90 protein-coding genes, 1 other RNA gene and 3 pseudogenes (1 of these 94 running past the window's edge) are annotated in these 91,393 nt (G+C 63.5%); 48 read left to right on the top strand and 46 right to left on the bottom strand.

Translation table 11 applies throughout. The features are described 5' to 3' along the window. Positions 1 to 199: 199 nt before the first annotated feature. A complete protein-coding gene (locus tag PSV26_RS09515; protein WP_300570087.1) occupies positions 200 to 3,400 on the bottom strand; it encodes an Rne/Rng family ribonuclease in 3,201 nt (1,066 codons plus the stop codon). A gap of 573 nt (positions 3,401 to 3,973) precedes the next feature. On the opposite strand from PSV26_RS09515, the gene PSV26_RS09510 reads away from it, so the two are divergent. From PSV26_RS09510 to PSV26_RS09495, 4 genes are all read left to right on the top strand, one after another. After that, positions 3,974 to 5,131 carry an RluA family pseudouridine synthase gene (locus tag PSV26_RS09510; protein WP_300570084.1) on the top strand — a complete coding sequence of 386 codons (1,158 nt, stop codon included), beginning with the start codon at positions 3,974 to 3,976 and terminating at the stop codon, positions 5,129 to 5,131. Then, positions 5,100 to 5,771, top strand: coding sequence for an HAD-IA family hydrolase (locus PSV26_RS09505; protein WP_300570082.1), 672 nt, complete (start codon positions 5,100 to 5,102; stop codon positions 5,769 to 5,771). The genes PSV26_RS09510 and PSV26_RS09505 overlap by 32 nt, the downstream gene beginning before the upstream one ends. A 178-nt stretch (positions 5,772 to 5,949) precedes the next feature. Next, the gene (locus PSV26_RS09500; RefSeq protein ID WP_300514734.1) at positions 5,950 to 6,318 is read left to right on the top strand and encodes a Rieske 2Fe-2S domain-containing protein; all 369 of its coding nucleotides are present in this window, start codon (positions 5,950 to 5,952) and stop codon (positions 6,316 to 6,318) included. Between the two features lie 9 nt (positions 6,319 to 6,327). Continuing rightward, a complete protein-coding gene (locus tag PSV26_RS09495; RefSeq protein WP_300570080.1) occupies positions 6,328 to 7,380 on the top strand; it encodes a S49 family peptidase in 1,053 nt (350 codons plus the stop codon). A gap of 76 nt (positions 7,381 to 7,456) precedes the next feature. On the opposite strand, the gene PSV26_RS09490 is transcribed toward PSV26_RS09495, so the two are convergent. Together PSV26_RS09490 and PSV26_RS09485 are read right to left on the bottom strand one after the other, a co-directional pair. After that, positions 7,457 to 8,224, bottom strand: a complete 768-nt coding sequence (locus PSV26_RS09490; protein ID WP_300570077.1) for an SAM-dependent methyltransferase — start codon at positions 8,222 to 8,224, stop codon at positions 7,457 to 7,459. After that, positions 8,221 to 8,871 (bottom strand): Maf family nucleotide pyrophosphatase, encoded by a 651-nt coding sequence (locus PSV26_RS09485; RefSeq protein WP_300570074.1) that lies wholly within the window; start codon positions 8,869 to 8,871, stop codon positions 8,221 to 8,223. The genes PSV26_RS09490 and PSV26_RS09485 overlap by 4 nt, the downstream gene beginning before the upstream one ends. 25 nt (positions 8,872 to 8,896) lie before the next feature. Between PSV26_RS09485 and PSV26_RS09480 the strand changes: the two genes are divergently transcribed. The 22 genes from PSV26_RS09480 to nagZ all read left to right on the top strand — a co-directional run bounded on the left by PSV26_RS09480 (position 8,897) and on the right by nagZ (position 29,067). Then, on the top strand, positions 8,897 to 9,439 hold the full coding sequence (locus PSV26_RS09480; RefSeq protein ID WP_300570071.1) for a YceD family protein: 543 nt from the start codon (positions 8,897 to 8,899) through the stop codon (positions 9,437 to 9,439). 215 nt (positions 9,440 to 9,654) lie between these two features. Continuing rightward, on the top strand, positions 9,655 to 9,837 hold the full coding sequence (rpmF, locus tag PSV26_RS09475; protein WP_096669354.1) for a 50S ribosomal protein L32: 183 nt from the start codon (positions 9,655 to 9,657) through the stop codon (positions 9,835 to 9,837). Between the two features lie 85 nt (positions 9,838 to 9,922). Next, positions 9,923 to 11,026 (top strand): phosphate acyltransferase PlsX, encoded by a 1,104-nt coding sequence (gene plsX, locus PSV26_RS09470; protein ID WP_300570069.1) that lies wholly within the window; start codon positions 9,923 to 9,925, stop codon positions 11,024 to 11,026. A 7-nt stretch (positions 11,027 to 11,033) separates the two neighbouring features. After that, positions 11,034 to 12,011, top strand: coding sequence for a beta-ketoacyl-ACP synthase III (locus PSV26_RS09465; protein ID WP_300570067.1), 978 nt, complete (start codon positions 11,034 to 11,036; stop codon positions 12,009 to 12,011). A 51-nt stretch (positions 12,012 to 12,062) separates the two neighbouring features. Then, positions 12,063 to 13,013, top strand: coding sequence for an ACP S-malonyltransferase (gene fabD, locus PSV26_RS09460; protein ID WP_300570064.1), 951 nt, complete (start codon positions 12,063 to 12,065; stop codon positions 13,011 to 13,013). Continuing rightward, a complete protein-coding gene (gene fabG / locus PSV26_RS09455; protein WP_300514752.1) occupies positions 13,010 to 13,756 on the top strand; it encodes a 3-oxoacyl-ACP reductase FabG in 747 nt (248 codons plus the stop codon). The genes fabD and fabG overlap by 4 nt, the downstream gene beginning before the upstream one ends. 175 nt (positions 13,757 to 13,931) lie before the next feature. After that, the gene (gene acpP / locus PSV26_RS09450) at positions 13,932 to 14,171 is read left to right on the top strand and encodes an acyl carrier protein (protein ID WP_011484542.1); all 240 of its coding nucleotides are present in this window, start codon (positions 13,932 to 13,934) and stop codon (positions 14,169 to 14,171) included. Positions 14,172 to 14,240: 69 nt separating this feature from the next. Next, positions 14,241 to 15,485, top strand: coding sequence for a beta-ketoacyl-ACP synthase II (fabF, locus tag PSV26_RS09445; RefSeq protein WP_300570061.1), 1,245 nt, complete (start codon positions 14,241 to 14,243; stop codon positions 15,483 to 15,485). Positions 15,486 to 15,545: 60 nt separating this feature from the next. Next, entirely contained in the window at positions 15,546 to 16,064 is a 519-nt protein-coding gene (locus PSV26_RS09440; protein WP_300514762.1) for a hypothetical protein, read from the top strand. Beyond that, the gene (gene rpoE, locus PSV26_RS09435) at positions 16,061 to 16,705 is read left to right on the top strand and encodes an RNA polymerase sigma factor RpoE (protein ID WP_300514764.1); all 645 of its coding nucleotides are present in this window, start codon (positions 16,061 to 16,063) and stop codon (positions 16,703 to 16,705) included. The genes PSV26_RS09440 and rpoE overlap by 4 nt, the downstream gene beginning before the upstream one ends. Positions 16,706 to 16,775: 70 nt before the next feature. Next, complete coding sequence (locus tag PSV26_RS09430) at positions 16,776 to 17,390, top strand: RseA family anti-sigma factor (protein WP_300570058.1); 615 nt, start codon at positions 16,776 to 16,778, stop codon at positions 17,388 to 17,390. A gap of 37 nt (positions 17,391 to 17,427) precedes the next feature. Beyond that, positions 17,428 to 18,447, top strand: coding sequence for a MucB/RseB C-terminal domain-containing protein (locus PSV26_RS09425; protein ID WP_300570055.1), 1,020 nt, complete (start codon positions 17,428 to 17,430; stop codon positions 18,445 to 18,447). Between the two features lie 131 nt (positions 18,448 to 18,578). Beyond that, positions 18,579 to 20,039, top strand: coding sequence for a DegQ family serine endoprotease (locus tag PSV26_RS09420; protein WP_300514773.1), 1,461 nt, complete (start codon positions 18,579 to 18,581; stop codon positions 20,037 to 20,039). Positions 20,040 to 20,598: 559 nt separating this feature from the next. Beyond that, positions 20,599 to 22,410: a translation elongation factor 4 gene (gene lepA, locus PSV26_RS09415; protein WP_300570052.1), complete on the top strand. Its 1,812-nt coding sequence runs from the start codon at positions 20,599 to 20,601 to the stop codon at positions 22,408 to 22,410. Further along, positions 22,410 to 23,387: a signal peptidase I gene (gene lepB / locus PSV26_RS09410; protein WP_300570049.1), complete on the top strand. Its 978-nt coding sequence runs from the start codon at positions 22,410 to 22,412 to the stop codon at positions 23,385 to 23,387. The genes lepA and lepB overlap by 1 nt, the downstream gene beginning before the upstream one ends. Positions 23,388 to 23,468: 81 nt before the next feature. Further along, positions 23,469 to 23,810 carry a DUF4845 domain-containing protein gene (locus PSV26_RS09405; protein ID WP_300570046.1) on the top strand — a complete coding sequence of 114 codons (342 nt, stop codon included), beginning with the start codon at positions 23,469 to 23,471 and terminating at the stop codon, positions 23,808 to 23,810. Continuing rightward, positions 23,811 to 24,509 carry a ribonuclease III gene (rnc, locus tag PSV26_RS09400; protein ID WP_300570043.1) on the top strand — a complete coding sequence of 233 codons (699 nt, stop codon included), beginning with the start codon at positions 23,811 to 23,813 and terminating at the stop codon, positions 24,507 to 24,509. Between the two features lie 191 nt (positions 24,510 to 24,700). Next, on the top strand, positions 24,701 to 25,630 hold the full coding sequence (gene era, locus PSV26_RS09395; protein WP_300570102.1) for a GTPase Era: 930 nt from the start codon (positions 24,701 to 24,703) through the stop codon (positions 25,628 to 25,630). Between the two features lie 151 nt (positions 25,631 to 25,781). After that, positions 25,782 to 26,531, top strand: a complete 750-nt coding sequence (recO, locus tag PSV26_RS09390; protein WP_300515148.1) for a DNA repair protein RecO — start codon at positions 25,782 to 25,784, stop codon at positions 26,529 to 26,531. Between the two features lie 16 nt (positions 26,532 to 26,547). Continuing rightward, complete coding sequence (locus PSV26_RS09385; RefSeq protein ID WP_300514783.1) at positions 26,548 to 27,342, top strand: pyridoxine 5'-phosphate synthase; 795 nt, start codon at positions 26,548 to 26,550, stop codon at positions 27,340 to 27,342. Positions 27,343 to 27,475: 133 nt separating this feature from the next. Continuing rightward, the gene (acpS, locus tag PSV26_RS09380; protein WP_300515150.1) at positions 27,476 to 27,874 is read left to right on the top strand and encodes a holo-ACP synthase; all 399 of its coding nucleotides are present in this window, start codon (positions 27,476 to 27,478) and stop codon (positions 27,872 to 27,874) included. A gap of 56 nt (positions 27,875 to 27,930) precedes the next feature. After that, on the top strand, positions 27,931 to 29,067 hold the full coding sequence (nagZ, locus tag PSV26_RS09375) for a beta-N-acetylhexosaminidase (RefSeq protein ID WP_300570040.1): 1,137 nt from the start codon (positions 27,931 to 27,933) through the stop codon (positions 29,065 to 29,067). A gap of 88 nt (positions 29,068 to 29,155) precedes the next feature. Here the strand turns inward: nagZ and PSV26_RS09370 are convergent, their stop codons facing one another. Further along, on the bottom strand, positions 29,156 to 29,665 hold the full coding sequence (locus tag PSV26_RS09370; RefSeq protein WP_300514789.1) for a YgjP-like metallopeptidase domain-containing protein: 510 nt from the start codon (positions 29,663 to 29,665) through the stop codon (positions 29,156 to 29,158). A gap of 86 nt (positions 29,666 to 29,751) precedes the next feature. On the opposite strand from PSV26_RS09370, the gene PSV26_RS09365 reads away from it, so the two are divergent. From PSV26_RS09365 to PSV26_RS09355, 3 genes are all read left to right on the top strand, one after another. Continuing rightward, positions 29,752 to 30,972, top strand: a complete 1,221-nt coding sequence (locus PSV26_RS09365; RefSeq protein ID WP_300570038.1) for a patatin-like phospholipase family protein — start codon at positions 29,752 to 29,754, stop codon at positions 30,970 to 30,972. 284 nt (positions 30,973 to 31,256) lie between these two features. Next, positions 31,257 to 31,670 carry a VOC family protein gene (locus PSV26_RS09360; RefSeq protein ID WP_300515152.1) on the top strand — a complete coding sequence of 138 codons (414 nt, stop codon included), beginning with the start codon at positions 31,257 to 31,259 and terminating at the stop codon, positions 31,668 to 31,670. Positions 31,671 to 31,689: 19 nt separating this feature from the next. Then, on the top strand, positions 31,690 to 32,115 hold the full coding sequence (locus tag PSV26_RS09355) for a signal peptide prediction (RefSeq protein ID WP_300570036.1): 426 nt from the start codon (positions 31,690 to 31,692) through the stop codon (positions 32,113 to 32,115). A 43-nt stretch (positions 32,116 to 32,158) separates the two neighbouring features. Here the strand turns inward: PSV26_RS09355 and lysS are convergent, their stop codons facing one another. The 23 genes from lysS to PSV26_RS09240 all read right to left on the bottom strand — a co-directional run bounded on the left by lysS (position 32,159) and on the right by PSV26_RS09240 (position 56,678). Further along, a complete protein-coding gene (lysS, locus tag PSV26_RS09350) occupies positions 32,159 to 33,712 on the bottom strand; it encodes a lysine--tRNA ligase (protein ID WP_300570033.1) in 1,554 nt (517 codons plus the stop codon). A gap of 136 nt (positions 33,713 to 33,848) precedes the next feature. Then, entirely contained in the window at positions 33,849 to 34,505 is a 657-nt protein-coding gene (locus PSV26_RS09345; RefSeq protein ID WP_300514799.1) for an LON peptidase substrate-binding domain-containing protein, read from the bottom strand. 247 nt (positions 34,506 to 34,752) lie between these two features. Continuing rightward, entirely contained in the window at positions 34,753 to 35,625 is an 873-nt protein-coding gene (gene accD / locus PSV26_RS09340) for an acetyl-CoA carboxylase, carboxyltransferase subunit beta (protein WP_096669400.1), read from the bottom strand. Between the two features lie 82 nt (positions 35,626 to 35,707). Further along, positions 35,708 to 36,541 carry a tryptophan synthase subunit alpha gene (gene trpA / locus PSV26_RS09335; RefSeq protein WP_300514804.1) on the bottom strand — a complete coding sequence of 278 codons (834 nt, stop codon included), beginning with the start codon at positions 36,539 to 36,541 and terminating at the stop codon, positions 35,708 to 35,710. Continuing rightward, positions 36,538 to 37,806, bottom strand: a complete 1,269-nt coding sequence (trpB, locus tag PSV26_RS09330; RefSeq protein ID WP_300514807.1) for a tryptophan synthase subunit beta — start codon at positions 37,804 to 37,806, stop codon at positions 36,538 to 36,540. Before trpB ends, trpA begins: the two co-directional genes overlap by 4 nt. Next, positions 37,784 to 38,500 (bottom strand): phosphoribosylanthranilate isomerase, encoded by a 717-nt coding sequence (locus tag PSV26_RS09325; RefSeq protein WP_300570099.1) that lies wholly within the window; start codon positions 38,498 to 38,500, stop codon positions 37,784 to 37,786. The genes trpB and PSV26_RS09325 overlap by 23 nt, the downstream gene beginning before the upstream one ends. A 2-nt stretch (positions 38,501 to 38,502) precedes the next feature. Then, positions 38,503 to 39,285 (bottom strand): tRNA pseudouridine(38-40) synthase TruA, encoded by a 783-nt coding sequence (truA, locus tag PSV26_RS09320; protein WP_300514810.1) that lies wholly within the window; start codon positions 39,283 to 39,285, stop codon positions 38,503 to 38,505. 30 nt (positions 39,286 to 39,315) lie between these two features. Then, positions 39,316 to 42,024 carry a FimV/HubP family polar landmark protein gene (locus PSV26_RS09315; protein WP_300570031.1) on the bottom strand — a complete coding sequence of 903 codons (2,709 nt, stop codon included), beginning with the start codon at positions 42,022 to 42,024 and terminating at the stop codon, positions 39,316 to 39,318. A 251-nt stretch (positions 42,025 to 42,275) separates the two neighbouring features. Further along, the gene (gene asd / locus PSV26_RS09310) at positions 42,276 to 43,415 is read right to left on the bottom strand and encodes an aspartate-semialdehyde dehydrogenase (protein WP_300514816.1); all 1,140 of its coding nucleotides are present in this window, start codon (positions 43,413 to 43,415) and stop codon (positions 42,276 to 42,278) included. A 393-nt stretch (positions 43,416 to 43,808) separates the two neighbouring features. After that, positions 43,809 to 44,879: a 3-isopropylmalate dehydrogenase gene (gene leuB, locus PSV26_RS09305; protein WP_300514819.1), complete on the bottom strand. Its 1,071-nt coding sequence runs from the start codon at positions 44,877 to 44,879 to the stop codon at positions 43,809 to 43,811. Positions 44,880 to 44,957: 78 nt separating this feature from the next. Beyond that, complete coding sequence (leuD, locus tag PSV26_RS09300) at positions 44,958 to 45,608, bottom strand: 3-isopropylmalate dehydratase small subunit (RefSeq protein WP_300570028.1); 651 nt, start codon at positions 45,606 to 45,608, stop codon at positions 44,958 to 44,960. A 140-nt stretch (positions 45,609 to 45,748) separates the two neighbouring features. After that, on the bottom strand, positions 45,749 to 47,170 hold the full coding sequence (gene leuC / locus PSV26_RS09295; protein ID WP_300514824.1) for a 3-isopropylmalate dehydratase large subunit: 1,422 nt from the start codon (positions 47,168 to 47,170) through the stop codon (positions 45,749 to 45,751). 27 nt (positions 47,171 to 47,197) lie between these two features. Then, complete coding sequence (locus PSV26_RS09290; protein WP_300514826.1) at positions 47,198 to 48,142, bottom strand: LysR family transcriptional regulator; 945 nt, start codon at positions 48,140 to 48,142, stop codon at positions 47,198 to 47,200. 198 nt (positions 48,143 to 48,340) lie between these two features. After that, entirely contained in the window at positions 48,341 to 48,721 is a 381-nt protein-coding gene (locus tag PSV26_RS09285; RefSeq protein ID WP_300514828.1) for a hypothetical protein, read from the bottom strand. A 95-nt stretch (positions 48,722 to 48,816) separates the two neighbouring features. Continuing rightward, complete coding sequence (gene gltA / locus PSV26_RS09280; protein WP_300514830.1) at positions 48,817 to 50,127, bottom strand: citrate synthase; 1,311 nt, start codon at positions 50,125 to 50,127, stop codon at positions 48,817 to 48,819. 21 nt (positions 50,128 to 50,148) lie between these two features. Beyond that, a complete protein-coding gene (locus PSV26_RS09275; protein ID WP_300570025.1) occupies positions 50,149 to 50,472 on the bottom strand; it encodes a succinate dehydrogenase assembly factor 2 in 324 nt (107 codons plus the stop codon). A 2-nt stretch (positions 50,473 to 50,474) separates the two neighbouring features. Then, positions 50,475 to 51,179, bottom strand: coding sequence for a succinate dehydrogenase iron-sulfur subunit (locus PSV26_RS09270; protein WP_300514836.1), 705 nt, complete (start codon positions 51,177 to 51,179; stop codon positions 50,475 to 50,477). Positions 51,180 to 51,195: 16 nt separating this feature from the next. After that, positions 51,196 to 52,989: a succinate dehydrogenase flavoprotein subunit gene (sdhA, locus tag PSV26_RS09265; RefSeq protein ID WP_300514839.1), complete on the bottom strand. Its 1,794-nt coding sequence runs from the start codon at positions 52,987 to 52,989 to the stop codon at positions 51,196 to 51,198. Between the two features lie 51 nt (positions 52,990 to 53,040). Next, the gene (gene sdhD, locus PSV26_RS09260) at positions 53,041 to 53,406 is read right to left on the bottom strand and encodes a succinate dehydrogenase, hydrophobic membrane anchor protein (protein WP_300514842.1); all 366 of its coding nucleotides are present in this window, start codon (positions 53,404 to 53,406) and stop codon (positions 53,041 to 53,043) included. Between the two features lie 16 nt (positions 53,407 to 53,422). Further along, positions 53,423 to 53,866, bottom strand: a complete 444-nt coding sequence (sdhC, locus tag PSV26_RS09255; RefSeq protein WP_300514845.1) for a succinate dehydrogenase, cytochrome b556 subunit — start codon at positions 53,864 to 53,866, stop codon at positions 53,423 to 53,425. A gap of 214 nt (positions 53,867 to 54,080) precedes the next feature. Continuing rightward, positions 54,081 to 55,664: a cryptochrome/photolyase family protein gene (locus tag PSV26_RS09250; protein ID WP_300570022.1), complete on the bottom strand. Its 1,584-nt coding sequence runs from the start codon at positions 55,662 to 55,664 to the stop codon at positions 54,081 to 54,083. A 55-nt stretch (positions 55,665 to 55,719) separates the two neighbouring features. Next, positions 55,720 to 55,899 (bottom strand): DUF2256 domain-containing protein, encoded by a 180-nt coding sequence (locus PSV26_RS09245; RefSeq protein WP_300570019.1) that lies wholly within the window; start codon positions 55,897 to 55,899, stop codon positions 55,720 to 55,722. Positions 55,900 to 55,907: 8 nt separating this feature from the next. Beyond that, positions 55,908 to 56,678, bottom strand: a complete 771-nt coding sequence (locus PSV26_RS09240) for a GntR family transcriptional regulator (RefSeq protein WP_300514854.1) — start codon at positions 56,676 to 56,678, stop codon at positions 55,908 to 55,910. Positions 56,679 to 56,889: 211 nt separating this feature from the next. Here PSV26_RS09240 and PSV26_RS09235 point away from each other — a divergent pair, with 211 nt between their 5' ends. Genes PSV26_RS09235 through PSV26_RS09220 form a run of 4 tightly spaced genes read left to right on the top strand, consistent with a single transcriptional unit; the run spans position 56,890 to position 62,216 of the window. Further along, positions 56,890 to 57,876, top strand: a complete 987-nt coding sequence (locus tag PSV26_RS09235) for a malate dehydrogenase (RefSeq protein WP_300570016.1) — start codon at positions 56,890 to 56,892, stop codon at positions 57,874 to 57,876. Positions 57,877 to 57,896: 20 nt separating this feature from the next. Then, entirely contained in the window at positions 57,897 to 58,886 is a 990-nt protein-coding gene (locus tag PSV26_RS09230) for an aldolase/citrate lyase family protein (RefSeq protein ID WP_300514860.1), read from the top strand. Between the two features lie 39 nt (positions 58,887 to 58,925). After that, the gene (locus tag PSV26_RS09225) at positions 58,926 to 59,540 is read left to right on the top strand and encodes a hypothetical protein (protein WP_300514863.1); all 615 of its coding nucleotides are present in this window, start codon (positions 58,926 to 58,928) and stop codon (positions 59,538 to 59,540) included. 60 nt (positions 59,541 to 59,600) lie between these two features. Then, positions 59,601 to 62,216, top strand: a complete 2,616-nt coding sequence (locus PSV26_RS09220) for a bifunctional aconitate hydratase 2/2-methylisocitrate dehydratase (RefSeq protein ID WP_300570096.1) — start codon at positions 59,601 to 59,603, stop codon at positions 62,214 to 62,216. A gap of 61 nt (positions 62,217 to 62,277) precedes the next feature. Here PSV26_RS09220 and PSV26_RS09215 read toward each other — a convergent pair whose 3' ends face one another. Both PSV26_RS09215 and PSV26_RS09210 read right to left on the bottom strand, forming a co-directional pair. Next, a complete protein-coding gene (locus tag PSV26_RS09215) occupies positions 62,278 to 62,661 on the bottom strand; it encodes a hypothetical protein (protein ID WP_300570014.1) in 384 nt (127 codons plus the stop codon). 17 nt (positions 62,662 to 62,678) lie between these two features. Continuing rightward, positions 62,679 to 63,179: a pyridoxamine 5'-phosphate oxidase family protein gene (locus PSV26_RS09210; RefSeq protein ID WP_300570011.1), complete on the bottom strand. Its 501-nt coding sequence runs from the start codon at positions 63,177 to 63,179 to the stop codon at positions 62,679 to 62,681. 434 nt (positions 63,180 to 63,613) lie between these two features. Here PSV26_RS09210 and PSV26_RS09205 point away from each other — a divergent pair, with 434 nt between their 5' ends. The 3 genes from PSV26_RS09205 to PSV26_RS09195 all read left to right on the top strand — a co-directional run bounded on the left by PSV26_RS09205 (position 63,614) and on the right by PSV26_RS09195 (position 66,137). Beyond that, positions 63,614 to 64,876 carry an MFS transporter gene (locus tag PSV26_RS09205; RefSeq protein WP_300570008.1) on the top strand — a complete coding sequence of 421 codons (1,263 nt, stop codon included), beginning with the start codon at positions 63,614 to 63,616 and terminating at the stop codon, positions 64,874 to 64,876. Positions 64,877 to 64,960: 84 nt separating this feature from the next. After that, positions 64,961 to 65,323: a DUF1428 domain-containing protein gene (locus PSV26_RS09200; RefSeq protein WP_300514878.1), complete on the top strand. Its 363-nt coding sequence runs from the start codon at positions 64,961 to 64,963 to the stop codon at positions 65,321 to 65,323. Positions 65,324 to 65,339: 16 nt separating this feature from the next. Continuing rightward, on the top strand, positions 65,340 to 66,137 hold the full coding sequence (locus PSV26_RS09195; RefSeq protein ID WP_300570005.1) for an SDR family oxidoreductase: 798 nt from the start codon (positions 65,340 to 65,342) through the stop codon (positions 66,135 to 66,137). Between the two features lie 98 nt (positions 66,138 to 66,235). On the opposite strand, the gene PSV26_RS09190 is transcribed toward PSV26_RS09195, so the two are convergent. Continuing rightward, positions 66,236 to 68,452, bottom strand: coding sequence for a molybdopterin-dependent oxidoreductase (locus tag PSV26_RS09190; protein ID WP_300570002.1), 2,217 nt, complete (start codon positions 68,450 to 68,452; stop codon positions 66,236 to 66,238). A 46-nt stretch (positions 68,453 to 68,498) separates the two neighbouring features. After that, the gene (locus PSV26_RS09185) at positions 68,499 to 69,332 is read right to left on the bottom strand and encodes a helix-turn-helix transcriptional regulator (RefSeq protein WP_300514887.1); all 834 of its coding nucleotides are present in this window, start codon (positions 69,330 to 69,332) and stop codon (positions 68,499 to 68,501) included. 174 nt (positions 69,333 to 69,506) lie between these two features. Between PSV26_RS09185 and PSV26_RS09180 the strand changes: the two genes are divergently transcribed. The 3 genes from PSV26_RS09180 to PSV26_RS09170 all read left to right on the top strand — a co-directional run bounded on the left by PSV26_RS09180 (position 69,507) and on the right by PSV26_RS09170 (position 72,311). After that, positions 69,507 to 69,932: a hypothetical protein gene (locus PSV26_RS09180; protein ID WP_300514890.1), complete on the top strand. Its 426-nt coding sequence runs from the start codon at positions 69,507 to 69,509 to the stop codon at positions 69,930 to 69,932. A gap of 98 nt (positions 69,933 to 70,030) precedes the next feature. Then, positions 70,031 to 71,113: a 3-phosphoserine/phosphohydroxythreonine transaminase gene (gene serC, locus PSV26_RS09175; protein ID WP_300569999.1), complete on the top strand. Its 1,083-nt coding sequence runs from the start codon at positions 70,031 to 70,033 to the stop codon at positions 71,111 to 71,113. After that, a complete protein-coding gene (locus PSV26_RS09170) occupies positions 71,106 to 72,311 on the top strand; it encodes a phosphoglycerate dehydrogenase (RefSeq protein ID WP_300569996.1) in 1,206 nt (401 codons plus the stop codon). Before serC ends, PSV26_RS09170 begins: the two co-directional genes overlap by 8 nt. Here the strand turns inward: PSV26_RS09170 and PSV26_RS09165 are convergent. Continuing rightward, positions 72,308 to 73,033, bottom strand: coding sequence for a hypothetical protein (locus tag PSV26_RS09165; protein WP_300514898.1), 726 nt, complete (start codon positions 73,031 to 73,033; stop codon positions 72,308 to 72,310). The two genes, PSV26_RS09170 and PSV26_RS09165, sit on opposite strands and share 4 nt — an antisense overlap. Before the next feature lie 72 nt (positions 73,034 to 73,105). On the opposite strand from PSV26_RS09165, the gene PSV26_RS09160 reads away from it, so the two are divergent. The 3 genes from PSV26_RS09160 (at position 73,106) to PSV26_RS09150 (ending at position 77,952) form a co-directional block, all read left to right on the top strand. Then, a complete protein-coding gene (locus PSV26_RS09160) occupies positions 73,106 to 73,753 on the top strand; it encodes a TetR/AcrR family transcriptional regulator (protein ID WP_300514900.1) in 648 nt (215 codons plus the stop codon). 41 nt (positions 73,754 to 73,794) lie between these two features. After that, entirely contained in the window at positions 73,795 to 76,656 is a 2,862-nt protein-coding gene (locus tag PSV26_RS09155; protein ID WP_300569993.1) for an aconitate hydratase, read from the top strand. 120 nt (positions 76,657 to 76,776) lie between these two features. After that, positions 76,777 to 77,952 carry an FAD-dependent monooxygenase gene (locus tag PSV26_RS09150; protein WP_300514904.1) on the top strand — a complete coding sequence of 392 codons (1,176 nt, stop codon included), beginning with the start codon at positions 76,777 to 76,779 and terminating at the stop codon, positions 77,950 to 77,952. Positions 77,953 to 78,012: 60 nt separating this feature from the next. Here the strand turns inward: PSV26_RS09150 and PSV26_RS09145 are convergent. The 6 genes and pseudogenes from PSV26_RS09145 to PSV26_RS09120 all read right to left on the bottom strand — a co-directional run. Next, positions 78,013 to 78,252, bottom strand: a pseudogene (locus PSV26_RS09145) (tryptophan 2,3-dioxygenase family protein); the annotation flags it as partial. Between the two features lie 108 nt (positions 78,253 to 78,360). After that, positions 78,361 to 78,792 (bottom strand): annotated as a pseudogene (locus tag PSV26_RS09140) (crotonase/enoyl-CoA hydratase family protein). Between the two features lie 194 nt (positions 78,793 to 78,986). Next, entirely contained in the window at positions 78,987 to 79,592 is a 606-nt protein-coding gene (locus PSV26_RS09135) for a pyridoxamine 5'-phosphate oxidase family protein (RefSeq protein ID WP_300514906.1), read from the bottom strand. 12 nt (positions 79,593 to 79,604) lie between these two features. Further along, a complete protein-coding gene (locus PSV26_RS09130) occupies positions 79,605 to 80,087 on the bottom strand; it encodes a nuclear transport factor 2 family protein (protein ID WP_300569990.1) in 483 nt (160 codons plus the stop codon). After that, positions 80,084 to 80,464 (bottom strand): CZB domain-containing protein, encoded by a 381-nt coding sequence (locus PSV26_RS09125; protein WP_300514910.1) that lies wholly within the window; start codon positions 80,462 to 80,464, stop codon positions 80,084 to 80,086. Before PSV26_RS09125 ends, PSV26_RS09130 begins: the two co-directional genes overlap by 4 nt. A 57-nt stretch (positions 80,465 to 80,521) precedes the next feature. Continuing rightward, positions 80,522 to 81,070, bottom strand: coding sequence for a carboxymuconolactone decarboxylase family protein (locus PSV26_RS09120; RefSeq protein ID WP_300514912.1), 549 nt, complete (start codon positions 81,068 to 81,070; stop codon positions 80,522 to 80,524). Positions 81,071 to 81,208: 138 nt separating this feature from the next. Between PSV26_RS09120 and PSV26_RS09115 the strand changes: the two genes are divergently transcribed. After that, positions 81,209 to 82,108, top strand: a complete 900-nt coding sequence (locus PSV26_RS09115) for a LysR family transcriptional regulator (RefSeq protein ID WP_300514914.1) — start codon at positions 81,209 to 81,211, stop codon at positions 82,106 to 82,108. A gap of 21 nt (positions 82,109 to 82,129) precedes the next feature. Here the strand turns inward: PSV26_RS09115 and PSV26_RS09110 are convergent, their stop codons facing one another. Beyond that, positions 82,130 to 82,399, bottom strand: a complete 270-nt coding sequence (locus PSV26_RS09110) for a hypothetical protein (RefSeq protein ID WP_300515157.1) — start codon at positions 82,397 to 82,399, stop codon at positions 82,130 to 82,132. Positions 82,400 to 82,420: 21 nt separating this feature from the next. On the opposite strand from PSV26_RS09110, the pseudogene PSV26_RS09105 reads away from it, so the two are divergent. After that, positions 82,421 to 82,534: pseudogene (locus PSV26_RS09105) on the top strand (integrase); the annotation flags it as partial. A 39-nt stretch (positions 82,535 to 82,573) separates the two neighbouring features. Here the strand turns inward: PSV26_RS09105 and kynA are convergent. The 3 genes from kynA to kynB all read right to left on the bottom strand — a co-directional run bounded on the left by kynA (position 82,574) and on the right by kynB (position 85,525). After that, the gene (gene kynA, locus PSV26_RS09100; protein ID WP_300569987.1) at positions 82,574 to 83,419 is read right to left on the bottom strand and encodes a tryptophan 2,3-dioxygenase; all 846 of its coding nucleotides are present in this window, start codon (positions 83,417 to 83,419) and stop codon (positions 82,574 to 82,576) included. A gap of 139 nt (positions 83,420 to 83,558) precedes the next feature. Next, positions 83,559 to 84,836 (bottom strand): kynureninase, encoded by a 1,278-nt coding sequence (gene kynU, locus PSV26_RS09095; RefSeq protein WP_300569984.1) that lies wholly within the window; start codon positions 84,834 to 84,836, stop codon positions 83,559 to 83,561. Further along, positions 84,833 to 85,525: an arylformamidase gene (gene kynB, locus PSV26_RS09090; protein ID WP_300569981.1), complete on the bottom strand. Its 693-nt coding sequence runs from the start codon at positions 85,523 to 85,525 to the stop codon at positions 84,833 to 84,835. The genes kynU and kynB overlap by 4 nt, the downstream gene beginning before the upstream one ends. A 218-nt stretch (positions 85,526 to 85,743) precedes the next feature. Here kynB and PSV26_RS09085 point away from each other — a divergent pair, with 218 nt between their 5' ends. After that, positions 85,744 to 86,499: an SDR family oxidoreductase gene (locus PSV26_RS09085; RefSeq protein WP_300569978.1), complete on the top strand. Its 756-nt coding sequence runs from the start codon at positions 85,744 to 85,746 to the stop codon at positions 86,497 to 86,499. Positions 86,500 to 87,002: 503 nt separating this feature from the next. Here PSV26_RS09085 and PSV26_RS09080 read toward each other — a convergent pair. Genes PSV26_RS09080 through PSV26_RS09070 form a run of 3 tightly spaced genes read right to left on the bottom strand, consistent with a single transcriptional unit; the run spans position 87,003 to position 89,319 of the window. Further along, positions 87,003 to 87,167, bottom strand: coding sequence for a hypothetical protein (locus tag PSV26_RS09080; RefSeq protein ID WP_300569975.1), 165 nt, complete (start codon positions 87,165 to 87,167; stop codon positions 87,003 to 87,005). Beyond that, positions 87,164 to 88,099, bottom strand: coding sequence for an ornithine carbamoyltransferase (gene argF, locus PSV26_RS09075; RefSeq protein ID WP_300569972.1), 936 nt, complete (start codon positions 88,097 to 88,099; stop codon positions 87,164 to 87,166). Before argF ends, PSV26_RS09080 begins: the two co-directional genes overlap by 4 nt. Further along, positions 88,096 to 89,319, bottom strand: a complete 1,224-nt coding sequence (locus PSV26_RS09070) for an aspartate aminotransferase family protein (RefSeq protein ID WP_300514928.1) — start codon at positions 89,317 to 89,319, stop codon at positions 88,096 to 88,098. The genes argF and PSV26_RS09070 overlap by 4 nt, the downstream gene beginning before the upstream one ends. A gap of 235 nt (positions 89,320 to 89,554) precedes the next feature. Between PSV26_RS09070 and PSV26_RS09065 the strand changes: the two genes are divergently transcribed. After that, positions 89,555 to 89,866 (top strand): DUF3579 domain-containing protein, encoded by a 312-nt coding sequence (locus PSV26_RS09065; protein WP_300515160.1) that lies wholly within the window; start codon positions 89,555 to 89,557, stop codon positions 89,864 to 89,866. A gap of 48 nt (positions 89,867 to 89,914) precedes the next feature. Continuing rightward, positions 89,915 to 89,988, top strand: a non-coding RNA gene (locus PSV26_RS09060) — sX9 sRNA. A gap of 144 nt (positions 89,989 to 90,132) precedes the next feature. Here the strand turns inward: PSV26_RS09060 and rpsT are convergent. Continuing rightward, positions 90,133 to 90,441: a 30S ribosomal protein S20 gene (rpsT, locus tag PSV26_RS09055; RefSeq protein WP_096667998.1), complete on the bottom strand. Its 309-nt coding sequence runs from the start codon at positions 90,439 to 90,441 to the stop codon at positions 90,133 to 90,135. A gap of 313 nt (positions 90,442 to 90,754) precedes the next feature. On the opposite strand from rpsT, the gene murJ reads away from it, so the two are divergent. After that, positions 90,755 to 91,393, top strand: the 5' end (the start) of a protein-coding gene (murJ, locus tag PSV26_RS09050; protein ID WP_300569970.1) for a murein biosynthesis integral membrane protein MurJ. Its footprint extends 927 nt past the window's final position; the window shows 639 of its 1,566 coding nt (coding positions 1-639); it begins with the start codon at positions 90,755 to 90,757; the stop codon falls past the right edge of the window.

Raw genomic sequence — 91,393 nt, 5'->3', positions numbered from 1 at the left:
TTCTTTGGCGAAGCAAAGAAAAGTAAGTCGCCCGCCGGGGCGAGACCCGGCTTGCAGGCAAACCCCATAAAGTCGAGGCTTGTGATGGCTTGACCTCGTTGCGTCGGGAGCACGAACGCACGCCCCCAGTACAGACGAAAAAAAGGCAGCCCGAAAGCTGCCTTTGATCTGAAGTGCCAGACCGGCACGAACGGCAGGATTACTCCGTGCGTTCACCCGCTGCCGGCGCGGCAGGCTGCTCGAACGGCAGGTTCATGTCGCGCAGGTCGCGCTTGGTTTCGACCAGCACCAGCGGACTGGCGTCCAGCTGCGGTGCCGGTGGGCGCTCGCGTGGCACATGGATCGGTTTCGGTTCGGCCGCCATCGCGGCCTGGATTTCCGCGATCTTGCTGGCGTCGGAATTGACCCATTGCAGACCGGAGGACTGGGCCACCTGGGCCAGGTCCTGCAGCGGCAAGTCGTAGGTCTGGACTTTCGGCAGCGTGCGTGCTGCGGGTACAGCAGCCGGCGCGGCGACAGGTGCTGGCCTTGGGGCCGGTGCTGGCACCGGCGTTGCCGGCACGGGTGCCACAGATGCTACAAATTCAGTAGCTGCCGGCGCTTGTGCTACCTGCGCTGTGGCCTGGTTTGGCTCAAAGCTTTCAACGGCGACCGGGGCTGCGCCTTCGGCCTGGCCTTCTGCGGGCTGGTCGCTGCGCTCCGAGCGCTCGCGGCGGTCGCGGCCATAACGGTCACGGCTGCGACGCTCGCGCGGCTGGCGGTCCTGGCCTTCTTCCTGACCCTCAGCGCGCGGCTGGATGTCGGTGGAAGAAGCCGGCACCACCGGGTTGCCGGTTTCGTCGAGGCCAGCCACGACGCCGGGGTGGGCTGCATCAAAGCTGTCGGCCTGGGCGGCGGCGGCGGGTGCCGTGCTGCCGTCGGTGCGCTCGTCACGACGTTCGTTGCGACGGCCGGTGCCGCGCTCGCCGCGTTCACCACGCTCACCACGGGCTTCACCACCACGCTCGCCGCGTTCACGGCGACCCTGGCCGTCAGCGCGCGGCTGGCGCTCGCCCTCGCGGCCGGCGTCCTGTGCCGGACGTTCCTGGCGCGGTGCGGTATCACCTTCGTTCATGGCTGCGGCCATGGCGGCCTGGTTGGCCAGGGCCAGATCCTGCTCGATGGAGTCGCGCGCCGGGCGGTCGGCACGTTCACCGCCGCGCTCGGCGCCACGTTCGCCGCGACCACGGCGGCTGCGTTCACCACGCTCGCCGCGGCCGTCGCCGTCGCCCTGGCCTTCAGGACGCGGAGGACGTTCTGCGCGCTCGGGACGGGCTTCGTTGTTGCGGCCTTCAGGCCGTACTTCACCGGCGGGACGTTCCTGGCGGGCACCTTCGGCGCGGCCATCGGCATTGCGCTCACGGCGCTCGCCGCCACGTCCTTCGCCACGCTCACCTCGTTCACCACGTTCGCCACCACGCTGGTCCGGACGGGCTTCGCCACGTCCTTCGCCAGATCGGCCTTCGCTGCGGCTAGCACGGCCGCCACGGCCGCCGCGTTCACCCCGGCCGCCGCGCTCACCGCGCTCGCTGCGTTCACCCCGTTCGCCGCGCTGCTCGTCACGCCGGCCTTCGCCGCGTTCGTCTTTTTTGACTTCCTTGACAGGCGCCGGCGCAGGTGCTGCTTCGGCGCCTACAAAAAACTCCTTGAGTTTGGCAAAGAAGCTTTTTTCCGCCGGCGCGGCCACCACCGGCCGGACCGGCTGGGCCGCCACCGGTGCCGGCGCCGGTGCCGGCTTGGGCACAACGATGGGCGCCGGTGCATCGGGCAGCACGCCCTTGATGATGGGTTCCTGCTTGTTGTGCTTTTCCTGGCTGCGGCGGGTGACCGTGGTCGGGTCTTCCATCTCCTCGGCCATCTTGTAGCTGGCCTCGATGTTGTCCAGGCGCGGGTCGTCGTGTTTCAGGCGCTCGAGCTTGTAGTTCGGTGTTTCCAGCGTCTTGTTGGGCACCAGCAGCACGTTGATGCGCTGCTTCATCTCGATCTTGCTGATTTCCGAGCGTTTTTCGTTGAGCAGGAAAGAAGCCACATCGACCGGCACCTGGCACAGCACCGAGGCCGTGCTGTCTTTGAGTGACTCTTCCTGGATGATGCGCAGGATCTGCAGCGCCGAGCTTTCGGTATCGCGGATGTGTCCGGAGCCGCCGCAACGCGGGCAGGGAATGGATGCGCCTTCTGACAACGCAGGCCGTAACCGTTGACGGCTCATTTCCATCAGGCCGAACTTGCTGATGGTGCCGAACTGCACACGCGCGCGGTCCTGGCGCAGCGCGTCGCGCAGGCGGTTTTCAACGTCGCGGCGGTTGCGCGACTCCTCCATGTCGATGAAGTCGATGACGATCAGGCCGCCCAGGTCGCGCAGACGCATCTGGCGCGCGACTTCGTCGGCGGCTTCCAGATTCGTGCGGGTGGCGGTTTCCTCGATGTCGCCGCCCTTGATGGCGCGGGCCGAGTTGACGTCCACCGACACAAGCGCTTCGGTGTGGTCGATCACGATGGCGCCACCGGAGGGCAGCTGCACGGTGCGGGCGTAGGCCGACTCGATCTGGTGCTCGATCTGGAAACGGCTGAACAGCGGCGCGTCATCGCGGTAACGCTTGACGCGGTGCTCGTGCTCGGGCATCACGTGGGCCATGAACTGGCGCGCTTGTTCGTAGACGTCGTCGGTGTCGAACAGGATGTCGCCGATGTCGCTGTTGAAATAGTCGCGGATCGCACGGATCACCAGGCTCGATTCCTGGTAAATCAGGTAGGCGCCCTTGCCGCCCTTGCCGGCGCCGTCAATCGCGGTCCAGAGCTTGATCAGGTAGTTCAGGTCCCACTGCAGCTCGGCGGCGCTGCGGCCGATGCCGGCGGTGCGGGCGATGATGCTCGAACCTGCCGGGTATTCCAGCTGGTCCATGTTCTCTTTCAGCTCGGCCCGGTCTTCGCCTTCAATACGGCGGCTCACGCCACCGCCGCGCGGGTTGTTCGGCATCAGCACGACGTAACGGCCGGCGAGCGAGACAAAGGTGGTCAGGGCGGCGCCCTTGTTGCCGCGTTCTTCCTTTTCGACCTGGACCAGGATTTCCTGGCCTTCACGGATCACGTCCTGGATGCGCGCCTGGCTGACCGACACGCCCTGGGCGAAGTACTGCTTGGAGATTTCCTTGAACGGCAGAAAGCCGTGGCGGTCTTCACCGTAGTCGACAAAACAGGCTTCGAGCGAGGGCTCGACACGTGTCACGACCGCCTTGTAGATATTGCCCTTGCGCTGTTCGCGCCCTTCGATTTCAATTTCGTAGTCGAGGAGTTTTTGTCCGTCGACAATGGCCAGGCGGCGTTCTTCCGACTGGGTGGCATTGACCAGCATGCGTTTCATGGGGGTTCCTTCGTTCTTCTGTCTCAAACATCACTGCCCGAAAAACGGGCAAACGACGCCGGGAGCAGACGCTGTGCGAACGTGGGGAATTGCCGGAGAGCTTTTGACGCGCCATGGCGACTGAAAAAATCAGTCAGCGGAGCGGTCTGGGCGTAGGCGCGTGGATGGGGCGAGTCGGGGTCTGACAGGTGTTTGCTACCAAAAAAGTAGCTGCTTGCGCCCGTGCAACAAGGGCTGGCAGCTGATTCATGCCTGAAAGCGGGGCTAAAAAGCGCCGCAGGCACAGAGAGATCAGTCCAACCAGTGTTGTTGTCAAAGGGCTACCCATTCAAAGACCAGATTTCACCTGGATCCGTGTCCAGCCCGTGGGGCTGCACACATCGTATTCCGTAGTTGTGTTCGCAAAACGTCGACTCGTCTGCACAACATGTTCCTGCCGCGGGGTGTCTGGCACCTTGCGCGTGGGGGCATTTGCTGCCAGTGGCGTCGACCTTCCAGCAAGGCTGTTGCAGTGGGTTGATGGGTGTGTGGACTAAACTCCCAGACAAATCAACCACTTACAGCTTGTCGCTAGTGAAACACATTATAGGCGCAGGTTCAGGTAAAACACGCCGCCCGGGTAAACCCCAGACGGCGGCGCCGCCGGACCGACCCAGACCCCCTCCGCCTTTGCAGGCACCGACGGAGCCTGCGGCGAAAGCCGCCCCGCAGGCCACACTGGTGACAGTGGACGCTGACTTTGCGGGCCAGCGGCTGGACAACTTCCTGATCCGCCAGCTCAAGGGCGTGCCCAAGACCCATGTTTACCGCATCATCCGCAGCGGCGAAGTGCGCATCAACAAGGGCAGGGTGCAGGCCGACACCCGGGTCGAGGCCGGCGACATCGTGCGCCTGCCGCCGGTGCGCACCTCGGAGCGGGCCGACGACAAGGCGAAGGCCATGGCCGTCGAGGTGGCCCGCCACGGGGCCGCGTCCACCACAGGAGGTTACGCGCCGTCACGGGAGTTCCCCATCCTGTTTGAAGACGAGCACCTGCTGGCCATAAACAAACCGGCCGGCGTGGCCGTGCATGGCGGCAGCGGTGTGGCTTTTGGCGTGATCGAGCAGCTGCGCATGGCGCGGCCCGAGGCGCGCTTCCTGGAGCTGGTGCACCGGCTGGACCGCGAAACCAGCGGCATTTTGCTGGTCGCCAAGAAAAGGATGGCGCTGAAAAACCTGCAGGAGCAGTTTCGCGAGCGCGAAACCGACAAGATTTACCTGGCGCTTGTCAGCGGCGCCTGGCCGGCCAATAAAAAAGTGCTGGACGCCTCCCTGCAGAAATATTTGCTGCCCGACGGCGAGCGCCGCGTGCGGGTGGTGGAGAAGGCGCATCCGGACGCCATGCGTGCGGTGACCCTGGTCAAGGTGAAATCGACGCTGGCCGCTGCCGGGCGCGATTTTTCACTGCTCGAGGTGACCATCAAGACCGGCCGCACCCACCAGATCCGGGTGCACCTGGCCAGCGCCGGCCACCCGATTGCTGGCGACGACAAGTACGGCGACTTCGAGCTGAACAAAACCTTGCAAAAAGAAGCGGGTGGCGTTGCCCTCAAACGCATGTTTCTTCATGCCTGGCGGTTAAAGTTCACCCATCCGTCCAGCGGCAAACGCATTGACCTGCTGGCCGCGCTTCCCCCCGATCTCGAGAGTTTCACGACCCATGCCACGCCCGTCCTCCCCGCTCAACTTTGACCTGATTGCCTTCGACTGGGACGGCACGCTGTTCGATTCGACCCAAATCATCGTGCGCTGCATCCAGGCGGCAGTGCGTGACGTGGGCGGCACGGTGCCGACCGACGAAGCCGCGGGTTATGTGATCGGCCTGGGGCTGATGCAGGCGCTGGCCCATGCGGCGCCCGATGTCCCGCCCGAGAAATACCCCGAACTCGGCGCGCGTTACCGGCACCACTACATGGGCCACCAGAACGACATCAGCCTGTTTGACGGCGTGTTGCCGCTGCTGGCCGCGCTCAAGGCGCGCGGCCACCTCCTGAGCGTGGCCACCGGCAAAAGCCGGCACGGCCTCGACGAGGCGCTGCAGGCGGTCGAGCTCAAGGGCCGGTTTGACGGCTCGCGCACCGCCGATGAAACCGCCGGCAAGCCGCACCCGCGCATGTTGCATGAGCTGATGGACGAATTTGGCGTGAGCCCGGCGCGCACGCTGATGATTGGTGACACCACCCATGACCTCCAGATGGCGCTCAATGCCGGCTGCGCCAGCGTTGGGGTCAGTTACGGCGCGCACGAAAGTGCGGCCTTTGACGCCCTCCAGCCCCGATTTGTCGCCCATTCCGTGCAGGACCTGCACGACTGGCTGGCCCGCAACGCCTGAGAAATGGCCCCCACGTTTGTCACTGCGTGTACTGCACTGCCCCCCGGGGGGGCGCTGCGCCCGCGGACCGGCAGAGCCGGATCCGCGGCCCTGGCTGGCGAAGACCGGGGCCCCGGGCTTGTCATTTCGTATGCGCCGGGCGTCCCACGCTTGTTGATGCGGATGGATGCGTTTTGCCATGGATGAATCGCTGATTCCCCTGTGTCAATCCAGTGAACTGGCCGATGGCGGGCAGGCCGTGCCCTTCGACGTGAACTACGCGGGTCAGACCTGCCGCGCCTTTGCTGTCCGCTTCGAAGGAAAGCCCCACGCCTACCTGAACCGCTGCAGCCATGTGGCGATGGAGCTGGACTGGCAGCCCAACCGGGTCTTCGACGACAGCGGTCAGTGGCTGCTTTGCGCCAGCCACGGCGCGGCCTACCGGCCCGACACGGGTGAGTGCAGCGGCGGCCCCTGCCAGGGCGGGCTGGTCAAAATTGACATTTCGGAAGGCGAAGGCCTTGTTTTCTGGCACACGTCCTACAAACTTAAAACATTGGAGTTCTAAACTACCCGTATGAATGATTCAAACCGCACCGATCCGTCCGACCACCCGGATTTCGATCCAGACAGGCCTTCAGCCCAGCAAACACGGGCACAAACAGCTCCTGAAAACGTAGCAAACCGCAACGCCCCGGGCACCGAGCCGGGCTGGGAGCGCGCGACGCTGGAAAAACTCGCTTTTGCCGCCCTGAACGAGCAGAAGGCCACACGCCGCTGGAAAACCTTTGTGCGCCTGTCCTGGCTGGCCTTTTTTGTGTTCCTGGTGTGGTTTGCCATGCACCGCGGCGCGGCCACCAGCAACGTCAGCGCGCCGCACACCGCGGTGGTGGAAATCAAGGGAGAAATCGCCGATGGCGCCGACGCCAGCGCCGAGTTTGTCAATGCCGCACTGCGCGCTGCGTTTGAAGACGAGGGTGCCCAGGCGGTGGTGTTGCTGATCAATTCACCCGGCGGCAGTCCGGTGCAGGCCGGCATGATGAACGACGAGATCGTGCGCCTTAAGGCCAAACACAAGAAGCCCGTTTATGCCGTGGTGGGAGAAACCTGTGCCTCGGCGGCGTATTACGTCGCCGCTTCGGCCGACAGGATTTTTGTCGACAAGGCCAGCATCGTCGGCAGCATCGGCGTGCTGATGGACGGCTTCGGTTTTACCGGCCTGATGGACAAGCTGGGCGTGGAGCGCCGTCTCATGACGGCCGGGGAAAACAAGGGCTTTCTCGATCCGTTCAGCCCGCAGACCGACAAGCAGCGCGTGTATGCGCAGGCCATGCTGGACCAGATTCACCAGCAGTTCATCACGGTGGTCAAAAACGGCCGCGGCAAGCGCCTGAAGGAAACGCCGGAGATGTTCAGTGGCCTGTTCTGGACCGGCCAGCAGGCGATCGAACTGGGTCTGGCTGACCAGCTGGGCTCGCTCGACTATGTGGCCCGCGAAATCGTCAAGACCGAGGACATCATCGACTACACGCGCCGGGACAACGTCGCCGAGCGTCTGGCCAAGAAGTTTGGTGCAGCCATCGGGGACGGCGCCATCCGCACGCTGAAGACGATTCCTGCGATTCGCTGAAACAGCGCACCCGTTTTCCGGTTGTCCGGTCAAAAAAGCCCGCTCGTTGCGGGCTTTTTTTTGGTGCCGGGCGGGTTTAACGGCCGATGCAGAACACCGTGGGCAGGGCCAGCGGTGCAGCAGGCTTGTCGCGTTTCCACATGCTGATGGAGGCGCTGTGCGACCAGCCGCCGGGCAGACTCAAGCCGCAGCTCAAGGCCAGCCGCGTGTTGTGCTGCAGCGTCTGAAGCAGGGCCTGCAGCAGCACGGTGTTGCGGTAGGGCGTTTCAATGAAGATCTGCGTCTGGCCGGTTTTCAGCGACAGCGATTCCAGTTCGCGGATGCGCTGGCTGCGTTCGCCGCCGTCCTGCGGCAGGTAACCGACAAACGAAAAATTCTGGCCGTTCAGTCCGCTGGCGGCCAGCGCCAGCATCAGCGACATCGGCCCCACCAGCGGCAGCACCTGCAGGCCCAGGTCATGGGCGGCGCGCACAACGGACGAGCCCGGGTCGGCAATCGCCGGCATGCCGGCTTCGCTGACCAGGCCAATGTCGCGGCCGGCCAGCGCAGCCGCCAGCAGCGGCCGGGCATCGAAGTTGCCGCCATGGTCGCCTTTTTTATGCACCTCGCGCGGCAGCTCCTGGATCTGCTGGGCCTGGATGGGCTGCTGCAGTGGCATCACCTCGCCCACCCGCTTGAGGTAGGCGCGTGTGCTTTTGGCGTTTTCGCAAATCCAGCAGGAAAGCGTTGCGGCAATTTGCAACGTGCCCAGCGGCATCACATCCTGCAGGGGGGCCTGCACATCACAGCCGAAATCCAGCGGCGCGGGCACGAGGTAAAGCCGGCCTTTGGGGGCGCCGGTCATGGCTGGTCCTTGCGTGCCGGCAACAGCGCAATGCCGGCGGCCCGGATCATCCGGCAGGTGCGTATCAGGGGCAGGCCGACCAGCGCGGTCGGATCGTCGTTCCCGATGGCGTCCAGCAGGGTGATGCCCAGCCCTTCGCTTTTGGCGCTGCCGGCGCAGTCGTAAGGCTGCTCGGCCTGCAGGTAGTTTTCGATCTCCTCATCGCTGAGGGCGCGAAACTGCACTTTCACTGCGGCCAGGTCGGTCTGTTCAAAGCCGCTTTGCAGGCAGACCACGGCCACGGCGGTCTGGAACACCACGCTCTGGCCGCGCATCTGGCGAAGCTGGGCGACGGCATTGGCATGGTTGCCGGGCTTGCCGAGGCACTGGCCGTTGAGGTCGGCGACCTGGTCGGAGCCGATCACCACCGCATCGGGGAAAGCCGCAGCCACGGCACGCGCCTTGTCCAGGGCCAGCCGCAATGCCAGGGTTGCCGGGGCTTCGCCGGGCCGCGGGGTTTCGTCGACGGCGGGAGCGGCCACGTCAAACGGAATCCGCAGGCGCTGCAGCAGTTCACGGCGGTAGGGCGAGGTCGAGCCCAGAATCAGGCGGCGCGCGGCGGGGAGGGCGGCGCCCTTGTGGGCATCCGGAGAAGGTACAGGGTTCATGCGACGATTCTCTTACACTGCTGCCATGTCCAGACATCTTCACGCCCGCCGGCTCAACATGCAGGCTTTCGCCCAGGAGGGCAAACCGCTCGTCGAGCGCACGCCACTATCAAATATGGAGCGCCTGGCGCAGGAACTGCATGGGCTGGCGCCCGATCTGGTTGTTGACTGGGAGGCGCGGGCCGAGCTGCGGCCGCACGCCGGTGGCGAAGACGAGGTCTGGCTGCACCTGCAGGCCAGTGCCACGCTGCCGCTGACCTGCCAGCGCTGCATGGGCGCAGTGCCCACCGCGCTGGACGTGAACCAGTGGTACCGCTTTGTCGCCGATGAAGACATTGCCATGGCCGAGGACGACCAGTCCGAGGAAGACCTGCTGGTGATGGCGCCGCAGTTCGACCTGCTGGCTGTGGTCGAGGACGAACTGCTGATGGCCCTGCCACTGGTCCCCATGCACGAGACCTGTCCGGTGACGCCGGTGTTCAGTGCTGGCGAGGGTGAGCTGGCGCAGCAGGAGGACGCCAAACCCCACCCTTTTGCCGCACTGGCGGAGCTGAAAAAGAAAAAATAGCCCACAAGCGGACTTGCCGGGCGGCGCCCGGCTGCACGGGGCCAGGAGCCGCTGGAGGTGTCGTTTGAGAGGGTTTTTCAGGGTCCTGGCGCCTGCCTTGCAGTGCGCACTGGAAAAGCCAGCGGTATCGCGCTATAATTAAAGGCTTGGCGCCAGGACCCGCTCACGGGTTTTGTGCGTAATTTACCCACCCTATACCCCCTCAGGAGCGGATCATGGCCGTCCAGCAGAACAAAAAATCACCTTCCAAGCGCGGCATGCACCGTGCGCACAACGCTTTGACCGTTCCGGGCATTGCTGTCGAGTCCACCACCGGTGAGACGCACCTGCGTCATCACATCAGCCCCACCGGTTTTTACCGTGGCCGCAAAGTGCTGAAAACAAAATCCGAAGCGTAATCCCGCGCTTTAACGACTGGCCCGCACTCATCCTGCGGGCCTTTGTTTTGTTGAATTCCCCTTTTCTGACTGCACCGGTCCTGCCATGATCAGGATAGCCGTCGACGCCATGGGCGGGGATGTCGGCCCGGCAGTCACCCTGCCGGCCAGCCTGTCCTTCCTGGACAGTCATCCCGAAGCATTCATTCTGCTGGTCGGCCAGCCTGCCGTGCTGGCGGTCCACCCGCTGTTTCCCCGTCTTCAGACCCACCCACGCTGCGTGATGGTTCCTGCCGCCGAGGTGGTGGCGATGGACGATCCGATCGAAGTTGCCCTGCGACGCAAAAAAGACTCGTCCATGCGGGTGGCGATCGTGCAGGTCAAGGAAGGCGCCGCGCAAGCCGCGGTTTCGGCCGGCAACACCGGCGCACTGATGGCCATTTCGCGCTATATCCTCAAGACACTGGACGGCATTGACCGTCCCGCGATTGCCGGGCAAATCCCGAATGGCAAAGGCGGCGCCACCACGGTGCTCGACCTCGGGGCCAATGTCGACTGCACCGAGGACCACCTGTTCCAGTTTGCGGTCATGGGTTCTGCCCTGGTGGCAGCCATCAATGACAAGTCCAACCCCAGCGTGGGCCTGCTCAATATCGGTGAAGAGGCGATAAAAGGCAGCGAAATTATCAAAAAATCCGGCGAATTGCTTCGATCTGCTGCTAAAAGCGGTGATCTTAACTTTTATGGCAATGTTGAGGGAAACGACATTTTCAAGGGCGTGGTGGACATCGTGGTCTGCGACGGCTTCGTCGGCAATGTGGCGCTCAAGGCCAGCGAAGGTCTGGCGAGCATGATTGTCGGATTTCTCAAAGCTGAATTTTCGCGCAATATTTTTACGAAAACTGCTGCCATCATGGCTTATCCGGTTCTAAGTGCGCTTAAAAATCGCATGGACTACCGGCGCTACAACGGCGCGGCCCTGTTGGGCCTGCGCGGTCTGGTCTTCAAGAGCCACGGTTCTGCCGACGCCTTCGCCTTCGAGCAGGCCTTGAATCGGGCTTATGATGCAGCTCGCAACAATTTGCTGGACCGGGTGAGGGAACGCATTGCTCATGCCGCGCCGCTGCTGGCGGCGGCCGGTGCGCCGCCGGCGGTACCCCCAGTCGTTCCCGCACAGGCTGAATTGGCCGCCTCTGGCGCCGCACACTGAGTTATTCATGAGCCCTTATTCACGCATCACTGGCACCGGCAGCTACCTGCCGCCGCGCCGTCTGAGCAACGCCGAACTGGCTGCCGAACTGGCGACGCAGGGGGTGGAAACCTCCGACGACTGGATTGTCGAGCGTACCGGCATCCGTGCCCGCCACTTTGCCGACCCTGGTGTCTGCAGCAGCGATCTGGGGGTGGAAGCCGCCAAAAACGCCCTGCAGGCCGCGGGACTCCAGCCCGGCGATATCGACCTGATCATCGTGGCCACCTCGACGCCCGACATGGTGTTTCCCTCGGCAGCCTGCATCCTGCAGAACAAGCTCGGCATCGCCGGCTGCCCGGCGTTTGACGTGCAGGCGGTCTGCAGCGGCTTTGTGTATGCATTGACCATCGCCGACGCCCTGATCAAGACCGGCTCCGCCAGCAAGGCGCTGGTTATTGGCGCGGAGGTGTTTTCGCGCATTCTCGATTTTTCGGACCGCACCACCTGCGTGCTGTTTGGTGACGGTGCCGGTGCCGTGGTGCTGGAGGCGTCCGAGACGCCCGGCATCCTGGCCAGTGACCTGCACGCCGATGGCAAACACGTCGGCATCCTGTGTGTGCCGGGCACCGTGGCTGGCGGCAAGGTGCTGGGCGATCCGCTGCTCAAGATGGACGGGCAGGCCGTTTTCAAACTCGCAGTCGGTGTTCTCGAAGATGCGGCGCGTGCGACCCTGGCCAAGGCCGGCCTGCAGGAGAGCGACATCGACTGGCTGGTTCCCCACCAGGCCAACATCCGCATCATGCAGAGCACCGCGAAGAAGCTCAAGATGTCCATGGACAAGGTGATCGTCACGGTGGATCAGCACGGCAACACCTCCGCCGCCTCCATTCCGCTGGCGCTTGACGTGGCGGTACGCAGCGGCAAGGTCAAAAAAGGGGAGACGCTGCTGCTCGAAGGGGTGGGCGGCGGCTTCACCTGGGGCGCGGTACTCCTGAATCTATAGCAGCTCGCGCCCGCTCCATAAGGGCGGCAAGCTGTTTTTATCGATATTTTTATGAAACCTTTTGCTTTTGTTTTTCCCGGACAGGGCTCGCAGGCCGTTGGCATGCTCGACGCCTGGGGCGATCATCCGGCCGTGCATGAGACGCTGCGGGAGGCCTCGGATGCACTTGGCGAGGACCTCGGCAAGCTGATCCGTGAAGGCCCCAAGGAAGCGCTGGGCCTGACCACCAACACCCAGCCGGTGATGCTGGTGGCGGGTGTGGCCGCTTACCGGGCCTGGATGGCCGAGACCGGCGTGGCGCCTGCCGTGGTGGCTGGCCACTCGCTCGGCGAATATTCCGCGCTGGTCGCGTCTGGCGTGTTGAGCCTGGCGCAGGCTGCGCCGCTGGTGCGTTTTCGCGCGCAGGCCATGCAGGAGGCGGTGCCGGTGGGCGTGGGTGCCATGGCGGCCATCCTCGGAATGGAAGCGTCCCGCGTCATCGAAGGTTGTGCCGAAGCGGCGCGTACGTTCGGGCCGGGCAGCGCCGAGGTGGTGGAAGCCGTCAATTTCAACGATCCGATGCAGACCGTGATTGCCGGCAGCAAGGCCGCTGTTGAAAAAGCCTGCGAAGTTCTCAAGGCCAACGGCGCCAAGCGCGCCTTGCCGCTGCCGGTGTCGGCGCCGTTTCACTCCAGCCTGATGAAGCCGGCCGCCGACAAGCTGCGGGAAAAGCTCGCCGCGACCGCCTTTGCCGCGCCGCAGATCCCGGTCATCAACAACATCGAGGTGGCCGTCGAGACCGATCCCGGGCGCATCCGCGCGGCCCTGTACGCACAGGCCTTCGGCCCGGTGCGCTGGGTCGAATGTGTGCAGGCCATCAAGGCGCGCGGCATCACCACGGTGGTTGAATGCGGGCCGGGCAAGGTGCTGGCCGGCATGGTCAAACGTATCGATGCGGACATGACGGGCGTGGCCCTGTTTGATCCGGACAGCCTGAAGCAGGCGAAGGAGGCACTGGCATGAGCGAGGTCAAATTTGAAGGTCAGGTAGCCCTGGTCACCGGCGCTTCGCGCGGCATTGGTGCGGCGATTGCCCTGGAGCTCGCGCAGCGCGGACTGAAAGTGATCGGCACGGCCACCACCGACGAGGGCGCCGGCAAAATCAGCCAGGCGCTGGCCGCTTTCCCCGGTTGTGCCGGTAAAAACCTCAACGTGAATGACGCAGCGGCCGCCGAGGCGCTGATCGATGTCATCGTCAAGGAGCATGGCGGGCTGCAGGTGCTGGTCAACAACGCGGGCATCACGCGCGACATGCTGGCCATGCGCCTGAAGGACGATGACTGGGATGCGGTGCTGGATACCAACCTCAAGGCCGTCTTCCGCATGAGCCGCGCCGTGATGCGCACGATGATGAAGCAGCGTTATGGCCGCATCATCAGCATCACCTCGGTGGTGGGCGCTTCCGGCAACGCCGGCCAGGCCAATTACGCAGCGGCCAAGGCCGGCGTGGCAGGCATGACACGTGCGCTGGCCCGCGAGCTCGGCAGCCGCAACATCACCGTCAACTGCGTGGCACCAGGATTTATTGAAACGGACATGACGGCAGGTTTGCCCGAGGAACAACAGAAGGCGCTGCTCGGCCAGATCCCGCTGGGACACCTGGGCAAGCCGCAGGACATCGCGCATGCCGTGGCCTTTGTGGCGAGCCCGCAGGCCGGTTACATCACCGGGCAGGAGCTTCACGTCAACGGCGGGATGTACATGTAAACCATCCGGCGGCTGCCCGTCTGTGCTGCGTCACCACGATCATGAATAATGGGGATGCATGCAGCCTGCAGGCGCCGGACCACAAGCCGGGTTTTATCCGTCCGGCTGGCGGGTTGGGGAATCAACTCCAACAACGCTAAAATCACGGATTAATTCACAACCCTCAGAGGGAACTATGAGCGATATCGAAGCACGTGTTAAGAAAATCATTGCCGAGCAACTTGGCGTGGAAGAAGGCCAGGTCACCAGCGAAAAAGCCTTTGTGGCCGATCTGGGCGCTGACTCGCTTGACACCGTAGAACTGGTCATGGCTCTGGAAGACGAGTTTGGCATCGAGATCCCCGACGAAGACGCCGAGAAGATCACCACCGTTCAGAACGCGATTGACTACGCGAACACCCATCAAAAAGCCTAAAGACTCCGGTCTTTTTCCAGCTTGCTCGAAAGGCCTTGGGTCTTTCGGGACTTTCTTCAGGATTTGCGCATGAGCCGTCGTCGCGTCGTTGTGACAGGTCTGGGGTGTGTCAGCCCGGTGGGTAACACCGTGGCCGACTCTTGGGCCAATCTGCTGGCCGGAACGTCCGGCATTGACCTGATCACGCAATTTGATGCAAGCAATTTCGCCTGCAAATTTGCAGGTGAGGTCAAGGGCTTCGACATCACGGATTACATCCCTGAAAAAGAAGCCCGCCATATGGACCGGTTCATTCACCTGGGCCTGGCAGCGGCCTGCCAGGCGGTGGCCGACAGCGGCTTGCCCACGGGCGATGCGCTCGGCGAGGAACTGGCGACACGTATCGGTTGCAACATCGGCTCAGGCATTGGCGGCTTGCCGATGATCGAGCAGACGCACACCGAACTGACCAACCGGGGCCCGCGCCGGATTTCCCCGTTTTTTGTGCCGGCCTCCATCATCAACATGATCTCCGGGCATGTGTCAATCAAGTTTGGCTTCAAGGGCCCCAACATTGCCGTCGTGACGGCCTGCACCACCGGACTGCATGCGATCGGCCTGTCGGCGCGCATGATCGAGCACGGTGATTGCGACGTCATGGTGGCCGGCGGTGCTGAGGCGACGGTGTCGCCCCTGGGTGTGGGCGGTTTTGCCGCAGCCCGTGCCCTGTCGACCCGCAACGAAGACCCGAAAACGGCCTCGCGTCCCTGGGACAAGGACCGGGACGGCTTTGTGCTCGGTGAGGGCGGCGGTGTGATGGTGCTTGAAGAGTACGAACATGCCAAAGCGCGTGGCGCGAAGATTTACGCCGAGGTTGTCGGCTTCGGCATGAGCGGTGACGCCTATCACATGACCACGCCCGACGTGAATGGCCCGCGCCGTTCCATGGTCATGGCCTTGAAAGATGCTGGCGTCAATGCCGGCGATGTCCAATACCTCAATGCGCACGGGACCTCGACCCCGCCTGGTGACCTGAACGAGACCAATGCCATCAAGGCCGCGTTTGGCGACCACGCCAAAAACCTGGTGATCAGTTCGACCAAGTCCATGACCGGGCACCTGCTCGGTGGCGCCGGTGGCATCGAATCCGTGTTTACCGTGCTGGCATTGCATCATCAGAAGATTCCGCCCACCATCAATATCTTCAACCAGGATCCCGAGTGCGATCTGGACTACTGCGCCAACACGGCGCGTGACGCCAGAATCGAGGTCGCCGTCAAAAACAACTTTGGTTTTGGCGGCACCAACGGGACGCTGGTGTTCAAGCGCGTCTGAGGTCTTTCCCCATTCCGTACACCCGGCCGCACCTGACTCCCGTCACTTTGTCCCCTGACCATGCATAACGCCCCGCCGGTTACTTACCCGCTGGGGCGTTCGCATTTTCAGGGCGTTGCCTTGCTCGGCCTCTGGCTGGCCGGGGTCGGCGTGCTGGCCCTTTGGTGGCGTGCCGCACCGGTTGCTGACTGGCGCTTGTGGACGGCTCTGGCCGTCGTGCTGGTTGCCGGGCTTGTTGCCGGATGGGCATGGCTTCATTCGCCGGTCGGCCAGTTGCGCTGGGACGGACAGGACTGGCGCTGGGAAAGCCAGAGTTACCAGTCGGGCACACCCGTGCGTGATCTCTCGGTCGCGCTCGATCTTCAGCGCATCATGCTGCTGCGACTGGAGAATCAGGACCACGCCACCCTGTGGCTCTGGGCCGGCCATTCTCTTCAGCCCGAGCGCTGGCTGGATCTGCGCCGTGCCGTTCACGCGCAGCACCGGCCGTCACCGGACATGATGCGGTGGGACGCCAGCCCGGCTGTGGTCATGGCTGATGTTCCCGCGCCGCCTCCGTCGCCGCGTTCCGGTTCATGAGTACCGAGGATTCCCCGCAGAGCCCGCCGGTGGCAAGCGACAGCGACGCCATGCTGGTCGAGCGCACGGTTGCGGGCGACCAGAAGGCCTTTGAGCTGCTGGTCATCAAGTACCAGCGCCGCATCCAGCGCCTGATCGGGCGCATGGTGCGCGATGTGGACCTGGTCGAGGACATTGCCCAGGAAACCTTCATTCGTGCCTATCGGGCGCTGGCCCAGTTCCGGGGCGAAGCCCAGTTCTACACCTGGCTCTACCGTATTGCCGTCAATACCGCCAAAAAGGCATTGATGGAACTCAAGCGCGACCCCACGGTCTCGGAGAATTCGTTCAAATCCGGTCAAAGCGATGAAAGCGATGAAACTTCCCCGCTGGAAAACGAACTAATCAGTTCGGAAACGCCCGAGGCTGTGCTTGCCGGCAAGGAAATCGCGCAAATGGTCAATGCCGCCATGGAGGCATTGCCCGAGGAATTGCGCCAGGCCATCACGCTGCGGGAAATCGAAGGTCTGAGTTATGAAGAGATCTCAGAAGTGATGAATTGCCCGATCGGCACCGTGCGTTCACGGATCTTCAGGGCCCGGGAAGCGATTTCCGCAAGGATCAAGCCCTTGCTGGAAAACCAGTCCGGCAAACGCTGGTAGTTTTTGAGACGTGCCGACGAGTTGATGCCAGTCAGAGTAAACGATTGAAACCGGCAGATCCAAGCTGCCCATGGACACCATGAAACCGATGACGCAACACAGTGAGTTGATCTCCGCCCTGGCTGACGGCCAGCTGGCGAGCGAGGACTTTTCCCGTGCGCTGACGGCCTGCGAGGCCGACGCCCAGGCGCTGGACAGCTGGACGACCTACCACCTGATTGGTGACGTGTTGCGCTCGCCGGAACTGATCCCGCACGCTGCGGATACAGCCTTTGTTGCGCGCCTGCGGGTGCGCCTTAGCCAGGAGCAGGTCCTGGTGGCCCCCGCTGTCTTGCCGGAAGTACGTCAACCCTCGGCCGGGCGGGCCAGGGAAGACGCTGCGAACGACGCCAGCTTCTCCTGGAAACTGGTGGCGGGGTTTGCGTCCGTTGCTGCGGTGGCGGCCATTGCGTGGAATGCCGGCGCGGGCCTGCTGGCACCGTCGACGGCGCCGCAGCTGGCCCGCACCGAGCCCGCAGCGCAGCAGGTGCTGGTGGTGTCGGAGCGGGGCACCGTGGTGCGTGATGCGCGCATGCAGGAGCTGCTGGCCGCACACCGGCAGCTGGGCGGCACGTCGGCCTTGCAGGTGCCCTCGGGATTTCTGCGAAACGCCACCTTCGAGTCGCCCCAGGGCGAGCGTCGCTGACGCGGCCGCTGCAGGCAATGCCAGGCCGGTTTACTCCATGAATTTTAGCTATTTTCGCCCACTGGCCCTTGCTGCATGTGCGCTGGCTGCTACAAATTACGTAGCAGCTCAGGCGCCGGTGCCGGCCGCAACAACAGCACCGGGCCAGGCTGCGGAGTCCAGGAGCATCAACGAGTGGTTGATGCGCATGCACGAAGCCTCCAGAAACCGGTCTTACGTGGGCACCTTCGTGGTGTCCTCCGGCGGCGCCATGTCCAGCGCAAAAATCTGGCATGTCTGCGACGGGACGCAGCAGATGGAAAAGGTCGAAACCCTCACTGGGGCCCCGCGTACGGTTTTCCGGCACAACGACCAGGTGGTGACCTTCCTGCCCGACCAGAAGGTGGTGCGTTCTGAAAGGCAGGAATCACTGGGTCTATTTCCCCAGCTGCTCAAGTCCACCGACAGCCACATCGCTGATTTTTACAAGGCCCGGCAGGAGGGCAGCGAGCGGGTGGCCGGCGTGGAGGCCGACATCGTCGCCCTGATTCCCCGCGACACGATGCGCTTTGGCTACCGTGTCTGGGCCGAACAGAAGAAGGGCATGGTCGTCAAGCTTCAGACGCTCGACGCCGACGGCAAGGTGCTGGAGCAGGCGGCTTTTTCGGAATTGCAGCTCGATGCACCGGTCAGGCTCGACAAGCTGGCGCAAATGATGGCCAAGGTCGATGGCTACCGGGTCGAGAAGCCGGGACTGGTCAAGACCACAGCCAGCGCCGAAGGCTGGGTGATGAAAGCGCCGGTGCCGGGCTTTCAGTCCATGAGTTGCTACAAACGCCCGCTCGCGGGACAGTCGGGAAGCGAGCCCATGCAGTGGGTTTTTTCGGACGGCCTGGCGTCGGTATCGATTTTTGTCGAGTCGTTTGATGCCCAGCGCCACGTCCGTGAATCCAGGGTGTCCCTGGGTGCCACGCAGTCGCTGACCCGGCGTGTCGACGCTTACTGGCTGACCGTGATGGGCGAGGTGCCCATGGCCACCCTGAGCCTGTTTGCCAATGGACTTGAACGCAGGAAATAGCGCACCCATTTCGTGCTGGCCCATGCCTGTGCTCGCGGGGCTGTCCCGCGCCCGGCCATCGGCTGCCACCCGACCGGCACCTGATTGAATACGCGATTTACCCTTCTTTTCCGACAATTTTTCAAAGGTTGATGATGCATATATTGAACTGGAAACAAGGTCGCACCTGCCTCGTCGCCGGTACGCTGGCGCTGGGCACTGTCCTGGCCGTGATGCCTGTGCAGCCGGTGCTGGCGCAAGTGCGGACCCTGCCCGACTTCACGGACCTGGTCGAAGCGGTCGGACCTTCGGTCGTCAACATTCGGACCGTTGAAAAAGTCAAGGCCGGTGCGGCCGGCAACGCCGACGAGCAGATGCTGGAGTTTTTCCGGCGCTTCGGCATTCCGGTGCCGCCCAACATGCCGCGCGCGCCCAAGCCGGATCGCGGCCAGCCTGACGAAGAGCAGCCGCGCGGCGTGGGTTCGGGGTTCATCCTGAGCACGGACGGGCTGGTCATGACCAACGCCCATGTGGTCGAAGGCGCCGATGAGGTGCTGGTGACGCTGACGGACAAGCGCGAGTTCAAGGCAAAGATCATCGGCACGGACAAGCGCACCGACGTGGCGCTGGTCAAAATCGAAGCCGCCGGCTTGCCGGCCGTGAAAATCGGCGACATCAGCCGCCTGAAAGTCGGTGAGTGGGTCATGGCCATCGGATCGCCTTTTGGTCTTGAGAACACGGTGACCGCCGGCATTGTGAGCGCCAAGCAGCGCGACACGGGCGACTACCTGCCTTTCATCCAGACCGACGTGGCCATCAATCCGGGCAACTCGGGCGGACCGCTGATCAACATGCGTGGCGAGGTGGTCGGCATCAACAGCCAGATCTACTCGCGCTCCGGCGGTTTCCAGGGCATCTCGTTTGCGATTCCGATTGACGAGGCCACCCGCGTGGCCGACCAGTTGCGCACCACGGGCCGGGTGACGCGCGGCCGGATCGGCGTGCAGATCGACCAGGTTAGCAAGGAGGTGGCCGAGTCCATCGGGCTGGGCAAGCCGCAAGGAGCGCTGGTGCGCGGCGTCGAAGCCGGATCACCTGCAGAAAAAGCCGGGATCGAAGCGGGCGACATCATCACCAAATTTGAGGGCAAGGTGATTGACCGGGCAACCGATCTGCCTCGCCTGGTGGGTAACGTCAAGCCGGGCACCAAAACGACGATCACCGTCTTCAGGCGCGGCAGTACCCGGGACCTCAACGTAACGATCGCCGAGGTAGAAGCAGAAAAGCCGGTGCGCAAGGCCCAGGCGCCGGAGAGCAAACCGCCAGTGGCCGGACCGGCCCAGGTCATGGGGCTGGTGGTCAGCGAGTTGCCCGAGGCGTTGAAGAAGGATCTCAAGCTCAAAGGTGGTGTCAAGGTGGATGCGAGTGAGGGCGCTTCAGCGCGGGCCGGGCTGCGCGAAGGCGACGTGATTCTGGCGATTGCCAACACGGAGGTCGCCAGCGTGAAGGACTTTGAAGCAGTGCTGGCCAAAGCCGACAAGAGCAAGGTGATCAACGTGCTGTTCCGGCGCGGCGAGGTCGCACAGTTCGCGCTGATCCGGCCATCGCGTTAAGGCCTGCGCGGGTGCAGCGACACCCGCCAGCCCTGCGAATGCCGCTTTTTGCAGCCCGCTTACCCTGACCGGGGTTGGGGGTTTTGCCGAAAATGCCGCTTGGCAGGCATGTCAAAAAAATATTTCTCCCCCGCCCGAACGCTTGAGAGATGTTTGTGTCTGCTAACTTAAAATTCGACTAATGAGCGATTTTGGTAGAATGGACGCAATATTCCGGATGATTCCGATATATCAAGCGTTTAAAAAACCGTTTCCTTGCATGAATTGGCACGATTCACTGCTGATCCACAGATCACCCACATGTTGTCCATAGGCTCTCAGTTAAAATTGTGAATAACTTGTGCATAAAATCCATGTTGCTGCCTTGCAACGGGAAAAATTTGGCAATTTCGAGGCTATGCGTGGTCGGCTTTTTGCCTACAATGAAGCTTCCAACTATCGCAGTTGCCATAGATTGTTGGTTCAGGGCGCGTCACAAGTGACGCGCCCTTTTTTATGGCTTTCGCGAATTGACCGCGGGCTCTTCGCAATACTTTCAAGCACTTAGGCGTTCCCTTTGATGAATCACATCAGAAACTTTTCGATCATTGCGCACATTGATCATGGCAAATCCACGCTGGCCGATCGCATCATCCAGCGTTGCGGCGGATTGCAGGATCGCGAGATGAGCGCGCAGGTGCTCGACTCCATGGATCTGGAAAAGGAGCGTGGGATAACCATCAAGGCGCAGACCGCTGCGCTCAAATACAAGGCCCTTGACGGCCAGGTTTACAACCTCAATCTGATTGACACACCCGGCCACGTCGACTTCTCGTATGAAGTGAGCCGTTCTCTGTCGGCCTGCGAAGGTGCGCTGCTGGTCGTGGATGCGAGTCAGGGTGTGGAAGCGCAAACCGTGGCCAACTGCTACACCGCACTCGAGCTGGGCGTGACGGTGGTGCCGGTGCTCAACAAGATGGATTTGCCCAATGCTGATCCGGAGAACGCGAAGCAGGAAATCGAGGACGTGATCGGCATCGATGCGACCGACGCGATTCCCTGCAGCGCCAAGACCGGCATGGGCATCGACGAAATCCTGGAGGCGGTGATTGCCCGCATTCCGCCGCCGCAAGGCAATCCGGACGGACCGCTGCGCGCGATGATTGTCGACAGCTGGTACGACGCCTATGTGGGTGTCGTGATGCTGGTGCGAGTGGTGGACGGCCGGCTGGTCAAGGGCGAGCGCATCAAGCTGATGGCCAGCGAGGCCACGTACAACGCCGACCAGCTGGGCGTTTTCACGCCGCATACCGAGCCGCGTGCCGCGCTCGAAGCCGGCGAGGTTGGCTTCATCATTGCCGGCATCAAGGAGCTGCAGGCAGCGCGGGTTGGCGACACCGTGACATTGATCAGGCCAGGCACCGGCGGGGTGGCAGCGACCGCCACCGAGGCCCTGCCCGGCTTCAAGGAAATCCAGCCGCAGGTGTTTGCCGGCCTGTACCCGACCGAAGCCAGCGAGTACGACTCCCTGCGCGACGCGCTGGAAAAGCTCAAGCTCAACGATGCGTCCCTGCACTACGAGCCCGAAGTCAGCCAGGCGCTGGGTTTTGGCTTTCGCTGCGGTTTTCTGGGTCTGCTGCACATGGAGATCGTGCAGGAACGGCTCGAACGCGAGTTCGACCAGGACCTGATCACAACCGCGCCCAGCGTGGTCTACCAGGTGCTCAAGGCCGATGGCGAGATCATCATGGTCGAAAACCCGTCGAAGATCCCGGATGCCGGCAGGATCAACGAGATCCGCGAGCCCATCGTCACCGTGCATCTCTACATGCCGCAGGAGTACGTGGGCGCCGTCATGACGCTGGCCAACCTCAAGCGCGGCGTCCAGCTCAACATGGCCTACCACGGCAAGCAGGTCATGCTGACCTACGAGATGCCGCTGGGCGAGATCGTGCTCGACTTCTTCGACAAGCTCAAGTCCGTCTCGCGCGGCTACGCGTCCATGGATTACGAGTTCAAGGAGTTCCGGGCTTCCGATGTGGTCAAGGTCGACATCCTGCTCAACGGGGAGAAGGTTGATGCGCTGTCCATCATCGTCCACCGCAGCCAGTCGGCCTACCGCGGCCGGGCGGTGGTGGCCAAGATGCGCGAGATCATTTCCCGCCAGCAGTTCGACGTCGCGATCCAGGCGGCCATCGGGGCCAACATCATTGCGCGTGAGACAATCAAGGCGCTGCGCAAGAACGTGATTGCCAAGTGCTACGGTGGCGACATTTCACGCAAGAAAAAGCTTCTTGAAAAACAAAAAGCAGGTAAAAAACGCATGAAACAGATCGGTTCGGTGGAAGTTCCCCAGGAGGCCTTCCTGGCCATCCTGCAGGTAGAAGAATAATGATGGGCTTCATGAGTACCCTCACCGCGCTGGTGCTGATGGTGTTCGCCGGTTACGGCGGCGCCTGGTACCTGGGCATGGTGGAAGGCAATTTCTCCCTGCTGCTGTTTCTGGCAACCGTGGTCACGGGCCTGTATTGGCTGGCCGAGAAGTTCTACTTCTGGCCGCAGCGCCGCAAGGCGGCCGAAATCATCGAGCAGGAGGCGGCCCGACGCCGCAGCGAGCTGGCCGCCAGGGGCATCAGCCAGGTCGATGGCAACATCGAGGAAGCCCGGGGCCGGGTCCTCATGCAGCCCTGGTGGCTGGACTGGACAGCCGGGCTTTTCCCGGTCATTGTGGTCGTGTTCCTGCTGCGTTCTTTCCTGTTCGAGCCTTTCAAAATTCCATCCGGCTCCATGATTCCGACCATGCTGGTGGGCGACCTGATTCTGGTCAACAAATTCCACTACGGCGTGCGGCTCCCCGTCATCAACCTCAAGATCATTGACAACAACAGTCCGCAGCGCGGTGACGTGATGGTGTTCCGTTACCCGCCCCAACCCAGTCTGGACTACATCAAGCGGGTGGTCGGTGTGCCTGGCGACGAAGTGGCCTACCTGAACAAGAAGCTCACCATCAACGGCCAGCCGGTGCCCAAGGTGGCGCTGTCCGATTTCTTTGACGAAGACGCCCTGCGTTATGCCAAGCAGTTCAGGGAAACCACCGGCAGCAAGACCTACCGTGTGCTCAATGACGAGGACCGGCCAGCCTTCATTGCCGGTGCTTCCGACTTTCCCTATCGTCAAAATTGCCGCTACAGTAGCGAGGGCGTGGTCTGCAAGGTGCCGCAGGGGCACTATTTCATGATGGGCGACAACCGCGACAATTCACTGGATTCGCGCTACTGGGGTTTTGTGCCCGAGGCCAACATTGTCGGCAAGGCCTTTTTTGTCTGGATGAATTTTGGTAACCTCAAACGCATCGGCAAGGTCGACTGAGGCGGGAGCCGGGCCGGCCTTGACGGCGCAGGGGCAGGGCGGGACATGGGGCGCAACTAACAACAGCTGGGGAAACACATGATGAAAAATCGGCAACGTGGCATTTCGTTCATTGGCATCCTGTTCGTGGGCGGCGTGCTGGCTTTCGCGGGCGTGATCGCAGCCCAGGTGTTTCCCACCCTGGTCGAATTCCAGGCCATCACCAAGGCGGCCAGCAAGGCGGCCGAGGGCAGTACGGTGCCCGAAGTACGCGCGATTTTCGACAAGGCGGCCGCCATTGACGACATCAAGTCGATCAGCGGCAAGGACCTCGAGGTCGGAAAAAACGGCGACAAGGTGACGGTCAGTTTTGCCTACAACCGGGAAATCCACATTGGCGGGCCGGCTTACCTGCTGCTCAAGTACACCGGCCGCTCCAAGTAAGTGCGTGCCAGTCCAACCTTGAGCCCGGACCTGCAGGCGCTGCAAACGCGCCTGGAGCACGAATTCTCCAATCCACGCCTGCTGCAGCAGGCGCTGACCCACCGCAGCTTTTCAGCCGACCACAACGAGCGCGTCGAGTTTCTGGGCGACTCCGTGCTCAACCTGGCGGTGGCCGGTTTGCTGTACGAGCGGCTGAGCGAGTTGCCCGAGGGCGACTTGTCGCGGGTGCGCGCCAACCTGGTCAAGCAGGACACGCTGCACAAGCTGGCGGTGCAGCTGGGCCTGCCGCTGTTGATACGCCTTGGCGAGGGCGAGGCCAAGTCGGGCGGGCAGAAGCGGCCATCGATTCTGGCCGATGCGCTGGAAGCGGTCATTGGCGCCGTGTTCCTGGATGCCGGTTTCGACAAGGCCGATCGCCTGGTGCGCCGGCTGTTCCAGGACGTTGAAATCAACCCGACCATGCAGGCCATCGGCAAGGACCCGAAGACGGAGTTGCAGGAATGGCTGCAGGGCCGCAAAATGAACCTGCCGATCTACCGCGTGGTTGGAACGCTGGGCGCAGCCCACAAGCAGACCTTTGACGTGGAATGTGAAATCAGCGAGTTTGGCCGTGCGGAACGCGGCATTGGCGGCTCGCGGCGTGCCGGCGAGCAGGCCGCTGCCGCCGCGATGCTGGCTTACGTAAAAACGCTTCCTTGACTTGAAACCGGCGCTGCAAGCGCAGCCGCCAACAGGCGACCCTCATGACCCCCGCAAAAAAAACTCCCTCCAAGCCGGCACGCCCGGCAGCGCCTGCCGGCACGACCAAAGCCCCCACCAAGGCCAGGGCTGCGCCTGCTGTTGAGCCGGCAGAAGCCATCGTGCCGGCGCAGGATGCCGCCCTGGAAGCCATGCTGGCCAAAGCCATGACCTCGCAGGCCAACAACGCGCCGCCGGTTGACGGTCAGCGCTGCGGCCTGATCGCCATCGTCGGCAAGCCCAATGTGGGCAAGTCGACTTTGCTCAACGCGCTGGTGGGGCAGAAAATCAGCATCACCTCGCGCAAGGCGCAAACCACGCGGCACCGCATCACCGGCATGCGCACGCTGGGCGCCACTCAGTATGTGTTTGTCGACACCCCGGGTTTCCAGACCCGCCACGGCAATGCCCTGAACCGCTCGCTCAACAAGACGGTGGTGGGCGCCGTCAACGACGTGGACCTGATTGTGTTCGTCGTCGAGGCCGGCCAGTTCAACCAGGCCGATGCCAAGGTGCTGTCGCTGCTGCCGGCGAACACGCCGGCGATCCTGCTGGCCAACAAGTTCGACCTGATCCACCGCCGCGCGGACATCGCGCCCTGGCTCAAGGAAATGCAGGAGCGGCACAACTTTGCCGAGTTCGTGCCGATGTCGGCCAACAACGCCAAGGATGTCGAGCGCCTGTTCGGCATCTGCGAGAAGTACCTGCCCCCGCAGCCCTGGATGTACGGTGCCGAGGAGCTGACCGACCGCAGCGAGCGTTTCATGGCGGCCGAGATCATCCGCGAAAAGCTGTTCCGCCTGACCGGCGACGAGCTGCCCTACACCTCGACGGTGATCATCGACAAGTTCGAGCAGGAGGGCGAACTGCGCCGGATCGCCGCCACCATTGTTGTCGAACGCGACGGCCACAAGGGCATGATCATTGGCGAGAAGGGTGAAAAGCTCAAGCGCATCGGCACCGAAGCCCGGCACGAACTCGAAGCCCTGACCGGCGGCAAGGTGTTCCTGGAGATCTGGGTCAAGGTGCGCTCGGGATGGGCGGACGATGAAGCCAGGGTCAGAACGTTTGGCTACGAGTGATGCCCCCACGGTCGCTCACTGCGTGTAGCTCCCTGCCCCCCGAGGGGGCCGCTGCGCCTGCGGCCCGGCGAAGCCGGTTCCGCGGCCCCTGCTGGTTTGAGACCAAGACAGTGGCTCTCGTTGACACTCATTCCCTCGTCTGACCTTCACCTTGGCTACTAAACGCATCAGCGACGAGCCGGCCTATGTCCTGCACCGCTACGACTGGAGCGAGTCCAGCCTGATTCTGGAAGTGTTCACCCGCAGCTACGGCCGCATTGCGCTGGTGGCGCGCGGCGCGAAGAAACCGAGCTCGAACTTCCGTCCCATTCTGTTGCCGCTGCAGCCGCTGCACGTCGCTTTCGGCGGCGACGCCGAGATCCGCATGTTGCGCAGCGCCGAGTGGCAGGGCGGCCATGTCATGCCGACCGGCGACGCCCTGCTGTCGGGGTATTACCTCAACGAACTGCTGATGCGCCTGCTGGCGCGCGACGACCCGCACCCGGTGCTGTTCGACGCCTATGCCGCCACCGTGCAGTTGCTGGCCAGCCAGACCATTGACACGCTGGAGGTGGCCTTGCGCGCGTTCGAGTTGCGCCTGCTGCAGGGCATTGGCCTGCTGCCGGCGCTGGACGCCCAGACCGCCACGCTGGCGCCCCTGGAGCCGCAGACACCCTATGTGCTGGTGGCCGAAGCCGGCCTGCGCGAGGCGCATGACGACGACCGCGCCAGCCTGCTGGGCGGGCAATGGCAGGATCTGCAGGACACCCTCAAGGACGATGCACCGTTTACCGACACGGTGCAGGCCTGTGTGAACCATTTGCCGGCACTCAAAACCCAGCTGCGGTCCCTGCTGCACTACCATTGCGATGTGAAGGTTTTCAAAACCCGGCAGATGATGATCGATCTGCAGGCTTTCTAAGGGATCAACGCCCACCATGGCTCCTGTACACGCCCCCGCTCTCCGCCACCGCACCGCCCTGTCGGTCAACGTCAACAAGGTCGCCTTGCTGCGCAACACCCGCCACCTGGGCATCCCCGACGTGCTGCGGGCGGCGCAGCTGTGCCTGGAGGCGGGCGCCCAGGGCATCACCGTGCATCCGCGTCCCGACGAGCGGCATATCCGCAGCGACGACGTTTACGAGCTGGCGGCGCTCATGAAGGACTGGCCCGACCGCGAGTTCAATGTCGAGGGCAACCCGCTGCAGAACCTGATGGAGTTTGTGCGCAACCTGTCGGCGCGCGGCCTGCCGCTGCACCAATGCACCTTTGTGCCCGACAGCGAAGGCCAGTTCACCAGCGACCACGGCTGGAGCTTTCCCCAGGATGCGGCCCGTTTGAAACCTCTGATTGAAGAAGCCCATCACCGGGGCGTGCGCGTCAGCCTGTTCATGGACCCGCTACCCGAAGCCATGGCGGCCGCCCAGGCCGTCGGCGCGGACCGGGTGGAGCTGTACACCGAGACCTATGCGCGGGCCTGGGGCACGCCCGAACAAGAAAAGGCTTTGCAGCCGTTTGTCCTTGCGGGACGGGCGGCGGCAGCTATCAAATTGGGAGTGAACGCCGGCCACGACCTGAACCGCGACAACCTCACCGGGTTCCTGCAGGCGGTGCCCGGCGTGCTCGAGGTGTCGATTGGCCACGCGCTGATTGCCGACGCGCTGGAGCTGGGCTACAGCGCCACGGTCGCCGCTTACCTGCGCTGCATTGACAACGCGTTCCCCGTCGCCTGATGGGCACGTTGTTGCAACTTCCTCTCTTTGCCAGCCGGGGCCGCGGGTCCGGCTTCGCCGGCCCGCAGACGCAGCGGCCCCTCCGGGGGGCAGGGAGCGACACGCAGTGCGCGACCGTGGGGGCCACATTCTGATGATTTACGGCATAGGCACCGACATCTGCGACGTGCGCCGCGTCCGCGCCAGCTTTGAGCGGCATGGCGAGCGTTTTGCGCAGAAGATCCTCAGCGACGCCGAGTTCGCCACCTGGCAAGCCCGTAGCGCACGCTGGCCCGAGCGCGGCCTGCGTTACCTGGCCACGCGCTTTTCCGCCAAGGAAGCGTTCAGCAAGGCCGTCGGCATGGGCATGCGTCTGCCCATGACCTGGCGCCACTGCGAAATCGCCAAGGCCGCCAGCGGCAAGCCCGAGATCGTGTTGCACGGCGCGCTCAAGGAATGGTTCGAGGCGCGCGGCCTGACCGCCCACGTCAGCGTGACCGACGAAACCGACTACGCCGCCAGTTTTGTGGTTGTAGAGAAAAACCCGTCATAGCCCAAGCTGTACGTACGCGAGCAGCTATTAAATTCATAGTCAATCAGAGATTCCTCATGAGCCAACACGCCCCCCTGATCATCGACATTGCCGGCCTGACCCTCAGCAAAACCGACAAACGCCGTCTCAAACATCCGCTGACGGGCGGCATCATCCTGTTTGCCCGCAACTGGGACAACCGCGCGCAGCTCACGGCGCTGTGCGCCGAGATCAAGAAAATCCGCAAGGACCTGCTGATCTGCGTGGACCACGAAGGCGGCCGCGTGCAGCGCTTCAAGACCGACGGCTTCACCCACCTGCCGCCCATGCGTGCGCTGGGCGAGTTGTGGCTGAAAGACGCGATGGCGGCGACCAATGCCGCCACGGCCTGCGGCTACGTGCTGGGCGCCGAGCTGCGCGCCTGCGGCGTGGACTTCAGCTTCACGCCGGTGCTGGACCTGGACTTTACGGATGAGGCCCCCACGCAGGCACAAGTGCCTGCTGCCCCCCGGGGGGGCGTGGTCAGCTTGGGGCGGCCCGGCGCTTCCCGAAGCAGCGTCATCGGCGACCGCGCCTTTGCGCGCGACCCGCGTGTGGTCGGGCTGCTGGCCAAAAGCCTGATGCACGGCCTGCTGCAAAGCGGCATGGCCAACTGCGGCAAACACTTTCCTGGCCATGGTTTTGTCAAGGCCGATTCGCACACCGACATCCCGGTCGACAGGCGCAGCCTGAAAGCCATCCTGGCGGACGACGCGGCCCCTTACGAGTGGCTCAACACCACGCTGACCAGCGTGATGCCGGCCCATGTGATTTACCCCAAGGTCGATGCGCGCCCGGCCGGTTTTTCCGAGAAGTGGCTGACCTACATCCTGCGCGGCCAGCTCGGTTTTGGCGGCGCCATTTTCAGCGACGACCTCAGCATGGCCGGTGCCCGCCTGCTCGACGGCAAGCAGGTCAGCTACACCGAAGCGGCGATGGCCGCGCTCAACGCCGGCTGCGACATGGTGCTGCTGTGCAACCAGTCGATGGGCGAGGGCCAGGAGGTGGACGAGCTGCTCGACGGCTTGACCCAGGGCCAGCTCCGGCAGCAGTGGGAGCCGCTGGAAGCCAGCGAAGGGCGCCGTCTGGACCTGCTGCCCACCACGCCTGCCATCGACTGGGACGCGCTGATGCTGCACCCGGCCTACATGCACGCGCTGGGGCTGGTTCCCTGAGTTTCTTTGAGCCTTTTCGTGCGCCGGCCCAAATGGGGCATGCGCAGACAGCTCTCAAATAGATAGCAAACAGCGCCTGCTCAGCGGTTCAGCGAGTCACCGGCCACGGCGCTTGCCCGCCGGCGGCCATGTGGGTCAGGTACAGGCGCAGGTCCAGCTCGAACTGGTGGTAGTCCGGCTCCATGTAGGTGCAGAGCTGGTAAAACGCCTTGTCGTGCGCCTTTTCCTTCAGGTGCGCCAGCTCGTGCACCGTGATCATGCGCAAAAACTCGATCGGCACCTCCTTGAACAGGCTGGCCACGCGGATCTCGCGCTTGGACTTGAGCTTGCTGCCCTGCACACGCGATACCGTGGTGTGGGTGCCCAGCGCATGGGCAATCACCTGCAGCTTGCTGTCAAACGCCACCTTGCTCAAAGCGTCGGCATTGCGCAGAAAACTGTTCTTGATGTCGATGACGTAGTCGTACAGCGCCTTGTCAGTGCGTATCTCGTGCGCGCTGCGGTATTTTTTCAGCAGCATGGCGCCCAGCCGGTCTTGCGCGACCAGGTCACGCACCTGGCTCTGCAGGGTGTCGGGGTAACCCGTCAGGTAGTTCATGGGAGTCGGTGGTGGCGGAAGGGGCGGGTGGAGCGCGGGGGCAGGGCCTATTTTAGTTCGTGCCTGTTTCTTGCTAAGCTCACCGCATGAACCTGCCCGCCGCACCAGAATCTGCCGCGCCGCCAGACCCGCACACGCCGCGCATCAACCTGGCGCTGCAGGGCGGTGGCTCGCACGGGGCTTTCACCTGGGGCGTGCTCGACGCCCTGCTGGACGACGGGCGCATGGCCTTCGAAGGCATCAGCGGCACCAGCGCCGGCGCCATGAACGCGGTGGCGCTGGCCCACGGCTTTGCCCGGTCTGAAGGCAAACCCCGCGCCGCGCGGCACGACGCGGCGCGTGAAGCGCTGGACAGCTTCTGGAACGGCATTGTCGACATGGGCGCGCTGTCGTCCTCGCTCTCGCAATCGGTCAGCAAGATGCAGCAGGCGCCGTTCGGCATCCTGTTCGGGCTGATGGGCGGCGGCAACTGGTCCAGCAAGCTGTGGACCGATGCCATGACACGTTACTGGTCGAACGCCCTCTCGCCCTACCAGCGCAACCCCTTCGACATCAACCCGCTGAAAGACTTTCTGGAAAAGCAGGTGGACTTTGAACGCCTGGCGGCGGCGGCCAGCCCGGACACCCCCCAGGTGTTTGTGGTGGCCACGCGCGTGAGCAGCGGCAAGGCCGAGGTGTTTTGCGGCAAGCGGCTGACGGCCAGCGCGGTGATGGCCTCGGCCTGCCTGCCCATGGTGTTTCAGGCGGTGGAAATTGACGGCGACCATTTCTGGGACGGCGGTTATTCGGGCAACCCGGCGATTCACCCGCTGATCTACCGCTGCGAGAGCCGCGACATCGTGCTGGTGCAAATCAACCCGATCCAGCGCGCCGAGCTGCCCACCAAACCCGGCGAGATCATGGACCGCATGACCGAAATCACCTTCAACGCCGCGCTGATTGCCGAAATGCGCGCGGTCGATTTCGTCAAGCGCCTGCTCGCCGAAGGCAAGCTGGACCCCGCGCATTACAAAGACGTGCTGATGCACCGCATCGACGGCGGCCAGGCGCTGGAAAAATTCACCGCCGCCAGCAAGTCATCCACAGACAAGAGCCTGATTCACTCCCTGCGCGACCTGGGCATCGTCTGCGGCAAAGAGTGGCTGGCCAAACGCTTCGCCGCCCTCGGCGTCAAAAGCACCGTCAACATCGCCCGCGATTATCTCGACGACCTGCGCATGCCGGTGGAAAAAGCCGAGCCCGCGCAGAGCGAGCCGCCGCCGCCCGAACCACCGCCGGTTTTTCTGCCCGGGGCCGGGTTGCTGTAGAGCTTTGATGGGAGTGGTTGCTATCGGTTTGATAGCTGGTAGCGTTCGTCCCGCTTGGGCATTTCGCCAATTTTGTGCTTAAACGGCTATGCGCAGCGGAAATAGGCGAGACTGTCTCGCCGGGGCCGCACGGGTAGCTGAAAACCCGACCTCAGACGTGCACGAAGACCGCCGGATCACGGCTTCTCTAAAGCCTCGTTAGGACTTTTGCGCAAAATGCTGTACGTCTATACAGTACAATGATCTGGCTAATCCACATCGAATCAACCTCAGAGGACGCCATCATGCTCGACCACATGACTTTCCGCGTGACCGATATTTCGCGTGCCAAAACTTTTTATAGCGCTGTCCTTGAGCCGCTTGGCTACAGCGTGTGCTTTGAAGGCAACTTCGGCGCGAACATCGTAGGGTTCGCCTATCCAGACTCATCCGAGCCTGATGGAAAAAAGGCCGATGTTTGGTTCATCGATGGCCCCTCGCCATACGGCGGCCCACCAGCTACCTCAGGCTGTCATCTTGCATGGCGGGCAAAAAATCGCGCCCAAGTGGATGCCTTTTACCAGGCTGCAATCGCCGCTGGCGCAAAAGACAATGGCGCCCCCGGTCTGCGGCCGGACTATCACGCGAACTACTACGGAGCATTTGTTATTGATCCAGAGGGCAATAACATTGAAGCCGTCAGCCATCTGCCCGAGTAAGCAACATCCAGCCACCCTCATGAAGCGCTGGCTTGAAATCGTCAGGTTGCTGTGGGCTTCGCCCTGCTCGGCGATCGGCCTCGTGCTTGCCTGCATTCCCTTGCTGGCGGGTGGTCGGGCCAAGTGGTCATCCGGAGCGCTGGAGGTGACCTACCGCGAAAGCCGGGCGGGTTGCGGCAAGCTGGCGGGCAAGCTTCCGTTTCGCGGCATCGTCTTCGGCCATGTCATCCTGGCCGTGACGCGTGAGGAACTGCGAATTATCGGTACGCATGAGCGTGTTCATGTTCAGCAGTACGGGCGTTGGGGGCCGCTGTTCTTTTTTGCGTACTGCGCGTCAAGCCTCTGGCAGCTCATGCGGGGCCGCGGCGCCTACTGGGACAACCATTTTGAGATTCAGGCCCGTGCTCTCAGCGCCCAGACGCATCCCCAGGAATGCAGCGCCTAGCCCAACGGCCTGCCTACCGCAGCTGTTCAGCCCAGCCCAAACCTCAAGCCTCGTGCCGCAACGCCGGAAACAGTATGACGTCGCGAATGCTGGCGCTGTCGGTCAGCAGCATCATCAGGCGGTCGATGCCGATGCCGCAGCCGCCGCTAGGGGGCATGCCGTATTCGAGGGCGCGCACATAGTCGGCGTCGTAGTGCATGGCTTCCTCGTCGCCGCCGTCCTTGGCGTCTGACTGGGCGAGAAAGCGTGCGGCCTGGTCTTCGGCGTCGTTGAGCTCGCTGAAGCCGTTGCCGAACTCGCGGCCGGTGATGTAGAGCTCAAAGCGCTCGGTCACCTCGGGCCGCGCGTCGTTGGCTCTAGCCAGCGGCGAGATCTCGGTCGGGTGTTCCATGATGAAGGTGGGCTGCCAGAGTTTTTCCTCGACCAGCTCTTCAAAATAAGTCACCTGCAGGCTGGGCAGCGAGCGGGCGTCGAGCCTGTCCTTGGCGCTGAACTTGCCGAGCTTCTTCAGGGCGGCCAGCAGCCAGGCGGCGTCGTCCACATGGGCGCCGGCGTCGGTGTGCTTGAGGATGGCTTCGCGGATCGTCAGGCGTTCAAACGGCTGGCCCAGGTCCACCGGCTTGCCCTGGTAGCTCAGCTGCGTGCCGCCGGTCACCCGGGTGGCGACATGGCGGATCAGGTCTTCGGTGAAGCTCATCAGGTCTTCGTAGTTCCACCAGGCGGCGTAGAACTCCATCATCGTGAACTCGGGGTTGTGCCGCACGCTGATGCCTTCGTTGCGAAAGCTCCGGTTGATCTCGAACACGCGCTCGAAGCCGCCGACGATCAGGCGCTTGAGGTAGAGCTCGGGCGCAATGCGCAAAAACATCTGCTGGTCGAGCGCGTTGTGGTGCGTGACAAAGGGCTTGGCATTGGCACCGCCCGGAATCGGGTGCAGCATGGGTGTTTCGACTTCGAGAAAATCGTTGTCGACCATGAAGTTGCGCATCGCCGAGACGGCCTTGCTGCGGGCGGCAAAACGCTTGCGCGCGGCTTCGTCGGTGATCAGGTCCACATAACGCTGGCGGTACTTGACCTCCTGGTCGGCCACGCCGTGGAACTTGTCGGGCAGCGGCCGCAGGCTTTTGGTGATCAGGCGGATGCTGGTGGCGTGAATCGACAGCTCGCCGGTTTTGGTCTTGAACAGTGTGCCGGTCGCGGCCACGATGTCGCCCAGGTCCCAGTGCTTGAAGGCGTTGTGAACCTCTTCACCCACGCCTTCGTTGTTGACGTACACCTGGATACGCCCGCCTGAAGGGCCGAAGGACGCGTCCTGCAGCGTGGCGAAACTGGCCTTGCCCATCACGCGCTTGAGCATCATGCGGCCGGCCACGCTGACGTTGACGGCCAGCGGCACCAGTTCTTCCTTGGTCTTGTCGTCGTACTGCGCAAACAGGGCCTCGGCCCGGTGTTCCGGCTTGACGTCGTTCGGGAAGGCGACACCCTTGCCATCGGCCTGGTGCTGGCGCATGACCTTGAGCTTTTCACGGCGCTCGGCCATGAGCTGGTTCTCGTCATGCGCGGGCGCGGCGGCGGGGCTGGTGTTGGTGTTGGACATGAAAAAAGGTTCTCGAAGAAAGAGGGCAGGCCGGGCGCACAGGGCGGCGGGCCGGAAAAACCGGCGCGACCGGGCAAAGTGCCAAACCCCTGATTTTAGGCTGCGTTGCCGCCTGCACCGGGGGGCGGCCTGGGGGCTACATCGCGATGCCGGTTTTTTCGAGGATGTCGCTGACCAGTTCGAGCCGGACCAGCGGGTTGTCCAGCTCCATCAGGCGCTGCTTGAGTTCCAGCGGCATGGGCAGCAGTTCGCACCAGCGGTTGGCCACCCAGCCGCAGTCGTCGAGCCGGTAGGGCGGCTCCAGCGGCATCTGGTCCGGCGGCACGCCGCGCTCCTGCAGGGTGCGGATCAGCTTGCCCAGCGCATTGGCCGTGCCGAGCAAGTCGTCGGGAACCGGGATGGTCTGGTCGTCGTCCAGCCGCGTCACGTCGGCGATCCACAGGCCGTGTTTGAGCTTCTCGCGGCTGGAAATCTCGAAACGCTGGGTGCCGGTGCAGCGAATGACCATCAGGCCCGGCTGCGGTACCGAAAAGCTGGTGATGGTGGTCAGGGTGCCGACGTTGTAGAAGGACTCGTTGGCAAAACCGTCGCCGCTGGGCCCGTCCCCGGGCTTGCGCACTTCGGAGCCCTGGGTCAGCGCCACCACGCCAAAGGGCGCGCCGGTTTTGTGGCATTTGCCGATCATGTCGAGGTAACGCACCTCGAAAATCCGCAGCGGCAGCAAACCGCCGGGGTAAAGCACCGTGCCCAGCGGGAAAAGCGGCAGCGAGGAGAGGGTGAGCACGTCAGACATCGATCAGGCGGGGGAATTTCCGGGAGGTACTATCTTCCCACGATCCTGTTTCCCCATGTGCGGGCTTTGGTGTCCGCCCGGATCTTCCTGTCAGGCGCTTCGCCCGTGGTCAGCCAGGCCTGGCACAGCCCGGGGCGTACAATCATGCATGATATAGCCCTCCAGCCCTTTGCAGCAGGGCGCTGGCAGCTATCAATTCAGGAGTGATGGCGGCTGGAACGGCGACCGTGGTCGGGGCGCCGCGACCTCAGGCGACGGCGTCGGCCGGCTGGCGCAGCAGCATGGCCAGTGAATTGGCCACGGTCTTGCGCAGTTCACGCCGGTCGCAGATGAAATCGACCGCGCCCTTGGTCTGCAGGAACTCGGCGCGCTGAAAGCCTTCGGGCAGGGTCACGCGCACCGTGGACTCGATGACACGCGGGCCGGCAAAACCGATCAGCGCTTTCGGTTCGGCAATCACGATGTCGCCGACAAACGCGAAGCCGGCACTGACCCCGCCCATGGTCGGGTCGGTCAGCACGCTGATGTAGGGCAGGCCTTTTTTGGCCAGCCGGGTCAGCGAGGCATTGGTCTTGGCCATCTGCATGAGGCTCAGCAGGCCCTCCTGCATGCGTGCACCGCCGGTGGCCGTGAAGCAGATGAAGGGCACTTTCTGCTCGATCGCGGCATGCACACCGCGCACGAAGCGTTCGCCGACCACGCTGCCCATGCTGCCGCCCATGAAGTCGAACTCGAAGCAGGCCACAACCACGCCGATGCTGTGCACCGCGCCGCCCATGACGATCAGCGCGTCGGTCTCGCCGGTGTTTTCCAGCGCCTCTTTCAGGCGTTCGGGGTATTTGCGGCTGTCCTTGAACTTGAGCGGGTCCACCGGCAGCACTTCCTGCCCCAGCTCATAACGGCCCTCGGGGTCCAGAAACGAGTCCAGCCGGGCCCGTGCGTCCATGCGGTGGTGGTGGCTGCACTGCGGGCAGACGTTCTGGTTTTTTTCCAGGTCGGTCTTGTAGAGCACGGCTTCACAGCTGGGGCATTTGACCCACAGCCCTTCGGGCACGCTGCGGCGCTCGGTCGGGTTGGTCGGGCTGATTTTCGGCGGGAGGAGTTTTTCTAGCCAAGACATGATGGGTCCTTCTGTCCTTGTGGGGTGGTGCCCCCGGGCGGCGCGGGCCGCTCGCAGGGGTCAAACCGGAAAAGAAAGGCGATTATGCGCTGTCTCCAGGCCCGCCCGGCGCGTCCAGCGCCTGGCGGATGCCAGCGAGGAAATCACGCACCAGCGGCACCACTTGCCCACGCGGCTGGTCGGTGATCAGCTGGATGATGCGACTGCCGATGACCACCGCGTCAGCCACCCGGCCGATGGCCTTGGCGGTGGCGGCGTCGCGGATGCCGAAGCCCACGCCCACCGGGATGCTGACGTGTTGGCGTATGCGCGGCAGCATGGCTTCCACCGCGCCCAGGTCCAGCGTGCCGGCACCGGTGACACCCTTGAGCGAGACGTAATAGACATAACCGCTGGCCACTTTGGCGATCTGCGCCATGCGTTCGTCGGTGCTGGTGGGGGCCAGCAGGAAGATCAGGTCCATGCCGTGGTCGCGCAAGGTGGCGGCGAAAACCACACACTCTTCGGGTGGGTAGTCCACCACCAGCACGCCGTCCACACCGGCCGCCGAGGCGTCGCGCACAAAGGCGTCCTTGCCGCGTTTGAGGTCATAGGCTTCGATCGGGTTGGCGTAACCCATCAGCACCACAGGGGTCTTGCTGTCTTTCTGGCGAAAGAGGCGAACCATCTCCAGCACCTGCGCCAGGCCAATGCCCATGGCGAGCGCCTGGTCACCGGCTTTCTGGATGACCGGGCCGTCGGCACTCGGGTCCGAGAAGGGCACACCCAGTTCAATCACGTCGGCGCCGCCGGCCACCATGCCGTGCATGAGCTCGGGCGTGATATCGGCAAACGGGTAACCGCCGGTGACGTAGGGAATCAGCGCCTTGCGGCCTTCGGCCTGCAGCGCGGCCAGGGTGGGCTGGATGCGGCTCATCGCAGCACCTCGACCACGCTGGCACCGCCTTTGACGCCCAGACCCTGGCATGACGGCCTGCAATAAAAATCTGCCTTCGACAGGTCGGCCACGGTGCCGATGTCCTTGTCGCCGCGCCCTGACAGGTTGACCAGGATGGACTGGTCGGCACGCATGGTTTTGGCGAGTTTCATGGCGTAGGCCACCGCGTGGCTGGACTCCAGGGCGGGAATGATGCCTTCGGTGCGGCACAGGTAGTGGAAGGCCGACAGCGCCTCGGCATCGGTGATGCCGACGTATTCGGCGCGGCCAATGTCCTTGAGAAAGGCATGTTCAGGGCCAACACCGGGGTAGTCCAGGCCGGCACTGATGCTGTGCGTCTCGGTGACCTGGCCGTCCTCGTTTTGCAGCACATAGGTGCGGTTGCCGTGCAACACCCCCGGTACGCCACGTTGCAGCGAGGCCGAGTGTTTGCCGCTGTCCATGCCTTCACCAGCGGCTTCCACGCCGATCAGCCTCGTGTTTTCATGCGAGATGTAGGGGTGAAAAATGCCCATGGCATTGCTGCCGCCACCGACGCAGGCAATCACCGCGTCGGGCTGCTTGCCGCCGGTCATCTCGGGCATCTGGGTCAGGCATTCCTCGCCGATCACGCTCTGGAAGTCGCGCACCATCATCGGGTAGGGGTGCGGGCCCGCCACTGTGCCGATGATGTAGAAGGTGTTGTCCACATTGGCGACCCAGTCGCGCATGGCTTCGTTGAGCGCGTCTTTGAGCGTCTTGCTGCCTGATTCGACCGGTACCACGGTGGCGCCCAGCAGCTTCATGCGGTAGACGTTGGGGCTCTGGCGCTTGACGTCTTCGCTGCCCATGTAAACCACACATTCAAGACCGTAACGCGCGCAGATGGTGGCTGTCGCCACGCCGTGCTGGCCGGCGCCGGTTTCGGCGATGATGCGCGGCTTGCCCATGCGCCGGGCCAGCATGGCCTGGCCGATGGTGTTGTTGATCTTGTGCGCGCCGGTGTGGTTGAGGTCTTCGCGTTTGAGGTAAATCTGCGCGCCGCCCTGCTCGCGGCTCATGCGGGCGGCATGGTAGATCGGGGAGGGGCGGCCGACGAAATGCTTGAGCTCGTAGTGAAACTCTGCAAGGAAAGCCGGGTCGTGCTGGTATTTCGCGTAAGCGGCCTTGAGTTCGTTGATCGCGTGGGTCAGCGTTTCGGAAACAAAACTGCCGCCGTAAATCCCGAAGTGGCCCGTCGGGTCAGGTTGCTGGTAGGTGTACATGATTCTTTGCAAGTATGTCGTCGGCAGCACGAACGGCTGCGACGAACTGATGGATCTTGTCGGCGCTTTTGATTCCCTTGAGGGTGGTCCCTCCGCTGGAAATCTCGACGCCCGAACTGACATCGACGGCCAGCGTCTTACAACGCGGCCGCACTTGCAAAATGCCATCGGTCACATTTGCAGGTGTGAGTCCACCAGACAAAACGAGGTGAGCGTTGACGCTTGGAGGAAGAAGTGACCAATTGAATGTTTTTCCGCCGCCCCCGAATCCGTCGACATGGGCGTCGAGCAGGATGGCCTGGGCGGCCTTGAAGTCCTGGACGTATTTTACGAGATCAAAGGCGGGGCCGCCATCTGCAGGGTTTTCATCCAGCGGGATGCGCGCCGCCCGCAGGAAGGGCCGCCCGGCCCGCAGGCAGTCTTCGGGCGTTTCATCACCATGAAATTGAAGCAAGGCCGTTGGTATGCGGGCGCAGGCAGCTATGATTTCAGGAGCATCCGCGTTGACGAAAAGCAGGACCGGCGTGACAAAAGGCGGCAGTCGGCGGGCCAGCTCGGCGGCGCGCTCAAGGCTTACGCTGCGCGGGCTGGGCGCGTACATGACAAAGCCCACGGCATCGGCGCCAGCCGCCACGGCGGCGTCCACATCCTCTTCGCGGGTGAGGCCGCAGATCTTGATACGGGTTCTGTACATGGTCATGGCAACCAATCATAAGCCGCTGTGCGTTCGGGCAGGCCATAACGGGCCTCGTAACGCGGACCCAGAAAATACAGACCGTCGGGCGAAAACGTGGGCGCGGCCACGTCACGTCGGCGCGCGTCGCGGACCTCGGCCATCCAGCCGGGCGGCTGCTGGCCCTGGCCGATGGTGACCAGGCAACCCATGATGTTGCGGATCATGTGGTGCAAAAAGGCATTGGCCTCGAACTCGAAACGCCAGTAGCCGGCGCGTTGGGAGACCTCGATGCGCGCAATGGTCTTGACCGGGGTTTTGGCCTGGCACTGGGCGGCGCGGAAGGACGAAAAATCGTGTTCGCCGACCAGGTGGGTGATGGCCTCGCGCATGGCCGCGCCGTCCAGGGGGCGATAGACCCAGCCGACGCGGCCGGCCTCGACACTGGGGCGCACCGGCGACTCCAGCAGCACGTAAGCGTAGCGACGGCTGATCGCGCTGCCGCGGCAATGAAACCCGTCGGGCACCTCACGCGCCCACTGCACGGCGATGTCGCGGGGCAGAAAAGCATTGGTGCCGCGCACCCAGGAGGGCAGCTCGCGCTGCAAGGGGGTGTCGAAATGAACCACCTGCATCAGGGCGTGAACCCCGGCGTCGGTGCGCCCGGCGCACAGGGTGCGCATGGGCCGGGCGGCAAACTTGCCGAGCGCCTTTTCGAGCCGGTCCTGCACCGTGTTGCCCGAGAGCTGGCTTTGCCAGCCCTCGTAAGCAGTGCCGTTGTAGCTCAGTCCCAGAGCGATCCTCACGGGCAGCCCTCAGGAGAAAGGTGCAAGGGGTCAGGCCAGGGCGTTAAGAAATGCCTGGGCCTTGCTCTTGAGCGAGCCACTCGATTGCGCCACCACTTCTTCGGCCAGCGAACGGGCGCCATCGACATCGCCAATCGCGCGGAACTCCTCGGCCAATGCAAACTTGGTTTCCAGCGGATCGTCACTTTCCACGGTCGGCGCGAGAGCGCTCGCGGCGGTGGTTTTCGGGCTTTCCGTGGCCGGGCCATCGAGATCGAGCGACAGGGCGCCCATATCGAACTCGAGCATGCCGCCAGAGGTGTCCAGGTTGCCGGCGCCGGTGTTCAGACTGCCGGCGCCGGTGTTCAGGGCGGCCGGTTCTGTGGCGAAGTTCAGGCTGTTGTCTGCTGCGGGCGGGGGATCGGCAGGTTTCGCTGGAGCGGGTGCCGCCGCAGGCATCACCAAGGTCGCGGAACTGAAGTCCAGGCTGTTGTCGGTGGGCGCGGCTGCGGCTGCCGGCATGGACAGGACGGGTTGGACCGGAGCCGCAGGGGCCGGTGCCACCGGTGCCGGCGGGGCAACGGCTACCGGCGCGTCAGGTTCGTCACCGAGCGAGAAATCAAGGTCCAGGTCGAAATCCACGGCAGCCGCCGCCGGTTCTGGCGCGGGACGGGCGGCCTGGGCCAGGGTTTGTCCAGCGGCCAATGCTGCGACGCTGGCGCCGGCAACAGCCATGCTGCTGGCGGCTGGAGACACGGGCTGTCCACCGGGTTGGTACATGGGGTTGGCAGGGTCCAGCTCACGGCCCATTTCAGCCATGTGTGCCCATTCAACGCCCTGGCCGCGGGTCAGGTTGTACGCTTCTGTCGCCACCATTTCAAAAGCCCTGGTGTCACGGCGTTTGGCATAAATCTCCATCAGCTTCGCATGGATGGCCACGCGTGTGGGGCTCACACGGATGGCTTCCTTGAGGATTTCCTCGGCTTGCAGATCACGCCCGTAAGCCAGGTAGACATCGGCTTCCGCCACAGGATCCACATCACCGGCGGCGTCAAGCTGGCTCGGTGAATAAACCATCGACGAGCCGGTAACGTTGGCCTCATTGGTGTCGATGCGCTGGCCGCCGCTGGCGCCGAAGAAGGAGTCGGGCTGCAGTCGGCTTTCGAGGAAGGAGCTGTCGACCGCGGCGGCATTTTTACGCTGGCGGGAGCGGTACACACCGAAGGCGGCCAGAAGCACCAGCAAGGCAGCGGCGCCGGCCAGCATCAGCGGGTTGTCAAGCAACTCGTCGATCAGGCTGGGTTCCGGAGGCGGGGGAGGAATCACGACCGGTTTTTTCACCGGCGCAGGAGCGCTTGCCGCCGGAACTGCTGCTGCCGGCACCGGTGCGGCGGCGCTGGCGCTGGCTGCGGGCGCTGCAGCCTCGTTGGCCGGGCTCGCCGCAGGCATGGCGACGGGTGCGGAAGCCGCTGGGGCTGCAGCAGGCAACGCGCCCGGTGCAGCGGATGCGGCTGCCGGCGTTGCCACGACCACCCCCGGCACGGTCGGGCTGGTGGCGGCGGGCGCCATGGGGGGCGTGGCAGGCGTCGCCGGTGCGGCTGGCGCTGCTGGCGAACTGGTCAGCTTGTTCAGGTCGCTGATGTTTTTCGACAGTTCGGCGACGCGGGCGGCCGCCTCCTTCGCCTGGCGGTCCTGCGCGATTTTTTCTTCGGCCGCTGCCTTGCTCTGGACCGCACCTTTGGAGAGCGTCAGCTTGTCGGGCGTTGCAGCGGCAGGCGCCTTGTCCTCGACTTTGGCCTGGACCTGGCCTGCGGCCTTGCGGTCTGCGCCGGCGACCTGGGTCGTCGGGGCGCCTTCAGCCAGCTTGCGGCGGAATTCGTTGAAGTCCTTGCTCTGGGCAACGATGGTTCGACTTGCTTCGGCGGCAGGAATGTATTCCGCCTGGTCGCCCGTCGGGACTTCGAGGACGGCGCCGGACTTGAGTCGGTTGACATTGCCACCGATGAAGGCATCGGGGTTGCTGCGCAGCAGTGCGACCAGCATCTGGTCCAGCGACACGCTGGCCGGTTTGGCCTGCGCCGCGATTTTTCCGGCCGTGTCGCCAGCTTTGACAACAATTTTCTGGCTGTCCGCAGAGGCTGTGCGCTCGGCGGGGGCGGGCTGTGGTGCGGGCGCCTTGGCCACCGGGGCGGGGCGGGACGGAGTCGGGCTGGGAGGGGCGGGCTGTGCCGGCGCGACGGACGGTCGCGGTGGCGCGGGCATGGAGGCCACGGGGGGCGGAGGGGCCGGTCGAGAAATGAGGGGCGCGGTCGGTGCCTGCATGGCCGGCGCTGCGGCCTGGCGCAGGTTCGGTGGATCAAACAGCATCGTGTAGTCACGCACGATGCGCCCGGATGCCCAGCGGGCTTCGAGGATCAGGTCGACAAAAGGTTCGCTGACGGGTCGGTCGCTGCTCAGGCGCAGGAAAGCCCGGCCATCGGCGCGGCGCTGCAGGCTGATCTGGACATTGGCAACGGCGGCGGTGTATTCCAGGCCGGCGGCCTTGAAGGCATCGGCATTGGCGACGCTGGTGCGCAGGGAGGCGGCTTCGTCGGCGCTGATTTCGACAATTTCGATTTCTGCACGGAGAGGTTCTCCCAAGGCAGACTGGACGATGACCCGGCCCAGCCCCAGAGCATGTGCCGGCAAGGTGGCGATGCTGCCCAAAACGGCCATGGCAGCCGCCACGGCTCCCATGCGCCAACGGACGGGTTGATTCATGGGAATTGGGGCCTCCGGTGCCCGGGTTGCATTAAATTTTATTCTGCTGGTCCGCACAAAAACCTCAACGCTAATTTTCGACAAAACAACATTAACATCAAGGCATTAGGCTGACAAGCTAAGACAGCACTTAAGTTTTGACACCCCGGGTTAGCATCAACTTACAACTTCCAGATGTTGCCTGACGACAACGGGCTGTCACAAGTGGTTACGGGTGGGCGCCGGGTATCACCGGCCACCCCCGCGCCACTTCAGGCCTGCAGCAGAATGCGCAACATGCGGCGCAGCGGCTCGGCGGCGCCCCACAGGAGCTGGTCGCCCACGGTGAACGCGCCCAGGTAGTCGGGGCCCATGGCCAGCTTGCGCAGGCGGCCGACCGGAATACCCATGGTGCCCGTCACAGCGACCGGTGTCAGGTCGGTGATGCTGGCTTCGCGCGTGTTCGGTACCACCTTCACCCACTCGTTGTCGGCGGCGATCATGGCTTCGATGTCGGCCAGCGGCACGTCTTTCTTGAGCTTGAAGGTGAGCGCCTGGCTGTGGCAGCGCATCGCGCCGATACGCACGCAGAAACCGTCCACCGGGGTTTCGGCCGTGCCGAAGCTGGCGCCCTGACCCAGGATCTTGTTGGTTTCGGCGCCGCCTTTCCATTCTTCCTTGCTCATGCCATTGCCGAGGTCCTTGTCGATCCAGGGGATCAGCGAACCACCCAGCGGCACGCCGAAGTTGGCGGTTTCGGCAGACGACAGCGATTGCTGTTTCGCCAGCACGCGGCGGTCGATTTCAAGAATGGCCGATTTCGGGTCGTCCAGCAGCGCACGCACTTCGGCATTGAGTGTGCCGTACTGGGTCAGCAATTCACGCATGTGTTGGGCACCGCCGCCGGAGGCCGCCTGGTAGGTCATGCTGGTCATCCATTCGACGAGACCTGCCTTGTACAGGGCGCCCACGCCCATCAGCATGCAGCTGACGGTGCAGTTTCCGCCGATCCAGTTCTTGCCGCCCTTGGCCAGCGCGTTCTGGATCACCGGCAGGTTGACCGGGTCCAGCACGATGATGGCGTCTTCGTTCATGCGCAGGGTCGATGCGGCGTCGATCCAGTGGCCGGTCCAGCCGGCAGCACGCAGCTTGGGGTAGACCTCGGTGGTGTAGTCGCCGCCCTGGGCGGTGATGATGACGTCACACTTCTTCAGGGCCTCGATGTCGAACGCATCTTTCAGCGTGGTTTCGTTCTTCGCCTGCGCCGGGGCCTTGCCGCCGGCATTGGAGGTCGAAAAGAAGACCGGCTCGATCAGGTCGAAGTCGCCTTCGGCCTGCATGCGGTCGATCAGCACCGAGCCGACCATGCCGCGCCAGCCGACGAGTCCCGTGAGATTGCCCTTGAGTTTCATGATGCGCCCTTCAAAAAGTCAAAAATGAAGCTTTTCGGCCCGGCTCATCGAGCCGGCAGGGCACGACGAACCAGGCTTGCTAGCCTTTAATGGTGGTCGTTTTGGTGGTCTGGGTCGAAACCGGCGCAGCGCACATCGCGCGCGAAGCGGCGACGAGGCGGATGACAGCGGGGTTTTGACGCATGGGACTATTTTAACCAGGCTGGCCTTGTTGCGGCAGACGCTTGCGCGAAACCAGCCTGCGCGGCCAGCTTCTGCGGCAAAAAAACGTCAGTTGCTTCAGACACGAGGCGCAAAACCAGCCTGGGCCGCGGATCTGGCTCCGCCAGTCCGCAGGCGCAGCGGCCCCCTCGGGGGGCAGGGAGCGACACGAAGTGCGCGACCGTGGGGGTCTTATTTCAGGGCTTTGACCACCGCGTCGCCCATCTGCACCGTGCCGACCCTGGTCGTACCGTCGCTGTAGATGTCGGGCGTGCGCAGGCCCTGCGTCAAGACTGCATCCACGGCTTTTTCAATCCGTGCGGCGGCTTCCGGCTGGTTCAGGCTGAACCGCAGCATCATGGCCGCGCTCAAAATCGTGGCCAGCGGATTGGCGACCCCCTGGCCGGCGATGTCGGGCGCGCTGCCATGGCTGGGCTCGTACAGGCCCTGGTTGTTGGTGTTCAGGCTGGCCGAAGGCAACATGCCGATGCTGCCGGTCAGCATGGCGGCCGCGTCGGACAGGATGTCGCCGAACATGTTGCCGGTGACCACCACGTCGAACTTCTTGGGCGCCTTGACCAACTGCATGGCGGCGTTGTCCACATACATGTGGTCCAGCGCCACGTCTGGGTATTGCAAGCCGACTTCGGTGACCACGTCTTTCCAGAACTGGAAGGTTTCCAGCACATTGGCCTTGTCCACGCTGGTCACGCGGCTGCCGCGCTTGCGAGCCGCCTGGAAGGCGACGTGGGCGATGCGTTCGATCTCGGGGCGCGAATAACGCATGGTGTCGAAGGCTTCCTCGGCGCCGGGGAAGTGGCCGTCGGTGGCCGTGCGGCGGCCGCGCGGCTGGCCGAAGTAGATGTCGCCGGTCAGCTCGCGGATGATCAGGATGTCCAGGCCGGACACCAGCTCGCGCTTGAGGCTGGAAGCGTCGACCAGCTGCGGGTAACAGATGGCAGGGCGGAAGTTGGCGAACAGGCCCATGTGCTTGCGCAGACCCAGGATGGCCTGCTCGGGACGCAGCGGGCGGTCGAGCTTGTCGTATTTCCAGTCGCCGACGGCGCCGAACAACACCGCGTCCGAGGCCTGCGCGAGTTTCAGCGTGGCGTCGGGCAGCGGATGGCCGTGCGCTTCGTAGGCGGCGCCGCCGACCAGGGCAGTTTCCATCTCCAGTTTCAGGTCCAGTACCTGAAGGACCTTGACGGCCTCGGCGACGATTTCGGTGCCGATGCCGTCACCGGGAAGAATTGCGATTTTCATGGTTGCTCTTTTATTGATAGCTGTTGGCGCCCGTCCCATAAGGGCTGGAGGCACTTTTTATGTATAAAAACAGGGAAATCAGGCGATCAGGGTATGCGCCAGCCAGGGCTTGGTCGCCAGGCGTTCGGCTTCAAAGGCCTTGATCTTGTCGCTCTGGCGCAAGGTCAGGCCGATGTCGTCGTAACCGCCGAGCAGGCAGAACTTCTTGAAGGCCTGAACCTCGAAGGCGATCTCTTCCCCCTGTGGCTTGATCACCACCTGGCGCTCCAGGTCGATGGTGAGCTGGTAGCCGGGGAAGGCCAGCGCCTCGTCGAACAGCTGGCTCACCTGCGCTTCGCTCAGCACGATGGGCAGCAGGCCGTTCTTGAAGCTGTTGTTGAAAAAGATGTCGGCGTAACTCGGCGCAATGATGGCGCGAAAACCGTACTGGTCCAACGCCCAGGGCGCGTGCTCGCGCGAGGAGCCGCAGCCGAAGTTCTTGCGCGCCAGCAGGATGGAAGCGCCTTGGTAGCGCGGCTGGTTCAGCACGAAGTCCGGGTTCGGCCTGCGTGTCGCCGGGTCCTGGCCGGGAAAGCCGGGGTCGAGGTAACGCCAGGCGTCGAACAGGTTGGGGCCGAAGCCGGTCTTGCGGATGGACTTGAGGAACTGCTTGGGGATGATCGCGTCGGTATCGACGTTCTCGCGGTCCATCGGAGCGACCAGGCCTTTGTGGACGGTGAATTTTTTCATGCTGATCTTCTTTCAATAAATCGAAGCGCTGCGTTTGCTGTCTGTTCAAGTGGCCGCGTGGATCCGGCTTTGCCGGTCCACAGAGGCCGCCCCCTCGAGGGGGGATCCGGCTACACGAAGTGAGCCGAGACGGGGGTGGTTCATGTGAATTTGCGAATATCGACGAAGTGGCCGTGCACGGCAGCGGCGGCAGCCATGGCCGGACTCACCAGGTGCGTGCGGCCGCCGGCACCCTGCCGGCCTTCGAAGTTGCGGTTGCTGGTGGAGGCGCAGCGCTCGCCCGGTTCGAGCCGGTCGGCGTTCATCGCCAGGCACATGGAACAGCCCGGCTCGCGCCATTCGAATCCGGCGGCGACGAAAATCTTGTCCAGGCCTTCGCGCTCGGCCTGTTCCTTGACCAGGCCGGAGCCGGGCACCACCATGGCGAGCTTGACGTTGCCGGCGACCTTCTTGCCGATTTTCTGCAGGATGGCGGCGGCTTCGCGCATGTCCTCGATGCGGCTGTTGGTGCAGGAGCCGATGAAGACCTTGTCGACCAGGATGTCGTTGATCGCCTTGCCGGGCTGCAGGCCCATGTAAGTCAGGGCGCGTTCGATCGCGTCGCGCTTGTTCGCGTCTTTTTCCTTGTCCGGGTCGGGCACGCGGTCGTCGATGGACAGCACCATCTCGGGCGAGGTACCCCAGGTGACCTGCGGCCGGATCTGGCTCGCGTCGAGCTGCACCACGGTGTCGAACACGGCGTCGGCATCGGACTGCAGGGTGCTCCAGTACTGCACCGCCTGCTCCCACTCCACTCCGGTGGGCGCCAGCGGCTTGCCCTTGACGTAGGCGATGGTCTTGGCGTCCACCGCCACCAGGCCGGCACGGGCGCCGGCTTCGATGGCCATGTTGCAGACCGTCATGCGGCCTTCCATGCTGAGCGCGCGTATCGCCGCGCCGCCGAATTCAATCGTGTAGCCGGTGCCGCCCGCCGTGCCGATTTTTCCAATGATGGCCAGCACGATGTCCTTGCCGGTCAGGCCCGGGGCCAGCATGCCGTCCACACGGACCAGCATGTTTTTTGCCTTTTTGGCGAGCAGGGTTTGCGTGGCCATCACATGTTCGACCTCGCTCGTGCCTATGCCGTGCGCCAGTGCGCCGAAGGCGCCGTGGGTCGAGGTGTGCGAGTCGCCGCAGACCACGGTCATGCCGGGCAGGGTGGCGCCGGTCTCGGGTCCCATCACATGCACGATGCCCTGGCGTTTGGACAGGAAGGGGAAGTAGGCCGCCGCGCCGAACTCGGCGATGTTGCTGTCCAGCGTGGTGATCTGTTCCTTGCTGACCAGGTCGGTGATGCCGTCGTAGCCGAGCTCCCAGCCGGTGGTCGGCGTGTTGTGGTCGGCGGTAGCCACGATAGAGCTGATACGCCAGACCTTGCGGCCGGCCTCGCGCAGGCCCTCGAAGGCCTGTGGGCTGGTGACTTCATGCACCAGATGGCGGTCGATGTAGAGGATGGCGGTGCCGTCTTCCTCGGTGTGGACGACGTGTTCGTCCCAGATCTTGTCGTAAAGGGTGCGTCCCATGGTGTTTTCCTTCGTGGTCTGTCGATTTTAAGTGGCTGAGGTGCTGCTGCCCGTGTCGTCCGCACGCGCGGTGAGGTGGTCGACCAGCAGGCGGGCGGTGACCGGCAGGCTGGAAAAGTCGCGCGCCACCAGCGCGATCTGGCGCGACGCCCAGGCATCGGTCAGCGCGACCGATTCGAGTTCGCCGACGCCGTGCATGAGCTCGAACGCCCGCTGCGGCATCACGCCGACACCCAGGCCGTTGTGGATCATGCGGCACATCGCGTCCAGCCCGGTCACGTGGATGCGCAGCTTGATGGTGCGCCCGGCCGATGCGGCGGCATCGCGCATGGCGAGGTAGATGGAGCTGTTCGAGTGCAGGCCGACGTGGTCGAAATCGAGGCTGTCCGCAAAAGTCATGCTGTCCTGCCTGCCCAGCACATGGCCGCGCGGCACGATCATCACGAGGCGGTCCTGGCGGTAGGGCAGGGTCTGCAGCTGGCCAATGCCGTCGGCGGTGTTGCAGATGCCCAGATCGGCCGCGCCTTCCTGCACCGCACGCACGACTTCCGTGCTCAGGTGTTCCTCGAGGTCGATCTTGACCTCCGGATGCTGGCTGATGAAGGTGCCCAGGTCTTCCGGCAGGAACTGCACAATGGCCGAGATGCTGGCATGCACGCGCACATGGCCGCGCACGCCGGCCGCGTATTCGCTGAGCTCGCCCTGCATTTTCTCGAGGCTGAACAGCACCGAACGGGCATGGTGCAGCAGGCTCTGGCCGGCCGGCGTCAGGTCCACGCCACGTGTGTGGCGATAGAGCAGCGGGGTGTCGAGCGCGGCTTCGAGGTCGGAGAGGCGTTTGCTGACGGCCGACGCGGCAATGAACTCCCGCTCGGCCGCCTTGCCGATGCTGCCGAGCTCACACACGGCCACAAACAGTTGCAGCGAGGTGAGGTCCATGCGGCGGGCGAAGTTGCGTTCTGAGCTGCTCATCAAAAAGGGCGAAAGTCATCGCGGTTCACGATGTATGTCTATTTTGACCGCTTTATCCAGCCTTGGTCATCGCGGAATGCGATGACTGGCTTTCCCGCTGGCTGGGGCCTGTGCGGCCGATCCTTGGCCGGTCTTGTGGGTGTTTTTGGCCTCCAGCCCAGCAGGGGCGGGCGCAAGCAGCTATTTATTTGATAGCAATCAGTCGATGATCCTGCCGGGATCGAGTGCCCGTACCCGGTGGTCCACGTTGTAGCCACCGAACTCGGTGTAACGCAGCAGGTGCCGTTCGCAGCGGCCGCAGTGCCAGACCTCGCAGCGGTTGTAGGGAAAAAAGCCGACAGCCACGGGGGCGTCGGGCGCGTCGTAACGCGTGCCCCCGGGGTGTTTTTCTTCCAGCGTGGGTTCGTCCACGGCAGGGTCACGCAAGGTGGCGACCAAGGTCATCTGCCCGGCTTCCCAGCGGTACTCGGCCAGGCTTTCCCAGCCGGCGCAGGCGCCCAGCGCACATTCGCAGGCGCGGGGCGCGGTGGGGCGGGCGATGGCCGCACGCAGTTCGGCGGCAGTGGGGATGAATGTCAAGGGTGAACTCCTCAAGTGGTCCTCACGTGGTCAGGGCCGCAAAAAAAGCCCGCCCGTGTTGCCACGGGCGGGCCGGATTCAGGCGTGCAGGCCGATCAGCGTGCGTTGATCGGCTTGACGTCGCGCTGGACCGAGCCGTTGAACAGCTGGCGCGGACGGCCGATCTTGTACTCGGGGTCGCCGATCATCTCGTTGAGCTGGGCGATCCAGCCGACCGTGCGGGCCAGCGCGAAGATCGCGGTGAACAGTGGCACGGGGATGCCGATGGCGCGCTGCACGATGCCGGAGTAGAAGTCCACGTTGGGGTAGAGCTTGCGCGAAACGAAGTATTCGTCTTCCAGGGCGATTTTTTCCAGCGCCATGGCCAGCTTGAACAGCGGGTCGTTTTCCAGGCCCATTTCCCTGAGCACTTCCTTGCAGGTTTCCTGCATGAGTTTGGCGCGCGGGTCGTAGTTCTTGTAGACGCGGTGGCCAAAACCCATCAGCTTGACGCCGGAGTTCTTGTCCTTGACCTGCTTGATGAACTCGCCGATTTTCTCGACGCCGCCGGCTTTCTGGATGTCGCCCAGCATGTTGAGGGCCGCTTCGTTGGCGCCGCCGTGGGCCGGGCCCCAGAGACAGGCCACACCGGCTGCAATGGCTGCAAACGGGTTGGTGCCGGACGAGCCGCACAGGCGCACGGTGGAGGTGGAGGCGTTCTGCTCGTGGTCGGCGTGCAGGATGAAGATGCGGTCCAGCGCGCGTTCGAGCACCGGGTTGACCTTGTACTCCTCACAAGGCGTGGCAAACATCATGTGCAGGAAGTTGCCTGCATAACTGAGGTTGTTCTTCGGGTACATGTAGGGCTGGCCCATGGTGTACTTGTAGGCCATGGCGACCAGCGTGGGCATCTTGGCGATCAGTCGGATCGCGGCAATCTCGCGATGCTCCGGATTGTTGATGTCGGTGCTGTCGTGGTAGAAGGCCGACAGGGCGCCCACCAGGCCGGTCATGATGGCCATCGGATGCGCATCCCGGCGGAAGCCGCGCAGGAAAAACTGCATCTGCTCGTTGACCATGGTGTGGTTGGTCACACGACTGACAAATTCCTTCTTCTGGTCGGCCTTGGGCAGCTCACCGTAGAGCAGCAGATGGCAGGTCTCCATGTAGTCGCAGTTGGTGGCCAGCTGCTCGATCGGGTAGCCGCGGTACAGCAATTCACCCTTGTCGCCATCGATGTAAGTGATGGCCGACTGGCAGGACGCGGTGGACAGGAAGCCCGGATCGTAGGTGAACATGCCGGTCTGGGCGTACAGCTTGCGGATGTCCACGACGTCGGGTCCGACGCTGCCGTGGTACACCGGCAACTCAACACTGGGGCTGCCATTGCTGAAGGAAAGTGTGGCTTTGTTGTCAGCTAGCTTCATTTTTGCGTCTTTCTTTTCAAATCAAAGGGGGTCGGTCACGGAGCCCGTGGCTGCGGAGCGAATCAAGTTTAAGACCTGCACGGCCTCGTAAGTAGATGCACTTACCTGTGCATCTGTTTCTGAAAGCTGGCCGGGTTCCCGACGTTTTAGCAGAAGGTCCAGCAGGTCGTTGTCGGACAATTCCATTAAATCATTCAGGCCTTGGGCCTGGCTGACGGTCAGCGTGGCTTCGTGCCGCCTGAAAAACTTCTCGATCAGCAGGTCATTTTCCAGCAGGCCGCGGCGGCAGCGCCACTTGAGTTTGCTCAGGGCGCGTTCGCCAAGAAGTTCGTCTGCTGTATGCATGCTCAGACGGCGCGCAGGACCATCATTTCCTTGATTTTTCCGATGGCCTTGCTGGGATTGAGTCCCTTGGGGCAGACATCGACGCAGTTCATGATGGTGTGGCAGCGGAACAGGCGGTACGGGTCTTCCAGGTTGTCCAGGCGTTCGGCAGTGGCTTCATCGCGGCTGTCGGCAATGAAACGGTAGGCCTGCAGCAGGCCGGCCGGGCCGACAAACTTGTCCGGGTTCCACCAGAAGCTGGGGCAGCTGGTGGAACAGCTGGCGCACAGGATGCACTCGTACAGGCCGTTGAGCTCGTCGCGTTCTTCAGGGCTTTGCAGGCGCTCTTTCTCGGGCGGCACGTTGTCGTTGATCAGGTAGGGCTTGATCGAGTTGTACTGCTTGAAGAACTGCGTCATGTCGACGATCAAGTCGCGCACCACCGGCAGGCCCGGCAGCGGCTTGAGCACAATCGTGCCTGGCAGCGTGCGCATGTTGGTCAGGCAGGCCAGCCCGTTCTTGCCGTTGATGTTCATGGCGTCCGAGCCGCACACACCCTCGCGGCAGGAGCGGCGAAAGGAGATCGTCGGATCCTGCGCCTTGAGCTTCATCAGGGCATCGAGCAGCATGCGCTCGCTGCCATCGAGCTCGACCTCGATGGTCTGCATGTAGGGCTTGGTGTCCTGGTCCGGGTCGTAGCGGTAGATCTTGAAAGTACGTTTGGTCATGAGGTTCCCGCTTGTCTTAAAAGGAGCGAACGGTCAGGGGGATGGAGTCCACGGTCAGGGGCTTCATCTGCACGGGCTTGTAGCTCAGGCGATTGCCCTGGCTGTGCCACAGCGTGTGTTTGTGCCAGTCGGTGTCGTTGCGGCCGTTCGGATGCTCTGGCGTGTCCCCGTAGTCGTCCACCGAGTGCGCGCCGCGGCTTTCGTGGCGTGCAGCGGCCGAGACAATGGTCGCCTGGGCAGCCTCAATCAGGTTCTCGACTTCCAGCGCCTCGATGCGCGCGGTGTTGAAAATCCTTGATTTGTCCTTGAGGCCGATATTGTTGACACGCTCGCGCAGCGCGGCGACCTTGGCCACGCCTTCGTCCATGATGGCCTGGGTACGGAACACGCCGGCATGCTGCTGCATGGCTGCACGGATGTCGTTGGCCACGTCCTGGGCGTATTCGCCGCCGGTCGCGTTGTCCAGCCGCGCGATGCGCGCCAGCGTGGCGTCGGCGGCGTCAGCCGGCAGGGACTTGTGGGCGGTGGTCTTGTTGAACTCGACGATGTGGTTGCCGGCGGCGCGGCCGAACACCAGCAGGTCGAGCAGCGAGTTGGTGCCCAGGCGGTTGGCGCCATGCACGCTGACGCAGGCGCATTCGCCCACGGCGTACAGGCCGTTGACAACCTGGCTCTTGTTGTCGGCGTCCTGCGTGACCACCTGGCCGTGGATGTTGGTCGGGATGCCGCCCATCTGGTAGTGGATGGTGGGCACCACCGGAATCGGTTCCTTGGTGATGTCCACGTTGGCGAAGTTGTGGCCGATCTCGAACACCGAAGGCAGGCGCTTCATGATGGTCTCGGCACCCAGGTGGGTCATGTCGAGGTTGATGTAGTCCTTGTTCGGGCCGCAACCGCGGCCTTCCTTGATTTCCTGGTCCATGCAGCGCGAGACATAGTCGCGCGGTGCCAGGTCCTTGTAGGCCGGTGCGTAGCGCTCCATGAAACGCTCGCCGTTGCTGTTGCGCAAAATCGCGCCTTCGCCGCGGCAGCCCTCGGTCAGCAACACGCCGGCGCCATGCACGCCGGTCGGGTGGAATTGCCAGAACTCCATGTCTTCGAGCGGGATGCCGGCACGCGCCGCCATGCCCAGGCCGTCGCCGGTGTTGATGAAGGCATTGGTTGACGCCGCAAAAATGCGGCCGGCGCCGCCGGTGGCCAGCAAGGTGGTCTTGGCTTCGAAGATATGCACGTCGCCGGTTTCCATCTCGATGGCGGTCACGCCGACCACGTCGCCAGCGGCGTCGCGGATCAGGTCCATGGCCAGCCATTCAACGAAGAAACTGGTTTTTTCCTTGACGTTCTGCTGGTACAGGGTGTGCAGCATGGCGTGGCCGGTGCGGTCGGCCGCGGCGCAGGCGCGCTGCACGGCTTTTTCGCCATAGTTGGCGGTGTGGCCGCCGAAGGGGCGCTGATAAATCGTGCCGTCGGGGTTGCGGTCAAACGGCATGCCCATGTGCTCGAGGTCATACACGACCTTGGGCGCCTCGCGGCACATGTACTCGATCGCATCCTGGTCGCCGAGCCAGTCGGAGCCCTTGACGGTGTCGTAGAAGTGGTAGTGCCAGTTGTCTTCGGACATGTTGCCGAGCGAGGCACCGATGCCGCCCTGGGCCGCCACCGTGTGCGAACGTGTCGGGAACACCTTGGAGAGCACGGCCACGTTCAGGCCGGCACGCGCCAGCTGCAGCGAGGCACGCATGCCGGAGCCGCCGGCCCCGACGATCACCACGTCGAATTTTCGTTTGGGAAGCTTGGAGGATGCAGTCATGATTGCTTTTTCAAAAGTCGGTCGTCAGAAGTGGGCGCTCGGTTCCGGGGCTCAAAGGCGCCACAGGACCTGGATGCCCCAGCCGGCGCAGGCCACCAGCCACACGATCGTGAACACGTCCAGGGACAGCTTGAGCCACACCGGCTTGACGTAGTCCATCCAGATGTCGCGCATGCCGACCCACACGTGGTAGAGCAGGGCGAGGATCACGACAAACGTCAGCACCTTCATCCACTGCGACGCGAAAATGCCCGCCCAGCGGTCATAACCGAGGGGGCCCTTGGTGAAGATCACCTGGGCCAGCAGCAGAACGGTGAAAAGGGCCATCAGGGCTGCGGTGACGCGTTGGGCCAGCCAGTCACGTGTGCCGTAATGTGCGCCGACAACGAGGCGTTTGGAGCCGTAGTTCACAGACATGGGGATGCTCCTTGAATCAGTAGAGGCCGAACAGCTTGGCGCCCAGCACCAGCGTCAGCAGAATGCTCAGTGACAGCGTGACCAGTGCGGTGCTTTTGCCGAATTCGTTGCTGAGCCGGTGGGTGGCGTCCATGTAGAGATGGCGCAGGCCGGCGATGAAGTGGTGCAGGTAGGCCCAGATCAAGGCGAGGGCCACCAGCTTCCAGATGAAGCCCGGCAAGCCCAGCATGCCGACGTTGAAGGCCGCCTTGAATTTCTCGAAAGAAATCTCCGAAGAAAGCGAGGTGTCGAACATCCAGATGATGAAGGGCATCAGGAGGAACATGATGGCGCCGCTGGCGCGGTGAAGGATCGACACCCAGGCCGCAGGGGTCATGCGGTAGGTCGTCAGGTCTTTGAAGGCGTTGATGTTGCGGAACTCGGGCCGCTTGGGACGCTGTTTGGATGCCAGCTCTGTCATTGTTGGGCTTTCGTGGGGAGAGGACTGGTAACTGCCTGGTAACTGCCCGTGAAGCACAAAGCAGTTACAACTGAAAACCTTCGAATTCTATTGCAACGCAGCAATGAACCTGCCCGCCCAGGCCATGGCAGCAGGGTTTTGTCAGGAAAATGGGGCGAAAAAAGAGTTGCCGGCCGGTCGGAGCGCGCGAAACCGGGGCAAGCTGACGGGAACATTACAGCTGATCCAGTCCGGCCAGCATGTCCTGCGCCTGCGCGCGCAACAGCTGCCTGTCCTGCGGAGCCATGCCCTGCAGGTGCTTGATCATCAGCGCCGTCCGCGGGTTGGCTGCGAACGCCGTTTCGTGCCGGTCCAGAAAATTCCAGTACAGCGTGGTCATCGGGCAGGCGTTGGGGCCGGTCCGCGTTTCGGGCTCATAACGGCAGCCGCTGCAATAGTTGCTCATGCGTTTGACATAGGCGCCGCTGGCCACATAAGGTTTGGAGGTGAAGCGCCCGCCGTTGGCAAACAGCGCCATGCCGGCCGTATTGGGCAGCTCGACCCATTCCACCGCGTCGACATACACCGCCAGATACCAGTCGCACAACTGCTGCGGACTGATTTGCGCCGCCACTCCGAACATGCCGGTCACCATCAGGCGCTGGATGTGGTGCGAGTAGCCATTGGCCAGTGTCTGGCTGATGCACTGGTGCATGCAGTTCATGTGGGTTTCGCCGGTCCAGTACCAGGCGGGCAGGGGCCGGTCGTGGCCGAAGTGGTTGGCGGTCTTGAGGCCTGGCATGTCCAGGAAATACACGCCGCGGATGAATTCGCGCCAGCCCAGCACCTGGCGGATAAATCCCTCCACGCTGGCCAGATCAAGGTGGCGGGTGCGATAGGCGTTCTCGGCGGCAAGCACCACCTCCAGCGGGTTGAGCAGCTTGAGGTTGAGCGAGCTCGACAGCAGGGCGTGCCAGCCGAAGTCCAGGCCGGTCCACATGGCATCCTGGTGTTTGCCGAAGTCGGGCAGGCGCTCGGTGATGAAGTCGGCCAGCGCCTGCAGTGCCTGCTCACGCGAAACCGGCCAGTTGAAGCGCCCCAGCTCGCCGGGATGATCGGCAAACTCCTGCTCGACCAGCGCCATGACCTCGCGCGTGATGGCGTCGGGTTCAAACACCGGGGGGCGGGGCAGATGCTGCGGCCCGGCTTTGCCAAAGCCCTTGCGGTTGTCGGCGTCGTAGTTCCACCGCCCGCCTGCCGGTTTCCCGTCGTCCATCAGCACCTGGTATTCCTGGCGCATCATGCGGTAGAAAAACTCCATGCGCAGGCTGCCCGACTGGCCGGCCCAGCGTCGAAACCGCGGCAGCGCGCACATGAAATGCCGGTCCTCACGCCATTCCATGAAGGAAGCCGGCTGTTCAGCTGCTGTGGCGGCTGACGGGTTGACAAGGGATTCAAGAGCCTCGTCCATCTGCCTGCGAACCCGCAGGTCGCCCGGCTCCACACCCATGACGCGTTCAGGCCGGTACCGGGCGATGGCGGCGCGCAGGCCATCGGCCAGTGTGAGGTCGCCTTCCGCATCGAGGGCGCGGTAGGCCACGCGCCAGCCGCGCTGCCGGAGCGTGTCGGCAAAATGCCGCATGGCTGACAGAAACAGCACCGTGCGCGCCTTGTGCGACCAGACGTGGGTGGACTCTTCCCGTGCCTCGATCATCAGCACGACGTCCCGGTTGGGATCTAGGTTGTCGAAAGCTGCGGAGTCGCCGTCGAGCTGGTCGCCCAGGATCAGGATCAGGTGGCGGCAGGGAGCGGAAGGCATTGCCGCAATTGTCCCTGAACCGTGCGGCCGCCAATGCCCCGCGGTGCAATACGGCCTATGTTTTGTCGGCTACTGCTGCCGGCCTTCCTGTTGCTGGTTTGTTCGCGCGGCAGGACTGGGAGCAGTATTTGACCTGGTCCCAGTTTTTCGCCCAGCTTTTGCGCCAGCTCATCTCGCGGCCGCAGGCCAGGCAGGTCTTGCTCGGCAGCGATGACTTGTTGCCCTTGAAGCCCATGGCCGCTTTCAGCTCAGGGTATTGCGGTAATAGTGGGTGTCGGTGCGGTAATAACCGCGCCGCAACTCCATCGGCACATCGTTGTAGGTGTAGGCAATGCGCTCCACGCTCAGCAAGGGCGTGCCTTGCTCCACTTTCAGGAGCAGCTCGCGCCCGTCGGTGGCGGCCTCGGCGCGTATTTTTTCTTCGGCGCGAACCATGCGCACATTGAACTCGGTCTCGAACAGCGCGTACATCGGGCCGTGGTAGTCGGCCAGCCGCTCGGTGGTCAGGCCCTTGAACGGGGCCGCGGGCAACCAGAGGTCTTCCAGAATTGTCGGTGTTCCGGCAAAACTCAGCACGCGGCGTGCCTGCAGCACGGCATCGCCGGTGCGCAGCGCCAGCGCGCGGGCAATGTCGGCGCTGGCGCGCACGCGCCGGCAGTCGATGATGTCGCGCTGGGCCGGGCCTTCGCTGCCCGGCGTGCCGCTGTCGGGCACGAGTTTGAGAAAACGGAACTGCACATGCTGCTCGGCGTGCGTGGCCACAAAGGTGCCCTTGCCCTGACGCCGCACCACCAGGTTGTCGGCGGCCAGCTCATCAATGGCCTTGCGCACCGTGCCCTGGCTCACGCGGTAGCGCGCGGCAAGATCCATCTCGGAGGGAATGGCTTCACCCGGCTTCCACTCGCCCGATTGCAGGCTTTGCAGGATCAGGCCCTTGATCTGCTGGTACAACGGGCTGAAGGCCGGCGTGGCACCTGCAAAATCATCGGCGGACGGGGGCGGGATGGCGGCCATGGGGAGTGTGTGAAGCTGTCCAATCATATCTTATATAAGACATAAGACAAATTGACGCCTGCGGGTTTTCCAGCGTAAAATCTTTGGCTGAGTCGACGCAACGCTTTGCCCTGTGTGATGTATGTCACATGCGTTCGGGGCACCCAGGCTGCGCAAACCACTTCATTGTTACCTCTTCAACCGATTTACAACCTTCCTGGAGTTCTCCACCATGAGCAAAAAACCCGTCCGTGTTGCCGTTACAGGGGCCGCTGGTCAAATCGGTTACGCACTTCTGTTTCGCATCGCTTCCGGTGAAATGCTGGGCAAGGACCAGCCGGTGATCCTGCAACTGCTGGAAGTGCCTGTGGAAGGCCCGCAAAAGGCGCTCAAGGGCGTGATGATGGAGCTCGACGACTGCGCCTTCCCGCTGCTGGTGGGCATGGAGGCCTATGACGATCCCATGAAGGCCTTCAAGGATGCTGACTACGCGCTGCTGGTGGGTTCGCGTCCCCGCGGCCCGGGCATGGAGCGTGCCGAGCTGCTGGCCGTCAACGGCGCCATCTTCACCGCGCAGGGCAAGGCACTCAATGCCGTCGCCAGCCGCAACGTCAAGGTGCTGGTGGTTGGCAACCCCGCCAACACCAATGCCTACATCGCGATGAAAAGCGCGCCCGACCTGCAGCGCAAGAACTTCACCGCCATGCTGCGCCTGGACCACAACCGTGCTGCCAGCCAGCTCGCCGCCAAAACCGGCAAGGCCGTGGCCGACATCGAAAAACTCACGGTCTGGGGCAACCACTCGCCGACCATGTACGCCGACTACCGCTTCGCCACCATCAATGGCGAAAGCGTCGCCAAGATGATCAACGACCAGGAATGGAACGCCAACGTGTTCCTGCCCACCGTCGGCAAGCGCGGCGCCGCCATCATTGAAGCGCGCGGTTCGTCGTCCGCCGCCTCGGCTGCCAACGCCGCCATCGACCACATGCGCGACTGGGCGCTGGGCACCAAGGGCAAATGGGTCACCATGGGCATTCCGTCGGACGGCCAGTACGGCATTCCGAAGGACACGATGTTCGGCTTCCCCGTCACCTGCGAAGGCGGTGAATACAAGCTGGTCGAGGGCCTGGAGATCGACGCGTTCAGCCAGGAACGCATCAACAAGACCCTGGAAGAGCTGCAGGGTGAGCAGGCCGGCGTCGCCCACCTGCTCTGATTGCAGAAGCACACACGGTAGTGACACATCCTCGCGACGTTCTTCTGGGTGCACAGGCCGCGGCAGCTTTCCTGCCGGTCTGTGACCACTACAGCGGCGTCGAAGCACGGATGCGCAAAAGCCTGCAGTTGCAGGCGGAGATGACCGAGGAGTTCGGCACCTGCGTGTTCGACGTGACGCTGGACTGCGAGGACGGCGCGCCCGTGGGTGGCGAGGCCGATCACGCGGCACTGGTGTGCGCGCTGGTCGCGCAAGCCGCCGACGGGGCACGCGTCGCCGTGCGGGTCCATGCGGTGGACCATCCGGCGTTTGAAGCGGACATTGCCACCATTGCCGGCCAGGTCGGCGACAGGCTCTGTCACCTCATGGTGCCCAAGGTCGAATCGGTCGCCGATGTTGAACGCGTGGTGGCCGCCCTGGCTGCGGCCTCGCGGGCTGAACTGCCTGTCCATGTGCTGCTGGAATCACCCGCGGCGGTGCACCGTGCCTTCGCCATCGCGGCCCATCCGCGTGTGCAGTCGCTCAGCTTCGGCCTGATGGACTTTGTCTCCAGCCACGGCGGTGCCATTCCCGCCGCTGGCATGAGCAGCCAGGGCCAGTTCACGCATCCGCTGGTGGTGCGCGCCAAGCTCGAGATTGCCTCGGCCTCCCACGCGTACGCCAAAGTTCCCTCGCACTGTGTTGTCACCGAATTCAGTGACACTGCAGCCATGAAGGCGGCTGCCCAAAAAGCCGCCCGTGAGTTCGGCTACACCCGCATGTGGAGCATCCACCCGGGCCAGATCCGTCCCATCCTCGAGGCTTTTGCGCCCAGCGAAGGCGAGATCGAGAACGCTACAAAAATAATAGCTGCTGGCGCACATGACGATTGGGCGCCCATCAGTTTTGAAGGCCAGTTGCACGACCGCGCCAGTTACCGCTATTTCTGGCAGGTGCTGGAGCGGGCGCACCAGACCGGCCGCGTATTACCGCATGAGGCGCAGGCATATTTTTCTGCCGCGCTTCATTAGTTGCTTGCCAGATTGCCGATCTTTTCCCAAGGAAACCCCATGAAACGCATTGTTCTTGCTGCCCTGGCGCTTGCCGCCCCCGCTCTGCTGCTGGCCCAGACGGCCACGCCCAAACCCGCCCCCAAAGCGGCCGTCGCGAAGCCCGAACAGGCCGCCAAACGCGCGCCGATCAAACGTTCGGCGGCCAAAGCGGTCGAGGAAATGACGCCCATCGATGACGACCCGAATGTCACGCTGACCGCCGAAGACCTGGAAATTGCCAAACGGGTCTATGTGGGCACGATTCCCTGTGAACTCGGTGCTTTCGTCACCATCACGCCGAGCGAGAAGCGCCCGGGCTTTTTCCTGGTGCAAACGGGCAAGACGCGTTTCCGCATGCACCCTGTCGGAAGCCGTACCGGCGCCATCCGCCTGGAAGACGGCCGTGCCGGCGCCATGTGGCTGCAGCTGGGCAACAAGTCCATGCTGATGAGCCAGAAGCAGGGCCAGCGGCTGGCCGACGAGTGCATGAGCCCTGCGCAGCTGACCTTTGCCGACGAGATGAAAAAGAACCCCCCGGTGAGCATTCTGGATCCCCTGCCTGTAGCCAAGCCGGCTCCCGCCCTGGCTGGCACGGGTTCAGCGCAACCGGCGCTGCCCGCCAAAGCGGAATAACAGCTGACCAGCAACGGCGCGCGCTGCTTTGAAATTTTTTTGAGTACAGGAGAAAAAACCATGGTGTCCGAGTTCATCACAAGTTATCGCAACCACGTGGCCGAGCGCGCCGCGCTCGGCATCCCGCCGCTGCCGCTGTCGGCCAAACAGACGGGCGAAGTCATCGAGCTGCTGAAGAACCCGCCCAAGGGCGAAGAGGCCTTTCTGGTCGAGCTGATCACGCACCGCGTGCCGGCCGGCGTTGATGACGCGGCCAAAGTCAAGGCCAGCTACCTGGCCGCCGTGGCACACGGGACCGAGAAGTGTTCGTTGATCTCGCGTGAAAAGGCCACGCAATTGCTGGGCACCATGCTTGGGGGCTACAACATCAGCCCGATGATCGATTTGCTCGACGACGCCGAAGACAGCGTCGCCAGCCAGGCCGCCAGCGGCCTGAAAAATACCCTGCTGATGTTCGACCAGTTTCACGACGTCAAGGAAAAAGCCGACAAGGGCAACAAATACGCCAAGGCCGTGCTGCAAAGCTGGGCCGATGCCGAGTGGTTCACCAGCCGCCCCGAAGTCCCTGAGTCCATCAAGCTGACCGTGTTCAAGGTGGCCGGGGAGATCAACACCGACGACCTGTCGCCTGCACCCGACGCCTGGAGCCGCCCCGACATTCCGCTGCACGCGCTGGCGATGCACAAAAATGCCCGTCCCGGCGTCACGCCGGAAGAAGACGGCAAACGCGGCCCGGTCAAATTCATCGAGGAGCTGAAAGCCAAGGGCAACCTCGTGGCCTATGTCGGCGACGTGGTGGGCACCGGCTCGTCACGCAAGTCGGCCACCAACTCGGTGCTGTGGTTCACCGGTCAGGACATCCCTTTTGTGCCGAACAAGCGTTTTGGCGGTGTCTGCCTGGGCGCAAAAATCGCGCCGATTTTCTACAACACCATGGAAGACTCGGGCGCGCTGCCGATCGAGCTCGACGTGAGCCAGATGGCCATGGGCGACGTGATCGAGCTGCGCCCCTACGACGGCAAGGCGCTGAAAGACGGCAAGGTCATCGCCGAATTCAAGCTCAAGAGCGAGGTGTTGTTTGACGAAGTGCGCGCCGGCGGCCGCATTCCGCTGATCGTCGGCCGCGGCCTGACCGCCAAGGCGCGCTGGGCGTTGGGCTTGCCGGTCTCCACCCTGTTCCGCCTGCCGCAGGCACCCGTCGCCAGCGAGCGTGGTTTCACGCTGGCGCAGAAAATGGTCGGCCGCGCAGTCGGTCTGCCCGAAGGCCAGGGCGTGCGCCCGGGAACCTATTGCGAGCCGAAGATGACCTCCGTCGGTTCCCAGGACACCACTGGCCCGATGACCCGCGACGAGCTGAAAGACCTGGCCTGCCTGGGCTTTTCGGCTGACCTGGTGATGCAGTCCTTCTGCCACACCGCCGCCTATCCCAAGCCGGTCGACGTGAAGATGCACCACGAGTTGCCCGAGTTCATGAGCGACCGCGGCGGCATCCCGCTGCGCCCGGGCGACGGCATCATCCACAGCTGGCTCAACCGCATGCTTCTGCCCGACACGGTCGGCACCGGCGGTGACAGCCACACACGGTTCCCCATCGGCATCAGCTTCCCGGCAGGCTCTGGCCTGGTCGCTTTTGGCGCTGCCACCGGCGTGATGCCCCTGGACATGCCCGAGTCGGTGCTGGTTCGTTTCAAGGGCCAGATGCAGCCCGGCATCACCCTGCGCGACCTGGTCAACGCGATTCCGCTGTATGCCATCAAGGCCGGCCTGCTGACGGTCGCCAAGCAGGGCAAGAAGAACATCTTCTCGGGACGCATCCTCGAAATCGAAGGCTTGCCCGATCTGAAGGTCGAGCAGGCGTTTGAACTCAGCGATGCCTCGGCCGAGCGCTCTGCCGGCGGCTGCACGGTGCACCTGAACAAGGAACCCATCATCGAGTACATCACCAGCAACATCACCATGCTCAAGTGGATGATTGCCTCGGGTTACTCGGACGTGCGCACCATCAAGCGCCGCATCGCCGCCATGGAGGCCTGGCTGGCCGACCCGCAACTGCTCAAGGCCGATGCCGATGCGGAATACACCGCCGTGATCGAGATCGACCTGGCCGACATCCACGAACCCATCGTGGCCTGCCCGAACGATCCGGACGACGTGAAGACCCTCGGCGAAGTGGCCGGCAGCAAGATTGATGAGGTGTTCATCGGCAGCTGCATGACCAACATCGGCCATTTCCGCGCTGCGTCCAAGCTGCTCGAGAACAAGCGCGACATCCCGGTCAAGCTGTGGATGGCGCCGCCGACCAAGATGGACGCCAAACAACTTACAGAAGAAGGCCACTACGGCGTGCTCGGTTCGGCCGGTGCGCGCATGGAAATGCCGGGCTGCAGCCTGTGCATGGGCAACCAGGCGCAGGTGAAAGAGGGCGCGACGGTGTTCTCCACCTCGACACGCAACTTCCCGAACCGCCTGGGTAAAAACTCCAACGTCTACCTCGGTTCTGCCGAACTGGCCGCCATCTGCTCCAAGCTGGGCCGCATCCCGACGAAACAGGAATACATGGCCGACATGGGTGTGCTGACGGCCGCCAGTGCCGAGGTCTACCAGTACCTGAACTTTGACCAGGTCAAGGATTACACCGACATGGCGGATACGGTGAAGGACAGCGTGCCGGCTTAAGTCAGGCGCTCCCGAAAAAAAGCCCCGCAGCGAAAGTTGCGGGGCTTTTTGTCTGGGCGATCTACAGACCGCTCGGCAAGGGGTCAACGATGCGCAACTCCGAACCGTCGACAAACTTCACATACCAGAAGTCCGACGAGGCGGGCAGGTTGGGCCGCACATGGCTGACATTGATGGGTGAGATGTACACGGTGCTCGCCCCATCGTCGGGCGGCGGCGCAAGGTAGTGGCGCCTGGCGCCCACCAGGCCGCCGATGGCACTGATCACGGTGGCGGTGGACTGCGTGACCGCGTTAACGCTGGTGCCCTGTCCCAGCAGGTGGATGGTGGTCTGGCCGAGCAGGTCCGCCCGCGATGCTTCCACGTAGAGCACGGCCGCCGGGTTGATCCGCAGGTCGTCGGGTGCGGCCGGGTCGGTCGCCTTGTTGAAGCACAGAAGTGGCATGTCGTGCAACCGGTGCTTCAGGACAGCTTCAGCTCTTTGTGCTCGCCCAGGTTTTTCGGTGGCTCGCCGGTCAGCGCGGCTTTGGCCATCTTGGCCAACTGAACCATCTTGCTTTCCTTCACGTCCCAGTATTCGGCGTGGCGGATGCTGATTTCCAGCAGCCCGAGATCCGGATCAGTGGGGCCTTGAAACCAGGCCTTGGCCATCGGCGACCACAGGGCTGCCTTTTTCGCGCTGTCTTCGACAATCGCGCCCTGGCCGGACAGGGACACATAGCTGTCCCGGCCGGGGTCGGCGTACGACACGTTGACATTGCCGTCCTGCCCCAGGCGGCGGGCGATTTCGCTGTTGCGTGAAACAAAGAAATACAGACGCGCGTCTTCGTCAGCAGACTGGTTCTGGGTGGTCAGCGGGTGGCTGTGCAGCATGCCGTCGGTATGGCGGTGCGTCAGCATGCCGAATTTGATGTCCTTGATCAGGTCCCAGAGGGTTTGCTTGTCGGCAGTAGGGGTGTTCATGCGGGCTCCGTGAGTGCTTGCGTGGTGAATGGATTCAGGATCCACCTTAGGCGCCTGCGCCACGCATTTTCATCAGTCACGGTCCCCGCTGGCTGTCAGTGCATGCCGACAGCCCGGGCGGTGCCGGTGCCGGTCCGTGTTGGCGGTTGGTAGCCAAAAGTGCCTTGAGCCCTTTACGGACGGACGCAAGCAGCTATCAAAAAAAGAGCGATCCGGCCCCGACGGAGGGCGCCAACTGCAGCGGGCACCCGTGATGTGGACGCTGCTCATGATTTTTGGTATGCTTTTGTGTACACCGTACACAATTAATGAAAGTGTGTGGTTCCCGCCCACTTTTTGCACACTTGCCTTGAAAGCACAACCATGGACTTGCCGATGTCTCGTTTTTCCGTCCAACCCGCAGCGCCGGCGTCCGGCTGTCCCGGGCGGTGCGCATGAGTGCCGCGATGGACAGCCGCAGACGCTGGTGGGCGCTCACTGTGCTTTGCCTCGGTGTGCTGATGATCGTGCTCGACACCACCATCGTGAACGTGGCCCTGCCGTCGATACGCACCGACCTGGCTTTTTCGGAGACCTCGCTGGTCTGGGTCGTCAATGCCTACATGCTCACGTTTGGCGGCTTTCTGCTGCTGGGCGGAAGGCTGGGTGACCTGTACGGGCAACGCCGGCTGTTTCTGGCCGGCCTGGTGCTGTTCACGCTGGCGTCACTGGCCTGCGGCCTGGCCAACTCCCAAGGGCTGCTGATTGTGGCGCGCGCCGTGCAGGGTCTGGGCGGCGCCGTGGTGTCGGCCATTGCGCTCTCCCTCATCATGAATCTGTTCATCGAGCCGGCCGAGCGGGCCAAGGCCATGGGTGTCTACGGTTTTGTCTGTGCCGGCGGCGGCAGCATAGGCGTGCTGCTGGGCGGCGTGCTGACCGATGCCCTCAACTGGCACTGGATCTTTCTCGTCAACCTGCCCATAGGCGTGGCTGTCTTCGCCCTGTGCCTGGTTCTGCTGCCCGGCGGGCGCGGGCGGGCGGCAGGCGCGCGTCTTGACGTGGCGGGCGCAGTCACGGTGACTTCGTCGCTGATGCTGGCGGTCTACGCCATCGTCAACGGCAACGAGACCGGCTGGACTTCCTCGCAGACGCTGGGGATGCTGGCCGCAGCAGCCGTGCTGATGGGCGTGTTCCTGCGCATCGAGTCGCGCGTGCCCACGCCGCTGGTGCCCCTGGGCCTGTTTCGCCTGCGCAATGTGGCCGTAGCCAACCTCGTCGGTGTGTTGTGGGCAGCGGCCATGTTTGCCTGGTTCTTTATTTCCGCGCTCTATATGCAGTTGGTGCTGGGCTACAGCGCGATGCAGGTCGGGCTGGGCTTTCTGCCGGCCAACCTGATCATGGCCTTCAACCCTGTGCTGCTGGCCGCCATGAGCGATGTGGCGCCGAGCGAGTCGGGCATTGCGTCGGGCGTGGTCAACACCGCCTTCATGATGGGCGGGGCGTTGGGGCTGGCGGTGCTGGCCAGCGCAGCCGCCGCACGTACCGCTCACCTGACGAGCGCGGGCGCGCAGCCGCTGGCAGCCCTCAATGGCGGCTACCAGCTGGCTTTTCTTCTGGGGGCTGTGTTTGCGGCCGCCGCGGCGGTACTGGGCGCGGTGCTGATGCGTACCGGCGTTGCGGCTGCCACATTGCCAGCCGCCGGGCAGGGTGCGGAGTAAGCCGCAGCTCCCCGCCGAAAAACGGGCAAGGCTGCGGCCTGCAAGCGCTCCCTAATCTTTTGAGTAAACCCAAGGAGAGTTCACATGAGTCGTTATGTTGATGGATTTGTCGTTCCGGTACCTACGGAAAACCTGGATGCCTACCGCCGCATGGCGCGAAAGGCCGGCAAGATCTGGCGCGAGCACGGCGCGCTGGAATACGTCGAATGTGTGGCCGACGATGTGAAACCAGGCAAGAGCACCTCGTTTCCGCAAAGCGTCAAGCTCAAGGCCAACGAGACGGTGGTTTTTTCGTGGATCGTCTACACCTCGCGCAAGCACCGCGACGCGGTCAACGCCAAGGTCATGAGTGACCCGCGTCTGGCCGACATGATGGACCCGAAAGCCATGCCTTTCGACGGCAAACGCATGTTCTGGGGCGGCTTCAAGACACTGGTCGAGCTGTAAACCGCCGGAACAAAAAATGATCCTGAGAAGCAAGGTGGCCGTGGTCTACGGCGGGGGCGGCGTCATAGGTGGCGCCGCGGCGCGTGCATTTGCCGGGGCCGGCGCGCGCGTGTTTCTTGCGGGCCGTTCGCCTGAAAAACTCGACGCGGTGGCGCGCGACATTGTGGCCGCCGGTGGCAAGGCGGAGACCGCACGGGTGGATGCGCTGGATGAGGACGCGGTGAACCGGCATGCGGACAAAGTGGTGGCCGAAGCGGGCAGCATTGACATTGCGTTGAACGCGGTCGGTTTTTTTCACGTGCAGGGGGTGCCGCTGGCCAGCCTGTCGCTGGCCGACTACAGCTACCCGGTGGAGGCCTACTCCCGCACCAACTTCATCACCGCCAAAGCGGTGGCCCGGCACATGGTCAGGGAAGGGGCGGGTGTGATCCTGATGCTGACCACGCCGGCGGCAAAAATGGTCGGCCCGGGCTTCCTGGGCCACTGCGTGGCGTGTGCGGGTGTGGAGGCCATGACGCGGCATCTGGCTGGTGAACTGGGCGCTGACGGTGTGCGCGTGCTCTGCCTGCGCTCGCATGCGATTCCGGAGGCCGTGACGCGGGGCTCTCACAGCCGCGATGTGTTTCGCCAGGTCGCCTTGCCCGCGGGCATGGGCATTGACGAGATGCTGGCCGGCGCTGCCGAAGGCACGCTGCTCAAGCGACTGCCGCGCCTGGCCGAGATTGCCAACACCGCCGTGTTCCTCGCGTCGGAACAAGCCGGCGCCATGACGGGCACCGTGGTCAACCTCAGTTGCGGCATGTCAGTCGATTGAAGAGCTACTTCAATCTGCTATTTATTTGATAGCTGCTTGCGCCTGTGCAACAAGGGCCAACGCGCGATTTCTTTAGTAAGCTCGCGAAAACCTTGGCCTCAGGCGCTGACAGCCTGAAGTTCCACTGGCACGCCGCTGAGCACCGCGTTGCCCGACAGCGGGTCGCGCCGGTCTTCGTCGAGCAGGGCATTGAGGTTGGCGCCGGGCCGTTCGGCGGCCAGCGCCATGCGCGTGCCCGGGAGGCCATGGCCCCAGCCGTGCGGCAGGCTCACGACGCCGGGCATCATCTCCTCGCTAACCTGCACTTGCGCCTCGATGCTGCGTCCCTGGTTGCTGATGCGCGCCGGCGCGCCGTCCGTCAGACCCAGGCGCTTCGCGTCGTCCGGGTGAACCAGCGCCGTGCAGCGCATCGGCCCTTTCGCAAGCACGGGCAGGTTGTGCATCCAGCTGTTGTTGGAGCGCACGTCGCGCCGGCCGACGATCACCATGGCCGGCACTGGCTGCGTGATCGCCTGGGCGGCGCGCTGCAGGTCCTTCAGCAGCGAGGGCGGCGCGAGTTCAATCTTGCCGGAAGGTGTGCGCAGCAGCTCGGGCATGCGCGGCTGCAGTTCACCCAGGTCGATGCCGTTCGGTGCGGCCTGCACCTTGGCCAGGGTCAGGCCTGCGGGGTCCCGGCCAAACTGGTCGCCATAGGGGCCAGTGCGCAGCGCGAGTTCGAGCAGGCGGTCCGGCCCGCGCAGACCTTGCATGGCGTCGATCACGGCGTCGGCGTGGTCGCCGAACCGTTTTTTGGCATCCTCGGCAAAGTGGCGGTCGTCGAGTTGCCCGGCATCGGCACCGGCGCCTTCGCCCTGCACGATGGCCGCGAGCTTGAGCAGGGTTTCCCACTCCGCCGGCTGGCCTTGCGGCGCGGCGAACACCGGCGCGCTGTAACGCGCATGGTTGCGCCAGGAAAACTGCGGGAACGCCACGTCGTAATGCATGTCCTCCAGCGGCGACGGGCCGGGCAGGATCACGTCGGCATGGCGCGAGGTTTCGTTGACATAGATGTCCAGGCTGACCATGAAGTCCAGGCTGTCGAGGGCCTGCGCCAGCCGCGCGCCGTTGGGTGATGAAAGCACCGGGTTGCTGGCCACCGTGATCAGCGCGCGCACCTGGCCGGGGCCGGGCGTTTCAATTTCTTCGGCCAGGCAGGTCATGGGCAATTCGCCGAAGACCTCGGGCGCACCGCTGACCCGGCTGGTATGGCGCCCGGTCGTGATGCCGCGACCGCTGCCGGGCTGGCCGGCGGTGTTGTGCGCGAAGGCGGCGGCTTTCGGGAACATCGCGCCGCCGGGCTCGTCGAGGTGGCCGGTCAGCACATTGAGCACATCGACCAGCCAGCTTGCCAGCGTGCCGTATTCCTGCGTGCAGGTGCCGATGCGGCCATACACCGCGGCGCGCGGCGTAGCGGCGAGTTGCCGCGCCAGGCTGCGTATGGTTTGAGCGTCGATGCCGCAGCGCGGTGCCACCACCTCGGCGCTGAATCCCTGCACGGCGGCTTCAACAGCATCCACACCATCGACCAGGGGCGCGATGCGCCCCAGCCGCACCAGCTTTTCGTCAAACAGCGTGTGTACCAGGCCCAGCAGCAGGAACACGTCGGCGCCGGGGCGGATGAAGTGGTGGGCGTCCGCCACGGCGGCAGTTTCGGTGCGGCGCGGGTCGATCACCACCAGCTTGCCGCCACGCGCCTGCATGGCCTTGGCCTTGCCCTTGAAGTCGGGCACGGTCCACAGACTGCCGTTGCTCGCCAGCGGATTCGCGCCCAGCACCAGCAGAAAGTCACAGCGCGTGATGTCGGGCACGGCAATGCTGAGCCAGTGGCCGAACATCAGCCCGCTGGAGAGCTGCTTGGGCATCTGGTCCAGCGTCGACGCTGAAAATACATTGCGCGATCCCAGCGCCTTGGCCAGCCGCGAAAAATAAAGCAGCAGGCCGATCTTGTGCGCCGACGGATTGCCCACGCTGATGGCGCCCGCCTGGCGGCCATGCTGCGCAAGAAGTGGCGGCAGGCGGCGCTCGATCTCGGCAAAGGCTTCATCCCAGCTGGCCGGCACAAACTCCCCGTTGCGCTTGATCAGCGGCGTGCGCAGCCGGTCCGGGTCTTCGTGCAGGTCTTTCAGCGCCACGCCCTTGGGGCAGATGTAGCCGGCGCTGAAAGCGTCGCTGTCATGGCCACGGATGCTGATGACCTTGCCCTCGCGGACCTTGAGTTCGAGACCGCAGCAGGCTTCGCACAGGGGGCAGATTCGGTGATGGGTGGTGTCGCTCATGGGGGGCTCCTGGCTGCATGGTGCGCGAAGCCTTGCCGCCGCGCGATCACGCGGGCGACAGCAGCCGGTGCAGAACCTGGGTGGTGAAGGCGTCGGCCGGAAAAAAGGTCTCCAGCATCAGCTCCTGCAGGGTCACGTCCACCGGGGTGCCAAAAATGGTGACAGTGCTGATGAAGCTCAGCACGCCGTGGTCGGTGCGGAACTGGAAGGGCATGACCACGCCCAGGTGTTCGCCTTCGAGGTGCGTCTCGTCGGCGCCTTCGGGCACCGGGTAGCCCTGAAGTTCGGCCAGCAGGTCGGCCAGCACCGGGTCGGCCGTGGCGGCGATCTGCTGGCGCAGCCGCTCGAACAGGTGCTTGCGCCACTGGACAAGGTTGACGATCTTGCTGGCCAGGCCGCGCGGGTGCAGGCTCAGGCGCAGCACGTTGATGGGCGCCTGCAGCAGCTCGGGGGCAGCGCCGGCCAGCAGATGCGGCAGGGCGGCGTTGGCGGCCAGCAGGTTCCAGTGCCGGTCCAGTGCCAGCGCCGGGAAGGGTTCGTGGCTCTTGAGGATCAGCTCCACCGCCTGCCGGGCCGAGGCCAGCGCCGGGTCGTCCAGCGGGCGTTCGCGGTACATGGGCGCATACCCGGCCGCCACCAGCAGCGTGTTGCGCTCGCGCAGCGGAATCTCCAGCCGCTCGGACAGGCGCAGCACCATCTCGCGGCTGGGCACGGCGCGGCCGGTTTCGACAAAACTCAGGTGCCGCGTCGAAATGTCGGCCTCGCTGGCCAGGTCCAGCTGGCTCAGGCGCCGGTGCTGGCGCCAGTGACGCAGGTGCTCACCAAAAGGCAGCGGGGTGGAGCGAGCAGGCCGGGTGGGGGGGTAAAGGCTGGCAGTCATGGCGCCATCGTAAAGCCGGCGCGGCATGCGGGCCATTACCTCGCAGGTTATCGACGCTGCGCGCTGCGGCGGGAATCATGGCCCCATGACCGCAGCCGATGGACAGCCGGCTGCGGTACTCCGTCAAATCGCTGTCCCTTGTTCCTCCATCCTGATTCACTCAAGGAGTATTTCATGTCTGCTGTTGCTTCCTTCTCTTCCCTCACGGCTTCGCCCCGCTTCCTGCGCAGCGTGCTCTGGCTCGACGCCGCCACCGGTGCGGCCACCGGTGCACTTCAACTGCTGCTGACCGGCTGGCTGGCCGCCCTGCTCGGCTTGCCTGAAACTCTGCTGGTGGCGTCAGGCTGGGCGATTTTGGGCTATGTGGCCTTGATCTGCTTCATCGCCACGCGCCAGTGGATGCTCGCAGGGCTGGTCTGGCTGCTGATAGGCGCGAACCTCCTGTGGGTGGCGGCTTGTCTGGCCCTGCTGCTGGGCGATGTGGTGACGCCCACGCTGACCGGCAAGGCCTTCATCGCCATCCAGGCGGTGGCGGTGGGCCTGCTGGCCGAAATGCAGTGGGTGGGCCTGCGCAAGGCGGCGGCACAACCGGGCTGGTGAAGGGCGGGGCCGGCGCGGGCGTTTCTTGTATGCTGTGCGTTCTGGCCCCTCCGGGGTGCCGGACCGTTTCCCATCATCCCTCCTGGAAAGTCCTCTTCATGACACGCGCCTTGAACTTCAGTGCCGGACCGGCCACCCTTCCTGAAACCGTGCTGCGGCAGGCCGCCGCCGAAATGCTGGACTGGAACGGTTCCGGCATGTCGGTGATGGAGATGAGTCACCGCGGCAAGGAGTTCATCTCCATCCATGCCCAGGCCGAGGCCGACCTGCGTGAGCTGCTGGCGATTCCGGCCAACTACAAGGTGCTGTTCCTGCAGGGCGGCGGCCTGGCGCAGAACGCCATCGTGCCGATGAACCTGCTGCGCGGCCATGCCGGTGCGGATTTCATCAACACCGGCGAGTGGATGAAAAAATCGATCAAGGAGGCGAAGAACTTCTGCAAGGTCAACGTCGCCGCCAGTTCGGAAGCCAACGGTTTTACCAGCGTGCCGAAATTCGACACCTGGAAGCTGGACCCCGATGCCGCCTATGTGCACATCTGCTCGAACGAAACCATTGGCGGTGTGGAGTACCACTGGACGCCCGACACCGGCAAGGTGCCGCTGGTGGCCGACATGTCGTCCAACCTGCTGTCGCGCCCCATCGACGTCAGCCGCTACGGCCTGATCTATGCCGGCGCGCAAAAGAACATCGGCCCCTCGGGCCTGACTATCGTGATTGTCCGCGAGGACCTGATCGGCCAGGCGATTCCCCAAACGCCTTCCGTGTTCGACTACAAGCAGCAGGCCGACAACGACTCGATGTACAACACGCCGCCGACCTATGCGATCTACATCGCCGGCCTGGTGTTCAAGCACCTCAAGGCGCTGGGCGGCCTGACAGCCGTGGAGGCGCACAACCGCCGCAAGGCGGCCCTGCTGTACGACTACCTCGATGCCACCTCGTTCTACAGCAACCCGGTGGCGCGCGAAGACCGTTCGCTGATGAACGTGCCCTTCAAACTCAAGGACGAGTCGCTCGACGAGGCCTTCCTCAAGGGTGCGCAGGCACGCGGCATGCTGCAGCTCAAGGGCCATCGCTCGGTCGGCGGCATGCGTGCCTCGATCTACAACGCCATGCCGCTCGAAGGCGTGCAGGCGCTGGTGACGTACATGAAGGAGTTCGAGGCCAGCCATGGCTGAGGCCGTGGCCGTGCCGGCGCGGCGCTTCGAGGTTCTGGTGCTTAACCAGATCTCGGCCAATGGCTTGAAGCGCCTGCCGGCAGAACGCTACCGTACCGGCAAGGACATGGCGCGCCCCGACGCTGTGCTGGTGCGCTCTGCCGACATGCATGGCATGGCCCTTCCCGACAGCGTGCAGGCGATTGCCCGCGCCGGCGCCGGCACCAACAACATCCCGGTGCAGGCCATGAGTGCACGCGGCGTGCCGGTATTCAATGCGCCGGGCGCCAATGCCAATGCGGTGAAAGAACTGGTGCTGACCGGCATGCTGCTGGCGGCGCGCAACATCGCGCCGGCGCTGCGTTTTGTCGCCGGCCTGGACACCACCACGGCGGATATGGACAAGGCGGTGGAAGAGGGCAAGAAACACTTCGCCGGCTTCGAGCTGGCCGGCCACACGCTGGGCATTGTGGGCTTGGGCAAGGTCGGCTGCCTGGTGGCCGACGCGGCCATCAAGCTCGGTATGAACGTGCTCGGCTACGACCCCGACATCACGGTCGATGCCGCCTGGAGCCTGCCGGCGCAGGTCAAAAAGGCGGCCAGCGTCGCCGAGGTGCTGAAAAATTCGGACTTCGTGACCCTGCACGTGCCGCTGGTGGCTGCCACGCGCGACCTGGTCGGCCCCGGCAACATCGCGCTGATGCGGCCGGGCGCCGTTCTGCTCAATTTCTCCCGCGAGGGGGTGGTCAGCGAGACCGCGGTGCTGGCCGCGCTCGACGCGCAGCAGCTGCGCGCCTATGTCTGCGATTTCCCTTCTGCAACGCTCAACCACCATCCCCGTGTCGTTGCGCTGCCGCACCTGGGCGCATCCACCCGCGAAGCCGAGGAAAACTGCGCCATCATGGTGGCCGAGCAGCTGCGCGACTACCTGGAACACGGCAACGTGGTCAATGCGGTCAACTTCCCGGCCGTGGTCATGGCGCGCGAGTCGGCCTACCGGGTGGCCATTGCCAATGCCAACGTGCCCAACATGCTGGGCCAGATTTCCACCGCCATGGCCCAGGCCGGCCTGAACATCCACAACATGGTCAACAAGTCGCGCGGCGACATGGCCTACACCCTGGTCGATGTGGAGAGCCCGGTGGGTGATGCGGTGCTGGAGCATCTGCGGGCGATTGAGGGTGTTCTGGCCGTGCGTTATTTGCCGGATTCCGACTAGCTATCCAGCCCCGTCTCCTGCCGATACAGTCCTGGCAGGAAATGCTCGAACTGGCCGACCTCCTCGACGTTGTGGCGCAGCCAGGTCTCGCCCTTGCCAGGCGGGAAGGCGATCCGTTCCAGCAGCGGGTGTGCCAGCTTCGGCCAACCGCCGCGGGCGCCGAAGATCAGGCAGTTCTCGTACAGCGTGCCGCCAGCGACGGCCTTGAAGGTGTACTCCATGCGAGCCAAGCCGCGGATGCCGTGCACGATCGGGTTGTGGATGTAGCCCTCCTCGTCGAGCTTCTCGATCTCGGTGACCACGTCCACCACGAAGTTGGGGTTGCCGCCCAGGATTTCTCGCAGGCGGATGGCTGCGCCTGGGCCGATGCTGCCGTCGGGCAGCCGGCGCGCGTAGCTGGCGTGGACGTGGTCGTAGGGATGCCAGATCCGGTAGCGGTTGATGCGGCGTCCGTCTATCACCACGTCGCCTTCGAGGTTGGCGAACCACCAAGCAAGCATGTGGGGCGTCACGCCGCGTATCACCTCGTGCCTGATCCAGCAGCGCACCCGGCCGTCGGCGAGGCGGTCGACGCCGCTGTCGGCCGAGCCCAGCGGCTTCAGGCCCCAGGGTAGGCGGACCGGGGCCGGTACGCCCGAGTAGCTGGGGGGATAGGTGGGCACGTCCGGCAGGCGGGTCGAAATGGGGCCTAGGGGGAGGGCTTGGTAGGTGGCGTTGAGCATGGGTTCTCCTATGTATAGCGAGTACTATACTTTAGTGGAGGAAATAAGTAAAGCAAGTGCTATACTTTTTCCATGCCTGATTCAACCCCCCGCGGACGGCCACGCTCCGAGGCCCGCACAGCCGATATCCTGTGGGCCGCCGCGCAGCTGTTTGCCAGCCGGGGCGTCGCCCAAGCCAGCACCCGCGAGATCGCAGCTGCGGCGCAGACCACCGAGCGCACCCTGTTCAAGCATTTCGGCTCCAAGGAGAAACTGGTGCGGGCCGTGGTCGAGGAGGCCGTGCTGATCCACCTTGTGCCAGTGTCGCTCCAGGAGTTGGGTCAGGCGATCGCGGCCTTCGCCGGCGACCTGCAAGCGTGGCACTGTGCCTTGCTGCAGGCCCGGATGAAAGCCTTGTCTGGCACGCCGGAGTTGACGCGACTGCTGCTGGTGGAGCTGCTGCGGGACGAGGCGCTGCGTGCGGAGTTCGCGGGCCAGTGGCAGGCTGCGGCCTGGAATCCCTTGGTCGAACTGTTCCGCCACCTGCAGGCCGGCGGGAACCTGCGGTCGGACGTCGAAGCGGCCACCCTGGCACGCGGCTTTCTGTCGCTCAATCTTGGGTTCCTGGCCAGCCGCCTGGTGCTCGCGCCGGCCCACACATGGGACGACGAGGCGGAAATCGAGGGCCTGGCGCGGCTGTTCGCGGCAGGCGCAACCGCGCAACCGTTGCGGGGATCCTAGTGGCGGCACAATGAAGGACATGTGAATCTTCAGGAGCCCCCATGTCACACACATTCTCCTCCACGCTCTCGACCTTCAAAACGGCCAGCGGCAAAACCGGCAAATTCCACTCCCTGCCGGCGCTGGCCAGACAATTCCCGAAAATTGCCCGCCTGCCAGTGTCCCTGCGCATCGTGCTGGAGTCGGTGCTGCGCAACTGTGACGGCAAAAAGGTGAGTGCCGAACATGTGCGCCAGCTGGCCAACTGGTTCCCGAATGCCGACCGCACCGAAGAAATCCCCTTTGTCGTCTCGCGGGTGGTGCTGCAGGACTTCACCGGCGTGCCGCTGCTGGCCGACCTGGCGGCGATGCGCAGCGTGGCGATCAAGCTGGGCAAAAACCCGAAGGCCATCGAACCGCTGGTGCCGGTGGACCTGGTGGTGGACCACTCCATCATGGTCGATTACTACGGCAAGAAAAACTCGCTTGACCTGAACATGAAGCTGGAGTTCCAGCGCAACAACGAGCGTTACCAGTTCATGAAGTGGGGCATGCAGGCCTTTGACACTTTCGGCGTCGTGCCGCCGGGCTTCGGCATCGTCCACCAGGTCAACCTGGAGTATCTGGCCCGTGGCGTGCACAAGCGTGCCGACGGCGTGTATTACCCCGACACGCTGGTCGGCACCGACAGCCACACCACCATGATCAACGGCATCGGTGTCGTCGGCTGGGGTGTGGGCGGTATCGAGGCAGAGGCCGCCATGCTGGGCCAGCCGGTTTACATGCTGACGCCCGATGTGGTGGGCTTTGAGCTGACCGGCCGCCTGCGCGAAGGCGTCACCGCCACCGACCTGGTGCTGCGGGTGACCGAGCAACTGCGCAAGGAAAAAGTGGTCGGCAAGTTTGTCGAGTTTTTCGGCGAAGGCACGCGCACACTGGCCCTGCCCGATCGCGCGACGATTGCCAACATGGCGCCCGAATACGGCGCGACCATGGGTTTCTTTCCGGTCGATGAAAAAACGATTGAGTACTTCACCGGCACTGGCCGCACCAAGGCCGAGATCGAGGCCTTCGAGGCCTATTTCCGCGCGCAGGGCCTGTTCGGCGTGCCGCTGCCCGGCCAGATCGATTTTTCGCAGGTGGTCAAGCTCGACCTCGGTGATGTCACGCCCAGTCTGGCCGGCCCCAAGCGCCCGCAGGACCGGATCGAGCTGGGTCAGGTGGCGACCCAGTTCGCTTCGCTGTTCAGCAAGCCGAATGCCGAGAACGGTTTCAACCAGCCGGCCGCCCTGCTGGCCACGCGCCACCTGCTGCAAACGGCGCCGGCCCCGACCGACATTTCCCCGGGCGCGCCACCGACGCCGGCCGGCGCACCACGCATGGTGGTCGAGATGGAGGGCAACCGACCCACGCTGGCGACGGCCCACGCAGATGTCCCGGCGCCCGCGGCTCCCAAGGCCGGGGGCATCACCATCGGCAACGGCGACGTGCTGATCGCCGCCATCACCAGCTGTACCAACACCTCCAACCCCAGCGTCCTGCTGGCGGCGGGCCTGCTCGCCAAGAAGGCAGTGGAAGCCGGCCTGAAGGTGCAGCCGCACATCAAGACCTCGCTGGCGCCGGGCTCGCGCATCGTCACGGAGTACCTCACCGACACCGGCTTGCTGCCCTATCTGGAAAAACTCGGCTTTGCGCTGGCCGGTTACGGCTGCACGACCTGCATCGGCAATGCCGGCGACCTGACGCCCGAGATCAACGAGGCCATCACCAAGAGCGACCTGGTGTGCGCCGCCGTGCTGTCGGGCAACCGCAACTTCGAGGCGCGCATCCACCCCAACCTGAAGGCCAACTTTCTGGCCAGCCCGCCGCTGGTCGTGGCCTACGCGATTGCCGGCACGGTGCTGCGCGACCTGATGACCGAACCGGTCGGCAAGGGCAAAGGCGGCAAGGACGTCTACCTCGGCGACATCTGGCCGACCAGCGACGAGATCTACAAGCTCATGAAGTTCGCCATGAACGGCAAGGCCTTCCGCGAGAACTACGCCAAGGTCAAGTCCGAGCCCGGCAAGCTCTGGGAAAGGATCAAGGGGGTGACCGGCACCGCCTATACCTGGCCCGTCAGCACCTACATCGCCGAGCCGCCGTTCTTCAAGGGCTTTGCCTTGGACCCTGCGGTGGGCGGCCAGAAAGACGCGGTGTCGGTCAAGGGCGCGCGAATCATGGCGCTCTTTGGCGACTCCATCACCACCGACCACATTTCGCCGGCCGGCTCCATCAAGGGCAGTTCGCCAGCCGGCCAGTGGCTGCTGGCGCACGGCGTGCAGAAGGCCGACTTCAACAGCTACGGCGCGCGCCGCGGCAACCACGAGGTGATGATGCGAGGCACCTTTGCCAATGTGCGCATCAAGAACCTGATGATTCCTGCAGGCCCCGACGGCTCGCGCGAAGAAGGGGGCGTGACGCTGTTCCAGCCGGGTGGCGACAAGATGTTCATTTACGACGCGGCCATGAAATACATGGAGCAAGGCATGCCCACGGTGATTCTTGCAGGCGAGGAGTACGGCACGGGGTCCTCGCGCGACTGGGCCGCCAAGGGCACCCAGCTGCTGGGCATCAAGGCGGTGGTGGCGCGCAGTTTCGAGCGCATTCACCGCAGCAACCTGGTCGGCATGGGCGTGTTGCCCCTGCAGTTTTTGCCCGGCGATTCGTGGCAGAGCCTGCGCCTGAACGGCCGGGAAGTGATTGACGTGTTGCCCGATCCCGAGCTCAAGCCGCAAAGCCGGGGCAGGCTGGTGGTGACGCGCGAAGACGGCTCGCGCGAGGAGCTGGAGGTCATCCTGCGCATCGACACGCCGATCGAGGTCGACTACTACCGGCACGGCGGCATTCTGCCTTTCGTTCTCAGGCAGCTCTTAGCTGCATGAGAACAAAAGGCGTTATGTTGAATCACCGCGCGGCCGCGCGGTGAGGTTCTCAGGCAACTGCTGGCCGCGAGGGGCTGCGTGTGAAGCAGGCGGCGACAGCTTGAATTCCGGTGGGTTGACGTGCAGGCGCTGATTGCCGGTGGCGGCATTGGCGGGCTGGCGGCAGCGCTGGCGGGCGCGCGGGCCGGCTGGGATGTGCGCCTGTACGAGCGTGCGTCAGCCTTCAGCGAAGTCGGCGCGGGCATCCAGCTCGGCCCCAACGTCGTCAAGGTGCTGCATGGCTGGGGCCTGGCCGATGCGCTGGCTGGCGTGGCGGCCTTTCCCGATCGGCTGGAGGTGCGCAGCGCCGTCACCGGCGAAACGCTGGGCGTCCTGCGGCTCGGCGAGGTGATGGCGCAACGTTACGGCGCGCCTTACGCCACGGTGCACCGCGCCGACCTGCATGGCCTGCTGCTGACCGCGGTGCAGCAGGCCGGGGTGGCCCTCAAGCTCAATCACACCCTGAGTGCTTTCACCCAGAACTCCGAGGCCGTCACGGTGCAAAGTGGTGACGACCCGCCGGTGGAAGGCGAGGTGCTGGTGGGTGCCGATGGTTTGTGGAGCCCGGTGCGCCAGTGGCTGCTGGGCGACGGGCCGCCGCGCGTCACCGGCCACCTCGCTTACCGCGCCTTGCTGCCGCAGGCCGACCTGCCCGACACCCTGCGCTCCCGCCAGGTCACGGCCTGGCTGGGACCGAAGCTTCATGTGGTGCAGTACCCGGTGTGCGGCGGCCGGTCGCTCAACGTGGTGGGCATCGTCGAAGGACGCAGCGGGGGCGATCCCGACAACTGGGACCAGGGCACCGACGGCGCCGGCCTGCATGCGGCACTGGCCGGCAGCTGCGCGCCACTGCAGGATCTGGTGCGCGCCGTCCCCGCGTGGCGGCTCTGGGCGCTTTGCGACCGTCCGCCCATGCAGGGTGCGTATCAGCATGCGCTGGGCCGCGTGGCGTTGCTGGGCGACGCCGCCCACCCGATGCGCCCCTACCTGGCCCAGGGCGCCGGCATGGCCATCGAAGACGCCGCCGAACTCGGGCGCGTGCTGACGCAGGCGCTGGACCTGGCCCTGGACGTGCCGACCATGCTGAACCGGTATGCGCTGAACCGCTGGCAGCGCAACGCGCGTGTGCAAGCACGGGCGATTCGCAATGGGCAGATCTTTCATGCCAGCGGCATGGTGCGCTGGGGGCGGGATGCCTCGCTCAAGCTGCTGGGAGAGCGTTTGCTGGATGTGCCATGGTTGTATGGCGAGCAGTGAGTCGCTATGTATTTAATAGCTGATTGCGCTCACCAGTTAAGGGCCAGAGGTCAATAGCACCTACAAATCCGTACGTAGCTTCCAGATCTCCGGAAACAACACCACATCCAGCATCTTGCGCAGGTAACTCACGCCTCCGGTGCCGCCGGTGCCTCGTTTGAAGCCGATCACACGTTCTATCGTGGTCACATGCCTAAAGTGCCACAGGCGGAACGCGTCTTTCAAATGGGTGAGTTCTTCGCCCAGTTGGTGCAGATCCCAATGTGCTTTCGTGTCGCGGTAGACCTGCCGCCAAGCCTGCAACGACGACAAAGCGGGTGTAGCGGCCAGAAAAATCATCGCCCGACAGCAGACATTCGTCGTTTGATTAGAACCCATCACGAATGACCGGTTAGGAGAAGCCCGCTTTCACCGCGCTTTGCTGGTCATACGAGTTGCAGTGGTGGCTGCAAGGCTGAAATGGGCGGGCGTAAGGCGTTGCCGGCACACTTCGATTGCGAAGTGTGGAAGTGTCAATCCAATCAGAACCTCGTTTACCTGAATTTTTGCTTCGGGATTGGTGCCGATTCGGTAGTCTGCGCTCAGCAGGAGGAAGGCTCCCATGGCAATCGCATGACCCGTACATACGGCGCCCACGGGATATGGAAAGGTGAGCAATCGCTCTGTCATCTCGGCGCCGGCCTTCAGCATTTGGGAGAGTTCCTTCTAGTCTCGCTTGAAGGCGGTCAAGTCAAAGCCGCCGGAGAACAAGCCAGGTCGGCCCTGGATCACTACAACGGCCCTGTCAGCTTCGGCTCTTGTGAGCGCCGTCTCAATGTCAGCCAGTATCGCAACGCTCATTACGTTGGCTTTGCCATCGTCAAGAGTGACGGTGGCAACTCCATCGGCAAACTGGTAGGCGAGAAAGGAGTTCACAGTGCGTTCCTAGAATGGTGATGGTGTTGAGCGGAGGCATTCAGACTTGATAAATTGAATTTGTGCAATGTCAGGGTTACAAGTGACATTGCGACTCCGTCAGTTTCGTGAACTATTTTTTAATGTTTCCCCAAATGCGCAAGTTCCGCTTCGAGCTCTCGGATGCGTTGATCCCTCGCGTCTAGCGTCTCTTTCACTTTAACGGCATCAAATCGCACGGGAATATGCTGCGGACAGTTTGCGTCCCATGCGGTGACCGTAAAAATAATGACTTGTTCCGGTTTGGCTTGGTAATCGGCAGGCATCAACTTCGCAATCAGCTCGTCATCGCCCTCAACTACCTTGGCGTCGCCCCAAATCTTGATCCGCTGCCGGTATGCGTAGTCCATCAAAAATAGATGCGCTTTGGAATTTTCGGACAGGTTCCCCTGTGAGATGAATTGCTTGTTCCCTGCGTAATCCACAAAGGCCAGTGTGTGTTCATCTAACACCCGCAAGAAGCCCGCCGGGCCGCCTCTGTGCTGAATGTAAGGCTGTCCGTCTGTGTTGACCGTCGCCATATAAAAACTGGTCTGTAAAGCGATGAATTCCCGAAGCTCCGGTGTGATAGAAGATTCCCAGGACCCCGCCTGCTCCATGCGGGCATAGCCATGGCGAGACCCTTTACGGGTTTGGATGGCCTTGACCGTGGGACTGAAGGCAATGTCGCTGGTGAATTGGTACATGCTTCGCATCATCTAAAGCCCCATTTGCGAAAGAGACGCGTGGTCATCTGGCCGCCGCCCCAAGGGCCAAAAAAACTTACGCTCGGTACTTAATATCGACAGGTCGTTGATGCTGGCCAGGCGCAATTGCATCAGCCCGTTCTCGTCAAACTCCCAGTTCTCGTTGCCATAGCTTCTAAACCAGTGCCCTGTTGCGTCTTGCCATTCATAGCAGAATCGCGCAGCAATACGATTGGACTGGAAAGACCACAGCTCTTTGATCAGCCGGTATTCCTTTTCACGGTTCCACTTGGCCGCGAGAAACGCCTTGATCGCCTCCCGCCCCATCAGGAATTCCGAGCGATTTCGCCACTGACTCTGCGGCGTATAGGCGAGTGCAACCCGCGCAGGATCCCGGGAGTTCCATGCGTCTTCCGCCATCCTGACCTTCTGGACCGCAGATTCCAAGTGAAACGGAGGCAATGGCTGGCGCGGCGGTTCGGTGCTGGTGTTCATGGCAGGCCTGTCAAATAGGTTGCTCGGATTCCAGCTTCTTTGCGCAATTGCAGGAACGAAACGCTCAATGCACTGGAAGCTTTGGCGCACGGAGTGCCCGCATTGAGCATGCCTTCGGCTGCATCAAACTGCGTGGCATTGACGGCTCTGGCCACTTTGGTCACTTCGCTATGAAATGCCAAATGTTTGTGAATGCAGTCTCCGTGGGATGTCAGCCTGCCATAGCTCGACTTGCCTTCCCCATGCGGCCATTGGCCCAACTCACAGCAGTCGTCTCTGGACAAGGTCATCAGGTCGAGTTGTTCGTGTTTGGCGATGGCTGAGCGAAGTTTGGTCTTCCACTGGGCGCGAGTTTGAACGGCGTTGTCGAGATTCATGCTGGCTCCTGTTGGGTATTGAGATGGGTTGCCGGAGGTACCGGCAACCCGGTGAACTTAAGCTGCCAACTTGGCCTGAACGACTGGGAAATCGATGTCGGTCAGTGCCACGTTGTTGATGTAGTTCGTCAGTACGTTCACTGCGACATTGGCGACGATTTCAATCACGGCAGCTTCGTCGAAGCCTGCCAGGCGCAAGGTGGCGATTTCGGCATCGCTGACTTTTCCGCGAGACTTCGCCACACGCAAGGCAAACTGCAGCGCCGCTTCTGTGCTGGCATCGTCCGAACGGCCATCACGCGCCGCGTCGAGTTCGGCGCTGCTGAGTTTGGCAACATTGCGGCCCAGGTAGTCATGGGCAGACAGGCAGTAGTCGCAACCGTTGTATTCGGCGATGGTCAGCGCAATGCGTTCACGCAGTTGGACACTGAGCTTGCCCTTACCCAAAGCGCCGTTCAGCGACAAGTAGCCTTCCAGGGCGGCGGGGCTATGGCCCACTAGTTTCATCAAATTGGGTACGACGCCCAGTTGTTTTTGAACGGCGGCCAACAGAGGCTTGGATGCTTCGACAGAGTTGTCAACGGTGGGGATGCTGATACGGGACATGGTGATTTCCTTCATGGGTTACGGTGGTTTGGAACTTGCCTTCGCTGCGTTTTCAGCGAGTGGATGAACTGTATTCAAGTCATCAAGATCGGAGAATCACCAGTAAAATCAATTCACAATTCCATTTTGCGGAATGCTATGGACAGATTTCACCTGATCAATGTCTTTGTTGCGGTGGTCGACACCAACGGGTTTGCTGGCGCCGCGCGCAAGCTGAATATGTCGCCACCAGCGGTGACCCGAGCGATCAACGAACTGGAAACCCATTTGGGGCTTCGGCTTCTGACCCGCACCACGCGTACCGTTCGAGTCACCGACGCGGGGGAGCGCTATGCGCAGGATTGCAAACGCATCCTGGCGGAAATGCTGGAAGCGGATGAGTCCGTCAGTGGCATGCACTCGTCGCCAAAGGGGAGGCTCACTATCACGGCGCCCGTGCTGTTTGGCAGGATGTATGTCACGCCCGTGGTCACCGAGTACTTGACACGCTATCCCGAGGTGAGTGCATCCTGCATGTTCCTGGACCGCGTCGTCAATTTGCTGGATGAAGGTGTGGATGTTGCTGTGCGCATTGGGGAATTGCCGGACTCAACCATGCAGGCGATTCGCGTAGGTCAGGTCAGGCGTGTGATCTGCGCCGCACCGGACTATCTCGCCAAACATGGCATTCCGATCTCGCCGGATGATCTGCACGCCCACACTATTGTTTCGGCCAGTAGCGTGACTCCCAATCCCGAATGGAAGTTGGTGGAAAAAGGTGAGCCCAGAAGCATTCGGCTTCAGGCGCGGATGATTACGACGACCAACGATTCTGCTGTGGCTGCAGCGGTGGGTGGGCTTGGATTGACTCGTTTGCTTTCGTACCAGGTGGCGGAACACTTGCGCACTGGCAAGTTGAAGGCGTTATTGCCTGACTTTGAACCGGCTGCTTTGCCGGTGCATGTCGTGCACAGAGAAGGTCGACAAGCATCACAGCGGGTTCGCGCTTTTCTGGACCTGGCAATTGAGCGGTTAAGGATGGACGCTACGCTTAATTAGTTGCACTCGGTGACGTCGCACTCACACCTCGTCAGTCCAGTAGTCAATGTTGTGATTGATGTTCGTCATGTGACGCAATCCACCGCCAAAAGCTCCAATCTTCCTGGAATCGGGGTGTTCGCACACTTCCGCTGGCATCATGGTACTAACCGAAAAGTACGCAAGTTCGTCTTCGGAATCGTTAATAATCTGGTGCGCCGTTTCCGGGCCGCCCGTTGGACAGCAGATTACATCGCCCTCGCGAATCTCACGTGTTTCGCTGCCATAGCGAAGTCTCACTTTGCCCTTCACTATCAAGAACATCTCCTCTTCCGGGCATGCGACTTAGTCCGTTTACGTGTTCGGGATATTTGTCATGGCGATCGGATATCAATCCGCGCAATCGTCATACAGCAAAAGACATCACAACCTGTCCAATTTGAAATAGCGGGATACGCCCATTCTGCAGGGGGGAGCCCATTTTTCTTACAAATTCGTTCGCAGTTTCCAGATCTCCGGAAACAGCACCACATCGAGCATCTTGCGCAGATAACTCACACCACCGGTCCCACCAGTACCGCGCTTGAACCCAATCACACGTTCCACCGTCGTCACATGGCGGAAACGCCAGAGCCGAAACGCGTCTTCGAGGTCGGTGAGTTCTTCGCCGAGCTGGTACAGGTCCCAGTACTGCTTGGGGTCGCGGTAGACCACCAGCCAGGCCTGTTCGACCGCCTCGCTTTCCACGTAAGCCTGGGTCCAGTCGCGCTGCGTGTCGCTGATCGGCACCGGCAGGCCGCGGCGTGCCAGCAGGCGCAGGGCTTCGTCATAGAGCGACGGCGCTTCAAAGGCGGCCTGCACCTGCGCCAGCAAATCGGGGCGATGTGCGTGCGGCTTGAGCATGGCGGAGTTCTTGTTGCCCAGCGCAAACTCGATGCAGCGGTATTGCGCACTCTGAAAGCCGCTGGAGTTGGCGAGGTAGGGCCGTATCGCGCTGTATTCGGGCGGCGTCATGGTCGCCAGCACGTCCCAGGCGTGCACCAGCTGCTCCATGATGCGGCTGACACGCGCGAGTTTCTTGAAGGCGTCGCCGAGTTCGTCCCGGGCCACGTTCGCAATGGCTGCGCCCAGCTCGTGCAGCATCAGCTTCATCCAGAGTTCGCTGGTCTGGTGCTGCACGATGAACAGCAGTTCGTCATGCGCGGGGGAGAGCGGCTTCTGCGCGCCGAGAATCGCGTCGAGCTGCAGGTAGTCGCCGTAACTCATGTCGCGGCTGAAATCGAGCTTGGCTTTTTCGTCGTGCACGATGTCTGCCGGTCGCTGTGTGTTCATGCGTGTTCTCCAACCGGAAAGGAAAGACCCCGGTATCGAACCGGGCAGGGGCCGCGGAACCGGCTTTGACGGGCCGCAGGCGCAGCGGCCCCCTCGGGGGGCAGGGAGCACACGCAGTGGACGACCGTGGGGGCCATGATCAGGTCACCGCATGTTTCTGGTTGAATTCAGGGCGCTGCCATTCGGCGGTTTCCAGCACCTGCTTCAAATGCTCCACGGCATGCCAGACATCTTCAAACCCGATGTACAGCGGGGTGAAGCCGAAGCGCAGGATGTCCGGATGCCGGCCGTCACCCGACCCGGCCCGGAAGTCGCCGATCACGCCGCGCGCAATCAGCGCCTGCACGATGGCGTAAGCGCCTTCGCTGCGCGAGAGGCATATTTGTGAGCCGCGCTTTTCATGCTCACGCGGTGTCGCCAGGCCCAGGCCATGGCCGGCGCAACGTTCTTCCACCAGCGTGATGAACAGGTCGGTCAGTGCCAGCGACTTGGCCTGCAGCGCAGCCATGCCACCGAGGGCGTTCGCGGCGCCGAACACATCCAGCCCGCACTCGAGCGCGGCCAGGCTCAGGATGGGCTGGGTGCCGCACAGGTAACGCGTGATGCCGGGGGCGGGCCGGTAGTCGGGCGTGAACTCGAACGGCGCGGCATGGCCCCACCAGCCGGACAGCGGTTGCCGGAAGCGGTCGGCATGCCTGGGATGAACCCAGACGAAAGCCGGCGCGCCGGGGCCGCCATTGAGGTATTTGTAGCCGCAGCCGATGGCAAAGTCGGCGGCGGCACCGTGCAGGTCCACTGGCACGGCACCGGCGCTGTGCGCCAGGTCCCACACCACCAGAACACCCGCCGCATGGGCTGCTTGTGTCAGCGCCGCCATGTCGTGCATGGCCCCCGTGCGGTAGTTCACGTGGGTCAGCATCAGCACGGCGGCGTCTTGCGTCAATGCGGCATTGATTTCATCGGGCTCGACCAGCTGCAAGCGGTAACCGCGCTCGCGGCACAGGCCCTCGGCAATGTACAGGTCGGTCGGGAAGTTGCTGCGTTCGCTGACGATGACTTTTCTGGCCGGCGCATCTTCGGCGGCCATGCTCAGGGCCGCGCTGAGGACCTTGTACAGATTGACGGAGGTGCTGTCGGTGGCGACCACCTCGCCTGGCCCGGCGCCAATCAGCGCCGCAATCTTGTCGCCCAGGCGTTGCGGCAGGTTGAACCAGCCGGCGCTGTTCCAGGCGCGGATCAGGTCCTGGCCCCATTCGCGTGTGATGACGTCGGCAACACGTGCTGCCGCGCTTTTGGGCAACACGCCCAGGGAGTTGCCGTCCAGGTAAATCACGCCATCGGGCAGCACAAAGTGGTCGCGCAGCGGGCGCAGCGCGTCGCGGGCGTCGAGTGCGCGGCAGTCATTAAGTGTGGTCATGTTTTTCCAGCGCCGTTCCCGGGCAGTTCACGCAGCACGGCGCGAACCGGCGAGGCGTCGGCTTTTGTCAGTTTCAGAGGCAGGGCAATCAGCTCGTAGTCGCCTTCCGGCACGTCATCGAGCACCAGGTTTTCCAGCACACGCAGATCGTGTTTCAGCAGCAGGTGATGGCTGGGCAGGTCCTGGCTGGTGGCAGGGTCCACACTGGGCGTATCGATGCCGACCAGTGCTATGTTTTTGCTAGCTAGCAGCGCAAGCGTGGCGGGGTCTATGGCCGTAAAAAATGCCCAGGACTGGCTGGCTGTGGAGGCGGTGCGCAACAGCACACGCGGCGGCAGCTCCGCCAGCGCGTGGGCGATGTGCTGCGGCTCCACCAGCGGCCCACAGTCCAGGCAGTGGATCACGCGGCAGCGCCCGAGATAGGGCAGCAGGTCCACCGCGCCAATGGCCGGCGCGCCGTTGGCGTAGTGCATGGGCGCGTCGGCATGCGCGCCGGTGTGTGGCGAGAAGGTGAGCGTGTTGACATTGACCGGACAGCCGGGCGAGAGCGCAAAGTGGAGCTTCTGCGAGTATGCGGCGTCGCCCGGAAACACGGCGGCCTGCTCATCCACGGCGGGCGAGATGTCCCAGATTTTCCGCGGCCGGGTGGCTGCGTGTTCAGTGGGGGAAGGGGTGGCGCGGGACGTCATGGCACAAAGGTAGCACCGCTGTAAATGGCGTGGTGTCGGTAATTTCCAACAGCGTTCCAAAATAGTTGAAACCTAAAGCAGTTGCCCGTGACGCTGCCTGCAGCGGGACCCGAACACCAGCGGCACCCGCGCCGCTGGGGCACAATCTGCGCAGGGCGGGGCCACGCGCTGGCAGGCCGTCCTTTCCCCCCACAACACCCAGAGACAAAGGCTCACCCATGACATCAAACGGCAAGGTTGCACTCGTTACCGGCGCAGGCACCGGCATTGGCAAGGCGGTGGCGCTGGCGCTGCTGCGTGAGGGATACCGCGTGGCGCTGGTGGGCCGGCGCGTGGAGCCCTTGAACGAGGTGGCCCAGAGCTCGGCCGCCGGTGACAGGGCACTCGCCCTGCCCTGCGATGTCAGTCACCCCGACGCGGTGCGCGCGGCCTTCGACAAGGTCCACGCCACCTTTGGCCGCCTGGACCTGCTGTTCAACAACGCCGGCGTCAGTGCGCCCGCCGTGCCGATGGAAGAGCTGAGCTTCGAGCAATGGCAAAACGTCGTCAACATCAACCTGACCGGCTCCTTCCTGTGTGCGCAACAGGCGATTCGCCTGATGAAGGCGCAGTCACCGCAGGGCGGCCGCATCATCAACAACGGCTCCATCTCCGCGCACGCCCCGCGCCCCCACTCGGCGCCCTACACCGCCACCAAACACGCGATCACCGGCCTGACCAAATCGATCTCGCTCGACTGCCGCCAATACGACATCGCCTGCGGCCAGATCGACATCGGCAACGCCCAGACCGAGATGGCCGCGCGCATGGCCAAGGGTGTGCCGCAGGCCAATGGCGAGATCGCGATTGAACCACTGATGGACGTGAACCACGTGGCCGACGCGGTGGTGCACATGGCGGCGCTGCCACTGGCGACCAATGTGCAGTTCATGACCATCATGGCGACGAAGATGCCTTTCGTTGGGCGCGGCTAGTCCGTAGGGCTGAAGGCGCAGTCACCTTTTCACGCAAGCTGCTGTGGTGTGCCAGCAAGCCGGGTCTCGCCCCGGCGGGCGACTTACTTTTCTTTGCTTCGCCAAAGAAAAGTACCCAAAAGAAAGGCGACCCGATGGTCTGGGACCCTTCGCTTCGCTACGGGCACCCTGCGGTGCTCGCCGAAAGTGGGATCGAGCTCGAACTCGCCTTCGGCTCAAACAATCGCTCGCCCCGATCCACTTTCGGCTGTGCTCCTCGGCCCAGCCCGACGGGTGGGGATCAAATGCGGGTTCGGGTGCGGGCAGACATGACGCGCTGCGCGCGTCATGTCGGGATACGCGGCCGTCATGTTTGCACGCGAGCGCAGCACACGCAGCCAAATGAAGTCCCCCTCCATCGCCCAGCGGGGCGAGGGCAGGGGTTAGGGGAGGGAGTGGGGAGTTGCGCCTACTGTCTCAGACGAACCGCAGGCGTAGCGCGATGCTGAATCAACAAGAGCGCTTCAGGCAATTTTGCCGAGCAGCAAAAACTCCATCAAGGCCTTCTGCACATGCAGCTGGTTTTGGCTACGGCACGCGGCTTGCTGCCGCTTCACGTGTGCTGCGCACACATGAGCCTGCGCCGAAACAGATGGCCGGCGCTGGCGCGCCACCGGGTCGAATGTCATTCGACCCGTCCGAGCAGAAGGAACTCCATGAGTGCCTTCTGCACGTGCAATCTGTTTTCCGCCTCATCCCACACCACCGACTGCGGCCCGTCAATCACCTCGGCTTCGACCTCTTCCCCGCGGTGCGCCGGCAGGCAATGCATGAAGAGCGCGTCGGGTCTGGCGGCCTTCATCATGTCGCTGTCCACGCACCAGTCGGCAAACGCCTTCTTGCGTTCTTCGTTCTCGGCTTCGTACCCCATGCTGGTCCACACATCCGTGGTGACCAGGTCGGCGCCGGCGCAGGCCTGCATCGGGTCCTTGAAGACCTGGTAGCTGTCGGCCGAGCGTATGCCTGCCACCGACTGGTCGACCTCGTAGCCGGTCGGTGTGCTCAGGTGCACCTTGAAGCCCAGGATCTCACTGGCCTGCAGCCAGGTGTTGGCCATGTTGTTGCCGTCGCCGACCCAGGCCACCGTCTTGCCCTTGATGCTGCCACGGTGCTCGATGTAGGTGAAGATGTCGGCCAGGATCTGGCAGGGGTGGAACTCGTTGGTCAGCCCGTTGATCACCGGCACGCGCGAGTGTTCGGCAAACAGCTCGATCTTGGTCTGCTCGTAGGTGCGGATCATCACCAGGTCCACCATGCGGCTGATCACCTTGGCGCTGTCCTCGATCGGCTCGGCGCGGCCCAACTGGCTGTCGCCGGTGGTCAGGTGCACCACGGAGCCGCCCAACTGATACATGCCGGCTTCAAAACTGACGCGCGTGCGGGTCGAGGCCTTTTCAAAAATCATGGCCAGCGTGCGGTCCACCAGCGGCTGGTGTTTGTCGTAGGCCTTGAATTTTTTCTTGATGAGGGCGGCGCGCTCAAAGACGTAGGCGTATTCGGCGGCATTGAAGTCGCTGAACTGCAGGTAATGCCGGATCGCCGTGTTTGTCGGTGCGGTCATGGCTTTTCCGCCAGCAACTGCTTGATCAGCGGGCACAAAATGGCCACGATTTCATCGGCTTCGGCCTGCGTGAGGATCAGCGGCGGCACCAGGCGGATCACGCTGTCGGCCGTCACGCTGATCAGGAGGCCTTTGTCGGCGGCGCGCTTGAGGAGCTCGCCGCAGGGCTTGGCCAGGTCAATGCCCAGCATCAGGCCGAGGCCGCGGATTTCCTTGACCGCGCCCGAAGCCAGCTCGGCGGCCAGTTCGCGGGCGAGGGCGGCCTTCAGGTGTGCGCCCACCTTCGCAGCGTTGGCCAGCAGGCCTTCTTCCTCCATGATCCGGATGGTTTCCACCCCGGCGCGCATGGCCAGCGGGTTGCCGCCGAAGGTGGTGCCGTGGTTGCCGGGCGCAAAGATGTGGGCTGCTTTCGGGCCTGCCACGACGGCACCAATCGGCACGCCCGAGCCCAGGCCCTTGGCCAGCGGCATCACGTCCGGTTTGATGCCGGCCCACTGGTGGGCAAACCATTTGCCGGTACGGCCCATGCCGCACTGCACCTCATCGATCATGAGCAGCCAGTCGTTTGCGTCGCACAGGGCGCGCACCTGCCGCAGGTAGTCGGCGTCCATCGGGTTGATGCCGCCTTCGCCCTGGATGGCTTCAAAAAACACGGCCACCACATTCGGGTTGCCGGCTGTGGCGGTTTCCAGCGCGGCCACGTCATTGAGCGGCACGCGGATGAACCCCTCGACCAGCGGGCCGAAGCCGGCCTGCACCTTGGGGTTGCCGGTGGCGCTCAGCGTGGCGATGCTGCGGCCGTGGAAGGCTTTTTCATACACCACGATTTCAGGGCGTTCGATCCCCTTGTCGTGCCCGAACTTGCGCGCCAGCTTCAATGCGGCCTCATTGGCTTCGAGTCCGGTGGAGCAGAAAAACACGTTTTCCAGGCCGGACAGTTCGACCAGCTTGGCCGCCAGCACTTCCTGGTTGGGCACGTGGTAGTAGTTGGAGCTGTGAATGATTTTGGCGATCTGGTCCTGCAGCGCGGGCACCAGTTTGGGGTGGTTGTGGCCCAGGGTGTTGACCGCAATGCCGCCCAGCCCGTCGAGGTATTCCTTGCCGTTGACGTCCCACACGCGGCAGCCCTGACCATGCGACAAGGCTATCGGCAAGCGGCCGTAGGTGTTCATCACGTGGGGGGAAGCGGCTTCGATGTGTTTGGGAAGGGCAGCGGTCATGGGGGAAACTCCGGAAAGAACGAGGACTGAAAAACAGGAGGCCGCGAGGGTAGACGGCGCTTCTGAACTGATTTTAGGCGCAGACCCTCCGGCCTTTGGTGAGGATCCTGCATCACAGCCATGCGCAGCGGCGAAGCCCCCAAAAACAGTCCTGAGTCTTATATAAGATAGAATCGTTGTGCGCTGCAACATGGGGCTCGATCCTGGCTCCGGGCACGCAAAAACCTTCCACCCGATGGTCTCCAACACCGCCAAAGAAGTCTTCATTCAAGGCGTCACCCGCGACGGCAAAACCTTTCGCCCCAGCGACTGGGCGGACCGGCTGTGCGGCGTGATGAGCCAGTTCCGCCCCGGTGGCCCGCAGCCGGGCAGTCACCTGACCTATTCCCCGTGGTGTGTGCCCACGGTGATCAATGGCGTCAAATGTGTGGTGGTCAACAGCGAACTGCGCGATGCCGAGCCCATGGCCTGGGACTTTGCGATCAATTTCGCCAAGGACAACGACCTGCAGATCGCCGAAGCCTGCCTGATTCCGGACAAACCATAAAGCTACTGCGCGGGCGCGAAGCGGCGTTGCGCGGTGCTCGTCATCCTCATGTACCCAAAGTACATTCCGGTGCCTGCGCTCCGTGCGCCTTGCCTCGCGCCCGCTCGCTACGCTTTCTGGCCTATCCGGGGCGAAGTTTGAAGTGAAGCGCAAACAAAAAAGCCGTCTTTCGACGGCTTTTTTGCTTTGCTGGCAGCGCACCCTGCAGAACGGCGGACTGAAAAAATCAGCCCGGGCGGGTTGCCTGATTGCTCAGGCGATGGTTTTTACGCGGCGGGAGTGGCCAGGGCGAGTGCCTTGACCTTGGTGGACAGGCGGCTCTTGTCGCGCGCTGCCTTGTTCTTGTGGAAGATGCCCTTGTCGGCAATCGTGTCCACAATGCTCTGCGCCTTGGCGAAGAGTTCGGTGGCTTTGGTCTTGTCGCCGGCGGCGACAGCTTTTTCGACGTTTTTCACGGCGGTGCGGTATTTCGAGCGCAGCGAGGTGTTGGCGGCATTGAGTTTGCTGTCCTGGCGAACGCGTTTGCGGCCGGAGGCCAGGCGGGGGTTCTTTTTCTTGGGTTTGGCGGTAGCCATATAAGTGTTCCTTAAATGAGGAAAAGTCTGCGGATGATGCTTAGCAAAGCTTTCCATTATACCCCCACGATTGCTCACTCCGTGTAGCGCCCTGCCTACCGAGAGGGGCCGCTGCGCCTGCGGCCGAGCGAAGCCCGTTCCGCGGCCCGGGCCGGTTTGTGAGCCCCGCTGACACGTGAGCCGGTATTTTTCAAGCAGGGGCCGCGGGTCTGGCTTTGCCAGCCCGCAGGCGCAGCGGCCCGCTCGGGGGGCAGCGCAGTACGCGAAGCGACAAGCGTGGGGGCCTTGTCTGGGGGGCCATTAAACTCCCCGGGTGACTTTATTCAAATCCGCATCCACCGTTTCCATGTTCACGCTGGTGTCCCGGATCACCGGCCTGGTGCGGGAGTTGCTGGTGGCCTCGACGTTTGGCGCCAGCGCCATGACGGACGCCTTCAACGTCGCTTTCCGCATTCCCAACCTGTTTCGCCGCCTGTTTGCCGAGGGCGCGTTCAGCCAGGCCTTTGTGCCGGTGCTGGCCGCCAGCAAGGCCCAGCACGGCGAGGCGGCCACCCAGGTGCTGGTCAACCGGGTCGCCACGCTGCTGGCCTGGGCGCTGCTGCTGACCTGTGTGATCGGGGTGGCGGCGGCCCCGGCGCTGGTCTGGCTGATGGCCAGCGGCCTGAAGCAGGAACCGCGCGGCTTCGAGGCGGCAGTCTTCATGACGCGCTGGATGTTCCCCTACATCGGCTTCATGTCGCTGGTGGCCCTGTCGGCCGGCATTCTGAACACCTGGAAGCGTTTTGCCGTGCCGGCCGCCACACCGGTGCTGCTGAACTTCTCCATGATTGGCGCGGCCTGGCTGGGTGCGCCCTGGCTCAAGACCCAGGGCGTGGAGCCGATTTATGCGATGGGCGCCGGCGTCATGCTGGGCGGGGCCCTGCAACTGGCGGTGCAGGTGCCTGCGCTGCTC

It is taken from the genome of Polaromonas sp., from assembly GCF_029945685.1.
Classification (GTDB): Bacteria; Pseudomonadota; Gammaproteobacteria; order Burkholderiales; family Burkholderiaceae_C; genus Polaromonas.
Note: the sequence above shows the minus strand (reverse complement) of the source record. Positions and strands in the feature narration are given on the sequence as shown.

Bases quoted from the DNA above. Each gene is read 5' to 3' on its own strand.
- PSV26_RS09515 (WP_300570087.1), bottom strand. From the start codon at position 3,400: ATGAAACGCATGCTGGTCAATGCCACCCAGTCGGAAGAACGCCGCCTG.
- PSV26_RS09505 (WP_300570082.1), top strand. From the start codon at position 5,100: ATGCCACGCCCGTCCTCCCCGCTCAACTTTGACCTGATTGCCTTCGAC.
- PSV26_RS09500 (WP_300514734.1), top strand. From the start codon at position 5,950: ATGGATGAATCGCTGATTCCCCTGTGTCAATCCAGTGAACTGGCCGAT.
- PSV26_RS09495 (WP_300570080.1), top strand. From the start codon at position 6,328: ATGAATGATTCAAACCGCACCGATCCGTCCGACCACCCGGATTTCGAT.
- PSV26_RS09490 (WP_300570077.1), bottom strand. From the start codon at position 8,224: ATGACCGGCGCCCCCAAAGGCCGGCTTTACCTCGTGCCCGCGCCGCTG.
- PSV26_RS09485 (WP_300570074.1), bottom strand. From the start codon at position 8,871: ATGAACCCTGTACCTTCTCCGGATGCCCACAAGGGCGCCGCCCTCCCC.
- PSV26_RS09480 (WP_300570071.1), top strand. From the start codon at position 8,897: ATGTCCAGACATCTTCACGCCCGCCGGCTCAACATGCAGGCTTTCGCC.
- rpmF (WP_096669354.1), top strand. From the start codon at position 9,655: ATGGCCGTCCAGCAGAACAAAAAATCACCTTCCAAGCGCGGCATGCAC.
- plsX (WP_300570069.1), top strand. From the start codon at position 9,923: ATGATCAGGATAGCCGTCGACGCCATGGGCGGGGATGTCGGCCCGGCA.
- PSV26_RS09465 (WP_300570067.1), top strand. From the start codon at position 11,034: ATGAGCCCTTATTCACGCATCACTGGCACCGGCAGCTACCTGCCGCCG.
- fabD (WP_300570064.1), top strand. From the start codon at position 12,063: ATGAAACCTTTTGCTTTTGTTTTTCCCGGACAGGGCTCGCAGGCCGTT.
- fabG (WP_300514752.1), top strand. From the start codon at position 13,010: ATGAGCGAGGTCAAATTTGAAGGTCAGGTAGCCCTGGTCACCGGCGCT.
- acpP (WP_011484542.1), top strand. From the start codon at position 13,932: ATGAGCGATATCGAAGCACGTGTTAAGAAAATCATTGCCGAGCAACTT.
- fabF (WP_300570061.1), top strand. From the start codon at position 14,241: ATGAGCCGTCGTCGCGTCGTTGTGACAGGTCTGGGGTGTGTCAGCCCG.
- PSV26_RS09440 (WP_300514762.1), top strand. From the start codon at position 15,546: ATGCATAACGCCCCGCCGGTTACTTACCCGCTGGGGCGTTCGCATTTT.
- rpoE (WP_300514764.1), top strand. From the start codon at position 16,061: ATGAGTACCGAGGATTCCCCGCAGAGCCCGCCGGTGGCAAGCGACAGC.
- PSV26_RS09430 (WP_300570058.1), top strand. From the start codon at position 16,776: ATGGACACCATGAAACCGATGACGCAACACAGTGAGTTGATCTCCGCC.
- PSV26_RS09425 (WP_300570055.1), top strand. From the start codon at position 17,428: ATGAATTTTAGCTATTTTCGCCCACTGGCCCTTGCTGCATGTGCGCTG.
- PSV26_RS09420 (WP_300514773.1), top strand. From the start codon at position 18,579: ATGATGCATATATTGAACTGGAAACAAGGTCGCACCTGCCTCGTCGCC.
- lepA (WP_300570052.1), top strand. From the start codon at position 20,599: ATGAATCACATCAGAAACTTTTCGATCATTGCGCACATTGATCATGGC.
- lepB (WP_300570049.1), top strand. From the start codon at position 22,410: ATGATGGGCTTCATGAGTACCCTCACCGCGCTGGTGCTGATGGTGTTC.
- PSV26_RS09405 (WP_300570046.1), top strand. From the start codon at position 23,469: ATGAAAAATCGGCAACGTGGCATTTCGTTCATTGGCATCCTGTTCGTG.
- era (WP_300570102.1), top strand. From the start codon at position 24,701: ATGCTGGCCAAAGCCATGACCTCGCAGGCCAACAACGCGCCGCCGGTT.
- PSV26_RS09385 (WP_300514783.1), top strand. From the start codon at position 26,548: ATGGCTCCTGTACACGCCCCCGCTCTCCGCCACCGCACCGCCCTGTCG.
- acpS (WP_300515150.1), top strand. From the start codon at position 27,476: ATGATTTACGGCATAGGCACCGACATCTGCGACGTGCGCCGCGTCCGC.
- nagZ (WP_300570040.1), top strand. From the start codon at position 27,931: ATGAGCCAACACGCCCCCCTGATCATCGACATTGCCGGCCTGACCCTC.
- PSV26_RS09370 (WP_300514789.1), bottom strand. From the start codon at position 29,665: ATGAACTACCTGACGGGTTACCCCGACACCCTGCAGAGCCAGGTGCGT.
- PSV26_RS09365 (WP_300570038.1), top strand. From the start codon at position 29,752: ATGAACCTGCCCGCCGCACCAGAATCTGCCGCGCCGCCAGACCCGCAC.
- PSV26_RS09360 (WP_300515152.1), top strand. From the start codon at position 31,257: ATGCTCGACCACATGACTTTCCGCGTGACCGATATTTCGCGTGCCAAA.
- PSV26_RS09355 (WP_300570036.1), top strand. From the start codon at position 31,690: ATGAAGCGCTGGCTTGAAATCGTCAGGTTGCTGTGGGCTTCGCCCTGC.
- lysS (WP_300570033.1), bottom strand. From the start codon at position 33,712: ATGTCCAACACCAACACCAGCCCCGCCGCCGCGCCCGCGCATGACGAG.
- PSV26_RS09345 (WP_300514799.1), bottom strand. From the start codon at position 34,505: ATGTCTGACGTGCTCACCCTCTCCTCGCTGCCGCTTTTCCCGCTGGGC.
- accD (WP_096669400.1), bottom strand. From the start codon at position 35,625: ATGTCTTGGCTAGAAAAACTCCTCCCGCCGAAAATCAGCCCGACCAAC.
- trpA (WP_300514804.1), bottom strand. From the start codon at position 36,541: ATGAGCCGCATCCAGCCCACCCTGGCCGCGCTGCAGGCCGAAGGCCGC.
- trpB (WP_300514807.1), bottom strand. From the start codon at position 37,806: ATGTACACCTACCAGCAACCTGACCCGACGGGCCACTTCGGGATTTAC.
- PSV26_RS09325 (WP_300570099.1), bottom strand. From the start codon at position 38,500: ATGTACAGAACCCGTATCAAGATCTGCGGCCTCACCCGCGAAGAGGAT.
- PSV26_RS09315 (WP_300570031.1), bottom strand. From the start codon at position 42,024: ATGAATCAACCCGTCCGTTGGCGCATGGGAGCCGTGGCGGCTGCCATG.
- asd (WP_300514816.1), bottom strand. From the start codon at position 43,415: ATGAAACTCAAGGGCAATCTCACGGGACTCGTCGGCTGGCGCGGCATG.
- leuB (WP_300514819.1), bottom strand. From the start codon at position 44,879: ATGAAAATCGCAATTCTTCCCGGTGACGGCATCGGCACCGAAATCGTC.
- leuD (WP_300570028.1), bottom strand. From the start codon at position 45,608: ATGAAAAAATTCACCGTCCACAAAGGCCTGGTCGCTCCGATGGACCGC.
- leuC (WP_300514824.1), bottom strand. From the start codon at position 47,170: ATGGGACGCACCCTTTACGACAAGATCTGGGACGAACACGTCGTCCAC.
- PSV26_RS09290 (WP_300514826.1), bottom strand. From the start codon at position 48,142: ATGAGCAGCTCAGAACGCAACTTCGCCCGCCGCATGGACCTCACCTCG.
- gltA (WP_300514830.1), bottom strand. From the start codon at position 50,127: ATGAAGCTAGCTGACAACAAAGCCACACTTTCCTTCAGCAATGGCAGC.
- PSV26_RS09275 (WP_300570025.1), bottom strand. From the start codon at position 50,472: ATGCATACAGCAGACGAACTTCTTGGCGAACGCGCCCTGAGCAAACTC.
- PSV26_RS09270 (WP_300514836.1), bottom strand. From the start codon at position 51,179: ATGACCAAACGTACTTTCAAGATCTACCGCTACGACCCGGACCAGGAC.
- sdhA (WP_300514839.1), bottom strand. From the start codon at position 52,989: ATGACTGCATCCTCCAAGCTTCCCAAACGAAAATTCGACGTGGTGATC.
- sdhD (WP_300514842.1), bottom strand. From the start codon at position 53,406: ATGTCTGTGAACTACGGCTCCAAACGCCTCGTTGTCGGCGCACATTAC.
- sdhC (WP_300514845.1), bottom strand. From the start codon at position 53,866: ATGACAGAGCTGGCATCCAAACAGCGTCCCAAGCGGCCCGAGTTCCGC.
- PSV26_RS09250 (WP_300570022.1), bottom strand. From the start codon at position 55,664: ATGCCTTCCGCTCCCTGCCGCCACCTGATCCTGATCCTGGGCGACCAG.
- PSV26_RS09245 (WP_300570019.1), bottom strand. From the start codon at position 55,899: ATGGGCTTCAAGGGCAACAAGTCATCGCTGCCGAGCAAGACCTGCCTG.
- PSV26_RS09240 (WP_300514854.1), bottom strand. From the start codon at position 56,678: ATGGCCGCCATCCCGCCCCCGTCCGCCGATGATTTTGCAGGTGCCACG.
- PSV26_RS09235 (WP_300570016.1), top strand. From the start codon at position 56,890: ATGAGCAAAAAACCCGTCCGTGTTGCCGTTACAGGGGCCGCTGGTCAA.
- PSV26_RS09225 (WP_300514863.1), top strand. From the start codon at position 58,926: ATGAAACGCATTGTTCTTGCTGCCCTGGCGCTTGCCGCCCCCGCTCTG.
- PSV26_RS09220 (WP_300570096.1), top strand. From the start codon at position 59,601: ATGGTGTCCGAGTTCATCACAAGTTATCGCAACCACGTGGCCGAGCGC.
- PSV26_RS09215 (WP_300570014.1), bottom strand. From the start codon at position 62,661: ATGCCACTTCTGTGCTTCAACAAGGCGACCGACCCGGCCGCACCCGAC.
- PSV26_RS09210 (WP_300570011.1), bottom strand. From the start codon at position 63,179: ATGAACACCCCTACTGCCGACAAGCAAACCCTCTGGGACCTGATCAAG.
- PSV26_RS09205 (WP_300570008.1), top strand. From the start codon at position 63,614: ATGAGTGCCGCGATGGACAGCCGCAGACGCTGGTGGGCGCTCACTGTG.
- PSV26_RS09200 (WP_300514878.1), top strand. From the start codon at position 64,961: ATGAGTCGTTATGTTGATGGATTTGTCGTTCCGGTACCTACGGAAAAC.
- PSV26_RS09195 (WP_300570005.1), top strand. From the start codon at position 65,340: ATGATCCTGAGAAGCAAGGTGGCCGTGGTCTACGGCGGGGGCGGCGTC.
- PSV26_RS09190 (WP_300570002.1), bottom strand. From the start codon at position 68,452: ATGAGCGACACCACCCATCACCGAATCTGCCCCCTGTGCGAAGCCTGC.
- PSV26_RS09185 (WP_300514887.1), bottom strand. From the start codon at position 69,332: ATGACTGCCAGCCTTTACCCCCCCACCCGGCCTGCTCGCTCCACCCCG.
- PSV26_RS09180 (WP_300514890.1), top strand. From the start codon at position 69,507: ATGTCTGCTGTTGCTTCCTTCTCTTCCCTCACGGCTTCGCCCCGCTTC.
- serC (WP_300569999.1), top strand. From the start codon at position 70,031: ATGACACGCGCCTTGAACTTCAGTGCCGGACCGGCCACCCTTCCTGAA.
- PSV26_RS09170 (WP_300569996.1), top strand. From the start codon at position 71,106: ATGGCTGAGGCCGTGGCCGTGCCGGCGCGGCGCTTCGAGGTTCTGGTG.
- PSV26_RS09165 (WP_300514898.1), bottom strand. From the start codon at position 73,033: ATGCTCAACGCCACCTACCAAGCCCTCCCCCTAGGCCCCATTTCGACC.
- PSV26_RS09160 (WP_300514900.1), top strand. From the start codon at position 73,106: ATGCCTGATTCAACCCCCCGCGGACGGCCACGCTCCGAGGCCCGCACA.
- PSV26_RS09155 (WP_300569993.1), top strand. From the start codon at position 73,795: ATGTCACACACATTCTCCTCCACGCTCTCGACCTTCAAAACGGCCAGC.
- PSV26_RS09135 (WP_300514906.1), bottom strand. From the start codon at position 79,592: ATGTACCAATTCACCAGCGACATTGCCTTCAGTCCCACGGTCAAGGCC.
- PSV26_RS09130 (WP_300569990.1), bottom strand. From the start codon at position 80,087: ATGAACACCAGCACCGAACCGCCGCGCCAGCCATTGCCTCCGTTTCAC.
- PSV26_RS09125 (WP_300514910.1), bottom strand. From the start codon at position 80,464: ATGAATCTCGACAACGCCGTTCAAACTCGCGCCCAGTGGAAGACCAAA.
- PSV26_RS09120 (WP_300514912.1), bottom strand. From the start codon at position 81,070: ATGTCCCGTATCAGCATCCCCACCGTTGACAACTCTGTCGAAGCATCC.
- PSV26_RS09115 (WP_300514914.1), top strand. From the start codon at position 81,209: ATGGACAGATTTCACCTGATCAATGTCTTTGTTGCGGTGGTCGACACC.
- kynA (WP_300569987.1), bottom strand. From the start codon at position 83,419: ATGAACACACAGCGACCGGCAGACATCGTGCACGACGAAAAAGCCAAG.
- kynU (WP_300569984.1), bottom strand. From the start codon at position 84,836: ATGACCACACTTAATGACTGCCGCGCACTCGACGCCCGCGACGCGCTG.
- kynB (WP_300569981.1), bottom strand. From the start codon at position 85,525: ATGACGTCCCGCGCCACCCCTTCCCCCACTGAACACGCAGCCACCCGG.
- PSV26_RS09085 (WP_300569978.1), top strand. From the start codon at position 85,744: ATGACATCAAACGGCAAGGTTGCACTCGTTACCGGCGCAGGCACCGGC.
- PSV26_RS09080 (WP_300569975.1), bottom strand. From the start codon at position 87,167: ATGACATTCGACCCGGTGGCGCGCCAGCGCCGGCCATCTGTTTCGGCG.
- argF (WP_300569972.1), bottom strand. From the start codon at position 88,099: ATGACCGCACCGACAAACACGGCGATCCGGCATTACCTGCAGTTCAGC.
- PSV26_RS09070 (WP_300514928.1), bottom strand. From the start codon at position 89,319: ATGACCGCTGCCCTTCCCAAACACATCGAAGCCGCTTCCCCCCACGTG.
- PSV26_RS09065 (WP_300515160.1), top strand. From the start codon at position 89,555: ATGGTCTCCAACACCGCCAAAGAAGTCTTCATTCAAGGCGTCACCCGC.
- rpsT (WP_096667998.1), bottom strand. From the start codon at position 90,441: ATGGCTACCGCCAAACCCAAGAAAAAGAACCCCCGCCTGGCCTCCGGC.